We start from the raw sequence: 108,621 nt of genomic DNA on the forward strand, positions 1-108,621 counted from the left end.
GCGGATTGACGTCTCCCAGGCCATGATCCTCGTCGCCATGGGCGGCAACCTCCTACGCCGGAATGCCCATCCCTGACTTTCCAAACGGACTCTTAAGTGGGGAAGTACGCCAGTTCAACCGCGAAGCAGTGCTACGCCATACAACTCAAGGGCGAGTCACATTTCGGCCACAGCTGCGCCCCCGAGCCCGGCGAAATCAAACAGCTTGCGGTCGAGCATCTGCGACGGCCGCACGTTGGCGAGCGCGCGGATCATGGTGTCCTTGCGGCCGGGCATGCGGCGCTCGATGTCGTCGAGCATCGCCTTCATGGCGTTGCGCTGGAGCCCTTCCTGGCTGCCGCAGAGGTCGCAGGGGATGATCGGGAATTTCATCCCCTCGGCAAACTTGGCCATGTCGGCCTCGGCACAGAAGGCCAGCGGGCGGAGCACCATGACGTCGCCCTCGTCATTGAGCAGCTTGGGCGGCATGGCGGCGAGACGGCCGCCATGGAACAGGTTCATGAAGAAGGTCTCGAGGATGTCCTCGCGGTGGTGGCCGAGCACCAGCGACGAGCAGCCCTCCTCGCGGGCGATGCGGTAGAGATGGCCGCGGCGCAGGCGCGAGCACAGCGAGCAGTAGGTGCTGCCCTCGGCGAGCTTGTCGGTGACGATGGAATAGGTGTCGCGATACTCGATGCGGTGGGCGATGCCGTTGGCATTGAGATAGTCGGGCAGGATGTTCTTGGGGAAGTTCGGCTGGCCCTGGTCGAGGTTGCAGGCGAGCAGTTCGACCGGCAGCAGGCCGCGCCATTTGAGATCGAGCAGCACGGCGAGCAGACCGTAAGAATCCTTGCCGCCCGACAGCGCCACCAGCCAGCGCTCGCCGGGCCTGGCCATGGCGTAGTCCTCGATGGACTGCCGCGTCAGGCGCAGCAGGCGCTTGCGCAGCTTGTTGAACTCCACAGACGAAGGCGCATCGCGGTAGAGCGGAAAAGCGATCTCCGGCTCGGCCAGCGCGTCCTGTTCGTGAATGCCCATCGATCCGGTCCCTGAAACTCCACGGGCGCCGCCAAAGCTCCGGCGGCCCGTTGCCTGCGGTATTCCGCAAATTGCGGTTCGGCGCAAGACGTGCCCGAAGCGTCGCCGCAAACGAAAAGAGCGGCCGTTGCCGGCCGCTCTCTTGAATTCGAAGCTGAGCCCGTAAGGGATTAGCGCGAATAGAATTCGACGACGAGGTTCGGTTCCATCTGGACGGCGAACGGAACGTCCGACAGGCCGGGAACGCGAGCGAAGGTGGCGACCATCTTGTTGTGGTCGACTTCGATGTAGTCCGGAACGTCACGCTCGGCGAGAGCAACGGACTCGAGAACGATGACCAGCTGCTTCGACTTCTCGCGGACTTCGATCACGTCGCCAGCCTTGCAGCGGTAGGACGAGATGTTGGTGCGCTTGCCGTTGACGTTGACGTGGCCATGGTTGACGAACTGACGGGCCGCGAAAATGGTCGGCACGAACTTGGCGCGGTAGACGACCGCATCCAGGCGCGACTCGAGCAGGCCGATCAGGTTCTCGGAGGTGTCGCCCTTGCGGCGGTTGGCCTCTTCGTAGGTCTTGCGGAACTGCTTCTCGGAAACGTCACCGTAGTGACCCTTCAGCTTCTGCTTGGCGCGCAGCTGCAGACCGAAGTCCGACATCTTGCCCTTGCGGCGCTGGCCGTGCTGGCCGGGGCCGTATTCACGCTTGTTGACCGGGGACTTCGGGCGGCCCCAGATGTTCTCGCCAAGACGGCGATCGATTTTGTACTTAGCGGATTCGCGCTTGCTCATCGCATTTCCCTTCAAAACGTTGCACCCGGAACTTCACGTTCCAGGCGAGGAAAACGCGCCCTCCTCTGGCCCCCGTTTTCGGGACCTGACAGGACCTTCCACGCACGCTTTGCGGAAAAGGTCCACGGGACACGTCAAATGAAACACCGGGCGTTTCGGCCCGGCGTTGGCGGCTAACTAGGGGAAACAGGCGGGAATGTCAACGCTTCGCCAGCAGCCGGCTCATTTCGCGTCGTGGAAGATGATGCCGAGGGTGAAACGCTCGCCCGAGCGGATGCGGCTGACGCCGTGGCGCATCCTTGCCCGGTAATCGGCGCGGCTTCCAGCCTTCGGCCGGTCGTTGACGGCAAACAGCGCGCCCTCTCCCATGCGCAGCGGCACGACCTCGGCGCGCGACTGCATGCGCGGGCGCTGCTCGGTCATGACGAACTCGCCGCCCTCGAACTCCTCGCCCGGCTCGCTCAGCAGAATCACCAGCTGTACGGGGAAGAGATGCGTGCCGTAGACGTCCTGGTGCAGGCAATTGTAGTCGCCGGCGCCATATTTGAGCAGCAGCGGCGTCGGCCTGACCTGGCCGTCGGCATGGCATTCGGCCAGGAAGGCGTCGAGCTCGGAGGGATAGCGGCGCGCGATGCCCATGCGCTCGTTCCACCGGTTGGCGAATGGCGCAAGCCGCTCGTAGAAGGCATGGCGCAGCACGGAGATCGTCTCGGGCAGCGGATCGGCGAAATATTTGTACTCGCCGGCGCCGAAACCGTGGCGCTGCATGACAATGCGGCTGCGGAAATGCCGGTCGGCGTCGTAGAGCGCCCGCAGGCCACGGCACGTCTCGCGGTCGAGCAACGGGCCCGTAGGGGCAACGCCGAACTCGTCGAGTTCGCCAAGGACACGGTCCCAATCAAGGTTCTCGACGATATCCGGTGCCTGCATGCGTCGGGCGTCCATCCGCTCACTCCTTCTCGACAATCAGCCGTGAGACTAGGAGCCGAACGCCAGCGCCGCATTCCGATTCATGCGCTGCAATCAGCCGGGCGCGTCGAAAGCCTCGCGGGCACTGCGCATCCGGTCGCGGTTGGCGGCGGCCCAGCCGCCGAGCGCGCCGATGGGCACGGCGATCGACTGGCCGAGCTCGGTCAGCCCGTACTCCACCTCCGGCGGCGTCGTCGGGCGCACCGTGCGGCGCACCAGCCCGTCACGTTCGAGCGAGCGCAGCGTCACCGTCAGCATGCGCTGGGAAATGCCCTCGATCGCCCGCTTCAGCGCGTTGAAGCGCACCGGCTGCTCCTGCAGGTTGATGATGACCATCAGGCTCCAGGTGTCGCCGACACGATCCAGCACATCGCGTATCGGACAGCTGCGGCCGTCGCTTTCGAAGCCGGGCGTGGCGTGCAGCAGCGGGGCCGCCTCCCGGGGCGTTGCGGGAGCGTTCATGCGGTTCTCTCCGGGTAACCTGGGCACGAAATCATGCGTTCTTTTCGGGCCTTCGCGTCGAGTCTATATGGTTATCGTTGGTAACCTGATTGCAGATCATACCTGCTTTGCCCGGCAAAGGCAAAGCGGCGCAAAGGAGAACAAGCATGAAGATCGCACTCATCGGCGCATCCGGTTTCGTCGGCGGCGCAGTGCTCAAGGAAGCCGCCTCGCGCGGCCACAAGGTGACGGCAATCGTCCGCAAGCCCGAGAAGGTGGCCAGGCTGGACGGCGTGGACGCGGTAAAAGCCGACGTCACCGACGCCGACGCCCTGAATGCGGCCATAGCCGGCAGCGACGTCGTCGTTTCGGCATTCAACGGCGGATGGGGCGACCCGGAGATCTATGACAAGCACTTCGCCGGATCGAAGGCGATCGCAGCGGCTGCGAAGGCCGCAGGCAAGCGCATCGTCGTGATCGGCGGCGCCGGCAGCCTGGAGATCGGCGGCAAACAACTCGTCGACGGCCCCGAATTCCCGGCCGAATACAAGGACGGTGCGCGCGCCGCCCGCGACGCGCTCGCGGACCTGCACGGTCAGGCCGGTCTCGAATGGTCGTTCGTCTCGCCCGCCATCCATCTCGCACCAGGCAAGCGCACCGGGCAGTTCCGCCTCGGCGGCGACCAGCCGGTGTTCGACGCCAACGGCCAGAGCCACATCTCGGTCGAGGACCTGGCCGTCGCGATCGTCGACGAGGCGGAGGCGCCGCAACACAGGGGCAAGCGCTTCACCGCGGGCTACTGAGGGCAAACGAAACAGGGTCTGGCGGGCTCATGCTTGGCCTTGTGCTCCGGCAGACCCTTGTGCTTCGTCTCGGCGAACTCCTCGAGTTCCTTTTCGGTCATCGTTGCGTACATTTCCTTCGAGGCACCGAAGAGTTCGCTCTTCTTGATCTCGCCGCGCTTGGCGGCGAGGGCTGCGCCGGCAGCCTTCTGCTGGGCTCTGGATGTGGCAGGCATGTCGCATCTCCTTCCGTTGAGAAGCGGAAACGCCTGCCGGCGGCCAGCGTTCCGCTCAGACCGTCAGGCCAAAGCCCTGCATGAGGCGGCGCGTGGCGAAATCGGCCCTGCCGGAGGTGAAGACGGCAAGGTCGGGTTCGACCGGCCGCGTCGCCTGCGAGCCGTTGAGCAGGGACAGAGCCCGCCGCGCGATCGCCTCCGCCGGATCGATCCAGTCGACCGGCCAGGGGGCGGTCTTGCGCATGCGGTTGACCAGGAACGGATAGTGGGTGCAGGCGAGCACGACGATGTCGGTGCGCCGGCCGTCCTGCTCGACGAAGCACGGGGCGATCTCCTCGGCGACGGCCTGCTCGTCGACGAACCCGTCGCGCATGTAGGTCTCGGCGAGGGCTGCCAGCTTCTGGCTGCCGACGAGCCGGACATGGCACTTGGACGCCCACTGGGTGATGAGGTCGCGCGTGTACTGCCGCTTCACCGTGCCGGGCGTCGCCAGCACCGACACGAGGCCAGAGCGGGTGCGCTCGGCCGCCGGCTTGATCGCCGGCACGGTGCCGACGAAGGGATGCCCGGGGAAACGCTCGCGGATCGCCTCGATGACCAGCGTGGAGGCCGTGTTGCAGGGGATGACCGACAGCTCCGGCTTGAAGCGCTCGAGCAGTTCGGCGAACAGGCCGAGGATGCGCTGCTTCAGCGCCGGCTCCTCCCAATTGCCATAGGGAAAGGCGGCATCGTCGGCGACATAGACGAAACGCCGGTCGGGCATGAGCACGCGCGCCTCGCGCAGCACGGTCAGTCCCCCGATGCCCGAATCGAACATCAGGATCGGGCGGTCAGTCATTGTCGAGCCCCTTGCCGCCGACGGGCGGCGTGTCGTCGTCGTCATTGTCCCTGGCCGCTGCGTGCGCGGCATGGTCGACCTTGGCCTTGCGCTCGGGGTAGCCGGCGCCGCGCGGCTCCTTGGGCGAGAAATAGTCGAGCGAGGCTACGACGCCGCGCAGAACCTTGAGCTCGGGCTCGTGGAAACCGGCGCGGGTGAGCACGGCGCGCAGATTGTCGACCATCTTCGGCTTCTTGGCCGCCGGTCGGAAATAGCCGCGGGATTCGAGCGCGGCTTCGAGGTGGTCGAACAGGCCCTGCAGCTGCTGCTTGGTGGCCGGCGCCATTTCGGGACCAGAGAAATTGGTCCTGGTCTCGTCCTCCAGCCCCGACTTCATCCACTCATAGGACATGAGCAGCACCGCCTGGGCGATGTTGAGCGAGGAAAAGCCGGGATCGACCGGGAAGGTGACGATCTCGTCGGCCAGGCCGACCTCTTCGTTGTAGAGGCCGAAGCGCTCGCGCCCGAACAGGATGCCGGTGCGCTGGCCTAAGACGCTGCGCGCGCGAAGCGCCCTGCCCGCCTCGACCGGGCCCCGGACTTCCTTGAAGCCGTCGCGCTCGCGCGCGGTGGTGGCGAAGACGAAGTTCAGGTCGGCGATGGCCGAGGCGAGATCGGGGAAGACCACGACGCCGTCGATGACATGGTCGGCGCGGCTGGCGGCAGCCCGCGCCTTCTCGTTCGGCCAGCCGTCGCGCGGATTGACGAGCCTGAGTTCGGTAACGCCGAAATTGGCCATGGCGCGCGCCACCATGCCGATGTTTTCGCCGAGCTGCGGCTCGACGAGGATGATGACGGGCGCGGCGGATGGCTGGGGTGCTTCTGTGGCGGACATGAATGCGATTGAACCAAAAATTGCGACTTTTGCGCGTCCCTGACATATTCGGCGCGGAAAATGAAGTTCCGGTAAGGAACGGGCGCATGAGCGATCTGGCGGAACGCATCCGGGCGGTGGTGGGCGAAGACCCAAATATCGGCGAGATCCGCATGTTCGGCGGCATCTGCTTCACCCTCAACGGCAACATGATGGTGGGCACGATGAAGGACGGCACCCTGCTCGCCCGCGTTGGCGAGGAGCAGGAAGCCGAGGCGCTGTCGAGACCGGGCGCGACGCGCATGAACTTCACCGGCCGCGAGATGAAGGGCTTCATCATGGTGGCGACCGAGGAACTGGACGGCGCCGCACTCGCGCGATGGATCGCCATGGCGTCGCGGTTCGTCGGCGCCATGCCCGCGAAGCAGCCCGGAGCCAAGAAGAAGCGATAACGCGGGCGATACCTCAAGGCGCCGGCCGGGCGCCTCTCATACATTGTCGGCGAAGTGCGCCAAATGTAGCAGTTGCAATCATTTGCGCGGCCCGGTCGGCTTTGATATAGGGGCCGCACTCCCTATCACGAACCGCTCCGGAGCCGACCGGCTTCAAGCAGAAAGAGGCACTTTCCATGGCGAAGATCAAGGTGGCCAACCCCGTCGTCGAACTCGACGGCGACGAGATGACCCGCATCATCTGGCAGTTCATCAAGGACAAGCTGATCCACCCTTATCTCGACCTGAACCTCGAATACTACGACCTCGGCATCGAGCACCGCGACGCCACCAACGACCAGGTGACGATCGACGCCGCCAACGCCATCAACAAGTGGGGCGTGGGCGTGAAGTGCGCGACCATCACCCCCGACGAGCAGCGCGTCGAGGAGTTCAAGCTCAAGAAGATGTGGAAGTCGCCCAACGGCACGATCCGCAACATCCTCGGCGGCACCATCTTCCGCGAGCCGATCATCATGAAGAACGTGCCGCGCCTGGTGCCGGGCTGGACCAAGCCGATCATCGTCGGCCGCCACGCCTTCGGCGACCAGTACAAGGCGACCGATTTCAAGTACCCGGGCAAGGGCAAGCTGTCGATCAAGTTCGTCGGCGACGACGGCCAGGTGATCGAACACGACGTGTTCGACGCACCGGGCGCCGGCGTGGCGATGGCCATGTACAACCTCGACGAGTCGATCCGCGAATTCGCCCGTGCCTCGCTGAACTACGGCCTGCTGCGCAACTATCCGGTCTATCTCTCGACCAAGAACACCATCCTCAAGGCCTATGACGGCCGCTTCAAGGACATCTTCCAGGAAGTCTACGAGAAGGAATTCGAGGCCGAGTTCAAGGCGCGCAAGCTCTGGTACGAACACCGCCTGATCGACGACATGGTGGCATCCAGCCTGAAGTGGTCGGGCGGCTATGTCTGGGCCTGCAAGAACTATGACGGCGACGTGCAGTCGGACACTGTGGCGCAAGGCTTCGGCTCGCTCGGCCTGATGACCTCGGTTCTGATGACGCCGGACGGCAAGACCGTGGAAGCGGAAGCCGCGCACGGCACCGTGACCCGCCATTACCGCCAGCACCAGAAGGGCGAGGAAACCTCGACCAACTCGATCGCCTCGATCTTCGCCTGGACCCGCGGTCTCGCGCACCGCGCCAAGCTCGACGAGAACGCCGAGCTGAAGCGCTTTGCCGAGACGCTCGAAAAGGTCTGCATCCAGACCGTCGAGTCGGGCTTCATGACCAAGGACCTGTCGCTGCTGATCGGTCCGGACCAGCCCTGGCTGTCGACCACCGGTTTCCTCGACAAGATCGACGAGAACCTGCAGAAGGCGATGGGCTGATCCCAGCCTTCTGAAACGACAAAAGCCCCGGAGCGATCCGGGGCTTTTTTCTTTTCACGGCGCGCTGTTCCCGTGTGTCCTGTGGGGCCCGCTTCGCGGGCGCCTCGGGATGATGAAGCGTGGTGCCTGCCCCCAAATGAAAAAGGCGGAAGCCGAAGCCTCCGCCTTTTCAGAACCGTGAGATTCGCGTGGGCCGGTGCGATCAGCCGGCCATCGCCCCGGCGACCGCCTCGACGGCGTCGTCGGCCTTGGTGGCGTCGGGGCCACCAGCCTGGGCCATGTCGGGCCGCCCGCCGCCGCCCTTGCCGCCGAGGGCTGCGGAAGCAACACGCACCAGGTCGACGGCGCTGAAGCGGCCGACGAGGTCCGCGGTGACGGCGACGACCGCACTTGCCTTGCCGTCTTCGGAGACGCCGATCAGCGTGACGACGCCCGAGCCGAGACCGGCCTTGCCTTCGTCGGCGAGACCCTTGAGATCCTTGGGATCGACGCCGGAGACCACCTTGCCGAGATACTTCACACCCGCGATGTCGCGCACCGCATCGGCCGAGCCGCCCGCACCGCCGCCCATTGCGAGCTTCTTGCGGGCGTCGGTGAGTTCCCTCTCGAGCTTCTTGCGCTCGTCGAGCAGCGCCTCGACGCGGGCGAGCACGTCGCCGGGCGCCACCTTGAGGGATGCCGCGACCGACTTGAGGCGGCGGTCCTGCTCGTCGAGGTGGCGGCGGGCGGCATCGCCCGTCAGCGCCTCGATGCGGCGCACGCCGGCCGCGACCGCACCGTCGGAGACGATGCGCACCAGGCCGATGTCGCCGGTGGCCGACACGTGGGTGCCGCCGCAGAGTTCGACCGAATAGGGCCGGTTGGCCTTGGCGCCGTGCAGGCCGGTGCCCATCGAAACGACGCGGACCTCGTCGCCGTACTTCTCGCCGAACAGCGCCATGGCACCCTCGGCAATGGCGTCGTCGACGGTCATCAGGCGGGTCGTGACGGGGCTGTTCTGGATGACGATCTCGTTCGACATGCGCTCGACTTCCTCGAGCTCGTCTGCGGAAATCGGCTTGTTGTGCGAGATGTCGAAACGCAGGCGCTCGGGCGCCACCAGCGAGCCCTTCTGCGCGACATGGGTGCCGAGCACCTCGCGCAGCGCCTCGTGGATGAGGTGGGTGGCCGAATGGTTGGCGCGCAGCTTCGAGCGGCGGGCGTGGTCGACCTTCAGCTCGACGGCGACGCCGGTCTTGAGCGCCCCCTTGGTCACCTTGCCGTAATGGACGAACAGACCGTCGGCCTTCTTCTGGGTGTCCGTCACCTCGATGGCGAAGCCTTCGCCCGAGATCGTGCCGCTGTCGCCCATCTGGCCGCCGGACTCGCCATAGAACGGCGTCTGGTTGACGACGACCGCAACCTCCTCGCCTTCCTTCGCTGCGTCGACCACCGCGCCGTCCCTGATGAGGGTGAGCACCACGCCCTCGGCCTGCTCCGTCTCGTAGCCGAGGAAGTCGGTCGCGCCCGCCTTCTCGCGCACGGCGAACCAGACGGTTTCGGTCGCCGCCTCGCCCGAGCCCGCCCAGTTGGCGCGGGCCTCGGCCTTCTGCCGCTCCATCGCGTCGTTGAAGCCGGCGAGATCGACCGAGATGTGGCGCTGGCGCAGCGCGTCCTGCGTCAGGTCGAGCGGGAAGCCGTAGGTGTCGTAGAGCCTGAAGGCCGTCTCGCCATCGAGCATGTCGCCGGAGCCCAGCGTCTCGGTCGCGTCGGCCAGGAGCCCGAGGCCGCGGGCGAGCGTCTTCCTGAAGCGGGTTTCCTCCAGCTTGAGCGTCTCGGTGATGAGCGCCTCGCCACGGCCGAGCTCGGGATAGGCCTGGCCCATCTCGCGCACCAGCGCCGGGACCAGCTTCCACATCAGCGGCTCGCCGGCGCCGAGCAGCTGCGCGTGGCGCATGGCGCGGCGCATGATGCGGCGAAGCACGTAACCGCGCCCCTCGTTGGACGGCAGGACGCCATCGGCGACGAGGAAGCAGGACGAACGCAGGTGGTCGGCGATGACGCGGTAGGAGCCGACATTGCCCTCGTCCGGGCCGCGCCCTATCGCCGACGACGTGGTGTCGATGAGGTGACGGAACAGGTCGGTCTCGAAGACGCTCTCCACGCCCTGCATGATCGAGGCCATGCGCTCGAGGCCCATGCCGGTGTCGATCGACGGACGCGGCAGGTCGATGCGCTCGTCCTTCGTCACCTGCTCGTATTGCATGAAGACGAGATTCCAGAACTCGAGGAAGCGGTCGCCGTCCTCCTCGGGGCTGCCGGGAGGGCCGCCCCAGATATGCTCGCCGCGGTCGATGAAGATTTCCGAGCACGGACCGCAAGGGCCGGTATCGCCCATCGCCCAGAAATTGTCCGAGGTGGCGATGCGGATGATGCGGTCGTCGGAGAAGCCGGCGATCTTCTTCCAGTGGTTCGCCGCCTCGTCGTCGGTGTGGTAGACGGTGACGAGCAGCTTGTCCTTCTTCAGCCCGAACTCCTTGGTGATCAGGTTCCAGGCGAGCTCGATGGCGCGCTCCTTGAAATAGTCGCCGAAGGAGAAGTTGCCGAGCATCTCGAAGAAGGTGAGATGGCGGGCGGTGTAGCCGACATTGTCGAGGTCGTTGTGCTTGCCGCCGGCGCGGACGCATTTCTGCGCGGTGGCCGCGCGCGAATAGGGGCGCGTCTCAAGCCCGGTGAAGACGTTCTTGAACTGCACCATGCCGGCGTTGGTGAACATCAGCGTGGGGTCGTTGCGCGGCACCAGCGGACTGGAGGATACGATCTCGTGTCCGTTCTTCTTGAAATAGTCGAGGAATGCCGACCGGATCTCGTTTACGCCACTCATATTGTCGCCTTGTCGCCGCCCTGATCGAGATGTCCGCCATTTGCCGGCGGAATTTGGAACTGGCCTTTTAGCCGTCCACCCTTACCCTGTCCAGAAACCCCGGACGCCCAAGAAGCCGGAAATCCGGCATTTGCAGGCCGTTCGGCCGGCGAAACCGCCTGGCCCAAACGAAAACCGCCGGCACGAAGGCCGGCGGTCATCCCTGGAAGCTGTAGTCCTAGCGGGAGGCGGCGGAAACTGCGCCCTCTCGGCCGCCACGCGCTCACATGGCGCCGGCATCGTCCTCGAAGTCTTCGCGCGAGCCGTTCTCCAGGAACTTCTCGGCGATCAGGCCGGCATTCTGGCGCAGCGCGGTCTCGATCTCGCGCGCCGTCTCGGGATTGTTGCGCAGGAACTGCTTGGCATTCTCACGCCCCTGGCCGAGGCGCTGCGAATTGTAGGAGAACCAGGCGCCCGACTTCTCGACGACACCGGCCTTGACGCCGAGGTCGATTAGCTCGCCGGTCTTCGACACGCCCTCGCCATACATGATGTCGAACTCGACCTGCTTGAAGGGCGGGGCCAGCTTGTTCTTGACGACCTTGACGCGGGTCTGGTTGCCGACGACCTCGTCGCGATCCTTGACCGAACCGATGCGGCGGATGTCGAGGCGGACCGAGGCGTAGAACTTGAGCGCGTTGCCGCCGGTGGTGGTTTCCGGCGAGCCGTACATGACGCCGATCTTCATGCGGATCTGGTTGATGAAGATGACCATGGTGTTGGAGCGCGAGATCGACGCGGTGAGCTTGCGCAGCGCCTGGCTCATCAGGCGAGCCTGGAGGCCCGGCAGCGACTCGCCCATCTCACCCTCGATTTCGGCGCGCGGGGTGAGTGCCGCGACCGAGTCGACCACCAGCACGTCGATGGCGCCCGAACGCACCAGCGTGTCGCAGATCTCCAGCGCCTGCTCGCCCGTATCGGGCTGCGAGATCAGAAGGTTTTCGAGATCGACGCCCAGCTTGCGGGCATAGACCGGGTCGAGCGCGTGTTCGGCGTCGACGAAGGCGCAGATGCCGCCCTTCTTCTGGGCCTCGGCGACCGTGTGCAGGGCGAGCGTCGTCTTACCGGAGCTTTCCGGACCGTAGACCTCGATGATGCGACCGCGCGGCAGGCCGCCGACGCCGAGCGCGATGTCGAGGCCGAGCGAACCGGTGGAGACCGTACCGATCTCGACAACCTGCTCGTTGGCACCGAGCCGCATGATCGAGCCCTTGCCGAAGGCGCGTTCGATCTGCGACAGCGCCGCGTCCAGAGCCTTAGATTTGTCCACCGAATTGTCCTCTACAAGCCGCAACGAATTCTGCGCCATGATACATCACCCCCTGGTCATCAATGAAGGCCGCTCGATCCAATGTCGAGGTAAATTTGTATCTGTTTTGTTCTCATTTGGCAAGAGCACCCAACATTTTGATATATAACAATAATTGGTATCGTGTTCTTTTTTCGTTTTCTGCCGGAGCGTGATGCGATGTCGCATGCCGCAACGAGGTTTTCCGCCGCCAGGCCGCGCAAACGCGATTCGTTGCCCCGGTTGCCGCTGCGGGCAAGGAACACTGTCGCGGCGGGCATTCCGACGAATGCGATTCCGCCGCCGTGGCTGTTTTTCCCGGCCACATTCGTGCGACGCCAGACGATTCCGTCTGGCTGCAAAATGCTCTAAGTTCGCCGCCTGGATCGACTACCGGACAATGCCTGCATGAAATCACCCAGAATCCTCGCCGTCGGCGGCGCGCATGTGGACCGTCGCGGCCGGATGACCGCCCCCTTCGTTCCGGGCGCCTCGATCCCCGGCGCGATGCGGGAGGATGTCGGCGGCGGCGCATTCAATGCCCTGCGCGGCGCGGTGCAGCGCGGCGCCAGCGGCACGATGATGTCGATGCGCGGCGGCGACGCGGCGGGCGACGCGGTCGCAGCCGCGATCGCTGCCAGCGGCATCGAGGACCTGTCGGCGATCTTCCTCGACCGCGCCACGCCCAGCTACACCGCGCTGCTCGACCGCGACGGCGACGTGGTGGCCGCACTTGCCGACATGGAGCTCTACGAACTGGCCTTCGCCAAGCAGCTCAGGCGCGCCAAGGCGCGCGAGGCGGTGGAAGGCGCGGATGCCGTGCTGTGCGACGCCAACCTGCCGGAAGCCGCACTCTCGAAGCTCGCCGAGATTGCGGGCAAGCCGCTGTTCGCCATCGCGATCTCGCCGGCCAAGGCGGTGCGGCTCGGACCGATCCTCGACAGGCTGTCGTGCCTCTACATGAACCGGCGCGAGGCGGCGGTGCTGGCGGGCATCGCGACCGACGCCACGCCTGAGGAGTTTATCCGGGGCCTGCGGGCCGCAGGCCTCGAGCGCGGTGTGGTCACGGCGGGCGGAAGTGCGGTCTTTGCCTTCGACGGCGACGGCCTCGTCGCCATTGCGCCCCCTGCCCCCCGCAGGATCGTCGACGTCACCGGCGCGGGCGACGCGCTGGCGGGTGCGACGACGGTAGCCCTGATGCGCGGCTTGCGGCTCGATGCCGCGCTGCGGGAAGGCATCGCCGCAGCCGTACTTGCGATAGAGAGCCCCTCGGCCGTGCCCGAACTCGACGCCGGGGCCTTCGACGAGGTCCTCGCCCTTGTGCCCCACGCCGCCGAAATGGCATGAGGCCGCCCATGGAGATCAAGATGACGCCTGAAACCGCCCGCCCCTTCATCGACGTCCACGCTCCGGTCGCCGCCGCCATCGCCGCCGGCAAGCCGGTGGTGGCGCTCGAAAGCACCATCATCACCCACGGCATGCCCTATCCCGACAACAGCGCCATGGCCGCCAATGTCGAGAAGATCATCTCCGACGAGGGTGCCGTGCCCGCGACCATCGCGGTGATCGGCGGCCGCATCAAGATCGGCCTGTCCGACGGCGAGCGCGAATCGCTGGCCATGACCGGCGGCGCCATGAAGCTGTCGCGCGCCGACATCGCCTATGCGGTCGCCGAAGGCCGCACCGGCGGCACGACGGTGGCGGCGACGATGATCGCGGCACACCTCGCCGGCATCAGGGTGTTCGCCACCGGCGGCATCGGCGGCGTGCACAAGGGCGCCGAGAAGAGTTTTGACATCTCGGCCGACCTGGACGAACTGGCGCGCACGCCTGTGATCGTCGTCTCGGCCGGGGCCAAGGCGATCCTCGACATCGAAAAGACGCTCGAGGTGCTGGAGACGCGCGGCGTGCCGGTGGTCGCCTACGGCTCCGACATCGTGCCGGCGTTCTGGTCGCGCAAGTCGCCCTATGCGGCGCCGCTGCGCCTCGACGCGCCCGAGAAGATCGCGCGCCTGCATGCGACGCGCGGCGCGCTCGGCCTTGGCGGCGGCATGCTGGTGGCCAACCCGGTGCCGGAGAGCGACGAGATCCCCGCCGACAGGATGGCCGGCTACATCGAGGCGGCGCAGAAGGCGGCCGAGGTCCAGAACATCTCCGGCAAGGCGGTGACGCCGTTCCTGCTCGCCAAGATCCTCGAACTGACCAACGGCGCCAGCCTCAAGACCAACATCGCCCTGGTGGAAAACAACGCCCGCCTGGCGGCCAGGATCGCCAAGGCGCTCTGAGGCCAGCCTTCACGGACCTTGACCGGCCCCTCATCCCCCTGCCGGGACCTTCTCCCCGTGAACGGGGAGAAGGGAGAAGTGGCGGCGTTTGCGGCCAGCCTCCTTCTCCCCGCCTGCGGGGAGAAGGTCCCGGCAGGGGGATGAGGGGCAGATCGAGACGAGGGCACGTGCGTCCTTCGAGGCTCGCCCTTCCGGCGAGCACCTCAGGATGAGGACCGGTGGAGGCCTGCCGCTCACCAAGGCCCGGAAAAGCCCCCTCACCGGTTCGCCCCTTCGACAAGCTCATGGCGAACCACCTCTCCCCCACTTTCGTGGGGGCGAGGAACCCAAGCTGGAGCCTCGCCAGACTACTTCCGGGCGCGCAGGGCGGCTTCAAAAGCCTTGCGCGTCCAGACGGCGAGTTCGTCCGGATCGTCGACGGCACTTTCGGGAATGGTCCAGTAGGGCATGTTGACCGGCCGGCCGCCGGCATCGGTCCAGCGCCTGGCGCCCGCCGCCTCGAAGTCGGGCGCGCTCACCGCATCGGCCTTGAGCAGGATCTCGCCGCGCACCTCGACGCCGACGATCAGGCCATCGTGGTAGATGCCCTTGCCGCCGAACATCTTTCTGATCGTGACGTCACCAAGGCCGGAGAAAACCTCGCGGATGGCTTCGTCGCTCATCTGTTCCCCTCAACTCTGGCTGTGCATCAGGGCTGCCCAGCGCTCGATCTGGGCAGGTTCGATTCCGTCGCGCTGGGCGAGGAACAAGGGATGGTCGGTCTCGTGGAGCGCGACGCGTGGCCGAAGTCGCGCGGGCTGAAACCAGACATCGGCATTGAAGAACATGGACCCGGAATAGTCGGGCACGTCGTGCATCAGGTAGCCGAAGCAGCCGTCTTCGGCATAAGTGCCGGAGGCGAAGCCCACGCCGTAGATGTCCCAGCTTCGCTCCGAAACCGACATCCAGACGCCGAGGCGAAACTCACTGCACATCCTCGGCACAGGCAGCGGCAGAAGGCAGCGGATGAAGCGGTCGACCTCGCCGGTCGAATGGCGCACCTCGCAGAAGTCGTCGTCCAAGGTCGAAGCGGCACGGGTCGCATCGTCGAGCGCGTCCCAATCGACAGGCTCGCCGAACATCATGTCCATCGGCAGGCCGACGTGATCTTCACCGCAACATGAGCACCGCCAGCGATAGGCCTTGGCGCTCATCGGAAGGCGCCTAGGCAGCGCCTTGCGCGCGTGCCTCGGCCAGCGCCTTGAGGTCGGCGGGCTTGAGCTCGACGGATTCGCCGCAGCCGCAGGCCGAGCTCTGGTTCGGGTTGTGGAAGGTGAAGCCGGTGCGCAGCGCCGTCACCTCGAAATCCATCTCGGTGCCGAACAGGAACAGCGCCGCCTCCGGCGCGACATAGACATGGGCGCCGTCGCGCTCGATGTGGTCGTCCTTGGGGTTCGGCTCGGTCACCAGGTCGACCGTGTATTCCATGCCGGCGCAGCCGCCCTTCTTGATGCCGAGGCGGATGCCTTGAGCGTTCTCGCGCGTGGCCATGATCTCGCGCACGCGCTCGGCGGCCCTGTCGGTCATTGAGATGACGGCGAAGCGTCCCATTTCGTACTCCATTGCACGCCGGTTAAAGGCCGACGGAATAATCTATAGATGGTCGAACCTCGCTGCGATGGCAAGGCTTCGCGATCACTATTTGCCTTTCGCGTTTCCTGCCATTGTAAGGACGTTTGCAGAAATACTCTGAAAGTCGAACGACTGGTTTCAAAAAATGACAGGTCCTATCGAGACAACCTACACTAGAGTTTTTGAAGAAAAGTCCGGCGATGTTGCTACTCGAATTTTCGTTCTGTGCTCCGTTGCTCCAATTGCCGCTTTTGGGTTCTGGGCGGGATCTGGCCTGCCAATGTTCGTGCGCTTGCTGGGATCTGTCGCGGTGGCAGCGCTCTTGCTGATCTGCCTCTCCGAGGTGATCAAACTGGTCTCCGGGAGACACAGAGTATTGAGGCTATCGCCTCAAGGTTTCATGGACACCAACATTGCGCCTGAAACAGTGCCCTGGACCTCCGTCGAGCGGCTTTCGATTGTCTCCACGGCTTTTCGCGGCAGGCAGCGCGACATTGCCGTTGAAGTTCAACTCGGCGACGCGGCGTGGGAGAGCCTAACTCTGACCCGCGGCGCCAAAATCAACCGACTTCAGACAGATGCCATATGGATCATGCATCCTGGCCGGCGGTCCGAATTTGGCAGCTTCTTCGAAACACTTCGATCATACGCCCTCGCCAACGGCGGCAAGGTCGACTGACCTCAGTACCACCCCACCGCGACCTGGGCCTCTTCCGACATGCGGTCGGGGGTCCAGGGCGGGTCGAAGGTCATGTTGACCTCGACGCCCGACACGCCCTCGACGGCGCCGACGGCGTTCTGCACCCAGCCGGGCATTTCACCGGCGACGGGGCAGCCGGGCGCCGTTAGGGTCATGTCGATCTTGACCGTGCGGTCGTCCTCGATGTCGATCTTGTAGACGAGGCCGAGCTCGTAGATGTCGGCCGGGATTTCCGGGTCGTAGACCGTCTTCAGCGCCGAGACGATGTCGTCGGTCAGGCGCGCCAGTTCGTCGGCGGGAATGGCGGAGGCGGAGAAGATGCCCTTGCCGGCCGTGTCCGGGGCGGTCTCTTCAGTGGTCGCGGCGATAGCGTCTTCCATGGTGCTCACCCGAAGAATTTGCGCGCCTTTTCAAGCGCTTCGGCCAGGACGTCGATCTCGGCCTTCGTATTGTACATGCCGAAGGACGCCCTGCATGTGGAGGTTACGCCGAAGCGTTTCAACAGCGGCTGGGCGCAATGCGTGCCGGCGCGCACGGCGACGCCCTGGCGGTCGATGACCATCGACACGTCATGGGCGTGGATGCCCTGCAGCTCGAAGGAGACGATGGCGCCCTTGCCCGGCGCCTCGCCGAAGATGCGCAGCGAGTTGATGGCGCGCAGCCGCTCGTGGGCGTAGTCGCGCAAGGTAGCCTCGTGGGCGGCGATGCGCTCGCGGCCGATGCCGTCCATGTAGTCGAGCGCGGCACCCAGGCCGATCGCCTCGACGATCGGCGGCGTGCCCGCTTCGAAGCGGTGCGGCGGCTCGTTGTAGGTGACGATGTCCTCGGTCACCTCGACGATCATCTCGCCGCCGCCCTGGAAGGGCCGCATCTTCTCGAGCATCTCGCGCTTGCCGTAGAGCACGCCGATGCCGGACGGTCCGTAGACCTTGTGGCCGGTGAAGATATAGAAGTCGACGTCGAGGTCGCGCACGTCGACCGGCATATGCACGGCGGCCTGGCTGCCGTCGACCAGCACCGGGATGCCGCGCTCATGGGCAATGCGACAGATCTCCTTGATCGGCGTCACGGTGCCCAGCGCGTTCGACATATGCGTGATCGCAACCAGCTTGGTGCGGTCGGTCAGGCGCTTCTCGAATTCCTCGATGTGGAAGGCACCGAGGTCGTCGACCGGCACCCAGACCAGCTTGGCGCCCTGGCGCTCGCGGATGAAGTGCCACGGCACGATGTTGGAGTGATGCTCCATGATCGAGAGCACGATCTCGTCGCCCTCGCCGATGTTCGGCATGCCGTAGCCGTAAGCGACCGTGTTGATCGCTTCCGTTGCCGACTTGGTGAAGACGATCTCCTCGGCGCTGCCGGCATTGAGGAAGCGGCGGGCGCTTTCGCGCGCCTTTTCGTAAGCCTCGGTGGCGGCGTTGGAGAGGAAATGCAAGCCGCGATGGACGTTGGCGTATTCGTTCGAATAGGCGTGGTTGACCGTGTCGATCACCACCTGCGGCTTCTGGGCCGAGGCGCCGTTGTCGAGATAGACGAGCGGCTTGCCATAGACCTGGCGCGACAGAATGGGAAAGTCGCGGCGGATCGCCTCGACGTCATAGGTGCTGTCTTCGACTTTCTTGTCCATCGCGTCTTCTCTAAGCCACGTTTCTTCCAACACCCCTCATCCGTCTTGGCGCTTCGCGCCAATCCACCTTCTCCCGCAAGGGGAGAAGGTCGGGCGCATTTCCTTCTCCCCTTGTGGGAGAAGGTGGCCGAGCGGAGCGAGGTCGGATGCGGGGTACTGCTCCGCGCCCCTCAGCCATTACCCGTGCGTCGCGAACCAGTTGCTCAGCAGCTCTTCGAGCGGATCGACGACGCTCTCGTCCTCGAGCTCCTCGATGACCTCGGCGAGGAAGGCGCGGATGAGCAGGCCGCGCGCGGTCTTCTCGTCGACGCCGCGCGCCATCAGGTAGAAGAGATGGTTGCGGTCGATCTCGGTCACCGTGGCGCCATGGCCGCAGGCGACGTCGTCGGCGAAGATCTCCAGCTCCGGCTTGGTCGAGAACTCGCCGTCGTCGGAGAGCAGCAGCGTGTTGCAGGCCATCTTGGCGTCGGTCTTCTGCGCCACCTGATGCACGTTGATGCGGCCCTGGAAGACGCCCTTGGCGCGGCCGGTGACGACGTTGCGCACCACCTCGGTCGAAGTCGTGTGCGGCACGGCGTGGTCGAGCACCATGGTGACGTCGACATGGCTGTCGCCGGCGAGCAGGTTGACGCCGCGCAACTTGAAGTCGGCGCCCTCGCCGGTCGTCTTGACGATGACTTCCTGGCGCACCAGCTTGCCGCCGGCATTCATGATGAACAGCGTGAGCCTGGCGTTCTTGCCGAGTTCGGCCTTGAACTGGGCGAGATGGGTCGCCGTCTCCGGCTGGTCCTGGACGATCAGCCACAGCACCTCGGCATCGTCGCCGAGCAGGAGCTGGCTGACGGAGCTGACAAGCCCCGCGCCCTCGCCGGTCTGGCGCTCGACGATGGTGGCCCTGGCGCCGGCGCCGACGCGAACCGGCAGGCGCACGTGGCTCTGGCCGCCGGCCTGGATGTTCTGCAGCTCGATCGGCTTTTCCAGCTGGGCGCCGGCCTCGACGTCGACGAAATAGCCGTCGGCGACGAAGGCGGTGTTGATGGCGCCGATGGCGTCGTCCTTGCCGTAGGTGACGAGCGCCGGCGCATAGCTGCCGTCGGTCAGCTTGTCGCTGAGGCGCTGGAAGGTGACGCCGTCGATGCCGGCAGCCGCGGTCGAGACGCCGTTGGCGAGCGACAGCACGGTCGAGCCTTCGAGCAGCGGCGCGACCGACCTGGCCTTGGCTGAGGCGTCGAACGCAGGCACCGCGGCGAGGAGGCGGCGCAGGTCCGTATAGTGCCAGGCCTCGACGCGGCGCGTCGGCAGGCCGGCCTTGATCTGCTCGATGGCGTCGTCGCGCTTGACGGTGACGGTGCCGTCGCCCGGCAGCAGCGACAGCCGCTCGCCGAAGGCGTCGACCAATGCCGCTTCCGCCGGGGTACGCTGGATTTCAGCACGCATGTTCATGGCCGCCACCTCAAGCCGCCTCTTCGATGATCCCGGCGTAGCCGTTCTCTTCGAGTTCGAGCGCCAGCGACTTGTCGCCGGACTTGATGACCTGGCCCTTGTAGAGCACGTGCACGCTGTCGGGCACGATGTGCTCCAGCAGGCGCTGGTAGTGGGTGATGACGACGATGGCGCGGTCGGGCGAACGCAGGGCGTTGACGCCGTCCGAGACGATCTTGAGCGCGTCGATGTCGAGGCCGGAGTCGGTCTCGTCGAGCACGCAGAGCTTCGGCTCCAGGAGCTTCATCTGCAGAATCTCGGCGCGCTTCTTCTCGCCGCCGGAGAAGCCGACATTGACCGGACGCTTGAGCATGTTGATATCCATGCTGAGCGAGGCGGCAGCCTCCTTAACGCGCTTGAGGAAGTCCGGCACCTTGAGCTGCTCCTCGTCGCGCGCCTTGCGCTGCGAGTTCATGGCGACCTTGAGGAACTCCATGGTGGCGACGCCCGGTATCTCCATCGGATACTGGAAGGCCAGGAAGATGCCCTTAGCGGCGCGCTCGGCCGGATCCATCTCCAGGATCGACTCGCCGTTGTAGAGGATGTCGCCCTCGGTGACCTCGTAGTCCTCGCGGCCGGCGAGGATGTAGGACAGCGTCGACTTGCCGGAGCCGTTCGGGCCCATGATGGCGGCGACCTCGCCGGCCTTCACGGTCAGGTTCAGGCCGCGGATGATCTCGGTGCCATCCTCGACGATACGGGCATGCAGGTTCTTGATCTCAAGCATCGTTCTTCCTGTCGTCCTTCAGTTCGTTGCTGGCAGCTTTGCGAGCAGCGCCAGCGTGGCGAAGAGAATTCCGGCACCTGCGATGATGAAGTAGGACCATTCGACAAAGGCTGAGAGCCTGTCATTCCACTTCCTTGTCCAATCACGCAGATAAACGCGTTTGCCGGCCTTCCCTTCCCTGTTTTCCATTCGGTCCAACTCCGTGCCGAACCAGTTCAATTCACTCTTTGCCGCTATATTCCGTCGCGCAGACTCTTCAGCAGCAGGAACGCCAGTGGCGGAATGACACCCAGTGCCATCATCGGTGTCGCCAGCGAGCTTTCGAAATACAAAAGCACCAGCGCCACAAACAGGTAAGCCACCCATCCGAGGGCCAGATAGCCCGCCAGATTTCGGCCCGCCGGCGGCATCAGCCGACCGAGCCCTCGAGGCTGATGCCGATGAGCTTCTGCGCCTCGACGGCGAACTCCATCGGCAGCTCCTGGATGACCTCCTTGACGAAGCCGTTGACGATGAGCGCGATCGCCTCCTCCTCGGGGATGCCGCGCTGCATGACGTAGAACTTCTGGTCCTCGGAGATCTTCGACGTCGTCGCCTCGTGCTCGAACTTGGCGGTGGCGTTCTTGGCCTCGATGTAGGGCACGGTGTGCGCGCCGCACTGGTCGCCGATCAGAAGCGAGTCGCAGTTGGTGAAGTTGCGGGCGCCGGTCGCCTTGCGGTGGGCCGAGACCTGGCCGCGATAGGTGTTCTGCGAGAAGCCGGCGGCGATGCCCTTGGAGATGATCCGGCTCCTGGTGTTCTTGCCGAGGTGGATCATCTTGGTGCCGCTGTCGACCTGCTGGTAGCCGTTCGACACCGCGATCGAGTAGAAATTGCCCTGGCTGTCGTCGCCGCGCAGGATGCAGGACGGATACTTCCAGGTGATCGCCGAGCCTGTCTCGACCTGGGTCCAGGAGATCTTCGAGCGGTCGCCGCGGCAGTCGCCGCGCTTGGTGACGAAGTTGTAGATGCCGCCCTTGCCCTGGGCATCGCCCGGGTACCAGTTCTGGACGGTCGAATACTTGATCTCGGCGTCGTCGAGCGCCACCAGCTCGACCACGGCGGCATGCAGCTGGTTCTCGTCGCGCTGGGGTGCGGTGCAGCCTTCGAGGTAGGAGACGTAGGCCCCCTCCTCGGCGATGATCAGGGTGCGCTCGAACTGGCCGGTGTTCTTCTCGTTGATGCGGAAGTAGGTCGACAGCTCCATCGGGCAGCGCACGCCCTTGGGCACGAAGACGAAGGAACCGTCGGTGAAGACCGCCGAATTCAGCGTCGCATAGTAGTTGTCGGAGGTGGGCACGACCGAGCCGAGATACTTCTTCACCAGCTCGGGGTGCTCGCGGATGGCTTCCGAGATCGAGCAGAAGATGACGCCGGCCTTGGCCAGCTCGTCCTTGAAGGTGGTGACCACCGAAACCGAATCGAACACGGCGTCGACGGCGACGCGGCCCGACTTGTAGACGTTGTCGTTGGCTTCCTCGAGTTCGGGATCGGCCTCCTTCTGGACGCCGGCGAGGATTTCCTGCTCCTTGAGCGGGATGCCCAGCTTCTCATAGACCTTGAGAATCTCGGGATCGACCTCGTCGAGCGACTTCGGGCCCGACTGGTTCTTCGGCGCGGCGTAATAATAGATGTCCTGGAAGTCGATCTTGGGATAGTCGACGCGCGCCCAGGTCGGCTCTTCCAGCGTCAGCCAGCGGCGGAACGCCTCGAGACGCCATTCGAGCATCCAATCCGGTTCGTTCTTCTTGTTCGAGATGAAACGAATGATGTCTTCGTTCAGGCCCTTGGGGGCCTTGTCGGTCTCGATCTCGGTCTCGAATCCGTATTTGTACTGGTCCACATCGATCTTGCGGACCTGCTCGATCGTCTCCTGCACAGCAGGCATCAGCGTTCTCCATCCACGCCGGGGTCAAGGCCCGGCAGTTTTCAAACTATGGCACCGCTGGCGCGGCGTAAGTTCCATATAGTGCATCCCGGCCGGGAATTCACCCGCAAGCTTCGCCCGCGGCGACCGTCATGCACCCACTCAACAGCCCGAGGGCCAATCCTACTCAGCCGCCTGCGTCGCTCCGGCCCGGCGCGCCAAGAGCTTGGCCAGCGCCTCCGCAAACAGCGCGATGTCCTCTTCCGTCGTCTGCCGGCCGATCGAGACGCGCAGCGCGCCCAGATTGTCGACGTAACCCATGGCCTTCAGCACATGGCTTGGACCGACCTTTCCCGACGAACAGGCGGAGCCGGCCGAGAGCGCCACGCCCGCGAGATCGAAGGCGATCTGCGCCGTCTCGGCCTTGACGCCCGGAATAGCGAAGAATGTCGTGTTGGCAAGCCGCTCGACGCCGTTTCCGAAGATTTCCGCATCGGCAGCAAGCCGCAGGACAGTCTCTTCGATGCGGTTGCGCAGGCCGGCCACGCGGTCCATGTCGGCCAAACCGGCCAGGGCTTCGCGCGCGGCCGCGCCAAAGCCCGCGATCGCGGGCAGGTTTTCGGTGCCGCCGCGATGGCCCTTTTCCTGGCCGCCACCGGTGACCAGGGGTGCCGGCATCATCAGGTCGGCGAAGGCTACGATGGCGCCCGCGCCCTTGGGCCCGCCGATCTTGTGCGAGGAGAGAATCAGGTAGTCGGCGTAACCCACTGACATGTCGAGAGGAATGCGCCCCGCGGCCTGGACGGCGTCGAGCACCAGCACGCCGCCCGCCGCCTTGACCAGATCTGCGATCCTGCGGAAGGGCTGGACGACGCCGGTCTCGTTGTTGGCGGCATGGATCGCCACCAGCGGCAGGCCTTCGGCCTTGTCGTGGGCGGCGAGCGCCGCTTCGAGGGCCGCGAGATCGACGACGCCGTTTCTGTCGACGCCGATGCGCACTACCCGGTCTGCCGGGAAACGGCCGCCGTTGAGCACGCAGGGATGATCGGCCTCGCAGACATAGAGCCTGGACATGCGGACAGTGCCGCGACCCATGCGCCAGTCGGACGAAAGCAGCGTGGTCGCGGCTTCCGTAGCGCCCGAAGTGAAGACGACGTGCTCGGGCCTGGCGCCGACGAGGGCGGCGACCTCGCGCCTTGCGTCCTCGATCAGCCTGCGGGCGGCACGCCCCTCGCCATGCACGGAAGACGGATTGGCCACCACGTCGAGCGCCGCGACCACGGCCTCGCGCGCCGCGGGCAGCAGCGGCGCACTGGCATTGTAGTCGAGATAGGCGCGTGGCACGGCCATTTTCCTGGTTTTCGCCCTGTCAAATCACGTTCGGGAGCAGCGACGCGCAATTTCCTTGAAATTCCAAGGCGAGCCGTCCTATCTACCCGCTTTGCCAACCGTGCGGTTTTACCGCCCAGTTTTGAACAGTTCTAAACTAGCTTCTATGTAGACGCGTTCGTTGCGTCAAGGCTGGGCACAGGATTGTTTGTCGGCGCTTGCGTCAAGTGGAGTCATTTATGCCCGAGGTCATTTTCGCCGGTCCGGCCGGTCGCCTGGAAGGCCGCTACCAGCCGTCCAAGGAGAAGAACGCGCCCATCGCCATCGTGCTGCACCCGCACCCGCAATTCGGCGGCACGATGAACAACAAGATCGTGTACGACCTCTTCTACATGTTCCAGAAGCGCAACTTCACGACGCTTCGCTTCAATTTCCGCGGCATCGGCCGCAGCCAGGGCGAATTCGACCACGGCACGGGCGAGCTCTCCGACGCGGCCGCAGCCCTCGACTGGGTGCAGTCGCTGCATCCGGATTCGAAGAGCTGCTGGGTGGCCGGCTATTCCTTCGGCGCCTGGATCGGCATGCAGCTCCTGATGCGCCGCCCGGAGATCGAGGGCTTCATCTCGGTCGCGCCGCAGCCCAACACCTACGACTTCTCGTTCCTGGCGCCCTGCCCCTCGTCGGGCCTGATCATCCACGGCGACGCCGACAAGGTCGCGCCGCCCAAGGACGTACAGGGCCTGGTCGACAAGCTGCACACGCAGAAGGGCATCACCATCACGCAGAAGACGCTGACGGGTGCCAACCACTTCTTCGGCAACGACCCCGAACTACTGATCGACGAATGCGCCGAATATCTCGACCGGCGCCTGGCGGGCGAACTGGCCGACGCGCGGCCGAAGCGGCTCAAGTAAGCGAGGACAGCCATGTACCAGCCGCCTCATTTCAAGGAAACGCGGCTGGACGTGCTGCATGCCCTGGTCAGGGCCCACCCGCTGGGCCTGCTGATCTGCAACGGCCCCGACGGCCCGGTGGCCAATCCGCTGCCGTTCCTGCTCGATAGCGAAACTGCGCCCAGCGGCCGGCTGCGCGCGCATCTTTCCCGTGCCAATCCGCAATGGCGGATGCTTGCCGACAGCCCCGATGCGCTCGTCGTGTTCCAGGGCGCCGACAGCTACGTCACGCCGTCCTGGTACGAGACCAAGCGCGAGACCGGCAAGGTGGTGCCGACCTGGAACTACGCCATCGTGCAGGTGCGCGGCCGGGTCAGGGTGATGGACGACAAGGACTGGCTGGCCGGGCAGATCGCCGAGCTGACGGCCACCCATGAAGGCGGCCGCGCCGAGCCCTGGCAGGTGAGCGACGCGCCGGACGCCTACGTCGCGGCCCAGATCAAGGGCATCGTCGGCCTGGAAATCGACATCGCGAACATCGAGGGCAAATGGAAGGTCAGCCAGAACCGCCCGGTCGCCGACAGGGTGGGCGTGGCGGAAGGGCTGGAGGCCGACGGGCCGTCGCCCCAGGGCGCCGAGATGGCGCAGCTGGTGCGCAGGTTCGGCGGGCTCGACGGCTAACCTTCAGCCGCCGAAGCATGCCCCAATGCGTCGAGAACTGCGGTTTCGTCCGCGTGAGCGAACAGCCGGACGACGGATTCCTCCATCTTCGCAAGGTACTTGAGGCCAAGTCCTGAGAAAATGAATCCGGGCCGCGGAGCGGCCCGGACGCGTCCCTGAAGAGGTATGACCGGCTTACTTGGCCTTGAGCAGGTCGCCCACCTCGAGCAGAACGAACTCGTTGTCGTCGGCCTTGTCGATGGCGCGGCCGGCCGAGAACGGCAGGTTGTTGTCGTCGCCCACGACGATGTGGGTGTCATCCACCAGGTCGACGTTCTCGATGGTGTTGAAGGGCATGTCGTAGAAGCCCTCGCCGCCGCCCTGGCGCTTCTTGTTGTCCGGATCGGCGATCTTCATGAGGTCGATGTAGCCGATCTTGCGCACGGCATTGCCGGCATTGGCGTCGGACATCTCGATCTTATAGATGCGCTTGAACAGGGCCGGATTGGCAAAGCAGTCGGGCTTGGGGTTCTTGGCGTCCGCGCAGGCCTTGGCGGCGACGCCGGCGCCCTGGTCGCGCTCGATGACGAGGGCGGTGGTGGCGTCGATCATGTTGAAATCGCCGATCGCGTCGCCGCCGGCGGACAGCGGATAGAGCCAGCTCCGCCCGGTCCATTCCTTGCTCGCGACATCGAACTCGACGATGCGCAGGGCGCGATTGCCTTCCGCCTGCTCCATGGTGCCGTCCTCCTTGAACAGCGCGCCTTCGAGCAGGCCGTAGAGCTTCGAGCCGTCCTTGGACTGGGCGAGGCCCTCGTAGCCGCCGGAACGCTTGAGATTGAAGGCTGGCATAGGCAGCGTCGGATTGGCCTGGAGGGTCAGCGTCGGATGGTCGGGCGACTTCACCGGCTTGCCGTCGACGGTGGTGCCGACGACGTCGGTCAGCTTGCCGTCGAGGTCGAACTTCAGCAGGTAGGGACCGAACTCCTCGCCGACCCAGAAGCCGTCCGCGACCGGCTGGATCGACTCGACGTCGAAGTCGCCGCCGGTCAGGAAGCGGGCCTCGGAGCCTTCGAGCACGATCGGGAACGGCGCCTTGCGGTCCGGATCGGTGAGGAACAGGGTCTTGATGCGCTCCATCGTGCCCTTTTCCCAGTCGAACGAGACGTGATGCAGCATCAGCGCGGCGTCGGTCGAGTTCAGCTTGTTGCCGAAACCGTTGTCGGAGAGCGACCAGAAGGTGCCGTCGCCCATCGACTTGATGCCGGAGAAGCCTTGCACCGGCTGGCCGTCGAAGGGCAGCGAAAGGCCGGTCGGGCGCACGCCGTCCTTGCCCGGAACGCTACCGATGCCCTCGGCGCGCTTGCGGTCGGGCGTGGTGAACTTGCCCGCGCTACGCAGGTGCTCCGGCGCATTTTCCGGTGCCGGGATGATGGTGTTGGCAGGCAGGATCGCATGGCCGACGAGCGTCGCCGGAAATTCCTTCTCCTCCGCCAGGGTGGAGGCGGTGGAAAGCGCGAGAATGGCCGCAGCCAGATGGAGGGAGCGTCGCATGGTGGACCCCGGTTGGTTGGAACTGACGCACCCCTGCTAGGAGCGCGCCATGTCGGCCCGGTGACGCCTGAATGAAACTTTGATGAAGTCCCCAGCGATCAGGGCTCGGCGCGCACGCCGCCCGTGACGGGCCTGCTGCAGCCGGTCGTCGTCGGGAAGGTGAGCGGCAGGCCGAGCGCCGAGCGCACGGCGAGAAAGGCCCAGGCCTCGGTGGCGATCGCCGACGACGGCCCGAACTCGATGGCGTTGACGCCGTCGGTACGCAGGATGGCGATGTCGACGCCATCCATCGAGGTGCCGCTCATCAATCCGATAGCCGTCAGGAACGCCATGAAGCCTGCTGTCCTTGTGATTCCATGGGTTCAGATGCTAAAGCGCCAGCGGCGCCGATCCAATGCCGGGCCGGCCGAGCCAATCCGTCCGACAAGAGAACAAGAACATGCCCTCGCTGAAATCCGATTTCCTGAGCATCCTCTGGGAACGCGGCTTCATCCACCAGATCTCGGATGAATCCGGCCTCGACGACCTCTTCGCCAAGGAAATCGTGTCGGCCTATATCGGCTTCGACCCGACGGCATCGAGCCTGCATGCCGGCGGCCTGATCCAGATCATGATGCTCTACTGGATGCAGAAGACCGGCCATCGCCCCGTGGCCCTGATGGGCGGCGGCACCGGCATGGTGGGCGACCCGTCCTTCAAGGACGAGGCGCGCAAGCTGATGACGCCGGAGACGATCCAGTCGAACATCGACGGCATCAAGAAGGTCTTCGCCAACTACCTCACCTTCGGCGACGGCCCGCGCGACGCGCTGATGGTCAACAACGCCGAGTGGCTGCTGCCGCTCAACTACCTCGAGTTCCTGCGCGACGTCGGCCAGCATTTCTCGGTCAACCGGATGCTGAGCTTCGATTCCGTGAAGCAGCGCCTCGACCGCGAGCAGTCGCTGTCGTTCCTCGAATTCAACTACATGATCCTGCAGGCCTACGACTTCGTCGAGCTCAACAAGCGCTACGGGCTGCGCCTGCAGATGGGCGGCTCCGACCAATGGGGCAATATCGTCAACGGCATCGATCTCGGCCATCGCCTCGGCACGCCGCAGCTCTATGCGCTGACCTCGCCGCTGCTGACGACCTCGTCTGGCGCCAAGATGGGCAAGTCGATGAACGGCGCGGTGTGGCTGAACGCCGACATGTTGTCGGCCTATGACTTCTGGCAGTACTGGCGCAACACCGAGGACGCCGACGTCGAGCGCTTCCTCAAGCTCTACACGGTGCTTCCGCTCGACGAGATCGCGCGGCTCGCGGCTCTCGGCGGCTCTGAGATCAACGATGCCAAGAAGGTTCTGGCGACCGAGGTGACGGCGATGCTGCATGGCCGCACCGCGGCCGACCTGGCGGCCGAAACCGCGCGCAAAACTTTCGAGGAAGGCGCGCTCGCCGACACGCTGCCGACCGTCGATGTTGCCGGCGACGAATTGAAGGCCGGGATCGGGCTTCTTTCGCTCGTCGTGCGTGCCGGGCTTGCCGCGTCGAACGGCGAGGCCCGCCGCCATGTGCAGGGCGGCGCCGTCAGGCTCAACGACCAGCCGGTCAGCGACGAACGACGCGCGGTGACCAGCGCCGACCTGACGCCGGAAGGCGTGGTCAAGCTGTCGCTCGGCAAGAAGAAGCACATACTGGTGCGCCCGGCCTGACCGGCCGCGCCTCGCAAAAAGCAGAAATGGCCGGCATTGCCGGCCAGTTTCGTACCTGGAAGTTGCCCGCTGGTGTCCGGGCTCAGTACTCGAAGATGGCCCGGAAAATGCCGGGCGCTATCACCGACAGAGGATTGACCTGCAGCCGGGGCGCGTTGGCGTCGCCCGAGAGCTTGTAGGTCACGCCGATCAGGCCGCGGTCGCGGCCATTGCCGAGGATCACGCCGACCAAAGGCAACTCGCCGAACAGGCGGTTCAGGCCGTAGGCCGGCATGAAGGTGCCGGTCATGTTCATCTGGCCCTGCTGGTCGTAGAGAACGCCCTGGAAGGTCGTACCGATCAGCGGACCGCGCAGCACGCCGTTGGCCAGCGCCAGATATTTGTCCCGCTTGTCGATCTGGGCAAAGCCGCGCTCGAACTTGACCCGCGACACGTCGATGTCCTTGCGCACCGCCTGGTTGAGGCTGCGCGTGTCGCCGGCCGGCTTGCTGGACACGATGGAGGCCAGCCGCGGCTCGTCGACCACCCAGAATTCGCGGACGTCGACCTGTCCCCTGAGCGGGCCGGCGCCGGCCGATTCCAGCGCGAGCGCCAGGCTGCCGCCCTGCATGCGGCCATAGACGTCGAGGAAACGCAGGACGGCGCCGGCATCGGCGGAGCGGACGTCCATGCGGCGGCCGTCGCCCTTGGGCGCGTTGCTGACGGTGATCAGGCCGCCGGACGCCGCGGTGGCCGCGACCGTGAGGCCGCTGATCCGGTTGCCGGAGCCGGAATAGTCGATCGAGACTTTCTGCAGCGCCTCGCCGCCGAAGCCCACCATCTTGGCGACATTGGCGCTCACCGAGACCGAATTGGAGCCCGCCGACTTCGTCGCGGTGTCGGTGTCGGCCATGAACTGCTTGATCAGCGAACGGGCGTCGAGGGTGTCGCCCTTCACCCGCACGGCAAACCCCTTGCCCGAACGCCTGATGTTTACCGAAACGTCGTCGCCGCGGTTGAGCTGCACCCGGCTGAACGTGGCCGTCGACAGGCCGCCGCCGGCGAGCGTGACCTCGCCCTTGATGCCGAAGGTCGCGCCTTCGAGCTCGAAGCCGGAGAGCGTCGCGTTCTGGCCGTCGCCATTCATGACGAACGACACCTTGGCGGGGATGCCCGGTCCCTTGCTCCAGCCGACCCATGGGAAATCCAGCCGTGCGGCAGTGAGATCGGCGACGATGTTGCGCTTGCCCGGTTCCGGCTGCTCGACATCGACCTTGATCGTGCCGGAGAGCATCTCCGAGAGGCCCGGCATCAGCGCGTTGCGGAGTTTGTCGTCGAGCACCAGCTCCACGTTGCGCTCGCGCTCGAGCCCCTCCTGCTCGCGCAGCGGTTCGACCAGATCGAGCTGCGCCGGGACGCCGTTGAGCTTGCCCCTGGCCGAGACGACGGCCTTGCTGGGGGTGACCGTGATCGAGCCGGTCGCCTCCGACAGCTGCTGGCCGTCGAAGGGCTTCGCCAGCGCAAGCTTCTCGTAGTCGAGCGACACGGCCCAATCGAGCTTGTCGGTGTCGATGCCCTTGGTCAGCGGGATGTCGGCCTTGACGTTGCCCGTCACGTCACCCGTCAGCTCCTCCGGCAGGATGCCGACGTGGCGCATGGCGTTGATCGGCTCGTAGGAGGCAAGTTCCGCCACTGCGTCGGCGCTGCCCGCCACGTCGATGTCGAGCGCGCCGATGACGGGCGAGACGTTCGCCTTGACCACCTTGAGCTTGCCGTTGCTCGCCGCGACCGTGCGGCCGCTGGGCATGAAGACCGTTCCGGAGGACAAGGCGACGTCGACGTCGTTGCCGAAGAACTCGACCACGCCGACGGCGTCGCGGATCGGCGGGATGTGGCCGGCGGTGTCGAAGCGAGTGCCCTCGATGCTGAAGCGACCGAAGACTTCCTGGGCGGTCAGGGGTACGCCGTTGCCCAGGCGGTCGGGCCTGACGTCGAACTGGACGCTGCCTTCCACGACGCGCCCGCCGAACAGGTTCTGCAGGACCCACAGCCGCGCGTTGCGGGCCGAGAACCACGGCCAGAGCTGCTTCACGTGGGCGACCGGCATGTCATGCACGTTGAAGGCCAGGAAGATGCCCGGCGCCTTGCCCTCGACGAAACGGACCGAGGCCTTGCCCAGCACTTCGCCGCTCGGCCCGGACTTGACGCCGATCTGGTCGGCCGAGAGCGTCTTGGTGGCGACATCGTAGGTGCCGGCGACGCGGGCGAGGAAGTTCATCCCCGGCTCGGGCGATTCTCCCGGAGCCAGCCACGATTCGCGGCTGATGAGCTCGAACCGGTAGGCCGCACTGTCTCCAGGGGCATTGGTGGCGGGCCGCGGGCCGAGGCCGCCGGTGAAATCGAAGGTGGAGCGGTCGGTCGTGACCAGCAGCTTGCGGATGTCCAGCTTGTTGAGGCCGTCCGCCAGGCGCGCGTCGACGGTGATGTCGCCGACCAGCTGGCCTCGCTGGCCGAGGTCGAGCGTGGACTTTCCGATCGAGCCCCTGGCGACGAGCTCCGCGCCGCTGCCGGTCTCGCTGCCGGTGATCACCAGGTCCGCCGAGCCGATGCGGCTCGCCTTGGCCGCCGGCACCTGCGCCTGGCCGGCGAAGGGGTCCGTCATCGTGACCGACGCTTCGAGCGTAGCGATCCTGTCGGCCTCGCGGCTCGCCTTGGCCGTCAGCTCGACGTCGCGGCCGTCGACGTCGAAGGTGGCGGAGACGCTAAGATCGCCGAGGCGGGTCTTGGCAAGCGCCGCGTTCAGGACGCGGACGACTTTAACTTCGCCCCCGGATGGCAGGACGAAATCGACGTTGTCGAGCGTGATCTCGCGCAGCCCGTCCCAGCGCACCACCTGGAAGCCGCGGCGCACCTCGCGGAAGGTCGCGTCGAGTACCTTCTGCGGCTCCACGAGGCCTTGCCCGTTGCGCAACGCGGCCGCCCAGTCCGAACCGCCGCCGCCTGGCACGGCCTCAACGACGATGCGGGCGTCGGAGATCCTGGCATTGCCCAGCCGTATGTCGCCGGACAGCAGGGGCAACAGCCTGATGCCGAAGCGCATCGACCCGACGCTGGCGATTTCGGCGCCGCCGGCACTGCGCAGCTGGACGTCCGGCACCTCGACGGCGACGAGCTTCAAGCCGTCGAGCGCCAGCCTCACCTGTCCCATCGACACGTCGACGTCAACGCCCGCCAGTTCCTCGATGGCCCGCTCGGCCTCGGAGCGCATCCTGTCCTGGCCGATGCCGGAATAGCTCAACGCCTCGACCGCGATGATCGCCAGAAGCAGCAGCGAACCCACCACGGCGACCGCCGCGAGCGCGCAATGGCCGGCGCGCCGCCACTTCGAGGGCCGCGGGCTCAGTTCCAGGCCGGCAGCCGACGGCATCGCGCCAAGATCGGTAATCTCGTCGCGCCTGAAACGGATTTTCTCGTGCCGAAGCACTTCCTGACCCACGCGGTGTCCCGTAGTCGTTTCGGTCGTGGACGAATCCAAGTCCGGCATTAATATCCTGACATCCCTGCGAGCCTAACTTCAAACAAGGGTATCGACGTGTCTGAACTCGAGACTGGCCAAGCCGCCCCGCAATTCGCCCTGCCGCGCGACGGCGGAGGTATTCTGACGCTTTCCGATTTCGCCGGCAAACCGATTGTCCTCTATTTCTATCCCAAGGACGATACGACCGGCTGCACGGCCGAGGCGATCGACTTCAGCCGGCTCAAACCCCAGTTCGAGGACGCAGGTGCGGTCGTCATCGGCATGTCTCCCGACAGCACCAAGAAACACGACAAATTCAAGGCCAAGCACAATATTGGCATCAACCTGGTGGCAGATGAGGAGCGCACGGCCCTGGAGGCCTACGGCGTCTGGACCGAGAAGTCCATGTATGGCCGCAAATACATGGGCGTCGAGCGCACCACCTTCCTGATCGGCCCCGACGGCAGGATCGCGCGGATCTGGCGCAAGGTCCGCGTGCCCGGCCATGCCGAGGAGGTGCTGGACGCGGTGCGCTCGCTGCGCTGAGCGTGCGCGCCCGAAAATCTTTGTTAACCCTAATAATGTGTAATCGGACCGTCGACATCTCAGCGTGAGAGTTCAGTCCGGTGAAAACATCAGCTCAGGCTGCCGCCTTCGGCAGACGCAAGGAACCGCATACGGTCATCATCGCGCGCGGCAATGAGATCCGGCACTTCACCGTGCGCCCCTGGATCGCGGCCGCCGCCGGCTCGGCATTCGCCGTGGCCGCGATCGGCTATCTGCTGGCCACGACCTACCTGGTCTTCCGCGACGATCTGATCGGCGCGACCATGGCTCGCCAGGCGCGCGTGCAGCAGGCCTACGAGGACCGCATCTCGGCGCTGCGCGCCCAGGTCGACCGCATCACCAGCCGCCAGTTCCTCGACCAGCAGCTGATGGAAACCAAGGTCGGCGAGCTGCTGTCGCGGCAGTCGCAGCTGTCGTTACGGAACGGCCGCCTGGGTTCCGCCGTCGACCAGGAGGCCGCTGCGCCGGCCGATGCCGCGCTGCCCGCCAAGGCGACGGACGAGCAGGCCGGACTCATCGGCGCCCCGCAGGCGGAGACGCTCGCCGTGGCGACCGCAGACGCCAGCCGCCCCTTCTCCTTCTGGTCGACCAGGGCGACGAGCCACGAGGCCGAAAGCCAGGCCGACCGCGCCGACCGGCTGTTCGTGACCCTCAACAAGTCGCTGCGCGCGGTCGAAGACGACCAGATCGAGCGCGTGACGACGCTTGCAAGCGATGCCTATCAGGCGGCGGACACGATCGCCGAAACGTTGCGGGACGCGGGCCTGCCGGCCGACCAGGACTCCGGCAAGGTGGATGTCGGCGGGCCGCTGATCGCGCTCGACGGCCCGATGGCCTTCGACACCAAGGTCAAGGAACTCGACGACGCCCTCGACGCCCTCGAACGGCTCAAGACCGGCGCCCGCAAGCTGCCGCTCGCCAATCCCGCCCCGGGCAGGTCCGTCTCCAGCCCGTTCGGGCCGCGCAAGGACCCGTTGGTCGGCACCGCCGCCCTTCATTCGGGAACGGACCTTCGCGCGCCCTATGGAACCGCGGCCCTCGCGACGGCGGCCGGCACCGTCATCAAGGCCGGCTGGAACGGCGGCTACGGCCGCATGGTCGAGATCGATCACGGCGGCGGCTTCGTCACGCGCTACGCACATTTGAACAAGGTGCTGGTGGCGCCGAACCAACAGGTCGTTCCCGGGCAGCAGATCGGCGAGATCGGCAGCAGCGGCCGTTCAACCGGCCCGCATCTGCACTATGAGGTGCGCCGCAACGGCGAGCCCGTCGACCCGCTGCGCTTCATCCGAATCGGCAACAAGCTCGGGCAGTATCTCTAAGGACTGTGCGACGACGCGATTCGATGCCCGGCAGCGATGGAGAGGTCGAGCTACCTGTCGACCGACCCGGAGCCGAATCTCAAGGCCACGGATTCCCTCGCCTCGATCCACGAGGCCGGGCGAGCGCCGCCACATTCACGGCACGCCGCTCGACGAAGAGCGAGCGGCCAAAAGATCGAAACCGACAATGTGGAGGAATTGAAACTCTTTGGAGCTTCCGGACCTAAGTCCTTGAAACGACTGGCGCGAGTGACGGGGCTCGAACCCGCGACCTCCGGCGTGACAGGCCGAGTGGTAATCTATGAATTTCAAGCAGTTCAAAGATTAAGAGTGCTCCCGAATTGGGGCGGACAAATCGTGAAACTTTGAACGCTATTAGCCGTTCGAATTCCGGAGATACGGGGTCTCCCGGCGGATTCCAAGGAGATCGTCTTCGTCTCGCCGACCAGCCCGGCGCGGAAGAAGCGCTGAACCCTCAAAAACTCCACACTTCTGTTGACTTCCACACTTCTGTGGAGTAGTCTATATGCATGAACAGCAAAGAACTCAAGAAATGGCTCGCCGCTCAGGGTTGCACCTTCGAGACCAAGAAGGGCGGTTCGGGACATCTGATCGTTCGCCGTGGCGACCGCAAGTCCGAATTGCCCATGCATGGCGCCGGCAAGGAACTCGGAACCGGACTCGTCAATGCGATCAAGAAGCAGCTGGGATTGAAGTGATGCTGGGATATCGGATCGAACTCACACCCGACGACAACGATACGTTTCTGGTGACGTGCCCGCAGCTTCCGATCGTCGTCACCTTCGGGGAGACCGAGGAAGAGGCGCGCCGTCATGCGGTCGACGCCATTGAGACCGCTCTTGCCAGCATGATTGATGATAACGAGGATATTCCAGCCCCAGATGGTGGTGAGCCAGGAACGGTTGTAATCCTGCCGACGCTGACAGCACTGAAGCTCAACCTCTATTGGGCCTTGAGGGCAGAAGGCTTCACAAGAGCCGAACTAGCTCGACGGCTGGGGTGGAACCGTGAGTCTGTCGACCGCCTTTTCCGCCTCGATCATAATTCGCGGGTAGAGCAGATCGACGCCGCCTTCGCCGCCCTCGGCCGCGCAGTCGACGTAGAGGTCCACGCGCTGGGAAAAGCCGCCTGAAACGAAAAAGCCCGCCCCGGTCTCCCGGAACGGATTTCACGGCGGCGGCCGGCCGGTGAGCCAGGTGTAGGCTCCGACGATCACCCCGGCGAGCCAGATCACCCCCATCCCGACACGGATCAGCCAGTGTCCCAGGATGCCGGCGCCTAGCGCCTGGTTGCGCATCTTCACGACGTCGTCGGTCACGGTCTTCATGTTCGCCTGGCTGTGCTTCACCGCGATCACGTCCGCTTCGACGTGGGTGAGCCGATTGCTGAACTCGTCAAGGCGGCGGTGAACCCCTGCCCTGCTCTCGTCGGCGCGGTCCATCCGGTCCAGAATTGCCTTGAGGTCGCCCTCCATCCGGCCCAGCACCCTGTCTATGCTTTGCTCGCTCACCGGCGGCTTTCCTTCCCGTGCTGGGCGCACTCGCTCTTGGTCCAGATATTGGCCGCGCAGAGCCCGGCGGCGGTGGCGTCGATTCCTGCCTGATCCGCCGCCGTCCTGCCCTGCACGCCGACCAGCGAGGTGCCGACCACGCCGCGCAACCCGTCAACGCTGACAGGCGCCGGTCTCGAAATCGAACAGCCCGCCAAAAGCAGTGCAGCGCCGAAGCTCACTGCGCCATTTCTCAGCCGCATTGCCTGCATTGTCGTTCTCCTTGGTGATCCGGGCGGCGAACCGCGCCTGTTCGATCGAGCGGCCGTAGCGATAGGCCGCGACGTGGCTCCAGGTCAGCGCGGCGGCAACAAGCGCCGCGGCGGCTGCAATCAGGTAGATCCTCATGCCGGAACGTCCCCCTCGTCGGTCCGGCGGCTCTTCCACCAGCCCCAGGCGATCCAGCCGAGGCCGCCCAGCACCAGCAGCACGGCGATCACCGATAGGACCGCCGACAGCCATTCGAGACCGGGCACCCACGCCGTCTTGTCGGCGGCCTGCTCGATCGACTGGCGGGCTGCTTCCACCCCCGCCCCACCGACCACCCCGCCGAGGCCTTCCTTGGCCTCCGGCGTTTCGGTCACGCCCTGGCCGCCGAGCACTTCGCCTGGATCCTGCTTCAGCGCCTCGAGCCGGCGGAAGGTCTCCGGCCCGGCGACGCCATCGGCCTTGATGCGGTTCGCCTTCTGGAAAGCGCGTACGGCATCGCGCGTCGTCGGTCCGAAGTCGCCGTCGACCTTGACCGGATGGCCGGCACGCACCAGCAGCGCCTGCAGCTCGCGCACCTTGGCGCCCTTCGATCCCATGCGCAGCATGCCGGTGGCGGCCGAGACCGGCGCCTCGCCGCTGATCCGCTCATAGGCCTTGGCCATCAGCCTTTCGTAGCCGTTCGCCTGCGGCCCGTTATAGCCGCGCTTGAATGCCGGGAAGTCGAGCCGCTGCAGCTCGTCGACCAGGCCGAACTTCTCGATGTAGCGGGCCATGGTCTCGATCTGGCCGTCGATCCCCGAGCGGGCATCCGCGATCATCGCATCGACGCCGTCATAGCCGAGCTTCGCCCAATGGGCGGTCATCACCTGGCCGACGCCGATGGAGATGCTCTCCAGTGCTGCCTGCTTGTCGATCCGCATCGCCTTGGCGAGCAGCGCCCAGCGGCCGGGCTGGTCCTTCGGGTTCTTGACCTTGCCGGCCACCGGGCTCGCAAGCCCCTGCCGGCGGCCGAGCTCGCGCGCCATGCCTTTCAGCCGCTGGTCGAAATAGTGCCCCTCGAAGCGGATCAACGGCTCGTTCCGGCCCTTGACCAGCGCGAACACCTGTCCGGCGCTCTCGACCTCGACGACGGCCTGCAGGGCGGCGGGCTCGATCTTCATGCGCGCGGCGATGCGTTCGATCGCCGCGCCGGCGGGCACGGAAATGTCCATGGAAACTGTCCTTTGGTTGTAAGATTGGTCCCGGAACGGGAGGGCTTCACATGCCCAGGATCGAGAAGGGCGACACCGTCGTGATCGAGCGCGAGGTCACCAGAGTCCTGGACGAACGGACCATCGTCATCCGCCTACCTGGCGTCGATACGCCGGTGCAGTTCCCGATTGGGAACCTGTTGTCGGTGAAGAAGGAACGGCCCCCGAAGTGGAAGCCACCAAGGGATATGCCGGATTAGGCCGCCCACCCAATGGATGGAAGTTCGGCAAGAAAGTCCTCTACGGTCGGCTGGGGGCGGAGGCCGTTGGTCACCTTGTCGAGCTCGGCATAGGCGTAGGCCCACACCTCATCACGCCAGGCAACGAAGACGGAGGCCTCCGCCACCCATTGAGGATTGGTGCTGTTGACATAGGTCGAGATCGAAACGGCATTGTCGTAGCGCCGCTCCCGTGCCTTGGCGTCAAGCAAGGCGACGATGGCCTTCTTGTAGTCGTCAGCGTTTGGCGTCGGTTCCGGCTCTGCCGATCGCGTGAACTGTCCGGTGAGTTCTTCGTAAAGATCTCCGATCCCAGCCGAATTCGATGCGATCAGGAGTTTCCCCGTGACGGCATGTCCGGCCAACGCCATGATGACGTTTTCGACCGTGCGATCTTCACCGATCACTGCAAATCGAATTGCTTCGCTCATCTCCGATCACCCCACGATCCGCACGATGGCCTTGCCCGCGGCGCCATTTCCTCCGGCTCCTGTCCCGCCACCGCCGCCCGGCACGGAACCGGCCACCCCAGCGCCGCCGCCGTTTCCCCCGAATAGGCTCGCTCCTCCGGCGCTGCCACCGCCACCGCCACCACCAAAAACACTCCCCCCTCCTGAGCCGGAAATCGACCCTCCACCCCCACCACCCCAAATTGCAGAGCCACCGGATGAATCTGAACCGCCGCCGCCATAGCGGCCCGAACCCGGTGTTCCACTACCAAATCCGCTTGTTGCAATCAGGCCGGCCGTGGGAATCGCACCCGTGCCGCCATGTCCACCGGCTCCGTTCGCGCCATTGCCCCCGGCAGAAGTGGCGCCGCCGCCACCGCCGCCGGCTGAAGATGTATTTCCGCTGTGACCGCCGCCACCGCCATAAGCCGTGACATATGAACCGAATGACGAATTTCCGCCGACGCCGCCCACGGAAGCGGCTGCGCCACCGGCGCCGACCGTTACTGCCACCGACGACGGCAGATCGGACGCCTTGAACCGCGCGGAATTGTACGCGCCGCCGCCGCCGCCGCCGCGGTTGTTTGAGCCCGTCCCCCCTCCGCCGCCGCCACCCCACACTTCGACAATGACCAGGGCGTTCGGGCTAAGTTCTGCCGGCTTCGTCCATGTGCCTGAAACCAGGAACTCCTGGAAATATGCGCTCGCTCCATTGCCACCCTCGCTGTTGGCCACGGAGAGAATGCGGAATTCTCCGTCCATGAAAACGACGAAGTAGGCCGTGCCTGAGGCGAAGTCTCCCGATCCCAACGTCTCGCCGGTCGCCTTGACGAGATCGTAGTAGGGATTGTCGCTCGTCACGCGGAGCCGGCACGGCCCGGTATTGCTCGCACTGGGGCGAATGAAGAAGCTCATGCCCGCGACCACGTCGGCGTCGAGCACCGGGTCGACTGTGATGGTGTAGTCGTTGCCAGCATTGGTCATCGATATCGGCTTCAGCGATATCGCGTCGAAGAGCATGTCGACCTTGGATGAAACGGCATCCATGTATGCCATGCCGCCGACAGGCGGTGTCGACAGCGAGTTGGGAAGCTTTCTGTTGGCCATCTTTTCCTACCTGATTTGAAGTTTGATCACGCCGCCGCGCTCCACAATTGCGGCGCCTCGTCGACCAGCGTCAGGTTGGCCGTGAGGTCCTTGCCGTTGGCGATTTCGGTGACGATGAGGCGCTTGAACTCGTGCCCGAGCGTGCCGGCGACGACGAGGCAGCCCTCGGATATCTTGGAAATGAGCGGCCCGCCGTCGAAAGGACCGCCTTCGGTGGTCTCGTCCGGCACGGGAGCCACGAACGTCAGCGTGTCAGTCTCGCCGGCGGGGTTGGACAGGGCGTGAATCGTGGTGGTGCCGTCGGCGCGCCGGATGGCAATGCCGGTCTTCAGCCCCACCTCGAGCATGTCCGGCACGGCCAGCATATCGGCGGTGGCCAGCAGGTCGGGTGCATTCTTCACATCGATGGCACTGTCGAGCACGACGCCGGTCACGTTGCCGCCGTCGGTCATCACCGACTTGATGCGCCCGAACCCGTAGTGGCGGCTCAGTATGTCGTGGCTCACCGCCACCAGCGAACCGCGCCGGCAGACGATTGCCTCCACAGGGGCAGTGAAGGAGTAGAACGTGGCCCGGTGCTCGGCCTGCGCCAGGTCGAACCGGGCCCGCCTGACGATCTTCCCTTCATCCACGAAGCCGTCATAGGTCACCTGCTCGGTGCGTGCGTCGGTCCCCTCGGCACCCGACCGATAGACCATGATCTGCTTGGGGGCATAGTCGAGATCCTCGTTTCGGTAGTTGACGCGCAGTCCGGCCGGCACGCGCGGGAAAGCCTTCTTCCAGCTGAAGCCCGCCATGTTGCGCGGCGAGAACACCTGCACCGGTGCCTCGGCGCTGCGGTCATAGTCGCGGATTACGCCCCATTGCTCAGACTGGTAGGGCCGCGCATAGCCGCAGGCAGCCACCAGCCGCAGCACGTCCGCCAGCCCCTCGCCTTCCGCCACCAGGTCGCAGCTGTAGCCGTTGTCGATGCAGGCCTGCCGCCATGCCACGAGCCCTTCGAAATCCACCAGCTCGTCCGGCATCGGATCGAAGTTCAGAGGCCCGGTGAGCATGTCGAGATAGTGCGGCGCCGGGTTGGACGTCGTGATCAGGTTGCGCCAGCCGGTGCCGTCCCAGTCCCGCACATAGCCGCTCGCCTTGACCGACAGCCGCCCAACCGCACGGTTGCGAGCCTTCAGCGCAATCAGCGCCAGGTTCTTCTGCGCAATCGGGTATTGCTTGCGGATCGACACGATACGCCGGAGTTGCAGCCGATCCAGCAGGCCTTCGCGCGTCAATGGCAGGTTGTTCGATGTCGTCGAGCCGTAGAAGTCGAGAATGCTACCGTCGTGGACATAGGTGTCGGAGGTGAATTGATCGTTGCGGAACGTCGCGCCGCGGATGATCTCGATCTCGTAGACCCCCGCCGGCCAAGCTTCCGCCGACAGCCACACCGTCACCATGTCGGGCGCAAGCAGGATGTTGCGCACATTGGTCGTTTCGTTGGTGGCGTAGCGATAGATGTCATTGCCGGCGCCGGCGGAGAAATACGGGTCGCAAGCGAAATCGGCGCCGAGGGGCAGGACATTCTGGCCGGGGACGAGCTTGCGGGCCTCGACGAAGCCGCGGTCCTGACTGGGGTTCGGCAGCACGCCTTCGAAGGCCTCGCCGAACAGGAACTTGATCTGCACCCGCCGTTGCGCCTGGGTCGCATCCATATAGTGGATTTCCGGCAGATAGCGCCAGGTGCTGCCGCCGCGCCGCCGCATGCGGATACGGAAGGGAATGCGCAGCTTCTGGGCCACGTCCTGCTGTCGGGTCAAGCCGGCAACCAGGATGTGAAGCCATGCCTCGTCGGGTGCCTCGGCCGTCGCCATGCCATGCCAGACCGGCAGCGGCAGGGCGAATTTGGACTGGTCCTGGGCATCCGTGCCATGGACGGACATTTCCGTGCCGAGGTCGAAGGTGCGCCCCTGCCGGCGCGTCAGCTCCAGCTTCCGTTCCCCGGGAAGGCCGGTGCGCGTTTCGATGGTGAGGTCCGAATCGGTCGCCACCGGATCCCAAGTCGTGTCGCCGAGGCGGATGTCCTGCAGCAGATGCGGCCCGGCCAGGCAATGGACGGCCTCGACATATTCGTCCTGGCCGACAAGCTCGACGATCGGCTCAAAGGCGAAGGGCGGAAACACGCGACGCGTGCCGATCACGCGAGGAATGGCCGCGTTCGGCTCGAGGGGATTGCCCGAGACGGATGCCGGCTCGAGTTCGCGCGCGTCGGATTGATCCTTCTTGCCCGACCGGACCGGAGGCGAAGACAGCGCCCCGACGACCAGCGCGCCGACGATGCCGACCGAGGCCGCAAGCAGCTGCGCGCCGACGGTTCCGCCCGCGATGCCGAGCAGCGGTATGCCGAACTGGGCTATGCCGCCGGTGACGAAGGTCAGCGCGATGGCGGCGATCAGCCCGAAGATGCTCTTGCGCCCCTGCCCGCCTCCACCCTGCGGCGGAAGGTGCAGCGTGACGTCGACGCGCCGCTCGGCCGTCGACGGCTTCGGCCGCACGAACGCCCACATCTCGCGCGGCACGTCCTGCCCGTTGACGAGGATCCGCCCATGCACCCAGAACTCGGTCGGGATGCCGGGCATGCGCGCCGCCATCTCGGCGACGCTCAGTCCGACAGGCCAATACTCGACCTGCGGGCTGCCGAGCGCGAACGGCTCGCGCCAGACGGCCTGGATCAGGCCAGCAGACGATGACGCCTGAAGCATTCAATCCTCTCGCGGATGGTGAAATGGGCGAGCGGCACGACGACGGCCGCGCTCGCCTCCTCGACATGGATGAGGGTGGAGGCGTCGACCGCCACGCCGACATGGCCGATGCGGCGCGAGCCGTGGTAGCGCATGACGACGACATCGAAGGCGCGAAGTTCGCTCCTGTCGACGTCGGCCCAGGCCTCGCCGTCCTTGCCCGCGGTGATCTCGCGGCTGACGCGGACCAGGTCATGCGCCGCGATCTCGCCATAGGACGGCAGCTCGATCCCGAGTTCCTGGGCATAGATCAGCCGCAGCAGCCCCCAGCAGTCGAGACCCGCCAACATCCGTCCGCGACTGGCGAAAGGGGCACCGACGTAGCGGTTGAGCCAGCTGCGATTTTGACTATCGGCCTGGAACGGCATTGAATTGGGCACCATCAGGGCAATGGGGGACAACGGCGGCGGCGCATATGACTTTGGACATGGGGTTGAGCGAGGGCGGTGAACTGGCCTTCATCCAGATGAACCAGGACGGCACGGCAGTGGCGTATATGACGGTCGACGCGGCGACGCTGGAGGGCATCATCCACGCCTTGGCGCACGTTCGCGCGAAAATGACGGAAGAGGTTAGCCCGACCCTCGACCCGGGTGCGCGGCTTGAAGCTGTACCGTCACCAGCATGGCGGGTGCCAGGCACTCATTCGGGAGCCGAGGGAGTGTTACTGGCCCTGCGCCACCCTGGCCTCGGATGGCTCGGCTTCCTTCTGGACGAACCTCGGTCTCGGGAACTGGGACGGGCCCTGATCGAGACGAATGCAACACCACCCAAGTCCCCATCGCGGTGATCTCCGTCAAGACCAGTACAGTCCCGGAAACCTGTTCTGCGTCGCCCGCAGCGCCGGCCAACTTTCCTGCGTGTAGTCCCATGAGCGGATGGTCCCCGAGAGCTGCAGCACGTCGCCCTCGACGTCTGTCAGGTAGAGTTGCCGCGCCGCATAGATGCGCTCGACCGATGGGCCAAACGGCACGCGCGGCGTGACGGTCAGGTCGAATTGCGAACCGGCGATGACCTCGATGTCGAGCCGTGCCGGTTCGGTCGCGTTGAACACGGCATCCCCGATCCGCCGGTCGACGTTCTGCACCGTGAGCCGTGCCCTGGGCGCCTCCTCGGCATCCGACAGCAGCGTGATTTCGAACTCGAAGCCCTGGTAGAGGTTGCCGTCGAGCACGAAGTCGGCAGGATCCGAGACGACGCGTACCGGCTCCGGCAGCATCTTGTGCCGAAGCGTCAGGAACACGAGATGGATTTCCGGCGACTCCTGGCGATCGATCTCGCGCCGGACATTGGGCGGAATATCGCGCGAGATCATGTCGAAACGACCAATACGGTGAACGACACCAGCCACGTCCGGGTCCCGAGGCGGCGCATCGTATAGAGCTGGTCATCGCCAGCGATCCGAACGGTCACGTCTGCGAGCGTGCGCGGATGGCGCATAGTGAATGGCAAGGTGCCGCCCCTTATCGACTGCCGCACGAACGTCTCGAAGGTCGCGACCTGCTCCGACGTCATCTTGAAGGTGGCGGGGAACTCGGAAAGCCAGAGGGAGCCACGCAGCCGCTCGATCGGCGGGCCGACCTCCGGCTGAAAGCTGACCTTCGGGCTGGAGGCTGTCTCCTCATGCTCGAAGAGCGGGCACCGCGGCAGGGATATGGGCCACGACACCGTCATCTCGTCACCTTTGTCGGAAGCATGCCGAAACGGCCTCCCATTGGCCTGTCGAAACCGCCGGCGGTGAAATCGCTTTTCACGCGTTCGATGACGATATCGATGATGTCGCGGCCGTTTGGTCCGCTGCGGCGGGCGGTGCGTTTGTCGACCCCTGCCTTGTCGATGACGTTCACCACCGTGCCGCTGCCCGGCCGCGACCGAGCACCTGCCGGGCCGAGCCGAGCTGTTCGCGGCGACAACCCGACATACCCGCCATTGGCATAGCCTCTGATCGCATGGCGGAGCGTATCCAGGGCCGCGGGTCCACCGGCAGCACGGACCGACGCCTGGTCGAAGACATACTCGCCCTTGTGGACGACGCCGGCCGGCTGGTACTTCCCGCCGGGTCCGGTGTAGCCGCCGCCGGACCACAGCCCCATGCCCGGAGCGAAGGTGAAAGCGCTTTGTGCTGGGCCGAACAGCGACTGCATGAAGCCCGGCATCGAGACAAGTTGCTGTGCGACATTCGCCAGAATGCGCAACAGCTCCTCGCCTTCGATCTTTCCGTCGGCGAGTGCGGTCGCAATACCGTCCAGGGCCGTTTTGCCAACCTGTCCCAGCATCTGCGCTTGCTGCCCGGCCCGCAGCTGGGCATTGGCAAACTCATCGACTGCCGGCTTCGCATTGCGATAGCTTTGCGCGAGACTGTCGACAGCGGCGGACCGGCTCTGGGCATAGGCAATCACATCGTCCACGGTGGCACCGCCGCCCAGAATTGACGGATTGGCCCTGATGGCATCCGCTCCCAATACCTGGCTTACGGGTGTCCCGCTCTTTGCCTTGAGCACGCTGATCGCCCCTTGCGGCCCGAGGAAGTGAGCAAGTTGCAATGCCGCCTCGTTGACCGCCACGCCGGCCTGGCGGAGCAGCGCCGCATTCTCGCGCGCATATGCTTCGATGAGCTGGACGGATATCTCGGCATCCTTGCGCAGCGCGAGAATGGTCTGGTCCGTCATCGACGCCGCACGGTCGGGGAAATATCGGCGGAAGAGGTCGAGCCACGTGCTTTCGATGAACTGCCCCAGACCGGTCGCGGTCGACCGCGAATTCTGGGCGAGCGGATCGCCGCCACTCTCGGCCTTCACGACGTTGTTGACGTAGCGCGAGACTGCGTCGTTCAGTCCGTCGAACGTGTTCTTGAGTTCCGTGGCCGAGCCGGCAGCATCGTCGAAGTAGGGGTCGACGCGGCGGTCGGGTACGGGCGCCGTGTTCGGCAGCTCCGGGATGCCGCGCTCGGCACGGTAGCGCCGCCCAAACGGGCTGTCGCGCTGCTGGAACTGGAGACGCTGATTGTTGGCCTCGGCCGCCTGCTGCGCGGCCCGGCCGAGCTGATCTGCCAGCGCGCGCACCTTCTCGGTCAGGGCATCGACCTTGGGGGCGCCCGGGAACTGCGTCAGCGCGTCGATGACGCGCTGGGCGTCCGATGCCTTGGCTGTGCTGGTCTCCAGTTTTTGCTGCAGCTCGTTCCAGGCAGCGGAAAACTGCTTCACCGACTGCTCCGGAAACTGCGCCGAACGAAGCCGCGAGAAGACCTGCGTTGCAAGGCTGCCCAGCGCCTCGACCTCCTCCTTAGCCGGCCTGTAGGCCTCCGCGACCACGGCAGCCGTGGCGGCGGCGCGGTCGTTCTTGTCGGCGATGTCCTTCAGCTTCGCGGCCAGTTCGGCCACTGCGGGCAACTGGTCGCCCCAGGCGTCGGCCACCTTCTGAAGCAGGTTTGCCTGTTCTTTCAGCGCCTTGTTGACGTCCTCGCTGCCGTCTTCTGCCGCGGTGAAATATTGGACTGCATAGCCTGCCGCCCCGATGAGGGCGAAAGAGGCTAGCGATACCGGATTGACGATCGAGGCAAAGGCGCCGCCCAGCGCCCGAACCGCGCCAACCACGCCGCCCCCCGCCCCCTGCAAGGCCTGCGCAACCTGGCTGCCCTGCTGCACCATGACCGTGAACGGCGACGTTCCGGAGGCCAGCTGCATGGCGATGTCGTTGAGCTGGAACGACAGGTTGGAGACCGAAGCACTCGTCTGCCTGACGGAGCCTGCCGCCTTCCTGGCTCCCTTGTCGAAACCCTTGGTCACGTTGTCGTTTGCGCTCCTGAAGGCGTCTTCCGTCGCCTTCGCGGATTTGGCCGCCGCCCTGGCCACGGCTTCCATCTGTTTTTCGAAGCGCTTCTGCGTCGCCTCGATCGAGACGAGCAGGCGGGCTTGATCTTCGGCGGTACTGGCCATTACAAGTTCCTTTCATGAAGATACTGGTCTCGACCGCCTGCATCGCTATCATTCTTGCTGTCGGCTACTATTTCGCGACGGAATGGCAGCGGTGGCGGCGGGATTCAGAAGTCGCCGACATACAGCAACAACGCCGCAACTGCCTTCAGAAGCTCGACGAGATATCGAAGGGCGATAACCAGACGATCGTCACAAACTGCATGTTTAAAGGCCTGCTATCGCAAGCGGATCTTGATCGGTTCATCCAGGAGAAGACCCAGAACCGCTAGAGAACCCCTCGATCCCAAGTGCGGCAAGCTCGTCGTCGCCCATGGGGGGCGGCGCGTCTTCTTCGGTCTTGTGGGCTTCCCGGTAGCCTTCCACGCAGGCCGAGAACTCCCACAGCGTCATGTCGTCGACGTCGCGCGGCGTGAAGCCTAGGACGGCTCCAGCTCCGTAATAGGTCGACCATCGGGTTCGTCCGTCGGGGAGCGGGTTTGGGTCTGGTTCCCCGCCCCCGCGCCGGCTTCCCCCGGTTGGTCGTCCCCGTCCCACATGATGAAGCGTCGGATGATGTTTGCGGCGGTCACGGCGAGCGCGTAGGGGCTTGCCACCTCGAGCGCCGCCTCGACGGCCTTCTGCGCATCCTTCTCCGACATCCCGCCACCGACCAGGCCGAGGCGGATCGGCCCGACCACGTCGTCGATCTTCCAGGCGGCACCCAGCAGTCGCATCATCACGACGGCGCAACCGGCATCCGAGCGCTGCTCGATCGCGCGCAGCTCGCCGATGCCCAGCCGGAAGCGATGCTCTCCGCCCGGCCAGACGATTTCTTCGGCCTGGCGCATCACGCGGCCTTCGGCGTGCGGACAGGCAGGCCGTCGAACTCGATCGATATCTCGGCGGTGACACTCGGGCCCTTCTCCGCCTGGTTGTTGATCGACGTGAGGTAGGCGGGGCCGGTCTCGTATTCGGTGTCCCCGACCGAGGCGTTGGCATGACGAATGCGCACGTTCTTCGGCTGCCCGCCATACCACCAGTCCAGCATCAGCTCGTGCGACTGGGCCGACCACACGCCGGAACCGGAAATCGTCACTTCCGACGATTGCACCGACCTTTCGACCTTCGCCGGAAGGGTCTCGTCATCGCAGTCCTGCGGGACTTCGGACGTCTGCATATTGTGCTGTCGATTGATGCCGCGGGAAGTAATTCCGCAGATCTTGGTGTAGGTGCCCGGTGTATCGGTTTCGACCTCGAGCACCATGTGCTGAAATTTCGCAGTCGTCGGGGCGACCATGTCAGTTCTCCATGTGAAGACAGGCCAGCTTGAGCTAGCCGATGATTGGGCTCGCGCCCGGTTGCGTATAGATGGAGGGCTATTTCGCCCGCTTGCGCTTCGGCTTCAGGGCCTCGGCTTCCGTTCTGCTCGGCGGCGGCACCTCTTCGGCCCAGCCCTTGCCGACGCAGTATTCGATGAAATCGCGCGGGCGCTGCTGCGGCTCGCTCGACGCTTTCGCGTTGAACGAGAACCGGCTGTTCGGGCGCGCCCAGTTGCATTCCCGGTGGAAGATCGCCCAGGCCATCATCCCGGTTCCTCGATCATCGCGGTGACGGTGACGATGCCGTGCGACGTCACCCCGTCGGGATCGCCGATGACCTGCGCGAAAGCGGCCCGCATCTCGACGAGGCCGAAGGCGCCCATGTCGGCTTCGTAGCCGTGCACGGTACGCCGCACCGCATCGGTGATCTGCTTCGCCTGCACACGTCCGACCGCCCGGCTCCAGATATCGACCTGAAGTGTGTGCTCGCCGGCGTAGATGCATTCGGCGTCGTCCGCTACGAAGTCATAGGCGCCGAAGCTGACATAGGGAAAGGCAGGGGCCTCCGGCACGCGATCATAGACCCGCCCTGCGATCTGGGCCGCAACGGCCGTATCGGCACGCAGCGCGTCATGGACGAGTTTTTGCAACGCCACGGCGACGCTCATGTGGCATTCTCCGATTGGATGGCCTTCTTCATGGCGCGTGTGATCCTTGACTTGATGCGCTTTCGCATGGCCCGATAGCTCGGAAAAAAGAAGGGCTGTGCTGCGCCGCCTTTTGTAGTCCGTCGCGATTTGCGCGTTCGGCCCGACTTGTCCGTGACCTTCTGGCCGGCCTGCTGCTGCGCCACGCCGAACTCTACCCATCGGGCGTAGTAGGCCTTCTCGTTACCGGCAAACACCGTGATTTTCAGGCCGCGACTGTCTGCTTTGCTCTCGGCAAGCACGATCGCACCCTTCGGCGCATCACCCCACGTCCAACCGATACTGTCGCGCAACTCGCCTGGACGCCGACGGCGATCAGGTTCCTTCAGAACAGGAGCCAGGCGTTTCATCATGGCGACGAGCTCGTCGGCGCCCTTCTCCATGGCGGCGCGTGTCGCCGCCTCGACCTTGGCCGGCATGGTGACGGTCAGCTTGCGGGTGAGTTGCGCGATGCCCTGGACCATCAGTGCGTCCTGATCGCCGCGACCTTGAGCGACGTCACCGCGTCATAGGTGAGCGCGACCTTGTTGAGGTCCGCGGCATTGCGGAAGGCCACCGGCACGGGCGGGATGACGGCCACCGCGCCGGCCGCGACGGTCAGGGCGATCGCCGAGCGGGTCAGCTCGCCATAGCGCTCGTCGTCGATGGTGGTGTAAGCCGGGTTCACCGTGACGGTCTTCGCCGCGGCGTCGTCGTTGCGGATGATGATCGCCACCCGGCTATCCCAGACGAACTTGTCGCCACCGCCGGCGGCATTGGCAAAGGTGATCGCGCCCCCGTCCTCGTCGGACAGGTTCTGGATGGTCAGGTCGGCCATGTCGGTTCTCCGTTAGGTTGCCACGCCGCGCTCGACCAGCAGCGAAATCCACTGCCGGTCTGTCTCATGGGTCACGTCGCGGATGTTGAAGACGTCGCCCGTACGGGCATCCCTCGCCCGCCATTCGGTGGTGATGCGCCGCGTCTCCCGCGACGCGCGCACCGAAATCACCTGCACGTGCCGCCCCTCGAGCCTGCCGGCCAGCACGGTCTCGCCGCCGCGCAGGTGGCGATAGGCGGCCCGGCACTGGAATTCCTCCACCCAATCCGACTGGGTGTTGCCAAGCCCGTCGTCGGTTTCCGCCCGCCTGTCGAACGCGACACGGAACCTGAGGTCGCCGCCGCCGAATTGCTTGGCCACTAGGCAACCCTCCCCACGCGGAACTGGTTGAGGATGGCGTCGAAGCCGAACAGAACCTCTGCCGGAACGGCGCCGACCACGCTAGTTTCACGATTTGCGGTCCAGTGCGCGATCAGCATCAGCATCGCGTGCCGGAGGGCTTCCGGAACCATCGCCAGGTTGGGCGTCGCCCCGTCCGTGCCCGGATAGCCGGCTTTGAACGTCACGGTCACCGCGTCGAGTCGATCGCGCGTGGCGGGCCAGGAGGCGCCGACGGCAGGCCGGATGCGCGCATCGAGGAAGCCCCTGCGCCATTCGTAGGCCGCCGGCGCGACCGTCTGGTCGCCCCCTGCCGGATCGACGAACTCGATCTTGTCGACCGACAGCACCGGCCCCATCGGGATGCGGATTTCATCGCGCGGGAAGCGGTCGAGCGACAGCTTCCACGATGCAGCCATGATGCCAAGGCCGGCGCCTTCCGGCCCCTCGACGATCTGCCGGGCGGCCTTGATGCAGCGCGTCAGAAAAGCATCGTCATCGCTGCCGTCGACGATGCCGTGGCTCTTGACCTCGGCGAGCGTCAGGGCCTCGGCCGATGGCTGATCGACGCGCTCGATCCGGTCCCACATGGCTATTCGCCTGCTCCGCCGCCGGCCGCGTCGGCACCGCCATCATCGGAGGCGTCGGGGTTGTTGGCCGGCACCGCCGCAGGCTGATCGGCATCGGACGTTGCCGACGTGGTTTCCCGCGCCCTCTTGCGCGCGGTCGTCTCCGTCGCCGTCGACCTGACCGGCTGGGCAAATCCGGCCCTGATCAGGGCCGCGCCCTCGGCATCCGAAACGTCGATCTCTTCGCCGCAGCTGCGCTGGACGTTCGGCCCCGACATGCTGGTAAGCATCATCACTTTCATGGTCTTGCTCTCCTTCGGTTTTGAGAGCGGGCGGCCCGAAGCCGCCCGCCTTGCAAAGCCGAACTCAGGCCATGATCATGTGCTTGACGGCCTTGTTGTTGAGCAGGGCGCCGTCGAAGCGCTTGAAGCCGATCATGCCGATCTGGAAGTTCTCGGCGTAGCGTTCGCGCAAGGTCAGCACGGTGAAGCCACGCACCTTGCGAACCACGTAGCGGCTGTGATCGCCGAAGATGATCGGCTTGGTGCCGGTGGCGATGTTGGCGATGGCCTGGTTGACCGAATACGGATGCGCCAGCAGCCGGTCGGGCTCGCCGGTGCGGACATCGCCCATCTGCCACAGGTAGTTGCCCTGGCCGTCCTTCAGCTTGCGGATGGACGAGAGCGTCGTGTCGTTGAACTGCCAGCGGCACTTGGGCGAGGCGCGATAGGCCGGATCGACCGAATGCAGCAGGTCGATCAGTTCGTCCGCGGCCAGGGCCGTGGCCGACGCGGCGGTCTTGCCGAGACCGGAGGCGGTGACGATGCCGGTGGGCTGGTTGCCCCCGGCTCCGGTCGTCAGCTGCCTGTTGGCGCGGCGGCCGAGACGCTCGCCGAACAGGTCGGTCAGCAAAGACTCCATATTGAAAGCCGAGTCTTGCAGAAGCTCGTACGGGATGCGCACGATCTTGGTGTCGACCATGTAGGCCTTCAACACCGCCCGGCCGAACACCACGTCACCCGAATTGTCATCGGTTGCAGCAGCGTTTTCGGCCTTGTCCTCGCCTTCCTGGGCCGTGTCGTCGACGCTCGGCCACGGCAGGTCATTGCCGGTCGCGGTGGGGAGTTCACGCACGATGTTGGCATCCCACATCGGACCCCAAGCCTTCACCGCCTTGTCGATCTCGCCCGAGAATCCTTCCGGCACGGTGTAGCCGCCGGCCGCATCGGTTCCGACCGACTGGGCGCGAAGTTCCGCCGGCGCGTCGACGCGCCCGGTCAGCAGTACCGAGCGCTCCTCCGCCTCGAGGCTGGACACGCCGAAGCGGACGGCCTTGTTGAACACGTCCTGGTATTTCGGGTCGCCGCCTTCGTCGTCCTCGGCGCCACGCTGCTGGAGGGTCTCGCCCTTCGGGCGGCGGGGATCGGGAGCGTTGGCGCGGACTTCGGCCTCATGCAGCCTCTTGAGGCGTTCCATCTTGGCGCCGATCTGGTCGTATTCGGCCATCATGGCGTCGAACTCGGCCTCGATCTCCTTGGCGCGAGCCTCCGGCGTGTCGTCCTTGATCTCCTCGAACTTGGCGCGAGCATTGGTGGCGATACGAGCCTGCTGCTCGCGCAGCTCCTTGAGCTGTACGGTCATGGAATCTGTTCCTTTTGGGTTGACGTTGATGGGCAGCAGCAGGCCGCTACGTGCCGTTCTCCCGCCGGAATGGCAGGGTTCGTGAAGCCGTCACGCCTGGCGCGACAGCCAATCCTTCAGCCACTCGATTTCGGCGGTCTGGGCGTCGATGATCTTCTTCGCGAGGTTGGCGATCTCCTTGTCGTCGCCTTCCTCGAGCACCTTCTTCGCCATCGCGACGGCGTCCTGGTGGTGCCTGATCATCGCCTTGGCGAACGCCTCATCGGCGTCCCCGGCGGTCTCGCCGTCCATCATGCGCAGATGCATCTTCATCCGCAACCGCGTGCGGGCGGCGTCATAGTTCTTCTGGCGCTTGGCCTGGTCGCGATGCCGCTCCAGCGACCGCAGCCCGATCTCGGTGCCCGGATATGCCGGGTCGGTGACGATGGACACGTCGTAGAGGATGGCCTCCTCGACCGTCCGCAGCGGCGGATCCTGGGTATCGTCCCAGCGCTCCTTCACCGCGCGGAAGGCGATCGACATCTTGTCCAGGTCGCCGCGCTTCATCTTGGGCACGATGCGGGCGACGTCGGGATCGTTTGCGTCGAGGGTGCTTTCCATCCTGATGCCGTGCCCGTCCGCGCTCAGCTTCAGCGTCCCCGAGCGCGTACGCGCCAGCGGAAGGTCGTGGTGCTGGATCAGGAAGGGCACGTCGTTCTTGCCGATTGACTTGTCGAAGGCGCCCGGAAGAAAGACCTCGCGGAAGTAGCTGCCGATCTCGGTTTCCTGGTTGAACACGGCTGCATAGCCCGCAACCTTGATGCCGTCGCCGTCGGCCTTGATTTCGGCCGGGATTCCGCCACGCCGTTCAATTTCACGTTCAATTCCCATTGAGATCGTCCTTCTGATCGTCGTCGAGAAGAGGTTGGACGCCCATGCCGCGCGCGGGCTGCTGGCCGAGCTTGTCGATCGGCAGCATGGCGCCCTGCATGTGGAGCTTGCCGGCGGCACCGCCCATCGCCGGCCGGTTCTCCATCTCGCGCGCCTCGTCAGGGGTCATCTGGCCGGTCTGGATCGCGCGGGCGTTGCCGTCCATGCGGCTCTTGAAGTCGCCGCGCAGGAGGCCGTCGAGATTGAGCTCCACGTATTGGCGATTGTTCGACCGGCCGAACAGCTTCAGGTTCAACTCCTGTTCGAACTGCTCCGCCAGCCGTGTCAGCGTGTGCTTGGTCAGATGCAGGTCCTGTTGCTCGGTATTCGAGAACGTGCCGTGCGTGAGATCCTGCAAGAACACGGGAGGCAGCGAGTAAATCCGGGCAACCTGCTCGATGATGAAGCGCTGCAGCTCGACGAGCTGCGACTTTTCCGGGTCGACGCCGATCGACTTGATGTCGTGCCCGGTTGGCAGTGAGAGCGCCAATTTCTTCTTTTCGGCCGCCTCCCTGACGGCATGCTCCATGTCCGTGGCCGAGCGCGAGAGAGCGCCGGGTGAGTTGAACGGACCGGTGAGGACGAACGGCGGCACGCCGCCATTGTTGAAGAACTTGGCGCCATAGTCGGTGACGGCCAGGGCCAGGCCGATGCTGTCCTTGTTCGTCAGGATTGGCGACCGGTGCCTCAGCATGTCGCTGCGCAGCATGTAGGCCATGTCGATCACTTCGCTGGCGGCATAGACATGCGTTCGGCCACCATCGCGATATTCGTAGCTCTTGCGGCCGTCGACGCGCATGACCGTTGCCCTGGTCGGGTCCAGCGGCCAGAGATTGGCGACCTTGCGAGCATCGTTGCGCTCGATGAAGGTCAGTCCGCGCCCGCCGGTGAACACGCTGTCGAAGAACGACTTGCGCCAGTCGAAGGACGAGGTTTCGTCGTTGACCGCGTCATGCAGGATCGTGGCCAGGCCCCCGCTTACCTTGTCGCGGCCCTTCCCGGTCTTCCGGTAGAGCACGCAAGGCAGGCCGGCGAGCGTGCCCGACAGGAAGTTCACCGCCGCCCAGACGGCAGGAACCCCCAACGCGTTGTCGATGGTCACACGCTTGCCGCTGGCGGAAATACCATGCAGGCCAAGAAAATCGACGATGTTGGCCGCGGAGATCGGAACCTTGGGATCCTCGATCGAGGCGCGCCGGTCGAGCGCAGCTGCCACGGCAACTTGAACGGCGGATTCGATATCGCGCCGGCTTGGTCCGAAGATGCCCATCATGCCGCCTGATATTTGAAGTTGGGATCATCCCAGGGCGACGTCGGTAAGACATGTGCCTGAGGGTTGAAGTCCATCAGCGAGATCGCGTTGAAGGCGGCGATCAGCGGATCGATCTTGGCCGTACCGGCCGCCGCCTTCTCGATCTTCCAATTGCTGCCTGCCAGCACGGCTTTGGCGTTGCCGACGCACCAGTTCATCATCGGCGTGTCGCCGTGGACCAACGTGCCTTCGCGCAGCCGCCACTCGGCCGTCAGGATCGCCGACGACAGACGGACGCCCTGCGAAACACCGACAATGGGACCGTCGTGCTCCTGGGTGCGGATTCCGCGCATCTCCAGCTCGGAAATGACCGTCTTCGTACCCCAGGCATCGAAACCGATGCCTGCCCGCTCCGGAAGCTTGCCGGAGAGGAAGATTTCCTCGACCTTGTCGGCCAGCGAGATGACCACTTCCGCCAAGGTCGGCAGCATGGTGAGCGTACCGTCCCCCACGAAGTCTTGGAGCGTGGCCGCGATCGACTTCCGGATCTCTTCGACCGATGGGACCGCCCAGGCGTGGCTCCAGAGAAACCAACGCTTCCCGCCGATCTCCCGCCCCACGACGGCCATTCCCAGCAGGTCGTCGGTTCCGCCCATGTCGACCCCGACCGTCACCACCTCCGAAAGGTCGAGCAGCCGGCGCAGATCGCGGATTTCATGGAACGCCGCCGCTTCCCAATAGTCGGCGCCGCGCCAGCGATCGCCGAAATTGCCCATGCCGATCTGCACGTTGAAGTGCTGCGAAGCGATGAGCGCGAGCTGCGCCTTCCCTTCGCGCTCGGCCTTGGTGATTTCGTCGACAAGAAAGGCCTCGTCGACGGACCGGTTGAGGTTGGGGTTGACCATCCCCCAGGTCTCGCGATTGCGCCAGCCGCCGTTCTTCGACAGTTCCGGCGGCAACTCGTACAGAATCGGCAACAACGGCAGGGCCAGCAAGCCGTCGCGAACTTCGCGGGCGATGTCGAGTTCCGCCTTGAAAACGCCGGCCGGCGGAGCCTTCGACTGGGTCGTGATCTGGATCAGGAACCCATCCGGCCTGGCGGCCAACGATCCCCTGATCTCGACGAAGATGTCGGCAGCCTTGGCCTTGCTGGCGAAAACATGGGTTTCATCGATCAGGATGAAGGTTGCCTTCGACCCGGTGATCGTATCCGCCTCGGCGGCCTTGATGACGATCACCGCCCGCGAGATCCTGTGTGTCAGCGTCCGCTGATCCGGCTCGGGTGGCCGGCATGAGCGAGAACCGCGAAAGGGCCATCGCGGCCATTTCCGCCGCCGCCATCATGCTCTCCGGCCACGAGGCCGCGCTGGAGGCGCTTGCCCGCCACGACCCGGAGGCAACCGCCGACGAGCTGCTGTTGCGCCCGCTGGCCGAGCGCGCCCTGGCGCTGTCGCGCAGCTACAAGTCCCAGCTCACCATAGCCGCAGCCTTCGTCGAGGCCCACAAGGGCGACCGCGCTGCCGCAAGCACGCAATCAGGCAAAGCAGCGCCGGTCCCTCCGCCGCCCATCGAGAGGCTATGGTAAATGGCCGGGGGTGCATCCATCATGAGCGGTGACCGCTACCCCGGCATTGTTCGCGCTGCCCTTGAGATCGCCTACGACAATGGCGGGATCAACCGCTTCCGGCCCGAAACGAAAATGCGCAAGGAGTTTGCAGACTTCTTGGAGCGTCAGCCTCAAGAAATCCTGCCGGCAATCGACGCGTGGCTGACTGGTCTGTCGACCGAAGACCTGGAAACCGTTTGCTGTGCCAGTTGCGAGCCAGAAGGTGAAGCCTTGATGGCGAAAGCCCCGCCGTTCACCGACCAGCTTCTCAATGACTATTTTGATGAGGTTTGCTGATCATGACACTCGATGCAAAGGCTTTGGAGGCGGCACAGCGAGCGGCAGATGATGCCTACATGGCGTCAGATGAGAACGCCGTGAACGACGCAGTGACCGCAGGGATCGTCGCCTATCTCGCCGCCCTTCCCCATGCAGGCAGGGTGAGCGAGGAGATGGTCGAGGCTGCGAAGGCCGTACTGTTCAGCCGGAAGCTGGTCGATGTCTTTTCGGTGCGCGCTGCCCTCGAAGCAGCCCTCTCAAGCCAAGCGGAGGTGGTGCCGGTAGGTGTTGCGTGCATTGCTTGCGAAGGCTCGCCAAAGGCTCCGAACGATCCCTGCGGCTTGTGCGGAACGGCATCTGGCCATGCGGAGGCGGTGCCGGTCGCGCTCACCTACGAGGTTGACCCAGACTGCATCGAAGCAGCCGACGCCATCGACGCCAAGGATAAGCGAATAGAGGCGCTGGAGGCGGCGCTGACTCGGCTGCGCGACTTGACGCCCGGGGCGGCGAACGCCGCCACCGCTCGTGACCTGCATCTTACAATCGCGGCGATTGCTGACGTTGCCCTCTCCTCCCGTATAGATAAGGAAGATCGAAATGGGTGACGTGCGCGCGAAAGCGATCTCCGTGTTCGTGCTTGTGAATGAGCGTGGTCTTGTTCGCAGCAGCCCCCGTCTCCGCACAGAAGGATAAGGCGGAATGACGATCCGCTTCCCGATCCAGCCGCGCATGGTGCCGCCGGAAAAGGTCGCACGGCGCCTTGGCGTCACGATGGCCACGTTTCTCGAGAAGCGGGCCGACCTGGAGCACAACGGGTTTCCGAAGCCCGATTCGGTGCTTGGGAACTACTCGCTTGATGCCGTCGACCAGTGGATCGACGGTCGTGCTGGACTGTCTCGTCCCGGAGATCCATTGTCGGCTCAGGTCGAAATGCTCCAGGCCGTCCGCGGGAAAGCATGGGCAAGGTGAAAATCCCCTACTACAGCGTCCTTCGGAAGAACGGGCGCGGCTACTGGCAGCCAACGTCGGAGATGAAGGCTCTGGGCTTCCGGCCGACCGCCTGCGGCCCTGATGGCCCCGCCGCCTGGGCGAAGGCGCGTGCCTTGAATGACCAGTGGCAGAAGAGCCGCAAGACGCGCGAGCCGGCGCCGGCGCCGGCGCCGCCACCAGCAGCATCAGAGAAGGTATGGCCGGCGAGGTCCATCGGCGAAGCGTTCACCCGCTACCGATTTACGGTGGAATGGACAAAGAAAGCCGATCGCACGCGCGAGGATTGGGAGCGCGGGTGGAAATACATCGCCCCGGTTTTCGGCAACCATTCCCCTGCGCTTGTGACGATGGAAGTGGTCTCGGAGTGGCGCGAATCCATCGAGCGCGACATCAGCTTGCGTGAGGCGCATCGGGCCATGAAGATCTGGCGGGCGCTCTGGAAGGTCGCCGCTGCGATGAAATATTGCCGACGCGAAGACGATCCGTCGCTCGCCGTCCAGAACACCGAGCCGAAGGGCAGGAGCGCAATGTGGCGCGAGGGCGAGGCTGTCCGCCTGGTCAAGCGTGCATTCCGCATGGAATATTACGGCTTGGCTGCCGCTCTCGCCTGCATGTGGGACGGATCGGTCTCGCCGATCGACGCCCGGACCCTAACACTTGCGCAGCGCAAACAGGACGGCGATGGAACATGGTTCGAACTGAGCCGCGCCAAGACCGGCCGCGATTCTGTGCTGACGCTCTCGAAACGCACAGAGCGGCTGCTGGCCTGGTATCTGCAGAAGCAGTTCGGCGAGGCCGAGCCCATCAGCAGCATGGAGATATTCCGCACCCGCCGCGGCGCCGCCTATCGCAAGAACTCGTTCGCCGAGGATTTCCGCGACGTGCGCAAAGTCGAGTTCCCCGGCGATTCGCGCATGATGCTGGACTTCCGCCGCTCCGGCAGCGTGGAAGCTGTCGCTGGCGGCGTGGAAGGGTCTGTCCTGTCGGCAAAGATGGGCAATTCGCTGTCCGAATCGAAGAAGCTCGAACAGACCTACGTGCCTGTGCAGGTGGAGATGGTAAGGCGCGCTGATGATGCGCGTCGGGAAGGCCGAAAACGCCTTCGGAAGAACAAATGAAGGGCAAAACTTTGAACTGCCGGATCGGGCGTTCAGACTTTTCGCCAAATGGAATTGGCTAAGTTCTTGAAACGACTGGCGCGAGTGACGGGGCTCGAACCCGCGACCTCCGGCGTGACAGGCCGGCACTCTAACCGACTGAGCTACACCCGCGCTTTGGACGTTGGCGCTGGGCGCCGCGTCGTTGGGCGGTGAATTACGGGGTTCGTGGGGAGGTGTCAAGCGACATCGAGAAGATATTCGACAAACTTCGTCGTCTATTTTTCGCGGTCCGCAAAAGCCGCTTGGCGAAGGCTTCACATGCCGTTGCGGCATGCATTTGAACTTGCGGATCAAGGTCGAACCGCTTAAAGCTCCGCTCCGCCGGGGGCGATTAGCTCAGTTGGTAGAGCGCTTCGTTTACACCGAAGATGTCGGCGGTTCGAGCCCGTCATCGCCCACCATCCTCCCTGCCCTGTACAGCATCAAGCGAAATTCGCCTTCGCGGGCGTTACAGCCTCGCCCTGGTGCTGCGGGGCGTGGCGAGCAGCAGGCTGGTCTCGCTTCCGGTGATCCCCTGGATGAGCCGGATCCGCCTCAGCACGGCGTCGAAATCGGTCAGCGTCGACGTCGCGAGCTCGACCACGAGGTCCCAGCGGCCATTGGTGGTGTGGATCGTCGAGACCTCGGAAAAGCCGCCAAGCGCGCGGATGACGCGGTCGGCCGCGTGGCCCTCGATCTCGATCAGCATGATGCCGCGCACCGGCTGGTCGACCGCGTCGGCGCGCAGGATGACCGTATAGCCCAGGACGTCGCCCGATTTTTCCAGCCGCTCCATGCGCGCACGCACGGTGGCGCGTGAGACACCGAGGTCGACGGCAAGGTCCGAGATGCTACGCCGCCCCTGGTGCCTGAGCAGCGTCACCAGCCGCTTGTCCAATTCGTCCATCTGTTTTCCATTTCGAGCAAAATTGCTGCCATTTTGCGTAGTCTGCATATCGCTATCGCCAATTCAATGGCTTCATTTTGCCAGCTCCGTTCCTTCCAATACGGCCTCAATCGACACGGGCGACAACCATGCACTGCAATCTCATAGGAATTCCGCTTCAGGACGGCGCCGGCCGCATGGGCTGCGAGATGGGGCCGAGCGCGCTGCGCACGGCGGGCCTCGCCGCAGCACTGGCCGAACTCGGCCATACGGTCGCCGATCTCGGCACGGTCGTGCCGAAGCCGGTCGAAACAGGCCCGCACAGGAACGCCGCGCTGAAGTCGCTGCCCGAAATCGCCGCCTGGACGGCTGCGATCGCCGAGGCCGCCTATGCGGCGAGCGCCGATGCGATGCCCATCTTCCTCGGTGGCGACCATGCGCTGTCCGCCGGCACCCTTTCGGGCGTCGCCCGCCGAGCCGCCGAGACCGGGCGCCCGCTGTTCGTGCTGTGGCTCGACGCCCACCCCGATTTCCACACGCTCGACACCACCTCGAGCGGCAACCTGCACGGCGTGCCGCTCGCCTATGCCAGCGGCCTGCCGGGCTTCGAAGGCTACTTCCCCCGCCTGCCCGCGCCGGTCGACCCCAAGCGCGTCTGCACGCTCGGCCTGCGCAGCGTCGACCCGGCCGAGCGCCGGGCGCTCACCGAGGCGGGCGTGACCGTCCACGACATGCGTTCCATCGATGAGCATGGGCTGGCGCCGCTGCTGCGCGCCTTCCTCGAGCGGGTCGCCGCCGAGAACGGGCTCCTGCATGTCAGCCTCGACGTCGATTTCCTCGACCCGGCAATCGCGCCGGCGGTCGGCACCACCGTGCCGGGCGGCGCCACCTTCCGCGAGGCCCATCTCGCCATGGAGATGCTGCACGACAGCGGGCTGGTCACCAGCCTCGACCTCGTGGAACTGAACCCCTTCCTCGACGAACGCGGACGCACCGCCATATTGATGGTGGACCTCACGGCCAGCCTCATGGGCCGCCGCATCATGGACCGGCCGACCAGGAGCTTCTGATGACCATCGCCAACCTCAACATCGTCCCCTTCGTCAGCGTCGACAACATGATGAAGCTGGTCCTGGAGATCGGCGTCGACCGATTCCTCGGCGAGCTGTCCGCCTATATCGAGGAGGATTTCCGCCGCTGGGAACTGTTCGACAAGACGCCGCGGGTGGCCTCGCACAGCCATGACGGCGTGATCGAGCTGATGCCGACCAGCGACGGGCAGCTCTACGGGTTCAAATACGTCAACGGCCACCCGAAGAACATGCGCGAGGGCCTGCAGACGGTGACCGCCTTCGGCGTGCTCGCCGACGTCGGCTCGGGCTACCCGATGCTGCTCACCGAGATGACCATCCTCACCGCACTGCGCACCGCCGCGACCTCGGCGGTCGCGGCCAAATACCTGGCGCCCAAGGGTTCCGACACGATGGCGATCATCGGCAACGGCGCCCAGTCGGAGTTCCAGGCGCTGGCGTTCAAGAAGCTGCTCGGCATCGACAAGCTGCGGCTCTACGACATCGACATAGAGGCAAGCCGCAAATGCGCGCGCAACCTCGACGGCCTGGGCTTCGACATCACCATCTGCAAATCCGGCCAGGAAGCGGTCGAAGGCGCCCAGATCATCACCACAGTCACCGCCGACAAGCAGAACGCCACGATCCTGACCGACAACATGGTGGGCACGGGCGTGCACATCAACGCCGTCGGCGGCGACTGCCCCGGCAAGACGGAGCTGCACCGCGACATCCTGCTGCGCTCGCAGATCGTGGTCGAGTATCCGCCGCAGACGCGCATCGAAGGCGAGATCCAGCAGCTCGAACCCGACCACCCCGTGACCGAGCTGTGGCGGATCATCGCCGGCAAGGCCGAGGGCCGTGGCAGCGAACGACAGGTGACGCTGTTCGATTCGGTCGGCTTCGCCATCGAGGATTTTTCGGCGCTGCGCTACGTCCGCGACCAGCTGCGCCACACCAAGCGCTACGAAGAGCTCGACCTGCTTGCCGATCCCGACGAACCGCGCGACCTGTTCGGCATGCTGCTGCGGCAGGCTGCCAAGGAGAAGGCCAAGGCCGCCATCGCCTAGCTCTTACGCATGGTCATTCGCGTTGCGGCCGTCCGCGGTGGATTTTCTGCCGCCGCCGGGCCAAGAACTGGCGAAGACCTTGCGCGGTGCATGGAAAAGGCGCTGGCGGCAGTTGACGCCTCGCCTGTTTCTCTGTCCCATCGCGCCGCAATACCAATGGCCGACGACAGAGGATCAGCGTGGCAAAGGACAGTGAGCGGCAGCAGGAGCGTCACGCGATAGGTGCGGACCTGATCGCAGTGCTCGTGGCCGCGCCCAACGGCAATCCGGTGGTGCTCACCATCAAGGACGCCACCGCCCTGCCCTCCGGACCTTTCGAACTCGGGCACCGCTCGCTGCAATCGGGGCTGCGCGACTGGGTCGAGCAGCAGACCGGCCATCCTCTGGGCTACATCGAACAGCTCTACACCTTCGCCGACCGCGACCGCAGCGGCGAGGATTCGTCGCGCCGGGTGATCTCGATCAGCTATCTCGGGCTCGCCCGCGAGGAGCCCTCGCGCGCCACGCCGCCGGGGAGCTGGCGCAACTGGTACGAGTTCTTCCCCTGGGAGGACCACCGCTACGGCGCACCGCCGGTGATCGTCGACGTCATCGAGCCGGCGCTCCGCCGCTGGGCCGACGCCGCCGAACAGGAGGAGAAGCGCAGCAAGCGCTGGCAGCGCGCCGCCGTCTGCTTCGGCTTCGGCGACCGCGGCTGGAACGAGGAGCTGACCTTGCAGCGCTACGAGCTGCTCTACGAGGCAGGCCTCGTAGAAGAGGCGGCGCGCAAGAAGGGACCGACGGGCGCCCAGTTCGTCCCGGGCCGCGCGATGGACGGCGACCACCGGCGCATCCTCGCCACCGGCATCGCCAGGCTGCGCACCAAGATCAAGTACAGGCCTGTCGTGTTCGAATTGATGCCGCCTGCCTTCACGCTGCTGCAGTTGCAGCGCGCCGTGGAGGCGCTGGCCGGGGTGACGGTGCACAAGCAGAATTTCCGCCGCCTGATCGAGCAGCAAGACCTGGTCGAGGAGACCGGCCAGATGTCCGCCGAGACCGGCGGCCGGCCGGCGAAGCTGTTCCGCTTCCGCCACGCCGTGCTGGACGAGCAGCCGGTGGCCGGCACCAAATAGCAAAGTTCCGCTTGACAGGTCTTATGCTCATGCTAAGCATATGTCCGGATTATACTCAACTAGAGCATAATAGGGATGACGATGTCTGGCATTTCCCCCTCCGCCGCCACGCTCTACAGCCGTGTCGAAAAGGTCATTCCCGCCATCGAATGGCCGGCCTTCACCGACGACATCGACGCGATCCTGAGGCTGAAACGCGAGCGTAACGCCGTCATCCTGGCGCACAACTACCAGACGCCCGAAATCTTCCACTGCGTGGCCGACATCGTCGGCGACAGCCTGGCGCTGGCCCGCAAGGCGATGGACGTCGAGGCCGACGTGATCGTGCTCGCCGGCGTGCATTTCATGGCCGAGACGGCAAAGCTGCTCAATCCGGGCAAGACAGTGCTGATCCCCGACATGGGCGCCGGCTGCTCGCTGGCGGATTCGATCACGGCCGAGGACGTGAGGCTGATGCGGCAGCGCTACCCCGGCGTGCCGATCGTCACCTACGTCAACACCTCGGCCGCCGTGAAAGCCGAATCCGACATCTGCTGCACCTCCGGCAACGCCAAGGCGGTGGTGGAATCGCTCGGCGTGCCGCGCGTCATCATGCTGCCCGACGAATATCTGGCGCAGAACATCGCCGCCCAGACGGATGTCGAGATCATCGCCTGGAAGGGCCATTGCGAGGTGCACGAGCGCTTCACGCCCGAGGACATCCACGAACTGCGCGCCGCCCATCCGGGCGTCACCGTGCTGGCCCACCCCGAATGCCCGCCGGAAGTGGTGGCGGTGGCCGATTTCGCCGGCTCGACGGCGGCCATGTCCGACTATGTCGGCAAGGAGAAGCCGGCCCGCGTGGTGCTGATGACCGAATGCTCGATGAGCGACAACGTCGCCGTCGACCATCCCGACGTCGAGTTCATCCGCCCCTGCAACCTCTGCCCGCACATGAAGCGCATCACGCTCGCCAACATCCGCACCGCCCTCGAGGAGATGCGCCATCCGGTGACCATCGAGCCGGAGCTTTCGGCGCGGGCGCGGCTCGCCGTCGAGCGGATGCTGGCGGTATGAACACCGATCTCCGCGGCCTCGCCGGTCGCCCCGTCATCGTCGGCGCCGGCATCGCGGGGCTGATGACGGCGCTGGAACTGGCGCCCGAACCGGTGGTGCTGGTGTCCGCTGCACCTCTGGGCGGCGAAGCCTCCAGCCCGCTGGCCCAGGGCGGGCTGGCGGCGGCTGTGGGCAGCGACGACTCGCCCGAGCTGCACCTCGCCGACACGCTGGCTGCCGGCGACGGCCTCTGCGACGAAGCGGTCGTGCGGCGCATCGTCGAGGCCGCGCCGCTGGCAATCGAAAGGCTGGAGCGTCTCGGCGTCGGCTTCGACCGTGCGCCCGACGGCAGCATCGCGCTAGGCCTGGAAGCCGCGCACAGCCGGCGCCGCATCGTCCACGCCGGCGGCGACGCCACCGGGCGGGAACTGGTGCGCGCGCTTGTGGCTGCAGTGCGCCGCACGCCGTCGATCACAGTGCTGGAAGGCTTTGCGGCGCGGCGGCTCGCCGTCGAGGACGGCGCCATCTCGGGCGTGCTGGCGGCCGGCCGGGAGGGCGACATCGTGTTCGCCACCAGCCGCGTCGTGCTCGCAACCGGCGGCGTCGGCGGCCTGTTCCGCGACACCACCAATCCGCTCGGCTGCTTCGGCCAGGGGCTGGCGCTCGCCGCCCGCGCCGGCGCCGAGCTTGCCGACCTCGAATTCGTGCAGTTCCACCCGACCGCGCTGGACACGCCGGCGCGTCCGATGCGGCTGGTGAGCGAGGCCGTGCGCGGCGAAGGTGCCGTGCTCGTCGACGAGACCGGGCGCCGCTTCCTCGCCGACCTGCCGGGCGCGGAGCTTGGCACGCGCGACGCGGTGGCGCGCGGCGTGTTCCGCCACCTCGCCCGCGGCCACAAAGTGTTCCTCGACACGCGCGCCTGCCTCGGCTCGCGCTTTGCCGCGCGCTTCCCCGCCATCGATGCGTTCTGCCGCGAGGCCGGCATCGACCCGGCCGTCGACCCGATCCCCGTTCGGCCCGCCGCGCACTACCACATGGGTGGCGTGGCGGTGGACGCCGAGGGCCGCAGCTCCGTACCCGGCCTGTGGGCCTGCGGCGAGGTGGCCTCGACCGGCCTGCACGGCGCCAACCGCCTCGCCAGCAACTCGCTGACCGAAGCGGTCGTCGCCGCCGGCTGGGTGGCCGGCAGCGTCAGGGAAACAACGAACGGGCCTGCAGCGCGAATCCGGCCGCAACAGGTGCCGGTTCGACCGGACGCGTCCACGGTGCGGTCCATCGTCTCGCAGGCGCTCGGCGTGCTGCGCGACGGCGACGGACTGAGGGAGGCAGCATCTACCCTGCTGCCGCTCGCCACCGGCACCGGCGCGGACGCCGACCCGGCGGCGGTGGGGTTGATGATGGCCGTCTCGGCGCTCGGCCGCGAAGAAAGCCGCGGCGCGCACTGCCGCACCGACTATCCGACCAGGGGCGCCGTCGCGCGGCGTTCGAAACTCACGCTCGACGCGGCGGCGACGATCGCCGCCGAACTCGACCTCATCCCGCTGGCCCGGAGCGCCTGACCATGCACCTCGCCCCCCTGCCCCGGATCATGCTCGAACCGCTGGTTCGCGCAGCACTGCTGGAAGATCTCGGCCGCGCCGGCGACATCACCACCGACGCCATCGTGCCGGCAGACCTTCAGGCCAATTTGGTGCTGGCGGCACGCCAGCCGGGCGTGGTGGCCGGGCTCGACCTGGCGGTTCTCGCCTTCGGCCTCATCGACCCCACAATTGTCATTGCGATTTCGAAACCCGACGGCAGCCGCGTCGCGCCCGGCGAAGTCATCGCCACGCTGACCGGCCCCGCCCGAGGCCTGCTGACCGGCGAGCGCGTCGCGCTCAATTTCCTCTCCCATCTCAGCGGCATCGCCACCGCAACCGCAGGCATCGTCGATGCCGTCGCCGGCCACAAGGCACGCATCGTCTGCACGCGGAAGACCACGCCCGGCCTGCGCGCGCTGGAGAAATATGCCGTGCGTTGCGGCGGCGGCTCGAACCACCGCTTCGGCCTCGACGACGCGGTGCTGATCAAGGACAACCACATCGCCATTGCCGGCGGCGTCCGCCCGGCCATCGAACGGGCCCGCGCCAATGTCGGCCACCTGGTCAAGATCGAGGTCGAGGTGGACACGCTCGGCCAGTTGGACGAGGCGCTGGCACTCGGGGTGGATGCGGTGCTGCTCGACAACATGTCGCCGGAAATGCTGACGGAGGCGGTGCGCATGGTCGGCGGGCGGGCGATCACCGAAGCTTCGGGCCGGGTCAATCCCGCCACCGCACCGGCGATCGCCGCCAGCGGCGTCGACCTCATTTCCGTCGGCTGGCTGACGCACAGCGCGCCGATCCTCGATATTGGACTGGACACGGCCGCCTGACCGGGGCAATGGTCCCGCCCCGGTGGGGACGATCTAGGCTATGGAGCGCGCATGAACGCCGATTTGCACCTGAACGCAGCCGCGGAGCCGCTGAACGGGGCACGTCCCCAGTGGAGCCGCGAGGACGCCCAGGCAATCTACGACCTGCCCTTCAACGACCTGATCTTCCGCGCCCAGACCGTCCACCGCGCGAATTTCGATCCCAACCGGGTGCAACTGTCGCGGCTTTTGTCGATCAAGACCGGCGGCTGCCCCGAGGATTGCGGCTATTGCAGCCAGTCGGCGCATCACGAATCCGGCCTCAAGGCCTCCAAGCTGATGGAAGTGCAGCGCGTGCTGGCCGAAGCCAAGAAGGCCAAGGATGCCGGCGCCACCCGTTACTGCATGGGCGCCGCCTGGCGCAGCCCCAAGGAGCGCGACATGGACGCCGTCGTCGCCATGATCGAGGGCGTCAAGGACCTCGGCATGGAGACCTGCATGACGCTCGGCATGCTGGATCTCAACCAGGCGCAGCGGCTGAAGCAGGCCGGCCTCGACTACTACAACCACAACATCGACACGTCCGAGCGCTACTACAACGAGATCATCACCACCCGCAGCTTCGCCGACCGGCTGGATACGCTGGCCAATGTCCGCGACAGCGGCATCAAGGTCTGCTGCGGCGGCATCGTCGGCATGGGTGAGGAAAAGGCCGACCGTGTCGACATGCTGGTGACGCTGGCGAACCTGCCGGAGCATCCCGACAGCGTGCCGATCAACATGCTGATCCCGATCGAGGGCACGCCGCTGGGCGAGGCCGAGCCGATCGAGCCGATCGAGTTCGTGCGCACCATAGCGCTCGCCCGCATCATGATGCCGAAGTCGCATGTGCGGCTGTCGGCCGGGCGCACGGCAATGAGCGACGAGATGCAGGCACTGTGCTTCTTCGCCGGCGCCAACTCGATCTTCGTCGGCGACACGCTCCTGACCGCCGACAATCCCGAGGAAGACAAGGACTCAGCCCTGTTCCGCCGTCTCGGCATCCAGCCGATGGAGCGCGACGCGGGGTGACCGGCCGGGCCTTGCTCGACCGCTACGAGGCCAGCCTGCGCGGGCTGGCCCGCAAGAGCCGGCTGAGGACGCTGACAGGCCGCGCCGGGCTCGACTTCGCCTCCAACGACTATCTCGGACTGGCAGGCTCGAAGCGCTTGGCCGATGCGGTCGCCGCAGCGCTCGCCAATGGCACGCCGGTCGGCGCCACCGGCTCGCGGCTTTTGCGCGGCAACGACCCCGAGCACGAGGCGCTGGAGCAGAAGGCGGCAAAATTCTTCGGCGCCGAGCGGGCGTTGTTCTTCGGCGGCGGCTATGTCGCCAATTTCGCCGTGCTGACCACCCTGCCTCAAAAAGGCGACCTGATCGTGCTCGACGAGTTGATCCACGCCAGCGCCCACGAAGGCGCACGCGCCGGCCGCGCCGAGGTGGTGGAGGCAAGGCACAACGACGCCGGCGCGGTGGACGACGCCATCAGGAGCTGGCGCGGCAAGGGCGGCATCGGCCGCGCGTGGATCGTCGCCGAGAGCCTCTATTCCATGGATGGCGACCGCGCGCCGCTTGACGAACTTGCGGCGGTGGCCGACCGGCACGAGGCCTTCCTGTTCGTCGACGAGGCGCACGCGACCGGGGTCTACGGTCCCGAGGGCCGCGGGCTGGCGCATCACCTCGAAGGCCGCGACAATGTCGTTGTCCTGCACACCTGCGGCAAGGCGCTGGGCGCCTCGGGCGCGCTGGTTACAGCGCCTGCCGTGCCGTGCGACTATCTCGTCAACCGCTGCCGGCCCTTCATCTATGCCACGGCGCCCTCGCCGCTGATGGCGGTTGCGGCGGCAGCCGCGCTCGACATCGTTGCCGACGAGCCCGAACGTCGCGAGCGGCTGGCGCGGCTCGTCGACCTGGCCGGCTCCAGGGCCGAGGCGCTGGGCTTCAGCCCGAGCGGCTCGCAGATCCTGCCCGTCGTCATCGGCGACAACGCGCGCGCGATGCAACTTGCCGAGGCGCTGCAGGCGCGCGGCTTCGACGTGCGCGGCATCCGCCCCCCGACCGTGCCCGAGGGCACCGCGCGGCTCAGGATCTCGCTGACGCTGAATGTCGGCGAAGACGATGTTGCGGCACTGTTCGCGGCGCTCGCAGAGGAATGCTCGCGATGACGGCCCAGACGCCGGCAAGGATCGTCGTGACCGGCACCGACACCGGTATCGGCAAGACCGTGTTCGCCGCCTGCCTGACCGCTTTGCTCGACGGCGTCTACTGGAAGCCGGTGCAGTCGGGCATCGAGGAGGAGACCGACAGCGAGATCGTCGCCCGGCTCGCCGGCTTGCCTCGGGATCGGGTCCTGCCGGAAGCCTGGCGACTAAGGGAGCCGTTGTCGCCACACCGCGCCGCCGAGCTCGACGGCGTCGAGATCGATGCCGACGCTCTCGCCCTGCCCGCAACCGAGCGGCCGCTGGTCGTCGAAGGCGCGGGCGGGCTGATGGTGCCGGTCAACCGGCGCACGCTCTACATCGACGTCTTCGCGCGCTGGGCGGCACCCGTGGTGCTCTGTGCCCGCACCGGGCTCGGCACGATCAACCACACGCTGCTCTCCATCGACGCGCTGCGCAGCCGCGCGATCCCGCTTTTGGGCGTCGCCTTCATCGGCGACGAAAACGCGGACACGCAGCGCACCATCGCCGAGATGGGCAAGGTGCGCGTGCTCGGCCGACTGCCGCGCCTCGACCCGCTGACGCCGGAAACGCTGGCCACGGCCATGCGGGCGTCGTTCAATGCCGCCGACTTCCTGGAGGCCCGGCCATGAGCCGTTCCGCCGTCTGGCACCCCTTCACCCAGCACGCCACCGAGCCGGTGCCGCCCACGATCGCGCGCACCGAGGGCGCCTATGTCGAGACGGCCGACGGCAAGCGCATCCTCGACGCGATCTCGTCCTGGTGGGTCATCACCCACGGTCATCGCCACCCGAAGATCGTCGAGGCGATCCGCAACGCCACCGAGACACTCGACCAGGTGATCTTCGCCGGGCTGACCCACGCGCCGGCGGAACAGCTGGCGTCCGCGCTGGTCGGCATGGCGCCACCGGGGCTCGACTGGGTGTTCTACTCCGACAGCGGCTCGACCAGCGTCGAGGTGGCGCTGAAGATGGCGCTCGGCTTCCACCGCAACAACGGTGCCGCCCGCTCGCGCATCGTCGTCATGGAGCACAGCTACCACGGCGACACCATCGGCACGATGAGTGTCGGCGCGCGCGGCGTGTTCAACTCGGCCTACGAGCCGCTGCTGTTCGAGGTCGACACCATCCCCTTCCCGGCGGCGGGACGCGAGCAAGAGACGCTCGACCGCTTTGAGGCATTGGCCCGCGACGGCAAGGCCGCCGCACTCATCGTCGAACCGCTGGTGCTCGGCGCCGGCGGCATGCTGATGTATCCGGCCCGGGTGCTGAGCGAACTCAAGCGCATCGCCGAGCATTCGGGAACGCTGCTCATCGCGGACGAGGTTATGACCGGCTGGGGCCGCACCGGCACCATGTTCGCCTGCGAGCAGGCAGGCATTTCGCCCGACATCCTCTGCACGTCGAAGGGGCTGACCGGCGGTTCGGTGCCGCTGGCGGCGACGCTTGCGACCGACGCGGTCTTCCAGGCGCATTTTTCGCAAGATCGCACCAAAACCTTCTTCCATTCGAGCTCCTACACGGCAAACCCCATCGCCTGCGCCGCGGCGCTCGCCAATGTCGCGCTTTGGCGGGACGAACCGGTGGCCGAGCGCGTGGCGGCATTGTCGCGTATGCAGGCGGAAAAGGTCGCGCGCTTCCGCGACGATCCACGCTTCGAGAATGTGCGCACGGCCGGCACCATCGCAGCACTCGACCTGCGCGTCGGCAAGGCAGGCTATCTGGCGGAAGTCGGTCCGAAGCTGCGGGCGTTCTTCCTCGAGCGCGGCCTGCTGGTCCGGCCGCTCGGCAATGTCGTCTACATGCTGCCGCCCTATTGCGTGACCTCGGGCGACCTCGACCGGCTCTACGACGCCGTCGACGAGGCGGCCGAACTGGCCGGCGGCGCGAGATGAGCCGCACGGCGCGCATCGCCGGCTTCGGCCACCACGTGCCGGGCCGCAAGGTGGCAAACGCCGAGATCGAGGTGAGCCTCGGGCTCGACGCCGGCTGGATCGAGGGCCGCACCGGCATCCGCACGCGCTATTGGGCCGCGCCTGGGGACACGCTGTCCGGACTGGCCGCCACGGCCGGCGACATGGCGCTGGAGGCTGCAGGAATCGGGCGCCGCGACATCGGGCTTTTGCTGCTCGCCACCTCGACGCCCGATCACCTCCTGCCGCCGAGCGCGCCGCTGGTGGCCCACAGGCTCGGCCTCGCCAACGCCGGCGGCGTCGACCTCGCCGGCGCCTGCGCCGGCTTCATCTATGCGCTGACCTTCGCCGACGGCTTCGTGCGGCTGCACAACAAGCCTGCCCTGGTCATCGCCGCCAACATTTTGAGCCGCCGCATCAACCCGGCCGAGCGGGCGAGCGCCGTGCTGTTCTCCGACGCGGCAGGGGCCGTGGCGCTCGCGCCCTCCGGCGACCCCGGCCAGGGCATCCTGGGGGCGTCGGTCGCCGCAGATGGCGGTGGCTACGGCCTGATCCAGATTCCGGCGGGCGGCAGCAACCGGCCCTTCGCCGACGAACTCGACATCGCCGAGACGCGCATGACCATCGCCGACGGCCGCGCGGTGTTCACCAAGGCGGTCGAGATGATGAGCCGCTGTTCGCAGGAAGCCATGGCGGCAGCAGGTCTGACCGCCACCGACGTCAGCCGCTTCGTGCCGCACCAGGCCAATGCCCGCATCTTCAACGCCGTCGGCAAATCGCTCGGCATCGCCGACGACAGGATCGTCAAGACCATCGCCGACTACGGCAATTCGTCGGCCGCGACGATCCCGCTATCGCTGTCGATCGCACAGCGGGCCGAGCCGTTCCGGCGCGGCGACAAGCTGCTGCTGGCGGCGGCAGGCGCCGGGCTCACCGGCGGCGCGCTGCTGCTGGGAATGTAAGAACGACGCTGGCTTAGGAGGAGGAAGAATGCGGAAGATCGTCGCCGGCAAGCTGCACGGCATCCACATCACCGAGGCCAACCTCAATTACCACGGCTCGATCACGCTCGACCCGGACCACTGCGAGGCCGCCGGCATCCTGCCGATGGAATTCGTCGAGATCTGGAACAAGAATTCGGGGGCCCGGATCTCGACCTATGTGATCCTCGGCGAGCGCGGCTCGCGCTGCTGCATCCTCAACGGTGCCGCCGCCCGCACCTGCCAGGCCGGCGACCAGGTGATCATCTGCAATTCGGCCTACGTGGACGAAAGCGAGCTGACCGTGCTCAAGCCGCGCGTGCTGACCTTCGACAAGGACAACCACATCGCCGAACGCCTGACCTATTCGGTCGAGCGTGACCAGGCCGGGCGCTACAGCTTCTCGATCCTCGACGAAGACAGCGCGGTGCTGCCCATTCCGGCATTGGTAGCTGGCCGCTAGCAGCCGGCCGGCCCGAGGGCCAGCCGGCACGGCAAAAACTATCGGCGTTCGAGGTGCTCGACGGCGAGGAAGGCCGCCTTGGCTGCGAGCGAAAGCTGCCTGGCCGCCTCGACCCGCACCGGCGTGTAGTAGTGTTCCTCATGCAGCATGTTGACGGTGCCGACGAGCTTGTCGGCCACGAAGACCGGCCAGTTGAGCACCGAGCCGCAGCCGAGCGACCAGATCGTCTCGTGATCGGGGAAAACCTCGGCGATGTCCTTGATGGTGTTGGCGACGAAGGGCTGGCGCTCGACGTGGATGGTGTCGAACCAATGCGTGCGGTTGATCGGCTTGGTGCCGGAAACCGGATAGGTTTCCGGGTGGCTGGTGTAGGTGCGGCCCGAGCGCTCGTTGGCCCAGTCGAGCTTCATGACGGTGAAGAGCTTGGCGCCGACGACCACGTCGGCCAGCGCCTGGAGAGCCTTCCACACGCCTTCGACCTCGGTCGTGGTCGCAATGGCGGCGTCGAAGGCGGCAAGCGCCTCGGCGAATGCGGTTTCTGTCATGACTTACCTCGATATTTCAGGCTTGGGACTTCAGTTTGGGAGGCGTCAAGGTTTTCAAGCCTTGGCGTGAGACGCGCTGAACTCGATCAGTTCGCGCGAATAGGGATTTTCGAGCGCGCCGCGCTTGAGCTGGTCGACATCCGCGACCTCGACGATGCGGCCATGGCGCATGACGGCGAGCCGGTCGCAGAGGAAGGAGACAACGGCGAGATTGTGGGTGACCATCAGATAGGTCAGCCCCTGCTCGCGGCGCAGGCGCTTGAGCAGGTTGAGGATCTCGGCCTGCACGGACACGTCGAGCGCCGACGTCGGCTCGTCGAGCAGCAACAGCTTGGGCTTGAGGATCAGCGCCCGAGCGATCGCGACGCGCTGGCGCTGTCCGCCCGAAAGCTGGTGCGGGAAGCGGAAGCGGAAGCGGCGGTCGAGGCCGACCGACTGCATGACCTCGTCGACGCGCTCGCCATTGTCGGAGATGCCGTGGATGGCCAGCGGCTCGCTCAGCGTCGCGTCCACCGTCTTGCGCGGGTGCAGCGAGCCGTAGGGATCCTGGAACACCATCTGGCACTTGCGGGCGAAGCCGCGGTCGATGCCCGGCGTGCGCGCCTGGCCGAAGGCGGTGATGGTACCGGTCCAGTTCCTGGCCATGCCGGCGATGGCCTTGAGCACGGTGGTCTTGCCCGAGCCGCTTTCGCCCACGAGCGCGAAGCTCTCGCCTTCGGCGACCGACAGGCTGATGTCGTGGGTGACCCTCGAATCGCCATAGGAGATGTCGAGGTTCTCGATCGTCAGCGCGCTCATGTCGAAGCCTCGTCGCGTAGCAAAACAGGCAGCTCCTCGCGGTCCTCGTCGAGACGCGGGATCGCGGCGAGCAGGCCGCGCGTATAGGGATGCCCGGCGTTGCGGAGCTCGCCTGCGGCACACTCCTCCACCACCTCGCCGGCGCGCATCACCAGGATGCGGTCGCAATAGGCGGAGACCAGGTCGAGGTCGTGGCTGATCAGGATCAGGCCCATGCCTTTGCGCTTGACGAGATCGTCGATGATCTCGAGCACCTGCGCCTGGACCGAGACGTCGAGCGCCGAGGTCGGCTCGTCGGCGATCAGCAGGTCCGGCTCGGGGATGAGCATCATGGCGATCATGATGCGCTGGCCCATGCCGCCGGAAACTTCGTGCGGGTAGAGCCCGAGCACACGCTCGGGGTCATTGATGCGCACCGCCTCCAGCATGGCAAGCGTGCGGCCCTTGATGTCGGCGCGGCCGAGCTTCTGGTGGGTCAGGATCGCCTCGGCGATCTGGGCGCCGATGGTCATGACCGGGTTCAGCGAGAACTTGGGGTCCTGCATGACCATGGAGATGCGGGCGCCGCGGATGGCGCGCATCTGCTTCTCCGACTGTGCGAGCAGGTCGACGCCGTCGAAACGCAGCTTGTCGGCTGTGACGCGGCCGGGGGCACGGATCAGCCGCAGGATCGAGCGGCCGGTCATCGACTTGCCCGAGCCGCTTTCGCCGACGATGCCGAGACGCTCGCGGCCGAGCGTCAGCGACAGGCCCTTGACCACGTCGACGGGGCCGCGCGCCGTCGGAAAGGTGACGCGCAGGTTCTCGATTTCAAGCAGGGCGCTCATTGGCGGTCTCCATGCTTGGGGTCGAGGACATCGCGCAGGCCGTCCCCGAGGAAGCAGAAGCCGAGGCTGACGATGACGATGGCGAAGCCCGGCATGGTCGCCACCCACCACTGGTCGAGGATGAAGGAGCGGCCGCGCGAGATCATCGCGCCCCACTCGGGCAGCGGCGGCTGGGCGCCGAGGCCGATGAAGCCGAGCCCGGCGGCGGTCAGGATGATGCCGGCCATGTCGAGCGTGACGCGGATGATCATCGACGACGTGCACAGCGGCAGGATGTGGTTGGCGATGACGCGGAAGGACGAGGCGCCCTGCAGCTCGACCGCGGACACGAATTCCGAGTTGCGGATGGTCAGCGTCTCGGCCCGGGCGATGCGGGCGTAGCCCGGCCAGGTGGCGATGGCGATGGCGATGATGGCGTTCTGGATGCCTGGCCCGAGGGCCGCGACGAAGGCGAGCGCCAGGATCAGCTTGGGCATCGACAGGAAGATGTCGGTGATGCCCATCAGGATGCGGTCGGTCCAGCCGCCGAAATAGCCGGCGACGGCGCCGACGACGAGGCCGACCGGGGCGGCGAGCACCGCCACCAGAGCCACGATCATCAGGGTGATGCGCGCGCCGTATACGACGCGGCTCCAGATGTCGCGGCCGAGCTCATCGGTGCCCATCCAGTTTTCGGCGCTCGGCGGCTTGAGGCGCATGCCGAGGTCCTGGGTGACGGGCGAATGCGTGGCGATCCACGGCGCGAACAACGCAACCAGGATCAGCGTCAGCACGATGAACGCGCCGACCATGGCCAGGGGGTTGCGCATCAGGGCGCGCGACAGACGATAGCTGCGGCCGAGGCGCGCCTGCAGGCGCGAGGACGGGGAATCGTCGAGAAGCCAGTCGCGGGTGGTCGCCATCAGCGTGCCCTCGGGTCGAGGACGCGGTAGAGCACGTCCGAAATCTTGTTGATGCCGATGAAGACCGCGCCGATGACCAGCGTCGAGCCGAGCACGGCGTTCATGTCGGCGTTGAGCAGCGCCGTCGTCAGGTAGTTGCCGATGCCGGGCCAGGAGAAGACGGTCTCGATCATCACCGAGCCTTCGAGCAGGCCGGCATAGGACAAGCCGATGACGGTGATGAGCGGCACGAGGATCGGCCGGAAGGCATGGCGCCAGAGCACCAGCCGCTCAGGCACGCCCTTGACGCGGGCGGTGGTGACATATTCCTGCGCCAGCTGGTCGAGCATGAACGAACGCGTCATGCGGGCGATGTAGGCCAGGCTGAAGAAGCCGAGCACGGCCGCCGGCAGTGCGATGTGCGACAGGGCGTTGAAGAAGATGTCGGTTTCGCCGGCGATCAGGCTGTCGATCAGGATCAGGCCCGTCACCGGGTCGACCATGCCGTCATAGAAGATGTCGAGGCGGCCGGGGCCGCCGACCCACTGCAGCTTGGCGTAGAACAGCGCGAGGCCGACGAGGCCGAGCCAGAAGGCCGGAACCGAATAGCCGAGCAGGCCGACGACGCGGATGACCTGGTCGAGCAGGCTGCCCTGGCGGCTGGCAGCATAGACGCCCATCGGTACGCCGAGCAGCACGCCGATGATGATGCCGAGCGTGGCCATCTCCAACGTGGCCGGGAAGACGCGGGCCAGGTCCTCGGCGACGGGCTTGCCGGTCGACACCGACATGCCGAGATCGCCGGAAAGCACATTGCCGACATAGTCGAAGAACTGGACGACGAGCGGCTTGTCGAGGCCCATCTCGATGCGGGCGGCCTCGTAGACGGCGCGCGGGGCACGGTCGCCGACCACCGCCAGCACCGGATCGATCGGCACGACGCGGCCGATGAAGAAGGTGATGGCAAGCAGGCCGAGGAAGGTGAAGGCGACCGCGGCCAGGACGCCCAGCACGCCCTTCACCGTTTTCCAGGCGTGCCGCGCATTGCGCGACGAGCCGCCAGGCCCTGTTGGAAGCGCCTGTGCGGCGGAGTCGGTTTCTGATGCCACGCGGTGTTGGTTCCTACCACATTGGCCGCGCCGCTCGTGCGGCACGGATGTTTTCTGTCGAGCAAAATTCCGCTTGGACTATACAAACAATTTTGCTTAGATCAAAAAAATTTTGATGGGAGCAAAATTCATAGTGTCGCCGGAGGCCACGAAGAGCACCGCATCCAGCCAGCCGAAAGTGGGCGCGCTGATCCGCGCGCGCCGCCGACGGCTCGGGATGACACTGCAGGAATTGTGTGACGCCGCGGGCATTTCCGTGGGTTACCTCAGTCAGGTCGAACGCGACCACGCCACCCCATCGCTGGGCACCCTCGCCCAGATCGCGCGCAGCCTCGACGTGGGTGTGGATTATTTCATCGCGACCCCCTCGGCGGAGGACGGGCTGACCCGCGAAGGCGAGCGGAACCGATTCTCGGTCGACGGCTCGTCGATCGTCTACGAGCGCATTGCCGCCGACTTCACCGGCAACGTGCTCTCCTCCTTCATCCTCAACGTTCCGCCCGGCTACCGCTCAGAGACGGTCAGCCACGAGGGCGAGGAAATCCTGTTCATTCTCGAAGGCTCGATCACCCAGCGCCTCGAGAACGAAGAGATGGTGCTTTCGGCCGGCGACAGCCTGCATTTCCGCGGCAATCGCCCGCATTCCTGGTCGAACGACACCGACAAGTTCGCGCGCATGCTCTGGACCGGCACGCTGCCGATGTTCAGGTCGCGCACGGAGCATCCGGCCCTACGCGGTTCAAAGGCCGAGACAAAGACAACGGGAACCAAAAAGGAGAGAAAATGACCAAAATGTTCAGGGCAGCGCTGCTCGCCGCAGCATTGGCGATGCCGATGACGCCGATGGCCAGCCTGGCCGCAACGCCGGCAGACATTCTCGTGGTGGCGCAGAACATCGACGACATCGTCAGCATCGACCCGGCCGAGGCCTACGAGTTCTCGTCGGGCGAATATGTCGCCCAGACCTATGACCGCCTGGTGCAGTACGACGCCGCCGACACCAAGACGCTGGCCGCCGGCCTCGCCAAGGAATGGGCCGTCGACGACGCCAACAAGACCATCACGTTCACGCTGCGCGACGGCGTCAAGTTCAGCTCGGGCAATCCGCTGCGCGCCGAGGACGTGGTCTATTCGTGGAAGCGCGTGGTCACACTCAACAAGGCGCCTGCCTTCATCCTGACGCAGCTCGGCTGGACGCCCGAGAATTACGACAAGATGGTCACGGCCGACGGCAACAAGGTGGTGGTGAAGTATAACGGCGACTTCTCGTCGGCCTTCGTGCTGAACGTGCTCGCCGCCCGCCCCGCCTCGGTCGTCGACGCAGTCACGCTGCAGGCCAACGAAGCCAGTGGCGACATGGGCAATGCGTGGCTGAAGTCCAATTCGGCCGGTACCGGCCCGTTCGTGCTCAAGGCCTTCCGCCCGGGCGAACTGATCAACCTGACGGCCAATCCCGAGTACTTCAACGGCGCGCCGGCCATCAAGGGCGTGATCATCCGTCACGTCGCCGAAGCCGCGACCCAGCAGCTCTTGCTGCAGTCGGGCGACGTCGACATGGCCAAGAACCTGACCTCGGACCAGATCGCCAGCCTCGCGGGCAAGGACAACCTGACCACCGAGACCTATCCGCAGGCGGCCGTGCACTTCCTCTCGTTCAACCAGAAGACCGAGTCGCTGACGCCGCCCGCCGTGTGGGACGCCGCCCGCTACCTGGTCAACTACAAGGGCATGACCGACACCTTCCTCAAGGGCCAGATGCAGACGCACCAGGCATTCTGGCCGTCGGGCTTCCCGGGTTCGCTCGACGAGACGCCCTACAGCTACGATCCGGCCAAGGCCAAGCAGATCCTGGCCGATGCCGGCATCAAGACGCCGATCAAGGTGACGCTCGACGTCATCAACTCGACGCCGTTCACCGATATGGCGCAGTCGCTGCAGGCGAGCTTCGCCGAAGCCGGCATCAACTTCGACATCATCCCGGGCACCGGCTCGCAGGTGATCACCAAGTACCGTGCCCGCACGCACGAGGCGATGCTGCTCTATTGGGGCCCTGACTTCATGGATCCGCATTCCAACGCCAAGGCCTTCGCCTACAACGAAGACAATTCGGACGGAAACTACCAGTCGACCACGACGTGGCGTAACGGCTGGGCCGTGCCGGAGGAGCTGAACAAGGAGACCAAGGCGGCGCTTGCCGAGGCCGATCCGGCCAAGCGCAGCGCGATGTACATCGACCTGCAGAAGAAGGTGCAGGAGAAGTCGCCGATCGTGATCATGTTCCAGGCCGCGACCCAGGTGGCGCGCGCCAAGAACGTCGAAGGCTACGTCAACGGCGCAACCTCGGACTTCGTCTACTACCGCCTCGTCAAGAAGAACTGACCTGGCTTACCTCAGGGCCGCCCGCGAGGGCGGCCCTTTCTCTTGATTCCTCGAAAATCGAAGACCTCGGAAGGCAAGGATTATGTACGAAGAGCGGATGGCGCTGCTGCGCGAGCGCATGGCGGAAACCGGAACCGACCTCGTGGTCGTCGGCCCCTCGTCGCACCTGGTGTGGCTTACCGGCATGTCGCCGCATGGCGACGAACGGCCGGTGCTGCTGATCGTGGCGCAGAAGCACGCGGGCTTCCTGATGCCGGCGCTGAACGCCGACAGCCAGCGCCCCTTCACCAAGCTGCCGTTCTATCCGTGGACCGACGCCGCCGGCCCCAACGAGGCCCTGTCACGGCTTCTGAACGATTGCGGTGCGGGTCGCACCGAGCTCAAGATCGCCCTCGACGAGACCATGCGCGCCGACTTCGCCCTGCTCGCCATCGACGCGCTGCCCGGTGCCGCCCGCGGCTTCCTGACCGACACGGTGGGCTATCTGCGCGGCCAGAAGGACGACGCCGAGTACGAACTGCTCAAGATGAACGCGGTGCTCAACGACGGCGCCATGAAGGCCGGCTTCGCCGCCCTCAAGGAGGGCGTGACCGAGCTCGAGGTCGGCCAGGCGATCCGCGACTTCTACGCGGCCAACGGCGCCGAGGCCCAATTCGTCAGCGTCTGCTTCGGCGAGAACGGCGCCTTCCCGCACCACCACACCGGCGCCCGCAAGCTGAAGGCCAACGAGGCGGTGCTGATCGACATCGGCGGCCGCAAGGACGGCTATCCGTCCGACATGACCCGCGTCGGCGTGTTCGGCGACAAGCCGGAAGGCTTCGACGAGGTCCATGGCGTGCTGGAGCGCGCCGTGCAGGCCGCGATCGCCGTGGCCAAGCCCGGCATCGCCGCCAAGGAGGTCGACAAGGCCGCCCGCGACGTCATCGCCGCCGCCGGCTATGGCGAGTACTTCCTGCACCGCACCGGCCACGGGCTCGGCATCGACATCCACGAGCCGCCCTACATCACCGGCACGTCGGAAACCATCCTGCAGGAAGGCAACGTCTTCTCGATCGAGCCGGGCATCTATCTGCAGGGCCGCTTCGGCCTGCGCCTCGAGGAGATCGTGATCCTGCGCGGCAACCGCGCCGAAGTTCTGTCCGAGCTGCCGCGCGCGGCATTCGTGGTCAAGGCCTGAGCCCGACCTGCTCCGAGACACGAAAGGGCCGCAGTCGCGGCCCTTTTTGTCGGCCCGACGTCGCCCCTGCCCCTGAGCCGGCCTCGGCAATGGCCGCACGCCGGCCTGTTCGACATCCAGGCACCGATGTTATCGTCGGGATCTGGAACCGGACGGGAGGGCAACGTGCGAACTATTCTCTTGGCGGTGGCCGCCTTGGTTGCGGTCGACGCGAGTGCCGCAGAACAGACCTTCCCCGCGGACGGCGGCGTGATCTACTTCAACATGCCCTCGGGCAATGTCGGCTGCCAGTACACGCCCGCCGGCGGCTCGGACGTCTACATGCCCGAGGACGGCGGTCCCGAACTCGGCTGCGACCGCATCGAGCCGACCTACCAGAGGTTCGTCCTGGGCAAGGCCGGAAAGGCGAAGCGCTACCAGAACGTCGGCGACACCGGCTGCTGCGACGGTTCGCACACGCTGGAGTACGGCAACAGCTGGAAGAAGGGGCCGTTCAGCTGCACATCCACCAAGGCTGGGCTGAGCTGCGCCCGCAACGACGGCCACGGCTTCTTCATCAGCCGGTCGAAGACCGAAATCCACTGATACGGCCGGGCACGCGGCCCAAGCCCCCGGCTTCGGGCAAAAGAAAAGCCGGGCAAGCCCGGCTTTTCGACAAGTCACGGCTGGGAAGCGATCAGTTGACCGCGTCCTTGAGGCCCTTGCCGGCCGAGAACTTCGGGACCGTACGGGCCGGGATCTTCACTTCCGCACCGGTCTGCGGGTTGCGGCCAGTGGACTCTGCACGCTTCGACACGGTGAAATTTCCGAAACCGACAAGCCGGACGTCGCCGCCACCCTTCAGTTCGCTGGTGATGACGGAGAACACGGCATCGACAGCGGACTGCGCGTCGCCCTTGGAGAGCTTGGCAGCCTCGGCGACAGCGGACACTAGTTCGTTCTTGTTCATTGAATTCCCTTCCATGAGAAAACCGGGAGTTAGACTCAGCCGGTAGGAGACGGACTTTAGAAAAAGGTTCGGGCACAACCAAGTCAAAAAGGTCTCAAAAAAATGGAAAAAGCCCGGAATTCCGGGGTTTTTCACATGAAAAAGCCGGGCGTGAGCCCGGCCTTTCCGTTTTCGCATCGCAACCTTAGGTGCGACTAATGCGCGAAGCCCTTGCCGGCGTCCTCGCCAGCGTCGGACTTGGCCGCCGGCACTTCGACCGGCTCGGTCCATTCGATCGGCTCCGGCTGGCGCACCAGGGCATGCTTGATGACCTCGCCCATGCGGCTGACCGGGATGATCTCCATGCCGCTCTTCACGTTCTCCGGGATCTCCGCCAGGTCCTTGGCGTTCTCCTCCGGGATCAGCACCTTCTTGATGCCGCCGCGAAGCGCCGCAAGCAGCTTCTCCTTCAGACCGCCGATCGGCAGCACGCGGCCGCGCAGCGTGATCTCGCCCGTCATCGCCACGTCGGCCCTGACCGGGATGCCGGTGAGGATCGAGACGATAGCGGTCGCCATCGCGGTGCCGGCAGACGGACCATCCTTGGGCGTCGCACCTTCCGGCACGTGCACGTGGATGTCGCGCTTGTCGAACAGCGGCGGCTCGACGCCGAAGTCGATGGCGCGGCTGCGGACGTAGGATGCAGCCGCCGAGATCGACTCCTTCATGACGTCGCGCAGGTTGCCGGTGACGGTCATGCGGCCCTTGCCGGGCATCATGACGCCTTCGATCGTCAGCAACTCGCCGCCGACCTCGGTCCACGCAAGCCCGGTGACGACGCCGACCTGATCCTCGCCCTCGACCTGGCCGAAGCGATAGCGCGGCACGCCGAGATAGTCGTCCAGGTTGGCCGGCGTGATCTTCACCGACTTCTTCTTGGTCTTCAGAATCTCGGTCACGGCCTTGCGCCCGAGCTTCATCAGCTCGCGCTCGAGGCTGCGCACGCCCGCCTCGCGGGTGTAGGTCTGGATCACGGCGCGGATCGCCTCTTCCGAAACCGAGAACTCCTTGGGCTGGAGTGCATGGTCGCGGACCACCTTCGGCATCAGGTGCCGCTTGGCGATCTCGACCTTCTCGTCCTCGGTGTAGCCGGCGATACGGATGATCTCCATGCGGTCCATCAGGGGCGCAGGGATGTTCAGCGTATTCGCCGTCGTCACGAACATCACGCTCGAGAGGTCGTACTCGACCTCCAGATAGTGATCCATGAACGTGGCGTTCTGTTCCGGGTCGAGCACCTCGAGCAGCGCCGACGACGGATCGCCGCGGAAGTCCTGACCCATCTTGTCGATCTCGTCGAGCAGGAAGAGCGGGTTGGACTTCTTCGCCTTCTTCATCGACTGGACGACCTTGCCGGGCATCGAGCCGATGTAGGTGCGACGGTGACCGCGGATCTCGGCCTCGTCACGCACGCCGCCGAGCGCCATGCGCACGAACTCGCGTCCGGTGGCCTTGGCGATCGACTTGCCGAGCGAGGTCTTGCCGACGCCGGGCGGTCCGACGAGGCACAGGATCGGGCCCTTGAGCTTCTTCTGGCGGCTCTGCACGGCCAGATACTCGACGATGCGGTCCTTGACCTTGTCGAGGCCGTAGTGGTCGGTGTCGAGCACGTTCTGGGCGAAGTTCAGGTCCTGCTTGACCTTGGAGTTCTTGCCCCACGGGATCGACAGCAGCCAGTCGAGGTAATTGCGCACGACGGTGGATTCAGCCGACATCGGCGACATCGAACGCAGCTTCTTCAATTCGGCTTCCGCCTTCTCGCGGGCCTCCTTGGTGAGCTTCGTCTTCTTGATGCGCGCCTCGATCTCAGCGGCCTCGTCGCGGCCGTCCTCGCCCTCGCCGAGCTCCTTCTGGATCGCCTTCATCTGCTCGTTGAGGTAGTACTCGCGCTGGGTCTTCTCCATCTGCCGCTTGACGCGGCTGCGGATGCGCTTCTCCACTTGCAGGACGGAGATCTCGGCTTCCATGAAGCCCATCGCCTTTTCGAGACGCTCCTTGACGGAAAGCGTGCCGAGCATCTCCTGCTTCTCGGTGATCTTGATCGCGAGATGCGAGGCGACCGTATCGGCGAGCTTGGAATAGTCGTCGATCTGGCTGGCGGCACCAACCACTTCGGGCGAGATCTTCTTGTTGAGCTTCACATAGTTTTCGAAGTCGGCAATCACCGAGCGGGCGAGCGCCTCGACCTCGACTTCCTCTTCCTCCGGCTCGCTCAGGACGAGCGCGCGGGCCTCATGGAAATCGGGCTTGTCGGTGAAGGACGCGATCCTGGCGCGCGTGGTGCCCTCGACAAGCACCTTGACGGTGCCGTCCGGCAACTTCAGCAGCTGCAGCACATTGGCGAGCGTGCCGACGTCGTAGATCGCATCCGGCTCGGGATCGTCGTCTGCCGCGTTCATCTGGGTCGCGAGCAGGATCTGCTTCTCCTGACCCATCACCTCTTCCAGGGCCTTGATCGACTTTTCACGCCCCACGAAGAGCGGGACGATCATGTGCGGGAACACGACTATGTCGCGCAACGGCAGGACTGCGAAGGTACCTTCGCCGGAAGAGCGGGATATTTTGGCCATTGTCCAACCTTTCATATCGCGACCGCGCGAGCGCCAACCGCGAATCTCATATTAACGACCATGGACGGTTCCGCCTACCGCCGATTACCGCGCGGCATTACAGCACGTAACCCAACCCATCGCCTCTTGTCCGTTAGTTGGAGCTTCGTCGGGTAAACATCAAGGCCAAACACGACAGCGCTTGGAAGACGTGTGGCCGGCGGCGCTCCATACGTGCAAACGGCGCCGCTGGGGCGCCGTTCGCGAGAGCGGAATAGGCCGATCCGTCAGGCCTCAGGCGCTGACGCTGCCCTTCTTTTCCTTCTGTTCGGCGTAGATGTAGAGCGGCCGGGCATTGCCGGACACCACCTCTTCCGAAATCACCACTTCCTGGACGCCTTCCAGCGCCGGAAGCTCAAACATGGTGTCGAGCAGGATCGCCTCCATGATCGAACGCAGGCCACGGGCGCCGGTCTTGCGCTCGATGGCGCGCTTGGCGATGGCCGACAGCGCGTTCTCGTGGAAGGTGAGATCCACGTTCTCCATCTCGAACAGGCGCTGATACTGCTTGACCAGAGCGTTCTTCGGTTCGGTCAGGATCTGGATCAGCGCCGGCTCGTCGAGGTCCTCGAGCGTCGCCAGCACCGGCAGACGGCCGACGAATTCGGGGATCAGGCCGAACTTCAGCAGATCCTCCGGCTCGACCTGGCGGAACAGCTCGCCGGTGCGGCGGTCCTCGGGCGAGGCGACCGTGGCGGCGAAGCCGATCGAGGTCTTGCGGCCGCGGTCGGAGATGATGCGGTCGAGGCCGGCGAAGGCGCCGCCGCAGATGAACAGGATGTTGGCCGTGTCGACCTGCAGGAACTCCTGCTGCGGGTGCTTGCGGCCGCCCTGCGGGGGCACGGAAGCAACCGTGCCTTCCATGATCTTGAGCAGCGCCTGCTGGACGCCCTCGCCCGACACGTCGCGGGTGATCGAGGGGTTGTCCGACTTGCGGCTGATCTTGTCGATCTCGTCGATGTAGACGATGCCGCGCTGGGCGCGCTCGACGTTGTAGTCGGCGGCCTGGAGCAGCTTGAGGATGATGTTCTCGACGTCCTCGCCGACGTAGCCGGCTTCGGTCAGCGTCGTCGCGTCGGCCATGGTGAAGGGCACGTCGATGATGCGGGCGAGCGTCTGGGCAAGCAGCGTCTTGCCGCAGCCCGTCGGTCCGATCAGCAGGATGTTCGACTTCGCCAGTTCGACGTCGTTGCTCTTCCCGGCGTGGGCCAGGCGCTTGTAGTGGTTGTGGACGGCCACCGACAGCACGCGCTTGGCGTAGGGCTGCCCGATGACGTAGTCGTCCAGCACCTTGAGGATCTCCTGCGGGGTGGGCACGCCTTCGCGCGACTTCACCATCGAGGTCTTGTTCTCCTCGCGGATGATGTCCATGCACAGCTCGACGCACTCGTCGCAGATGAATACGGTCGGGCCGGCGATGAGTTTGCGCACCTCATGCTGGCTCTTGCCGCAGAACGAGCAATAGAGCGTGTTCTTGGAGTCGCCGCCGCCGTTGCTGACCTTGCTCATATTGTCCAAGTCCTTTCACTGCCGCCCAGCCGAACGCCTGGCTTGCGGGCGCAAATGCAATCTAACGCCGAACGCCGTCACCGCCATCCCTGGCCGCCGCAACGAGTTCCCTACCAGCACACATTTCAGAAGTCGCTGCAACGATTCGCGGCACCCAGGCACGACGCTAAGCCGTCGAAGCTCAACGCTGCCTTAACGTAGGCCGCCGCGCCGGTCGAGGGAACAGCAAATTGTGTCTGAAATGCCGCAGAGCATCCCAAAAATGCGAATTGTGTGCGAACAGCCGGGCTGGAGGGCCAAATCACTGGGCAGACGCACCCTCGACCGCTTCACGGCTCTCGATCACCTTGTCGATCAAGCCGAAGTCGCGGGCTTCGTCGGCAGTCATGAAATGGTCGCGGTCGAGCGTCTTTTCAATGGTGTCGTAGTCCTTGCCGGTGTGCTTGACATAGACCTCGTTGAGGCGGCGCTTGAGCTTGATGATGTCCTGGGCGTGGCGCTCGATGTCGGACGCCTGGCCCTGGAAGCCGCCGGAGGGCTGGTGCACCATGATGCGGGCGTTGGGCGTGGCGAAGCGCATGTCCTTGTGGCCGGCGCAGAGCAGCAGCGAGCCCATCGAGGCGGCCTGGCCGATGCAGAGCGTCGAGACCGCCGGCTTGATGAACTGCATGGTGTCGTAGATCGCCATGCCGGAGGTGACCACGCCGCCGGGCGAGTTGATGTAGAGGTTGATCTCTTTCTTCGGATTCTCGGCCTCGAGGAAAAGAAGCTGGGCGCAGACCAGCGTCGCCATGCCGTCCTCGACCGGGCCGGTGATGAAGATGATGCGCTCCTTGAGCAGGCGCGAGAAGATGTCATAGGCCCGCTCGCCGCGATTGGTCTGCTCGACCACCATCGGAACGAGGTTCATGTATGTTTCGACGGGGTTCTTCATCGACTATCCCTTTATCGAGATGGGATTCCAGCGCCGGACGGGCAGAATCGGTTCAGAGGCTTTGCCTTGTAAATAGGATGCCGCCTCATCATTGCGCAAGATGCGCAAGCAAGGCTGCATGAACGAGAAAGGCGAGATCGTGGGTGACGCCAGGGACGATGCAACCATTGGCTTCTACGGCTTGGAGGCCGCTGCCTACACCTCGCGGAGCGCGCCGGCGTCCGACCGGCTACTGCGTTTCGTCGCGCGACTGCCCGGAGGTGGCACGGTCCTCGAACTCGGCTGCGGCGCCGGCCAGGACAGCGAGGCGATAATGAAGCTCGGCTTCGACGTCACGCCGACCGATGGCACGCCGGAGATGGCGGCCGCGGCTGCCAGACGGCTGGGGCGGCCGGTCAAGGTGCTGCTGTTCGGCGACATCGAAGGGCACCAGCTCCATGACGGCGTCTGGGCCAATGCCTGCCTGCTGCATGTGCCGCGCGCCGACCTGCCCGACATCATCGCCCGCATCGAGGCCGCGCTGCGGCCGGGCGGCGTCTTCTATGCCAGCTACAAGGCCGGCACGGGGGAAGGCCGCGACCGCTTCGGCCGCTACTACAACTATCCGTCAGCCGAGTGGCTGGCTGGCGCCTATGGCGCGGCCGGCTGGAAGTCAGTCGAGATCGAAGCGGCGTCTGGCGGCGGCTATGACGGGCTGCCCACGGACTGGCTGCATATAACGGCGACGAAAGCTGCGTAGCGCCGAGGCGCCTACAGCCGGATCACATATTCCTTGCGAGTCGTTTCAAGTACTTCCCAGCTGCCCTTGAAGCCGGGCCTGAGCACGAAACTGTCGCCGGCGCGGACCGTGCGGGCCTCACCCCCATCCTCGGCAATGACGGAGACGCCAGCGAGGATGTGGCAGAACTCCCACTCGTCATATTCGATGCGCCACTTGCCGGGGGTCGATTCCCAGATGCCGGCATAGAGGCCGCCCTCGGCCTCCTCGGCATTCCAGGTGCGGAACCGCGGGGCGCCGGAAATCAGCCGCCCTTCGGCCGGCGCGCCGGTCTCCGGCTCGATGCCGTCGGTCGCGATCTTCAGAAATCTCGGCAAGTCCACCCCCGAACGCAAGTGGCCCCGGCGTGGAGCCGGGGCCACTGTTGCACGGCCGATCAGACCTTGGCCAGTGCCTGCTCGAGGTCGGCCACGATGTCGCCGACGTCCTCGATGCCAACCGACAGGCGGACGACGTCGGGGCCGGCGCCTGCGGCCACCTTCTGCTCGTCGGAGAGCTGGCGGTGGGTGGTCGAGGCCGGGTGGATGACCAGCGACTTGGTGTCGCCGACATTGGCGAGGTGCGAGAAGAGTTCCAGCGACTCCACGAACTTGACGCCGGCTGCGTAGCCGCCCTTGAGGCCGAAGGTGAAGACCGCACCGGCACCCTGGGGCGAGTACTTCTTCATCAGCGCGTGGTTCTTGTCGCCCTTGAGGCCGGGATAGGAGACCCAGGCGACCTTGGGGTGCTCGGAGAGCCAGCCGGCGACGGTGAGCGCGTTGTCGCAGTGGCGCTGCATGCGCAGCGGCAGCGTCTCGAGGCCGGTCAGGATCAGGAACGAATTGAACGGCGAAATCGCCGGGCCGAAGTCGCGCAGGCCGAGCACGCGCGCGGCAATGGCGAAGGCGAAGTTGCCGAAGGTCTCGTGCAGGACGATGCCGCCATATTCGGGGCGCGGCTCCGACAGCATCGGATACTTGCCCGACTTCGACCAGTCGAAGGTGCCGCCGTCGACGATGGCGCCGCCGATCGAATTGCCGTGGCCGCCGATGAACTTGGTCAGCGAGTGCACGACGACGTCGGCGCCGTGCTCGATCGGGCGGATGAGGTAGGGGCTGGCCAGCGTGTTGTCGACGATGAGCGGCAGGCCGTGCCTGCGGGCAATGTCGCCGATCTTCTCGATGTCGACGAAGGTGCCGCCGGGATTGGCCAGGCTTTCGATGAAGATCGCCTTGGTGTTGCCGTCGATGTGCTTCTCGAAGCTCGATATGTCGTTGGTGTCGGCCCAGCGGACCTCCCAGCCGAAATTCTTGAAGGCATGGCCGAACTGGTTGATCGAGCCGCCGTAGAGCTTGTTCGCGGCGACGAAATTGTCGCCCGGGCGCATGAGATTGTGGAACACGAGCAGCTGCGCTGCATGGCCCGAGGCGGTGGCGAGCGCCGCCGTGCCGCCTTCGAGGGCCGCGACGCGCTCCTCCAGCACCGCCTGCGTCGGGTTCATGATGCGGGTGTAGATGTTGCCGAAGGCCTTCAGCCCGAACAGCGAGGCGGCGTGGTCGGCATCGTCGAAGACATAGGATGTCGTCTGGTAGATGGGCGTGGCGCGGGCGCCGGTGGCCGGATCAGGCTTGGCGCCGGCATGGACGGCGAGCGTGTTGAAGCCCGGTGCGCGTTGGGACATTTTTCTCTCCAAGGATCAGGTCCATCGAAATCGGTGGCTATCTTTGGCGAAGGGTGGAGCCGAATGCAAAGACGAAAATTTCGACCCTCCCAGACTTCGGCGGACGAAAATTCCACGGCCGATGCCGGCGGCCCTCCGGATGCGATTATTTTGCCCGGATGCCGAAACTCTGGAAGCCCTGGCGCATCACCGGCCGCTTTGATGAAATCACGCCGGAATTGACACCCGTCCAGCCGATCTCGCCGGCAAGGCGGGCATATTCGATCTTGGGGCAGCGGTTCATGACGACCTTGATGCCGGCCGCCTCGGCGCGGACGGCGGCCTCGTCGTGGCGCACCGTCAACTGCATCCATATGACCTTCGGCACGGGTTCCAGCTTCAGCACGTCCTCGACGATCGCGGGGACGGCGCCCGAGGCGCGGAACACATCGACCATGTCGATGGCGACGGGGATTTCGGCGAGGCTGGCATAGGTCATGCGCCCGAGTATCTCCTTGCCGGCATGGCCCGGGTTGACCGGGTAGACCTCGTAGCCCTTGCCGATCAGGTACTTCATGACGAAGTAGCTCGGCCTGACGTCGTTGGCGGAGGCCCCGACCACCGCAATCGTCCGGGCCGTATCCAGGATGCCGGCGATGTAGCCGTCGTCATAGGCGTCGTGGTTCATGGCTCGTCCCCGTTCGGACCTCCCGGATAGCGCCTTCCGAAAGACGGCGCAAACCGAGGGCCGCCTCAACTATCCGGACTGCCTGGAAGGGCGGACAAGGGCTCAGGGCAGCGAGATGCCACCGTCCTCGGCAATGGGAAAGTCGGGATTGTACGCAACCTCCCAGAGATGCCCCTCGGTGTCGGCGAAGTAGCCGTACCAACCGCCCCAGAAGGCGCGCTGCGCCGGCTTGACGATGCTCCCTCCGGCCCGCTCGGCATTGGCCAGCACTTCGTCCACTTCCGCCTCGGTGCGCGTGTTGTAGGCGAGCGAGACGCCGGAGAAGCCGGCCTTGCCGGCGGCGACGCCGGCATCTGCTGCGAGCTGGTCGCGCCCCCAGAGGCCCAGGACCAGACAGCCCATCTGGAAGAACGCCACCCCTTCGGTGATGGTTTGATTCCGCTTCAGCCCCATCGCCTCGTAGAAGCGCACGGCGCGATCGAGATCGTCGACGCCGAGGGTGACGAGCGAAATCCGCGCTTCCAAGCTATTCTCCCTTCCACTCCGGCTCGCGCTTCTCGATGAAGGCGCCGATGCCCTCCTCCGCATCCTTGGCCAGCATGTTCTCCACCATTGTCCGCGCGGCGTAGTCGTAGGCTTCGGCCAGCCCCATCTCGGCCTGGGCATAGAACGCCTCCTTGCCGATCTTGAGCGTCAAAGGCGATTTCGAAACAATGGTCTGGGCGTATTTGCCGACAATCTGATTCAGGTACTCCCGGGGCACGACGCGGTTGACCAATCCGAAGTCGCGGGCGGTGATCGCGTCGATGGTCTCGCCGGTGAGCAGCATCTCCATCGCCTGCTTGCGCGAGACGTTGCGCGACAGCGCCACCATCGGCGTCGAGCAAAACAGGCCGATATTGACGCCCGGCGTCGAAAAGCTGGACTGGTCGGAGGCGATGGCGAGGTCGCAGCTGGCGACCAGCTGCAAGCCGGCGGCCATGGCGACCCCGTCGACCTCGGCGATCACGGGCTTCGGATGCCGGACGATCGTCTGCATCAGGGCCGAACAGCGCGACATCGTGAGCTCGAAAAAGCCACGGCCGCGATCGGCATCCGCGCGGTGCGCGGTCATTTCCTTGAGGTCGTGGCCGGCACAGAACAGCTTGCCCGACGCCGCAAGGACGATGACGCGCACGGCTGCGTCGTCGCGGGCGGCGTCGAGCCGTTCCTGAAGGGCCGCCATCGTGTCCAAGGAAAGCGCGTTGGCGGGCGGATTGGCCAGTACCAGGCGCAGGACGCCCTTGTCGAAAGTGGACAGGACCGGTCCTTCCGAGACGCCGCGCTTCATGGTGACGATTTCTGCCATTCCTGTCTCCAACGGGTGCGCCAGCGGAAAAACGCCGGCTTCGACCAAAGCCATATACGCCTGGGCTTGATCCGCGGTTCCCAATCGTGCCTTGCTGGCGCCCGATCGAGGCGCATGCCGTGGGACCATGATGATGCCGGAACCGCAGTTTCCGGAAATTGGGATGGAATTGCAATGCCGGAACAGAACGGACTGAAGCCGATGCTGGACGCAATGCAGGTCGACGAGCTGCTCAGACGCGTCTACCCACAGCTCAACGAGCATTACGACTTCTACCAGGCGGTCGACGTCTTTCCGGGCGGCTGCACGGTGCGGCTGCATGCCGACGAAAGGCACCTGAGGCCCGGCGGAACGGTTTCCGGCCCTTCGCTGTTCACGCTCGCCGACATCGGCGGCTATGTCTGCGTTCTGACCCACGCTGGGCCCGACGCATTGTCGGTGACGACCAACCTCAACATCAACTTCATGCGCAAGGCCGAGGCAGGCCCGATCGACGGCCATTGCCGGATCCTGAAGCTCGGCAAGAGCCTGATGGTGTTCGACATCGACATCGTCGCCGGGCCCGACCGGCACACTGTGGCGCACGCGACCGGGACTTACTCGATCCCGCCGAAGCGTTCAAATGATACGGTAAAATAATACCACATCACCAACATATTGTTTTTTCTTAATTTTTTGCCACAACCTCATCTTCGGCGAGCTTGACGCCCGGTTCAACCTCGCCTATAAGCCCGAACCGAAGCAGCGGCCCGCAATGGCCGCCGTTTTGTTATTGGCGCGCAGCTCCGGCTTCTCGCCAATGAAAGCAACAAGAAACGCCTTCTCCGGAAGGTCCCAAACGAAAGCATGTAACCATGGCAACCTTTTCGCAGAAGCCTGCGGACGTGGTGAAGAAGTGGGTGCTGATCGACGCCGAAGGTCTCGTCGTCGGCCGTCTCGCATCGCTCGTCGCCAACATCCTCCGCGGCAAGAACAAGCCCACCTTCACGCCCCATGTCGACGACGGTGACAATGTCATCATCATCAACGCCGACAAGGTCGTGTTCACCGGCAAGAAGTACACCGACAAGGTGTATTACTGGCACACCGGCCACCCCGGCGGCATCAAGGAGCGCACCGCTCGCCAGCTGATCGAAGGCCGCTTCCCCGAGCGCGTGCTCGAGAAGGCCGTCGAGCGCATGATCCCGCGCGGCCCGCTCGGCCGTCGCCAGATGAAGAATCTCCGCGTCTATGCAGGCGCCGAACATCCGCATGTCGCTCAGCAGCCCGTGACGCTCGACGTCGGCGCGCTGAACGCGAAGAACAAGAGGGCTTGATAATGGCTGATCTTTCCTCGCTCGCAGAGCTCGGCACCGTCGCCGCCGCCCAGCCGGCTGCTCCGGTCCACGTCCAGAAGCTCGACAAGAGCGGCCGCGCCTATGCCACCGGCAAGCGCAAGGACGCCATCGCCCGCGTCTGGGTCAAGCCCGGCTCCGGCAAGATCGTCGTCAACGACAAGGAATTCGGCGCCTACTTCGCCCGTCCGGTCCTGCAGATGATCCTGAACCAGCCGATCGTCGCGGCCAACCGCGTCGGCCAGTACGACATCATCGCCACCGTCGTCGGCGGCGGTCTGTCGGGCCAGGCCGGTGCCGTTCGTCACGGCATCTCGAAGGCGCTGACCTACTACGAGCCGGCGCTGCGCGGCGTGCTCAAGAAGGGCGGCTTCCTGACCCGCGACAGCCGTACCGTCGAGCGTAAGAAGTACGGTAAGGCCAAGGCCCGTCGTAGCTTCCAGTTCTCGAAGCGCTAAGCTTCGCAGGACCAGAGTTTTGGAAAGGCCGCCCCCGGGCGGCCTTTTCTATTTTGTCGCCCGACCACATCGGGCGAGATTTATGCGACGCAAGCCTCTGCGCAATTCCAGCGAATGGCAGAGCGGCCGGAGCGGCAGTCAGTTGGTCGGCGATTGTGGCAGGGCGGCCTGCCCTGCGACGGAAGCCACCGGCTCTTCCAGATCGGCATAAGGCACGCGATAGCCGTTGGCAGCCAGCCAGTCGATCGCGGCCCTGGGCTCGTCGGTCTGGATCATGGTGGCGCCGCGGTCCGCCCAGAAGCCGAACACCTCACCCGGAAAACCTGCCGCGACGGCGAGCTCGTCGCCGCGGCCAGCTGAGAGATAGCCGCCGGGCTTGTTGACGATGGCGTGGGTGTCGACCCAGATGTGCCAGTTGCCGCGGACTGAGGCCGCCCGCACGCGCGCCGAGAACAGCGGCCCGCCGGTCTCCGTCATGCTCGCGGCATCGCCGCGCCAGGCGATCATCTCCACGGCACGCGCGGCGAAGGCCTTGCCGGCCGCTTCGACGAAGGCGGGATCGCGGACGGCGTCGTCGGCCATGATCGGCATGAACTGGAAGCCATTGCCCAGGCGCGCCATCGTCGCCTTGACCGTGGCCAGGCGCTCTGCGTTCCACAGGTTCGCCTTGACCACGACCTGCGCCTCCATGCCCATGGCGCGCGCCAGCGCCACCATGTCGACGAGGTCGGCGGTCTCCAGCTTGTTGTCGAGATTGACGAGGATCCTGTCCTTGGCGACGGCGAGCAATTCGCGCAGCGTCGGCACCGGCTCGGACGTCACTTCGCCGGTGCCTTCGACCACGAGGCGGCACTGCCGCAGCTCGTCCATGGTGCGGGCAACGACCTCGCCCTTGCAGTTCGTGGTCCGGTCGAGCCAGCTGTCATGCATGACGACCAGTTCGCCGTCCCTGGACCGGCGAACGTCGATCTCGACCATTTCGGCGCCGACGGCGATGGCATCGCGCAGGGCGGCGAGCGAATTCTCGGCGAAGCGCTTCTTGCCGTCCTGCAGCCCGCCGGCCCTGTGAGCCACGACCATCACATGGTCGCGCCACTGGTTGGCGTCGCCAAAGCGCTCCAGAATCGCCTCGGCGCGCGAAGCCGCCTGTGCCTCGATACCGAGGCCCAACAACAACAACAGCGCGCCTGCCAGAACCGCTCGCATGGGAATCGCTCCGTGCCCGTGGTTGCCGGCAATCTCCTAGGCAATGGCGATGACACGGGCGTGAAGCGCGCATGACAGGGCGATGAAGGCCGCCATCACACGGGTTTCGCCATGGGGCTGGCATGTTCAGCCCGGCTTCTGTAGTTCTTGCGCCCTCGAATTGCGAAAGACCGGATAGGAGACTGCCCATGCCCGCTTCGTCGATCGATCACGCCTTCACCGCACGGAACGCCAAGGGCCGTTCGGGTGATCCGACCTATGCGGGCGCGTTGTCCTTCATGCGGCGGAAATATTCGAAGAACGTCACTGGTGCCGACGCGGTCGTCTGGGGCATTCCCTTCGACGCAGCCGTGACCAACCGTCCCGGCGCGCGCTTCGGCCCGCAGGCCATCCGCCGCGCCTCGGCGATCTTCGACTGCGACCCGCAGTATCCGTTCCAGCGCGACCTGTTCGACGACCTCGCGGTCATCGACTACGGAGACTGCCTGCTCGACAGCGGCAACCACCAGAAGACGCCGGCCGCGATCGAACGGGAAGCTGCGAAGATCCTGAAGTCGGGCGCCTTCCTGCTCACGCTTGGCGGCGACCATTTCGTCACCTGGCCGGTGCTCAAGGCGCATGCGGCGATCCACGGGCCGATGGCGTTGGTGCAGTTCGACGCCCACCAGGACACCTGGCCGGACGACGGCAAGCGCATCGACCACGGCTCGTTCGTGGCGCGCGCGGTCAAGGACGGCATCATCGACCCCGACCGCTCGATCCAGATCGGCATCCGGACGCACGCGCCCGACGACTGCGGCATCAAGATCCTCTACGGCCACGAAGTCGAGGAGATGCGCGCCGCCGACATCGCCTATGCCGTCGTCGAGCGCACCGGCGGCCGCAAGACCTACGTGACCTTCGACATCGACTGCCTCGACCCGGCCTATGCGCCCGGAACCGGCACGCCGGTGGCGGGGGGGCCGTCCTCGGCCAAGATCCTGTCGGTGCTGCGCCAGATGAACCAGATCGACATCGTCGGCGCCGACATCGTCGAGGTTGCGCCGGCCTACGACCATGCCGATATTACGGCGATCGCCGGCTCGACGGTCGCCATGCACTATCTCGGCCTGCTGGCCGAACGAAAGGCACGCGGGAATGGCTGAGACGACGATTCAAGGACTTTCGAGCCAGAGTCCGAATTTGGCCACAAGCCTCTGACACTGCTTATTTTTCGACGGAACGACAGGCACATGAAACCGAAAATCTTCATCGACGGCGAGCACGGCACCACCGGTCTGCAGATCAGGTCGCTGCTCGCAGGGCGACACGACATCGAGGTGATTTCGGTGCCCGTCGAGCGCCGCAAGGACCTGGCGGCGCGCAAGGAGTTCCTCAACGCCGCCGACGTGGCGATCCTGTGCCTGCCCGACGACGCGGCGAAGGAGAGCGTGGCGCTCATCGAAAACGACACGACACGGGTGATCGACGCCTCGACGGCGCATCGCGTGGCCGACGGCTGGACCTACGGCTTCCCGGAGATGGACGAGGCGCAGACGAAGGCGATCGCCGCCTCGAAGCGCGTGGCCAACCCCGGCTGCTGGCCCCAGGGCCCGATCGCCGGCCTGCGTCCGCTCATCACCGCCGGCCTGCTGCCGGCCGACTTCCCCGTCACCATCAACGGCATCTCCGGCTATTCCGGCGGCGGCCGGCAGATGATCGAGGACTACGAAGCGCAGGGCGAGGATTCGCCGGAATTCCTGCCCTACGGGCTGATGCTCAAGCACAAGCACGTGGCGGAGCTGCGCGCCTATGCCAGGCTCGCGCACGACCCGATCATGCAGCCGGCCGTCGGCAACTTCGCCCAGGGCATGATCACCGTCGTGCCGCTGCAGCTCGGCCGCCTCGCCAAGGTGCCGACCGGCAAGGAATTGCATGCCGTGCTCGCCGACCACTATACCGGCCTGAAGGGCGGCGTGGTCGAGGTCGCCCCGCTCGTCGACTTCGAGCGCAGCGGCGACATCCAGCCCGAGATCTACAACGGCACCAACAAGATGAAGCTCTACGTCAGCGCCAACGACAGCCGCGCGCAGGCACTGCTGATCGCCGTCTACGACAATCTCGGCAAGGGTGCTTCGGGTGCGGCGGTGCAGAACCTCGACCTGATGCTCGGGCTGCATCACTGAATGGACCAGGCGGTCCTTCCGTCTCACTGGAACGTCCGCGACCCTGAGCTCATTGCAGAAACGTTCTCCAGCCGTATCTGGAAGGTGCGGCTGGCCGATGGCGGCCCGGCGATCGTCAAGGCGCTGAAGCCGTTCGACGACGTCGCCGACGAGCTGCGCGGCGCACATTATCTCAGCTGGCGCGATGGTGTCGGCGCGATCCGACTGCTCGGCTTCGAGGGGCACGACATGCTGCTCGAACATGCCGGCGACCGGCTCCTGGCCGATGAGCTGAACGAGCAAGGCGACCGCCACGCCACCGACATCGCCAACGAGGTGCTGGCGCGGCTGTTCTCGCCGTCGGATGCCCCTCCTCCCGCCGACCTGCAGCCGCTCCGGCAACGTTACGAAAGCCTGTTCAAGAAGGCACGGGCCGACCGCGACGCCGGCGTGGACAGCCTCTATGTCGAGGCTGCCGTGATTGCCGAGCGCCTGCTGTTAAATCCGTATGAGTTGCGCGTGCTCCATGGCGACCTGCACCATGACAACATCCTGCTCGGCGCGCGCGGCTGGCTGGCGATCGACCCCAAGGGGCTATTGGGCGATCCGGGCTTCGACGCGGCGAACCTTTTCTATAACCCGCTCCACCGCCACGACCTCAGCCTGAACCCGGAGCGCATCGCCTATATGGCGGAGAGCTTCGCCAGGACGCTCGGGCAGCGCCCGGACGCCATTCTCGACCACGCCATCGCCTGGGGCTGCCTGTCGTCGTCCTGGCATGCCGAGGGCAGGAACGTCGCAGACGAGGCGAGCGAACTCGCCGTCGCGGCGGCGATCCGCGACGTGCGGGCTAGCTTCTGACCTCGACCTCGTTATCCAGCGGATAGGCGCCCTTGGTCGCACGCCAGTGGGCGGTGGCGAAGATCAGCACGAACAGTGCAAAGGCCTGGTGCAGCAGCGCCCAGTGCATCTGCGCCTGCGCCAGCAAGGTGCCTATCCCGATCGCCGCCTGCGCGAGGATCAGCAGCGCCAGAACCCAGGCGCGGCGCGCGTGCGTCGTCCTCGGCGCAATGCGCACGGTCGAAAACACGTGCCAGAGAGAGACCGCAAGCAGCGTGTAGGCGAACATGCGGTGGACGAACTGCACCGTCTTCGGGCTTTCGAAGAAGTTGCGCCAGACCGGCTCGATGATCAGAAGGTCGCCGGGGACGATCGCACCGTCCATCAGCGGCCAGGTGTTGTAGCTGAGGCCGGCATGCAGGCCGGCTACAAGCGCGCCGAGATAGATCTGGAACAGGATCAAAAGCACCATGACGCCGGCGAAGCGCTGGACGCGCCGGTCGGCCGGCCTCTCGGAATAGACCGCGAGGCCGCGGGCGATGTAGGCGACGGCGATGACGATGATGCAGGCGAAGGTCAGATGGATCGCCAGCCGGTACTGGCTGACCGAAACACGCTCGGACAGGCCGGACGCCACCATCCACCAGCCGATGAAGCCCTGCAGGCCGCCGAGTGCGAGGAGGCCGACCAGCTTCGGCTTGAGGCGGCTTTCGAGACGGCCGGAGAGCCAGAACAACGCCAAGGGGATGGCGACGAGGAAGCCGACCCCGCGGGCAAGCAGGCGATGCGCCCATTCCCACCAGAAGATGCCCTTGAACTCGTCGAGGGTCATGCCCTTGTTGATCTGCTCGTATTGCGGGATCTGCTGGTATTTTTCGAACTCTTCCTGCCATTCGGCCTGGTTGAGCGGCGGGATGACGCCGTGGATCGGCTTCCACTCGGTGATCGACAGGCCCGAGCCGGTCATGCGCGTGGCGCCGCCCACCATGACGAGGGCGAACAGCACGAGCAGCACGACATAGAGCCAGCCGCGCACCCAGGAGCGGTGACGCAGTTCCCTGTTGCGGGCGGCCAATGGAGCGGCGGCATCGGTCAAGGCGGTCATGGCTATCGTTCCGGCACTTTCAAAACCGCGGGACTGGTGGACCATCGCGACCCGGCTGGCAAGCTCGGGTTACGCGACACGCCGTCGCGCCGCTGCGACGCCCGCCGTCCCAGGTTGCGCGGACGACACCAAAAGACTATGCGGAGCCTCGAAAGGGAAGAAGAAATGCCCGTGCGCGTCAAGAAGCTGATCGGTACCGTTCTTCTGGTGCTGCTGGTGGTCGTCTATGCGCTGGTCGCGACCATGGTGGCCGTGGCGCAGCTCGCGCAGTCCGGCGCCCTCGTCCATCTCGTCTTCTTCTTCCTGAGCGGACTGCTGTGGGTGCTGCCAGCGATGTGGATCATCAAGTGGATGGTCAAGCCGGCCCGCCGCTGAGCCGTCACACGGTCACCAGCCGCCGGCCGCGGTTTGCCATGACCGTGGTGGCCCCCGAAAGCATCGCCCGCATCGCAGCCAGGTCCTGATGCCGCCCGTTGACCGACAGGCGCGGCAGGGCATGCAGATGCCCTGCATGCTCCGGCCTGAGCACGCCGTGCCGAGTGGTGACGGCCGAGGCGTAACCGGCCTCCCCGGCAAGCAGCGTCTCACGCCGCCCGACGGCTTCCGAATGACCGTAGGGATAGGCAAAGTGGCTCGGCGCCCTGCCGAGCTCGGCCTCGATCAGGCTGCGCGAACGGTGCATCTCGCGCAGCACCGCCTCGGGGTCGAGCCGCTTGAGATTGTAGTGGTTGACTGTATGGGCGCCGATCGTCACCAGCGGATGCCGGGCGATCTGCCTGACCTCGTCCCAATTCATCAAGAGTTTCGCGCTGGCCGCGTGCACATCCACGCCCGCCGCCCTGGTCCAGCCATTGAGGACCTTGCGCTGGTCCGCCTCGGCGACCTCGTCGGTGAGGTAGGCCGACAGGCGGCTGAAGGCGGCCGAACGTCCCGCAGGGGTCGAGCAGTCGAGGGTCACCTCGGTTCCAGCCATCGAAACGGTGAGACCGTTCGCTGATCCTACCAGTTCGTCAAGCCCTTCCCACCAGAGGTCGACGGCACCCGAGGTCAGGCCCGGCGCGACATAGATGGTGATCGGCACCTCGTGGCGCTCGAGCACCGGCAGTGCCTCCAGCAGATTGTCGCGGTAGGCGTCGTCAGCAGTCACCGCGGCAAACGGTTCGCCATTTCCGGGCGAGCGGAGGCGCAGGACCGCTTCGTCCATCGAGACGAAGCGGTAGCCCAGCCGCTTCATCTCGCGGACCAGGGCATCGAGAAATTGCGGCGTAATCGAGAGGTGACGGTTGGCGCCGTCGGGGCGACCCGGCCGGGCGGTCACCCGATGCAGCATCAGGATCACACCGACATTGCCGACGAGCGGCCTGGCGAGCGCGCTCAGGCCGGTATGGCCGATCAGCAGAAAAGCCAGCTTCTGGGCGATCTCGGCCGCGTCGAGCATTCCTTCACCTTTGGCGCCTAGCCTGTCGGGACGTTTTTCGAGCACGCCGCGGCAAACCCCACAAACGATCCATAGGGGGGAAGGATTGAAGTATGGTTGACGCTATCGCCGCGCGCAGTGCCGATGGCGCCCCGCGCCCGGCGCCGTCCAGGGCCGTTCCGGCCGCTCGGGCGGTGCCGGCCGCCGGCGCTTCAGTGGCCGCATACCGCGATTTCGCCCGCACGGCGGTCTACGCCCCGGCCCAGGGACCGGACTGGGTGTCCGCCTGGACGGAGACCAGCGGTACCGACGCAATCCTGGCCACGCTGCACGTTGGAGATCGCCCGGTCCTGGCGCTGGCGCTGGAGGTCTGCCGCGAGGGACCGTTCAAGGTCGCCCGCTTCATGGGCGGCAGGCATGCCAACGGCAATTTCGCCATGGCCGACAAGGCCTGGCTCGCCACGGCGACGGTCGAGGACATCGACAGGCTGATGCGCGCGATCGCACAGGCGCGCCCCGACACCGACCTCGTCGCCCTCGAACGCCTGCTTGCCGACTGCGACGGGCTGGCCAATCCGCTGCTGAAGCTCCCCTCCTCTCCAAGCCCCAACGTGGCGCTGGCGGTCGATCTCGACGGCGGCTTCGAGGCCGTGCTCGATCGCACGCCCGGCAAGAAGAAGGCGAAAAGACATCGCAGCCAGGAGCGCAAATACGAGGCGGTGGGCGGCGCGCAACGCCTGGTCGCCACGACGGAAGCCGAAACCGGCGCGATGCTGGACGCGTTCTTTGCCATGAAGGCGCAGCGCTTCCGCGCCATGGGCATCGCGGACGTATTCGAGCCGCAAGACATTCGCTCGTTCTTCCGCAGGCTGTTCACCGACGCGCTCGGGCACGAGCGGCCCGCCTTCGTCCTGCACGGCCTCAAGGTCGGCGACACATATCGTGCCGTCACCGGATCCAGTTGGGCCGGCAGCCGCTTCATCTGCGAATTCGGCGCCATAGCCGACGATGAGCTGGCCCATGTCAGCCCCGGCGAATACCTGTTCTTCGACAATATCGGGGAAGCATGCGGGCAAGGCTTCGCCATCTACGACTTCAGCGTCGGCGACGAGCCGTACAAGCGGACATGGTGCGACCTCGAGATAGGGCACGCGGACGTCTACGTGCCGCTGACGATCAAGGGTCGCGCCTACGCGACCGGCATGCGGTCGGCCGCCGCGCTCAAGCGGGCGATCAAGGGCAACCAGGCGCTTTGGGCAGCGGTCAAGCGCCTGCGGACGATGGCGCGCGGCAAGGACCAGCCGGAAGCGGATTGACGGCTCAGGCCGCCGAGCGCGTCGGCACGGGCGCGTCGGGCAGGTCGTAGCCCACCGGCGTCACCAGGATCACGCCGTCATAGCCGCCGGCACGCAGTCCGTCGGCAGCGTCGGCGATCTCGTCGTGATGCTCGAGGAAACTGACCAGCACCTCGGTGCCTTCCCCCACAAGACGCCCGATCTCGCCGGCGTCGGCCGAGCCGCACTCGACGACGACGATGTCGTAGGCCGTGGTCAGCGACTCCATGATGATCGGCAGGCGATCGACCGCCCGCATCGCCCGTGCGGGATCGGCCGTGCCCACCGGCATGACATCGCAATCGGAATAGTAGTCGGTGCGGATGACGTCGGTGAACTGCGCCTCCGCGGCAAGCAGGTTGGTGATGCCCGGATAGCGCCGGCCGTCGAGCATCGGCCGCGAGGCGGCGCCCGAGGCAGTGAGGTCGAGCAGCAGCACGCGCAATCCCGCATCCGCCATCTCGCGCGCCACCAGGACGGCGGTAGCCGCAGCCTCGTCGCCCTCGGGCGAGACGAAAATCGCGCGGGTCGCGCCACTCGCGATCAGCCGCTCGGCTGCACCTTCGATGCCGATGGCGGCGGGCACGCGCGTTTCCGCGTCCGTCGCGGCGCCCGACGCGGCTTGTGACCGTTCCTTTTCGTCGTGCTGCTCATCTTCGAGAACCACAGCAGCCTCGGCATCGTCCCAAGGCCGCTCACCGGCTTCGCCGGCGAGGTTGGCCACGCGACGCGCGGGCATGCCGACCTCGGCCACCGGCGCCACGCGCGCGCCGGGCGCCGGACGCATGGCACGGCCCGAAAACAGTTCCTGTAGCAGGGTCACGATCGCCATGAGCAGGAGCGAGCCGACGAATGCCGCGCCGACGATGGGCAGCACCTTGGGGAAATAGGCCTCCGAAGGCACGATCGCGCGCGAAAACACCCGCGCATCGACCGGCAGATAGTTGCGATCCTGGCGCGACGAAGCCTCGCGGTAGCGGGTGAGATAGGATTCGAGCAGCGCGCGCTGGGCCGCGGCCTCGCGTTCGAGCGCCCTGAGTTCCACCTCCTGCTCGGAAGCGCGGGCCGACTCGGCCTTCAGCGTGTTGAGATCGGCGATGAGCTGCTTCTCGCGCAGATCGGCCGTCCTCGATTCGTTGACCATTCCCTTCAGCACCTTCTCGGCTTCGGCACGAATCTGGGCATCGAGGTCGGCAAGCTGCGAGTTCAGCGCCCTGATGCGCGGATGGTTGGGGAGCAAGGTCGTGGAAAGGTCGGCGATATCGGCCTTGAGCTGCACCTGCCGCTCGCGCAGCCGCTGGATCAGGCCGGACGAGAGTACTTCGGGGATGGCATCGATGGAGCCGCCGCCCTTGAGCGCCTGGCGCACGCTCTGCGCCGTAGCCTCGGCCGCGGCCCGGCCGGCGCGCACCCTGGAAAGCTCGCTCGAAAGCTCCGACAATTGCTGCGTGGCAAGAACCGAGTTGTTCTGGCCGACCAGCAGATCCGACTGCGCCCGGTAGGCGGCGACGCGCGCCTCGGCGTCCTTCACCCGCTGGGTCAGGTCGGCGATCTCGGGCTTGAGCCAATCGGTCGCCTCGGTGCTGGACGCCAGCTTGGCGTCGCGCTGGAACGCCATGTAGGCGTCGGCGATCGCATTCGGCACGTCAGCGGCGAGCTTCGGATCTTCGGACGAAAACTGGATGACGATGACGCGCGACTTCTCGATACGATAGACGCTCAGCTTTTCACGGAACGCCTTGAGCACCCGCTCCTCCGGCGGCAGTTCGCCGGGATCGCTCTTGAGACCGGCGATCACCAGAAGGCGCGCGAAGCTGGACATGTCGGCCGCGGCATCGAACTCCGACCGGCTGGCCAGGTCGAGCTGCTTGGCGACCTGCTTCAGGATGTCGCTGGAGGCGATGACCTCCACCTGGCTGGCCACCCCCTCCTCGTCGAGGATCGGCCGCTCGGCCTCGCTGCTGCCGTCGGGTCGGGTGAAGACGGATTCGCGCGTCTCGATCAGCAGGCGTGTTTCGGCGCGATAATGAGGCGTGGCGAGCGACGCAAGTACAAACGCAAGCCCTGTTACAGTTATGGCGACGACGGCAAGTCGCCGCCAGTTCCTGACAAGACTGGCAAAGAGCTGACCGAGGTCGACGTCGACGTCACCTGCGTTGGACTGGACGGCAGACATGCATTCCTACTCCGAGGCTGAGCAGGATGAAGGTAAACAAACATGGTAACCCATCGGTTAATATCGGGCTCGCCTGCCAATATAGACCATGAGCCGCGGCGACTTTACCGACCATTAACCCTAACAAGTCGATAACTGGCTCGAACCGCTCAGCCAGAGCGCGGCGCCAGCAGTCGAAGGTACGTCTTTTCAAATGAGCAGGTCCGTTCCCGTCCGTAACGCGCTTGTCGCTGCCATGCTCGTGGTTGCCGGGTGCGCGAGCTACAAGCCTGCTCCAGCCGCCTTCCATGAAGTGCTCGACCAGCCCTACAGGCTCGGCGCAGGCGACAGGATCCGCGTCACGGTGTTCGAGCAGGAAGGGCTGACCAACACCTACAGCGTCGACCAGTCCGGCTACATCTCCTTCCCGCTGGTCGGCGCCGTGCCGGCGCGCGGCTACACCGCCCAGCAGATCGAGAAGGCGCTGGCGGCCAAGCTGCGCGAGGGATATTTGCGCGACCCTGACGTGTCGGTCGAAATCGACAGGTACCGGCCGGTCTTCGTCATGGGCGAGGTCGGCGCGGCCGGACAATACGCGTACGTGCCCGGCCTGACCGTGCAGAAGGCCATCGCCATGGCCGGCGGCTTCAGCGCGCGCGCCAACCAGGCCGATGTCGACATCACCCGCGACATCAACGGCAAGGTGATGACCGGCCGCGTGGTGACCTCCGACCCGCTGTTGCCGGGCGACACGGTCTATGTACGCGAGCGCCTGTTTTGAGCCGTAGCGGGGCGGAACGTGAGCGACAGACTTCGGATCGTCCACTGCTTCAGATCTCCGGTCGGCGGGATCTTCCGGCACGTGCGCGACCTGACGGAGGCCCAGGTCGAGGCCGGCCACTCGGTCGGCATCATCTGCGATGCGTCGACGGGCGGTGCGCATGAGGACCGGCTCTTCGAGGCGATCGAGCCGATGCTGGCCCTCGGCATCAGGCGGACACCCATGCAGCGCCATATCGGCCCCGGCGACATCGCCGCGGGCTGGCGCACCTACAGGATCATCAAGGAATTGCAGCCGGACGTTCTGCACGGGCACGGGGCCAAGGGTGGCACCTATGCTCGAGCCTTCGGCTCATTGTTGCGGGTTTCAAGGTCTCGCGTGGCCCGCCTCTATTCGCCGCATGGCGGCAGCCTGCACTACGACGAACGGACGACGACGGGGAAGCTGTTCTTCGGGCTGGAACGCCTCATGGAGCGCTTCACCGACCACCTCCTGTTCGTGTCCGACTACGAGCGCCGCACATTCCACCGCAAGGTCGGCCATCCGCGCATAGCCAACAGCCTCGTCTACAACGGCCTCGGCGAAGCGGAGTTCGAGCCGGTGGCGGCCCAACACGACGCGGCAGACTTCCTCTATATCGGCATGATGCGCGACCTGAAGGGGCCGGATCTCTTCATCGACGGGCTCGCCCGCACGGGCCGGCATCTCGGCAGGCCGGTCAGCGCGGTCATGGTGGGCGACGGCGAACACCTGCCCCGCTACAAGGCTCAGGTGGAAAGGCTCGGCCTCGCCAGCGAGGTGCGCTTCATGGACCCTATGCCGGCGCGCCAGGCCTTCGCACTCGCCCGCTGCGTCGTCGTCCCCTCACGCGCCGAAGCGATGCCTTATGTGGTCCTGGAAACGCTGGCCGCCGGCAAGCCGATCATCGCCACCGCGGTCGGCGGCATCCCGGAGATATTGGGCAAGGCGTCCCCTGCCCTGACCTATCCCGACGCCGGCGACATTTCAGAAAAGATGATGGCAGCGCTAGAATCGCCGCCCGGCTACGCGGCGCTCATGCCCGGCATCGCCGAACTGCGAAGCCGTTTCAGCGTGACGGTCATGGCCTCGCAAGTAGAAGAGGCCTACCTTTCCGCCCTCGAACGCCGTCCCTGCCGAAACACTTTTGCCGGGCAGGTCGGTTGCTCAAGGGTTTCTTAGCCGATCTTTGCTAGGTCAGCCGGGTAATCCGATGGCTGACCTGCAGATCGACCATGAACAACCTCGACCCGAGCAAGCGCTTCACCCCGGATGCCGTCAAGGCGGCAACCAATGACGGCAAGGCCGACCGTTCGACGCGCCTGAACAGCATTGCCCAGGAAGTGGCCACACAATACCGTCGCGACACCATGTCCCCGGTCATGGTGAGCGGCGTCCTGCGCATCGTCGAATTCTCGCTGCTGCTCGGCTCGGGCATGCTCTTCTACCTCTACAATGTCGGCTTCCTGGCCCATCTCGGCTGGCAGTACCCGCTGATCATCCTCTTGGCCTCCATCTCGGCGGTGCTGATCTTCGAGATCATGGACGGCTACCAGCTTCAGTCGCTGCTGCGGCCCGGCGCGACCATCGCCCGGATCGTGGTGTCCTGGTTCGCGACCTTCGCCCTGATGGCGGTCGTCGCCTTCTTCATGAAGGTGTCGGCGGACTTCTCCCGCCTGCTCTTCGCCGAGTGGTTCGCGGTGGGCCTCGTGCTGGTCGTGACCTTGCGCCTGGTCATGGCCCGCTTTATCCGGCGCTGGGCGCGCAACGGCAGGATGGAGCGGCGGGCCGTCATCGTCGGCGGCGGCAAGGCGGCCGAGACCCTCATCCGCTCCATCGAGCAGCAGCCGTTCAACGACATCCGCATCTGCGGCATCTTCGACGATCGCGACGACCGCCGCTCGCCTCCCATCGTCGCGGGCTATCCGAAGCTCGGCACGGTGTCCGAACTGCTCGAGTTCGCCCGCATCGCGCGCATCGACATGCTGATCGTGTCGTTGCCGCTGACGGCGGAGACGCGCGTTCTGCAACTGTTGAAAAAACTCTGGGTTCTGCCGGTCGACATCCGGCTTTCGGCCCACTCCAACCAGCTGCAGTTCAGGCCGCGCTCCTACTCCTACATCGGCTCGGTGCCGATGCTGGACATCTTCGACAAGCCTATCAACGACTGGGATTCGGTCGCCAAGCGGACCTTCGACATCGTTTTCAGCCTGATCGGCATCGTCGCCTTCTCGCCGGTCATGATCGCCACGGCGATCGCCATCAAGCTCGACAGCAAGGGTCCGGTGCTGTTCAAGCAGAAGCGCCACGGCTTCAACAACGAGGTGATCGAGGTCTACAAATTCCGCTCGATGTATGCCGAGCAGGCCGATCCGACCGCGCGCAAGGCCGTGACCAAGAACGACCCGCGCGTCACCCGCGTCGGCCGTTTCATCCGCAAGACCTCCATCGACGAGCTGCCGCAATTCTTCAATGCGCTGTTCGGCAGCCTGTCGCTGGTCGGGCCGCGGCCGCATGCGGTCGCGGCGCAGTCGCACAACCTGCTCTACAACGAAGTGGTCGACGGCTATTTCGCCCGCCATAAGGTCAAGCCCGGCGTCACCGGCTGGGCCCAGATCAACGGCTGGCGCGGCGAGATGGACACGGACGAGAAGATCCGCAAACGCACCGAATTCGACCTCTACTACATCGAGAACTGGTCGCTCTGGATCGACGTCAAGATCCTGTTCCTGACGCCGATCCGGCTGCTCGACACGGAAAACGCCTATTGAGCGCGATCACCCATGACCTGCCGCGCGCGGCAGTCAACGCCAAGCTGATCGGCCTGGTTTCGACCGGCGCGGTCGCATTCGGGGTGCTGCTGTCCGGGTTCGTCATCCGCGAGCCGGCGCCATATGAAATCTACATGGCCGGGCTGATCGCCGCCTGGTCGGTGTTCGGGCTCACGCTGTCGCGCACAATCGCGCCGCTGGTGGTGCTGCTGATCACCTTCAACATCGGCGGACTGGTCTCGATGACGCAGATGGCGGACATCGGCAGCACCCCGCTCTATCTTGCGGTCTCCCTGTTCCTTGCGTTCACGGCCATCTTCTTCGCCGCCGTGACCGAAGCCGACCCCAGGCTCTACCGGGTCATCTATTTGTCCTGGATCGCTTCGGCCGTGGTGACCTCGCTGCTCGGCATCGTCGGCTATTTCGGCATCCTGCCAGGCACCGAGATGTTCACCAAATTCGACCGCGCGGCGGGTGCCTTCCAGGACCCCAACGTGTTCGGACCGTATCTCGCCCTTCCCGGCATCTACCTGCTGCAGCGCATCCTCACCGGGCGCCCCGCCCGCATGGCTCTCTACACCGTGCCGCTGCTGGTCATAACGGGCGGCATCTTCCTGTCCTTCTCGCGCGGTGCCTGGGGCCTGTTTGCGGTTTCGGCGGTCCTGCTCACGGGCCTACTCTTCCTGCAGACCAGCAGCGGCAAGCTGCGGCTGAGGATCGTCGTCATGAGCATCGCCGCACTCGCCCTGCTCGCGGCAGGACTGCTCATCGCCCTGCAGATCCCCAGCGTCGCCGAACTGTTCACCACGCGCGCCCAGTTGGTGCAGGAGTATGACGGCGCGCGCGTGGGCCGGTTCGCCCGCTACGGCATCGGCTTCCTGATGGCCCTGGAGAAGCCGTTCGGCATCGGCCCGCTGGTCTTCGGCCAGATCTATGGCGAGGACACGCACGACATCTGGCTCAAGGCGCTGATGGACTACGGCTGGCTGGGCTTCGCCAGCTACCTCATATTGATAGTCTGGACGCTCGCCGCCGGTTTCCGCATCCTGTTGCGCGATCGGCCGTGGCAACCCTACCTGCTCCCAGCCTATGTCGTCTTCATCGGCCACGTCGCCCTCGGCACCGTGATCGACACCGATCACTGGCGGCACTTCTATCTGCTCCTCGGCCTGATATGGGGCGCGATCGCGCTCGAGGCGCGCCACCAGCGCGCCGTCACCTCCGTCGCCGGCTGATCCGCGCCGGCACGGCGAACCGCACGTCACCCTCGATATTGTGAACAGTCCGGCACCAAAAGCCGGCTCACATCCATGTGACTGTTTTGTGAATCAGAGTGACCATTCCAGCTATGGTAATCTGAAATGAAGCCGCCTATCTGAGCATGGTAAGCGAAACGACCAAAACAAAACGATCGGTTCCGCTGATAAAGCTGAAAGGAACTTCGAAATGAAAAAGATCATCATCGCTGCTTCGGCAGTAGCTCTCATGTCCGGCGCCGCTTTTGCTTCGTCCGCCGATGGCGTTGTTGGAAAATACAACGCAGACGTTCGCGTCATCACTCTCGAAGGCGGCAAGAGCTTCACCGTTCCGCGTGACGTTGCTGTGCCGTCGATCCAGTCCGGCGAGAAGGTCTCGATCCAGTTGAACGACGAAGGCGACCGCGTCACCGGTGTGCTGAAGTCGCTCTAAGGACCTCCGACCGTCCTCCCGAAAGACAGCCTCCCAAGCTGAAAACCGAAAGAGCCACAGGCCCTCCCAACCGTGGCTTCTTTCCGGCCGCCAAGCCGCCTCAACCAACGAATGGACGGGCAGCCCGGCTCAATCCACGAGCGGAACGGCCGGATCAGAAGATCCGCTTCCGCCGACAAATTGAAAGGAATACGACAATGAAGAAGATCATCCTCGCTGCCTCCGCCCTCGCCCTGATGTCCGGCGCTGCCCTGGCATCGTCCGCTGACGGCGTGGTCGGCAACTACAACGCCGACGTCCGCGTCATCACGCTCGAAGGCGGCAAGAGCTTCACCATCCCGCGCGATGTCGCCGTGCCGTCGATCCAGGCCGGCGAGAAGGTCTCGATCGACCTTAACGACGAAGGCGACCGCGTCACCGCTGTGCTGAAGTCGCTCTAAGGACCTCGGACTACCCTCCAGGGACCACCCGAAAGACAGCCTCCCAAGCTGAAAATCGAAAGAGCCACGGGCCCTCCCAACCGTGGCCTCTTTCCAGCCGCCAAGCCGCCAGCAAGTTGACAGGCAGCCCGGCTCAAACAGCAAGCGGAACGACCGGATCAGAAATATCCGCTTCCGCCGACGAGTTGAAAGGAACACTACAATGAAGAAGATCATCCTCACCGCTTCCGCCTTCGCCCTGATGTCCGGCGCCGCCTTCGCGTCGTCCGCCGTGGGCGTCGTCAGCAGCTACAACCCCGACGTCCGCGTCATCACGCTCGAAGGCGGCAAGAGCTTCACCATCCCGCGCGATGTTGCCGTGCCGTCGATCCAGGCCGGCGAGCGGGTCTCGATCGACCTGAACGACGAGGGCGACCGCGTCACCGCCGTACTGAGGTAAGGCGACGGACTCCCCCCCTTGGCAGCCCTCCGGGCCGCCAAGCGAAAAGCCACGGGCCCGCGCCCGTGGCTTTTTTGTTGCCGGCCGTGGCCGACGGGCGCGCAACGAGCGCCGAGCGGCCAAGTTTCGCGCCGGACGCAACAATCATCCGTGAGTGCATTGTGTTTCGAGTTTACCGGAATGGGCGCAACCCCGGCCAACGGCGGCCGTAACTTCGGGCATCCAGGCATCGACCCCGATGCCCAAACGATCACCGAAGGAGAAATGCCATGCACAAGCTCATTCTTGCGACCGCCTCACTCGTCCTGATCTCGGGCGCCGCCTTTGCATCGGAAGTCAACGGCGTGATTGCCAAGTTCAATCCCGCGGCTCGCGTCGTCACGCTCGAAGGCGGCAAGAGCTTCACCATCCCGCGCGACGTCGCCCTGCCCTTGCTCCAGCGCGGCGGGCATATCTCGATCCAGTTGGACGACGAGGGGGACAAGGTCGACAGCGTGCTGATCCCGCCCTCGATGATGTGACGGAACAAGGCCGGCGCTACGGGAGGCCAACGTATCCGTGGCGCCGTCCGCCCATGAATTCGATGGAATCGCAATGCGCCTGTACGAGGCGCTTGCCTAAGCAAAGCATTGCAGGGGAAGGGAAAATGGTCGGAGTGGCCGGATTCGAACCGACGACCCCTTGACCCCCAGTCAAGTGCGCTACCGGGCTGCGCTACACTCCGGACCGGTCGCGATGTATCTTGATAATACCGTCCCGGTCAACCCAAATCGGCGGCTTTTCCGTCAATCTTGTTCATAGTTTCGATCGGCGGGCCGGATACGGCCGTCGCTCGCCGATGCGGTCCTCAGCGAACCTGATCGAGCAGCCTCTTGCACTCCAGGAGGTCGAACAGCGCCTCCTGCAGCAGTGCGCGGTTGTCACGCGTCAGCTTGCCGCCGTCGGCGGCGACGGGCCCTTCGTCATCGGCCTTGCCCAGGCCGAAGAAGCGCCGGCTGGGCTTGGCCCTGGCTTCGCCGACGAGCATCTCGTCGTCGACGCGCGGCAGGGCTGCCGGGGTCATCGGGGCCTCGGCCTGCTTGCGCTGGGCGATGGCCTCGACGGCCGCCACATCGCCGCTGCCAACCGCGACCAGGAACTGGTTGCCGTTGTCGCGCAGCAGCTTCTGCACGCCCTTGATGGTATAGCCCTGCTCATAGAGCATGTGGCGGATACCCTTGATGAGTTCCACATCCTGCGGCCGGTAATATCGGCGGCCGCCGCCGCGCTTCATCGGCTTGATCTGGGTGAAACGCGTCTCCCAGAAACGCAGCACGTGCTGCGGCAGGTCCAGATCTTCGGCAACTTCGCTGATGGTGCGGAAGGCGTCGGGGCTCTTGTCCATGGTCGCCACTTTCGCAAACGATTCGCGATTCATTTCAGCGGTTTGTGCGACGACATTCAAGCCCCGTACGAATCACGAACGGGCAATCAACCGATAAAAGCCGCGATTGCGCTACTTGGCGGCCTTCGACTTGCCGTTCTGGTGCGCTCGCAGGATGCGGCTCTTGAGCACGTTGGATGCCTTGAAGGTCATCACCCGGCGCGGCAGGATCGGAACCTCCTCGCCGGTCTTGGGATTGCGCCCGACACGCTCGTTCTTGTCGCGCACGTGGAAAGTTGCGAAGGACGAGAGCTTGACCGTCTCCCCGCGGACGATCGCCTCGCAGATTTCATCGATTACCGTCTCGACCAGCTGTGCCGATTCAGTGCGCGAGAGGCCGACCTTACGGTAGACGGCTTCGGCGAGGTCGGCACGCGTCAGTGTCTTTCCCCCCATGCGGCGGTCCAATCCTCAAAAACACAATTTCGCAAACGCGCCGGAGGTTAAGTAATTGATCCGTCAAGGTCAAGAACCGAACCGCAGCCGGCGCACGCGAGCCGCGGGATGGCGCTTGCGCCGTCGGGAATCACCAGCGCAGCAGAACCGCGCCCCAGGTGAAGCCCCCGCCCATGGCCTCGAGCATCACGAGGTCGCCCTTCTTGATGCGGCCGTCCGCGACGGCCGCCGAAAGCGCCAGCGGGACCGAAGCGGCGGAGGTGTTGCCGTGCAGGTGGACGGTGACGACCGCTTTCTCCTCGGCGATGCCGAGCTTCTTGGCGGAAGCGTCGATGATGCGCTTGTTGGCCTGGTGCGGCACGAACCAGTCGAGGTCGTCGGCAGAGATGCTGGCCTGGGCGAAGACA

122 protein-coding genes, 3 tRNA genes and 1 pseudogene (1 of these 126 only partly in view) are annotated in these 108,621 nt (G+C 65.6%); 55 read left to right on the forward strand and 71 right to left on the reverse strand.

The annotated features are described in order from the left end of the window. Positions 1-156 precede the first annotated feature (156 nt). The 4 genes from ttcA to J2X50_RS06070 form a co-directional block, all read right to left on the reverse strand. A complete protein-coding gene (gene ttcA, locus J2X50_RS06055) occupies positions 157-1,017 on the reverse strand; it encodes a tRNA 2-thiocytidine(32) synthetase TtcA (protein ID WP_429092858.1) in 861 nt (286 codons plus the stop codon). A 170-nt stretch (positions 1,018-1,187) separates the two neighbouring features. Then, positions 1,188-1,805 (reverse strand): 30S ribosomal protein S4, encoded by a 618-nt coding sequence (gene rpsD / locus J2X50_RS06060; protein WP_347966746.1) that lies wholly within the window; start codon positions 1,803-1,805, stop codon positions 1,188-1,190. A 222-nt stretch (positions 1,806-2,027) separates the two neighbouring features. Next, the gene (locus J2X50_RS06065) at positions 2,028-2,750 is read right to left on the reverse strand and encodes a 2OG-Fe(II) oxygenase (protein WP_429092862.1); all 723 of its coding nucleotides are present in this window, start codon (positions 2,748-2,750) and stop codon (positions 2,028-2,030) included. Positions 2,751-2,828: 78 nt separating this feature from the next. Then, positions 2,829-3,236, reverse strand: coding sequence for a winged helix-turn-helix transcriptional regulator (locus J2X50_RS06070; protein WP_429092864.1), 408 nt, complete (start codon positions 3,234-3,236; stop codon positions 2,829-2,831). A 146-nt stretch (positions 3,237-3,382) separates the two neighbouring features. Between J2X50_RS06070 and J2X50_RS06075 the strand changes: the two genes are divergently transcribed. Then, entirely contained in the window at positions 3,383-4,018 is a 636-nt protein-coding gene (locus J2X50_RS06075; RefSeq protein WP_429092866.1) for an NAD(P)-dependent oxidoreductase, read from the forward strand. Here J2X50_RS06075 and J2X50_RS06080 read toward each other — a convergent pair. The 3 genes from J2X50_RS06080 to J2X50_RS06090 are packed head-to-tail and all read right to left on the reverse strand — an operon-like array spanning position 4,012 to position 5,945. After that, the gene (locus J2X50_RS06080; protein WP_429092869.1) at positions 4,012-4,233 is read right to left on the reverse strand and encodes a DUF3008 family protein; all 222 of its coding nucleotides are present in this window, start codon (positions 4,231-4,233) and stop codon (positions 4,012-4,014) included. The two genes, J2X50_RS06075 and J2X50_RS06080, sit on opposite strands and share 7 nt — an antisense overlap. A 55-nt stretch (positions 4,234-4,288) precedes the next feature. Next, positions 4,289-5,071: a glutamate racemase gene (gene murI, locus J2X50_RS06085; protein WP_429092872.1), complete on the reverse strand. Its 783-nt coding sequence runs from the start codon at positions 5,069-5,071 to the stop codon at positions 4,289-4,291. Then, positions 5,064-5,945, reverse strand: a complete 882-nt coding sequence (locus J2X50_RS06090; protein ID WP_429092874.1) for an RNA methyltransferase — start codon at positions 5,943-5,945, stop codon at positions 5,064-5,066. The genes murI and J2X50_RS06090 overlap by 8 nt, the downstream gene beginning before the upstream one ends. 86 nt (positions 5,946-6,031) lie before the next feature. Here J2X50_RS06090 and J2X50_RS06095 point away from each other — a divergent pair, with 86 nt between their 5' ends. Continuing rightward, on the forward strand, positions 6,032-6,376 hold the full coding sequence (locus J2X50_RS06095) for a TfoX/Sxy family protein (protein WP_429092877.1): 345 nt from the start codon (positions 6,032-6,034) through the stop codon (positions 6,374-6,376). Between the two features lie 176 nt (positions 6,377-6,552). Next, a complete protein-coding gene (locus J2X50_RS06100; RefSeq protein ID WP_429092878.1) occupies positions 6,553-7,764 on the forward strand; it encodes an NADP-dependent isocitrate dehydrogenase in 1,212 nt (403 codons plus the stop codon). 202 nt (positions 7,765-7,966) lie between these two features. Here J2X50_RS06100 and alaS read toward each other — a convergent pair whose 3' ends face one another. Beyond that, a complete protein-coding gene (gene alaS, locus J2X50_RS06105; protein WP_429092880.1) occupies positions 7,967-10,627 on the reverse strand; it encodes an alanine--tRNA ligase in 2,661 nt (886 codons plus the stop codon). Positions 10,628-10,889: 262 nt separating this feature from the next. Then, complete coding sequence (recA, locus tag J2X50_RS06110) at positions 10,890-11,975, reverse strand: recombinase RecA (RefSeq protein WP_347966756.1); 1,086 nt, start codon at positions 11,973-11,975, stop codon at positions 10,890-10,892. 387 nt (positions 11,976-12,362) lie between these two features. Between recA and J2X50_RS06115 the strand changes: the two genes are divergently transcribed. Together J2X50_RS06115 and J2X50_RS06120 are read left to right on the forward strand one after the other, a co-directional pair. Next, positions 12,363-13,301: a carbohydrate kinase family protein gene (locus J2X50_RS06115; protein ID WP_429092883.1), complete on the forward strand. Its 939-nt coding sequence runs from the start codon at positions 12,363-12,365 to the stop codon at positions 13,299-13,301. A 20-nt stretch (positions 13,302-13,321) separates the two neighbouring features. After that, entirely contained in the window at positions 13,322-14,239 is a 918-nt protein-coding gene (locus tag J2X50_RS06120) for a pseudouridine-5'-phosphate glycosidase (RefSeq protein WP_429092886.1), read from the forward strand. Between the two features lie 347 nt (positions 14,240-14,586). On the opposite strand, the gene J2X50_RS06125 is transcribed toward J2X50_RS06120, so the two are convergent. The 3 genes from J2X50_RS06125 to sufA are packed head-to-tail and all read right to left on the reverse strand — an operon-like array spanning position 14,587 to position 15,829. Further along, positions 14,587-14,901 carry a TfoX/Sxy family protein gene (locus tag J2X50_RS06125; RefSeq protein ID WP_429092888.1) on the reverse strand — a complete coding sequence of 105 codons (315 nt, stop codon included), beginning with the start codon at positions 14,899-14,901 and terminating at the stop codon, positions 14,587-14,589. Positions 14,902-14,910: 9 nt separating this feature from the next. Next, positions 14,911-15,432, reverse strand: a complete 522-nt coding sequence (locus J2X50_RS06130) for a DUF2199 domain-containing protein (RefSeq protein WP_429092891.1) — start codon at positions 15,430-15,432, stop codon at positions 14,911-14,913. 10 nt (positions 15,433-15,442) lie between these two features. Continuing rightward, positions 15,443-15,829 (reverse strand): Fe-S cluster assembly scaffold SufA, encoded by a 387-nt coding sequence (gene sufA / locus J2X50_RS06135; protein ID WP_340037608.1) that lies wholly within the window; start codon positions 15,827-15,829, stop codon positions 15,443-15,445. Between the two features lie 166 nt (positions 15,830-15,995). Between sufA and J2X50_RS06140 the strand changes: the two genes are divergently transcribed. After that, a complete protein-coding gene (locus tag J2X50_RS06140; protein WP_429092894.1) occupies positions 15,996-16,529 on the forward strand; it encodes a hypothetical protein in 534 nt (177 codons plus the stop codon). A gap of 2 nt (positions 16,530-16,531) precedes the next feature. Here J2X50_RS06140 and J2X50_RS06145 read toward each other — a convergent pair whose 3' ends face one another. The 8 genes from J2X50_RS06145 to J2X50_RS06180 all read right to left on the reverse strand — a co-directional run bounded on the left by J2X50_RS06145 (position 16,532) and on the right by J2X50_RS06180 (position 23,642). Next, the gene (locus tag J2X50_RS06145) at positions 16,532-16,930 is read right to left on the reverse strand and encodes an SUF system Fe-S cluster assembly protein (protein WP_347966763.1); all 399 of its coding nucleotides are present in this window, start codon (positions 16,928-16,930) and stop codon (positions 16,532-16,534) included. Between the two features lie 5 nt (positions 16,931-16,935). Continuing rightward, positions 16,936-18,177 carry a cysteine desulfurase gene (locus tag J2X50_RS06150; RefSeq protein ID WP_429092897.1) on the reverse strand — a complete coding sequence of 414 codons (1,242 nt, stop codon included), beginning with the start codon at positions 18,175-18,177 and terminating at the stop codon, positions 16,936-16,938. A gap of 177 nt (positions 18,178-18,354) precedes the next feature. Continuing rightward, the gene (sufD, locus tag J2X50_RS06155; protein WP_429092899.1) at positions 18,355-19,620 is read right to left on the reverse strand and encodes a Fe-S cluster assembly protein SufD; all 1,266 of its coding nucleotides are present in this window, start codon (positions 19,618-19,620) and stop codon (positions 18,355-18,357) included. Between the two features lie 10 nt (positions 19,621-19,630). Then, positions 19,631-20,386, reverse strand: a complete 756-nt coding sequence (gene sufC, locus J2X50_RS06160; RefSeq protein ID WP_340037612.1) for a Fe-S cluster assembly ATPase SufC — start codon at positions 20,384-20,386, stop codon at positions 19,631-19,633. Positions 20,387-20,404: 18 nt separating this feature from the next. After that, complete coding sequence (locus tag J2X50_RS06165; protein WP_429092902.1) at positions 20,405-20,575, reverse strand: hypothetical protein; 171 nt, start codon at positions 20,573-20,575, stop codon at positions 20,405-20,407. Between the two features lie 44 nt (positions 20,576-20,619). After that, the gene (locus J2X50_RS06170) at positions 20,620-20,796 is read right to left on the reverse strand and encodes a hypothetical protein (RefSeq protein WP_347966768.1); all 177 of its coding nucleotides are present in this window, start codon (positions 20,794-20,796) and stop codon (positions 20,620-20,622) included. Further along, the gene (gene sufB / locus J2X50_RS06175; RefSeq protein ID WP_429092905.1) at positions 20,796-22,313 is read right to left on the reverse strand and encodes a Fe-S cluster assembly protein SufB; all 1,518 of its coding nucleotides are present in this window, start codon (positions 22,311-22,313) and stop codon (positions 20,796-20,798) included. The genes J2X50_RS06170 and sufB overlap by 1 nt, the downstream gene beginning before the upstream one ends. 162 nt (positions 22,314-22,475) lie before the next feature. After that, the gene (locus tag J2X50_RS06180) at positions 22,476-23,642 is read right to left on the reverse strand and encodes a cysteine desulfurase family protein (protein ID WP_429092907.1); all 1,167 of its coding nucleotides are present in this window, start codon (positions 23,640-23,642) and stop codon (positions 22,476-22,478) included. 218 nt (positions 23,643-23,860) lie between these two features. On the opposite strand from J2X50_RS06180, the gene J2X50_RS06185 reads away from it, so the two are divergent. Further along, positions 23,861-24,535, forward strand: a complete 675-nt coding sequence (locus J2X50_RS06185; RefSeq protein ID WP_429092910.1) for an alpha/beta hydrolase — start codon at positions 23,861-23,863, stop codon at positions 24,533-24,535. A gap of 12 nt (positions 24,536-24,547) precedes the next feature. Next, positions 24,548-25,195 carry an FMN-binding negative transcriptional regulator gene (locus J2X50_RS06190; protein WP_429092913.1) on the forward strand — a complete coding sequence of 216 codons (648 nt, stop codon included), beginning with the start codon at positions 24,548-24,550 and terminating at the stop codon, positions 25,193-25,195. Positions 25,196-25,369: 174 nt separating this feature from the next. Here the strand turns inward: J2X50_RS06190 and J2X50_RS06195 are convergent, their stop codons facing one another. Further along, positions 25,370-26,728, reverse strand: a complete 1,359-nt coding sequence (locus tag J2X50_RS06195) for an esterase-like activity of phytase family protein (RefSeq protein WP_429092915.1) — start codon at positions 26,726-26,728, stop codon at positions 25,370-25,372. Positions 26,729-26,826: 98 nt separating this feature from the next. Next, positions 26,827-26,943 (reverse strand): annotated as a pseudogene (locus J2X50_RS06200) (anhydro-N-acetylmuramic acid kinase); the annotation flags it as partial. Between the two features lie 224 nt (positions 26,944-27,167). Here J2X50_RS06200 and tyrS point away from each other — a divergent pair. Further along, complete coding sequence (tyrS, locus tag J2X50_RS06205; RefSeq protein WP_429092918.1) at positions 27,168-28,421, forward strand: tyrosine--tRNA ligase; 1,254 nt, start codon at positions 27,168-27,170, stop codon at positions 28,419-28,421. Between the two features lie 82 nt (positions 28,422-28,503). On the opposite strand, the gene J2X50_RS06210 is transcribed toward tyrS, so the two are convergent. Beyond that, the gene (locus tag J2X50_RS06210) at positions 28,504-31,896 is read right to left on the reverse strand and encodes a hypothetical protein (protein WP_429092921.1); all 3,393 of its coding nucleotides are present in this window, start codon (positions 31,894-31,896) and stop codon (positions 28,504-28,506) included. A gap of 96 nt (positions 31,897-31,992) precedes the next feature. Between J2X50_RS06210 and J2X50_RS06215 the strand changes: the two genes are divergently transcribed. The 4 genes from J2X50_RS06215 (at position 31,993) to J2X50_RS06230 (ending at position 34,959) form a co-directional block, all read left to right on the forward strand. After that, positions 31,993-32,463, forward strand: a complete 471-nt coding sequence (locus tag J2X50_RS06215) for a peroxiredoxin (RefSeq protein WP_429092924.1) — start codon at positions 31,993-31,995, stop codon at positions 32,461-32,463. Between the two features lie 80 nt (positions 32,464-32,543). Beyond that, positions 32,544-33,806: a M23 family metallopeptidase gene (locus J2X50_RS06220; protein ID WP_429092927.1), complete on the forward strand. Its 1,263-nt coding sequence runs from the start codon at positions 32,544-32,546 to the stop codon at positions 33,804-33,806. 530 nt (positions 33,807-34,336) lie between these two features. Next, complete coding sequence (locus tag J2X50_RS06225; protein ID WP_429092929.1) at positions 34,337-34,525, forward strand: type II toxin-antitoxin system HicA family toxin; 189 nt, start codon at positions 34,337-34,339, stop codon at positions 34,523-34,525. Further along, the gene (locus J2X50_RS06230; protein ID WP_429092932.1) at positions 34,525-34,959 is read left to right on the forward strand and encodes a type II toxin-antitoxin system HicB family antitoxin; all 435 of its coding nucleotides are present in this window, start codon (positions 34,525-34,527) and stop codon (positions 34,957-34,959) included. Before J2X50_RS06225 ends, J2X50_RS06230 begins: the two co-directional genes overlap by 1 nt. Positions 34,960-34,995: 36 nt before the next feature. On the opposite strand, the gene J2X50_RS06235 is transcribed toward J2X50_RS06230, so the two are convergent. Genes J2X50_RS06235 through J2X50_RS06250 form a run of 4 tightly spaced genes read right to left on the reverse strand, consistent with a single transcriptional unit; the run spans position 34,996 to position 36,797 of the window. Beyond that, entirely contained in the window at positions 34,996-35,337 is a 342-nt protein-coding gene (locus J2X50_RS06235; RefSeq protein ID WP_429092935.1) for a DUF1515 family protein, read from the reverse strand. Then, positions 35,334-35,477, reverse strand: coding sequence for a hypothetical protein (locus tag J2X50_RS06240; protein ID WP_429092937.1), 144 nt, complete (start codon positions 35,475-35,477; stop codon positions 35,334-35,336). Before J2X50_RS06240 ends, J2X50_RS06235 begins: the two co-directional genes overlap by 4 nt. A gap of 13 nt (positions 35,478-35,490) precedes the next feature. Continuing rightward, positions 35,491-35,724: a hypothetical protein gene (locus J2X50_RS06245; protein WP_429092940.1), complete on the reverse strand. Its 234-nt coding sequence runs from the start codon at positions 35,722-35,724 to the stop codon at positions 35,491-35,493. Next, on the reverse strand, positions 35,721-36,797 hold the full coding sequence (locus J2X50_RS06250) for an N-acetylmuramidase domain-containing protein (protein WP_429092942.1): 1,077 nt from the start codon (positions 36,795-36,797) through the stop codon (positions 35,721-35,723). Before J2X50_RS06250 ends, J2X50_RS06245 begins: the two co-directional genes overlap by 4 nt. Positions 36,798-36,847: 50 nt before the next feature. Here J2X50_RS06250 and J2X50_RS06255 point away from each other — a divergent pair, with 50 nt between their 5' ends. Beyond that, the gene (locus J2X50_RS06255) at positions 36,848-37,036 is read left to right on the forward strand and encodes a hypothetical protein (protein ID WP_429092945.1); all 189 of its coding nucleotides are present in this window, start codon (positions 36,848-36,850) and stop codon (positions 37,034-37,036) included. Here J2X50_RS06255 and J2X50_RS06260 read toward each other — a convergent pair. The 4 genes from J2X50_RS06260 to J2X50_RS06275 are packed head-to-tail and all read right to left on the reverse strand — an operon-like array spanning position 37,033 to position 41,779. Continuing rightward, the gene (locus J2X50_RS06260; RefSeq protein ID WP_429092947.1) at positions 37,033-37,485 is read right to left on the reverse strand and encodes a hypothetical protein; all 453 of its coding nucleotides are present in this window, start codon (positions 37,483-37,485) and stop codon (positions 37,033-37,035) included. The two genes, J2X50_RS06255 and J2X50_RS06260, sit on opposite strands and share 4 nt — an antisense overlap. A 6-nt stretch (positions 37,486-37,491) precedes the next feature. Next, positions 37,492-38,610, reverse strand: a complete 1,119-nt coding sequence (locus J2X50_RS06265; RefSeq protein WP_429092949.1) for a hypothetical protein — start codon at positions 38,608-38,610, stop codon at positions 37,492-37,494. Positions 38,611-38,636: 26 nt separating this feature from the next. Further along, complete coding sequence (locus tag J2X50_RS06270; RefSeq protein ID WP_429092952.1) at positions 38,637-41,357, reverse strand: hypothetical protein; 2,721 nt, start codon at positions 41,355-41,357, stop codon at positions 38,637-38,639. Then, a complete protein-coding gene (locus tag J2X50_RS06275) occupies positions 41,327-41,779 on the reverse strand; it encodes a C40 family peptidase (RefSeq protein ID WP_429093735.1) in 453 nt (150 codons plus the stop codon). Before J2X50_RS06275 ends, J2X50_RS06270 begins: the two co-directional genes overlap by 31 nt. Positions 41,780-41,811: 32 nt before the next feature. On the opposite strand from J2X50_RS06275, the gene J2X50_RS06280 reads away from it, so the two are divergent. Further along, positions 41,812-42,186, forward strand: coding sequence for a hypothetical protein (locus J2X50_RS06280; RefSeq protein WP_429092954.1), 375 nt, complete (start codon positions 41,812-41,814; stop codon positions 42,184-42,186). Positions 42,187-42,192: 6 nt separating this feature from the next. Here J2X50_RS06280 and J2X50_RS06285 read toward each other — a convergent pair whose 3' ends face one another. The 3 genes from J2X50_RS06285 to J2X50_RS06295 are packed head-to-tail and all read right to left on the reverse strand — an operon-like array spanning position 42,193 to position 45,256. Then, the gene (locus J2X50_RS06285; RefSeq protein WP_429092956.1) at positions 42,193-42,747 is read right to left on the reverse strand and encodes a DUF1833 family protein; all 555 of its coding nucleotides are present in this window, start codon (positions 42,745-42,747) and stop codon (positions 42,193-42,195) included. After that, entirely contained in the window at positions 42,708-43,070 is a 363-nt protein-coding gene (locus J2X50_RS06290; RefSeq protein WP_429092959.1) for a hypothetical protein, read from the reverse strand. Before J2X50_RS06290 ends, J2X50_RS06285 begins: the two co-directional genes overlap by 40 nt. Next, positions 43,067-45,256, reverse strand: coding sequence for a phage tail length tape measure family protein (locus tag J2X50_RS06295; RefSeq protein WP_429092962.1), 2,190 nt, complete (start codon positions 45,254-45,256; stop codon positions 43,067-43,069). Before J2X50_RS06295 ends, J2X50_RS06290 begins: the two co-directional genes overlap by 4 nt. Positions 45,257-45,345: 89 nt before the next feature. On the opposite strand from J2X50_RS06295, the gene J2X50_RS06300 reads away from it, so the two are divergent. Next, entirely contained in the window at positions 45,346-45,600 is a 255-nt protein-coding gene (locus tag J2X50_RS06300) for a hypothetical protein (RefSeq protein ID WP_429092965.1), read from the forward strand. Positions 45,601-45,747: 147 nt separating this feature from the next. On the opposite strand, the gene J2X50_RS06305 is transcribed toward J2X50_RS06300, so the two are convergent. From J2X50_RS06305 to J2X50_RS06365, 13 genes are all read right to left on the reverse strand, one after another. Continuing rightward, positions 45,748-46,158 (reverse strand): gene transfer agent family protein, encoded by a 411-nt coding sequence (locus J2X50_RS06305; RefSeq protein ID WP_429092968.1) that lies wholly within the window; start codon positions 46,156-46,158, stop codon positions 45,748-45,750. Beyond that, positions 46,158-46,607, reverse strand: coding sequence for a phage tail tube protein (locus tag J2X50_RS06310; RefSeq protein ID WP_429092971.1), 450 nt, complete (start codon positions 46,605-46,607; stop codon positions 46,158-46,160). The genes J2X50_RS06305 and J2X50_RS06310 overlap by 1 nt, the downstream gene beginning before the upstream one ends. A gap of 79 nt (positions 46,608-46,686) precedes the next feature. Next, a complete protein-coding gene (locus J2X50_RS06315; protein ID WP_429092974.1) occupies positions 46,687-46,893 on the reverse strand; it encodes a hypothetical protein in 207 nt (68 codons plus the stop codon). Next, complete coding sequence (locus J2X50_RS06320; protein ID WP_429092977.1) at positions 46,893-47,297, reverse strand: DUF3168 domain-containing protein; 405 nt, start codon at positions 47,295-47,297, stop codon at positions 46,893-46,895. The genes J2X50_RS06315 and J2X50_RS06320 overlap by 1 nt, the downstream gene beginning before the upstream one ends. Next, complete coding sequence (locus J2X50_RS06325; protein ID WP_429092980.1) at positions 47,294-47,800, reverse strand: HK97-gp10 family putative phage morphogenesis protein; 507 nt, start codon at positions 47,798-47,800, stop codon at positions 47,294-47,296. Before J2X50_RS06325 ends, J2X50_RS06320 begins: the two co-directional genes overlap by 4 nt. Then, the gene (locus J2X50_RS06330; RefSeq protein WP_429092983.1) at positions 47,800-48,153 is read right to left on the reverse strand and encodes a hypothetical protein; all 354 of its coding nucleotides are present in this window, start codon (positions 48,151-48,153) and stop codon (positions 47,800-47,802) included. The genes J2X50_RS06325 and J2X50_RS06330 overlap by 1 nt, the downstream gene beginning before the upstream one ends. A gap of 12 nt (positions 48,154-48,165) precedes the next feature. After that, positions 48,166-48,513, reverse strand: coding sequence for a head-tail adaptor protein (locus J2X50_RS06335; protein WP_429092985.1), 348 nt, complete (start codon positions 48,511-48,513; stop codon positions 48,166-48,168). Continuing rightward, entirely contained in the window at positions 48,513-49,121 is a 609-nt protein-coding gene (locus tag J2X50_RS06340; protein ID WP_429092988.1) for a head-tail connector protein, read from the reverse strand. The genes J2X50_RS06335 and J2X50_RS06340 overlap by 1 nt, the downstream gene beginning before the upstream one ends. 2 nt (positions 49,122-49,123) lie before the next feature. Next, entirely contained in the window at positions 49,124-49,402 is a 279-nt protein-coding gene (locus J2X50_RS06345; RefSeq protein ID WP_429092991.1) for a hypothetical protein, read from the reverse strand. Positions 49,403-49,466: 64 nt separating this feature from the next. Next, positions 49,467-50,741 (reverse strand): phage major capsid protein, encoded by a 1,275-nt coding sequence (locus J2X50_RS06350; protein ID WP_429092994.1) that lies wholly within the window; start codon positions 50,739-50,741, stop codon positions 49,467-49,469. Positions 50,742-50,831: 90 nt separating this feature from the next. After that, positions 50,832-51,611, reverse strand: coding sequence for an HK97 family phage prohead protease (locus tag J2X50_RS06355; protein WP_429092997.1), 780 nt, complete (start codon positions 51,609-51,611; stop codon positions 50,832-50,834). Then, a complete protein-coding gene (locus J2X50_RS06360; RefSeq protein WP_429093000.1) occupies positions 51,601-52,923 on the reverse strand; it encodes a phage portal protein in 1,323 nt (440 codons plus the stop codon). Before J2X50_RS06360 ends, J2X50_RS06355 begins: the two co-directional genes overlap by 11 nt. Continuing rightward, positions 52,920-54,140 carry a terminase TerL endonuclease subunit gene (locus J2X50_RS06365; RefSeq protein ID WP_429093003.1) on the reverse strand — a complete coding sequence of 407 codons (1,221 nt, stop codon included), beginning with the start codon at positions 54,138-54,140 and terminating at the stop codon, positions 52,920-52,922. Before J2X50_RS06365 ends, J2X50_RS06360 begins: the two co-directional genes overlap by 4 nt. Before the next feature lie 53 nt (positions 54,141-54,193). Here J2X50_RS06365 and J2X50_RS06370 point away from each other — a divergent pair, with 53 nt between their 5' ends. The 5 genes from J2X50_RS06370 to J2X50_RS06390 all read left to right on the forward strand — a co-directional run bounded on the left by J2X50_RS06370 (position 54,194) and on the right by J2X50_RS06390 (position 56,895). Further along, positions 54,194-54,487 carry a hypothetical protein gene (locus J2X50_RS06370; protein WP_429093006.1) on the forward strand — a complete coding sequence of 98 codons (294 nt, stop codon included), beginning with the start codon at positions 54,194-54,196 and terminating at the stop codon, positions 54,485-54,487. Between the two features lie 21 nt (positions 54,488-54,508). Continuing rightward, the gene (locus J2X50_RS06375) at positions 54,509-54,805 is read left to right on the forward strand and encodes a hypothetical protein (protein ID WP_429093009.1); all 297 of its coding nucleotides are present in this window, start codon (positions 54,509-54,511) and stop codon (positions 54,803-54,805) included. A 2-nt stretch (positions 54,806-54,807) separates the two neighbouring features. Continuing rightward, positions 54,808-55,392, forward strand: coding sequence for a hypothetical protein (locus tag J2X50_RS06380; protein ID WP_429093011.1), 585 nt, complete (start codon positions 54,808-54,810; stop codon positions 55,390-55,392). A 94-nt stretch (positions 55,393-55,486) separates the two neighbouring features. Further along, the gene (locus J2X50_RS06385) at positions 55,487-55,756 is read left to right on the forward strand and encodes a hypothetical protein (RefSeq protein WP_429093013.1); all 270 of its coding nucleotides are present in this window, start codon (positions 55,487-55,489) and stop codon (positions 55,754-55,756) included. After that, complete coding sequence (locus tag J2X50_RS06390) at positions 55,744-56,895, forward strand: hypothetical protein (RefSeq protein ID WP_429093015.1); 1,152 nt, start codon at positions 55,744-55,746, stop codon at positions 56,893-56,895. Before J2X50_RS06385 ends, J2X50_RS06390 begins: the two co-directional genes overlap by 13 nt. Before the next feature lie 76 nt (positions 56,896-56,971). Here J2X50_RS06390 and J2X50_RS06395 read toward each other — a convergent pair. Next, a tRNA-Asp gene (locus tag J2X50_RS06395) sits at positions 56,972-57,048 on the reverse strand. A gap of 214 nt (positions 57,049-57,262) precedes the next feature. On the opposite strand from J2X50_RS06395, the gene J2X50_RS06400 reads away from it, so the two are divergent. Further along, positions 57,263-57,338 (forward strand) — tRNA-Val (locus J2X50_RS06400). 47 nt (positions 57,339-57,385) lie between these two features. Here J2X50_RS06400 and J2X50_RS06405 read toward each other — a convergent pair. Then, positions 57,386-57,823, reverse strand: a complete 438-nt coding sequence (locus J2X50_RS06405; protein ID WP_429093018.1) for an Lrp/AsnC family transcriptional regulator — start codon at positions 57,821-57,823, stop codon at positions 57,386-57,388. A 128-nt stretch (positions 57,824-57,951) separates the two neighbouring features. On the opposite strand from J2X50_RS06405, the gene rocF reads away from it, so the two are divergent. The 12 genes from rocF (at position 57,952) to panD (ending at position 70,055) form a co-directional block, all read left to right on the forward strand. Next, positions 57,952-58,872 carry an arginase gene (gene rocF / locus J2X50_RS06410; protein WP_429093021.1) on the forward strand — a complete coding sequence of 307 codons (921 nt, stop codon included), beginning with the start codon at positions 57,952-57,954 and terminating at the stop codon, positions 58,870-58,872. After that, entirely contained in the window at positions 58,872-59,942 is a 1,071-nt protein-coding gene (locus J2X50_RS06415) for an ornithine cyclodeaminase (protein WP_429093023.1), read from the forward strand. The genes rocF and J2X50_RS06415 overlap by 1 nt, the downstream gene beginning before the upstream one ends. A 179-nt stretch (positions 59,943-60,121) precedes the next feature. Next, positions 60,122-61,054 carry an NUDIX hydrolase gene (locus J2X50_RS06420; protein ID WP_429093026.1) on the forward strand — a complete coding sequence of 311 codons (933 nt, stop codon included), beginning with the start codon at positions 60,122-60,124 and terminating at the stop codon, positions 61,052-61,054. An 81-nt stretch (positions 61,055-61,135) separates the two neighbouring features. After that, positions 61,136-62,110 carry a quinolinate synthase NadA gene (gene nadA, locus J2X50_RS06425; protein ID WP_429093029.1) on the forward strand — a complete coding sequence of 325 codons (975 nt, stop codon included), beginning with the start codon at positions 61,136-61,138 and terminating at the stop codon, positions 62,108-62,110. Beyond that, positions 62,107-63,648 carry an L-aspartate oxidase gene (locus J2X50_RS06430; RefSeq protein ID WP_429093032.1) on the forward strand — a complete coding sequence of 514 codons (1,542 nt, stop codon included), beginning with the start codon at positions 62,107-62,109 and terminating at the stop codon, positions 63,646-63,648. The genes nadA and J2X50_RS06430 overlap by 4 nt, the downstream gene beginning before the upstream one ends. A gap of 2 nt (positions 63,649-63,650) precedes the next feature. Next, complete coding sequence (nadC, locus tag J2X50_RS06435; RefSeq protein WP_429093034.1) at positions 63,651-64,502, forward strand: carboxylating nicotinate-nucleotide diphosphorylase; 852 nt, start codon at positions 63,651-63,653, stop codon at positions 64,500-64,502. A gap of 51 nt (positions 64,503-64,553) precedes the next feature. Further along, positions 64,554-65,552 (forward strand): biotin synthase BioB, encoded by a 999-nt coding sequence (gene bioB / locus J2X50_RS06440; RefSeq protein ID WP_429093037.1) that lies wholly within the window; start codon positions 64,554-64,556, stop codon positions 65,550-65,552. Beyond that, positions 65,549-66,685 carry an 8-amino-7-oxononanoate synthase gene (locus J2X50_RS06445; RefSeq protein WP_429093040.1) on the forward strand — a complete coding sequence of 379 codons (1,137 nt, stop codon included), beginning with the start codon at positions 65,549-65,551 and terminating at the stop codon, positions 66,683-66,685. The genes bioB and J2X50_RS06445 overlap by 4 nt, the downstream gene beginning before the upstream one ends. Beyond that, a complete protein-coding gene (gene bioD, locus J2X50_RS06450) occupies positions 66,682-67,332 on the forward strand; it encodes a dethiobiotin synthase (RefSeq protein WP_429093043.1) in 651 nt (216 codons plus the stop codon). Before J2X50_RS06445 ends, bioD begins: the two co-directional genes overlap by 4 nt. Beyond that, positions 67,329-68,594 (forward strand): adenosylmethionine--8-amino-7-oxononanoate transaminase, encoded by a 1,266-nt coding sequence (locus J2X50_RS06455; protein ID WP_429093046.1) that lies wholly within the window; start codon positions 67,329-67,331, stop codon positions 68,592-68,594. The genes bioD and J2X50_RS06455 overlap by 4 nt, the downstream gene beginning before the upstream one ends. Further along, positions 68,591-69,574: a beta-ketoacyl-ACP synthase III gene (locus J2X50_RS06460; protein ID WP_429093049.1), complete on the forward strand. Its 984-nt coding sequence runs from the start codon at positions 68,591-68,593 to the stop codon at positions 69,572-69,574. The genes J2X50_RS06455 and J2X50_RS06460 overlap by 4 nt, the downstream gene beginning before the upstream one ends. A gap of 28 nt (positions 69,575-69,602) precedes the next feature. Next, positions 69,603-70,055: an aspartate 1-decarboxylase gene (gene panD / locus J2X50_RS06465; protein ID WP_429093052.1), complete on the forward strand. Its 453-nt coding sequence runs from the start codon at positions 69,603-69,605 to the stop codon at positions 70,053-70,055. Between the two features lie 38 nt (positions 70,056-70,093). On the opposite strand, the gene J2X50_RS06470 is transcribed toward panD, so the two are convergent. The 5 genes from J2X50_RS06470 to J2X50_RS06490 are packed head-to-tail and all read right to left on the reverse strand — an operon-like array spanning position 70,094 to position 74,119. Beyond that, positions 70,094-70,600, reverse strand: coding sequence for a GAF domain-containing protein (locus tag J2X50_RS06470; RefSeq protein ID WP_429093055.1), 507 nt, complete (start codon positions 70,598-70,600; stop codon positions 70,094-70,096). Positions 70,601-70,654: 54 nt separating this feature from the next. Then, positions 70,655-71,398 carry an ABC transporter ATP-binding protein gene (locus tag J2X50_RS06475; RefSeq protein WP_429093057.1) on the reverse strand — a complete coding sequence of 248 codons (744 nt, stop codon included), beginning with the start codon at positions 71,396-71,398 and terminating at the stop codon, positions 70,655-70,657. Further along, positions 71,395-72,225 (reverse strand): ABC transporter ATP-binding protein, encoded by an 831-nt coding sequence (locus J2X50_RS06480; protein WP_429093060.1) that lies wholly within the window; start codon positions 72,223-72,225, stop codon positions 71,395-71,397. Before J2X50_RS06480 ends, J2X50_RS06475 begins: the two co-directional genes overlap by 4 nt. Further along, positions 72,222-73,127, reverse strand: coding sequence for an ABC transporter permease (locus J2X50_RS06485; protein WP_429093062.1), 906 nt, complete (start codon positions 73,125-73,127; stop codon positions 72,222-72,224). Before J2X50_RS06485 ends, J2X50_RS06480 begins: the two co-directional genes overlap by 4 nt. Then, the gene (locus J2X50_RS06490; protein ID WP_429093737.1) at positions 73,127-74,119 is read right to left on the reverse strand and encodes an ABC transporter permease; all 993 of its coding nucleotides are present in this window, start codon (positions 74,117-74,119) and stop codon (positions 73,127-73,129) included. The genes J2X50_RS06485 and J2X50_RS06490 overlap by 1 nt, the downstream gene beginning before the upstream one ends. A gap of 211 nt (positions 74,120-74,330) precedes the next feature. Between J2X50_RS06490 and J2X50_RS06495 the strand changes: the two genes are divergently transcribed. From J2X50_RS06495 to J2X50_RS06510, 4 genes are all read left to right on the forward strand, one after another. Further along, positions 74,331-75,002: a helix-turn-helix domain-containing protein gene (locus J2X50_RS06495; protein WP_347966813.1), complete on the forward strand. Its 672-nt coding sequence runs from the start codon at positions 74,331-74,333 to the stop codon at positions 75,000-75,002. Beyond that, positions 74,999-76,594: an ABC transporter substrate-binding protein gene (locus J2X50_RS06500; protein ID WP_429093067.1), complete on the forward strand. Its 1,596-nt coding sequence runs from the start codon at positions 74,999-75,001 to the stop codon at positions 76,592-76,594. The genes J2X50_RS06495 and J2X50_RS06500 overlap by 4 nt, the downstream gene beginning before the upstream one ends. Positions 76,595-76,676: 82 nt before the next feature. Continuing rightward, positions 76,677-77,771, forward strand: a complete 1,095-nt coding sequence (locus tag J2X50_RS06505; RefSeq protein ID WP_429093069.1) for a M24 family metallopeptidase — start codon at positions 76,677-76,679, stop codon at positions 77,769-77,771. Between the two features lie 165 nt (positions 77,772-77,936). Further along, positions 77,937-78,356 carry a DUF6636 domain-containing protein gene (locus J2X50_RS06510; protein WP_429093072.1) on the forward strand — a complete coding sequence of 140 codons (420 nt, stop codon included), beginning with the start codon at positions 77,937-77,939 and terminating at the stop codon, positions 78,354-78,356. Positions 78,357-78,447: 91 nt separating this feature from the next. Here J2X50_RS06510 and J2X50_RS06515 read toward each other — a convergent pair whose 3' ends face one another. The 4 genes from J2X50_RS06515 to J2X50_RS06530 all read right to left on the reverse strand — a co-directional run bounded on the left by J2X50_RS06515 (position 78,448) and on the right by J2X50_RS06530 (position 83,811). Beyond that, entirely contained in the window at positions 78,448-78,720 is a 273-nt protein-coding gene (locus J2X50_RS06515) for an HU family DNA-binding protein (protein WP_340037646.1), read from the reverse strand. A gap of 194 nt (positions 78,721-78,914) precedes the next feature. Then, on the reverse strand, positions 78,915-81,329 hold the full coding sequence (lon, locus tag J2X50_RS06520) for an endopeptidase La (RefSeq protein WP_429093075.1): 2,415 nt from the start codon (positions 81,327-81,329) through the stop codon (positions 78,915-78,917). Positions 81,330-81,602: 273 nt separating this feature from the next. After that, the gene (gene clpX / locus J2X50_RS06525) at positions 81,603-82,877 is read right to left on the reverse strand and encodes an ATP-dependent Clp protease ATP-binding subunit ClpX (RefSeq protein WP_340037648.1); all 1,275 of its coding nucleotides are present in this window, start codon (positions 82,875-82,877) and stop codon (positions 81,603-81,605) included. A 301-nt stretch (positions 82,878-83,178) separates the two neighbouring features. Beyond that, complete coding sequence (locus J2X50_RS06530) at positions 83,179-83,811, reverse strand: ATP-dependent Clp protease proteolytic subunit (protein ID WP_340037649.1); 633 nt, start codon at positions 83,809-83,811, stop codon at positions 83,179-83,181. Positions 83,812-83,929: 118 nt separating this feature from the next. On the opposite strand from J2X50_RS06530, the gene J2X50_RS06535 reads away from it, so the two are divergent. After that, on the forward strand, positions 83,930-84,550 hold the full coding sequence (locus J2X50_RS06535) for a class I SAM-dependent methyltransferase (protein WP_429093079.1): 621 nt from the start codon (positions 83,930-83,932) through the stop codon (positions 84,548-84,550). Between the two features lie 11 nt (positions 84,551-84,561). On the opposite strand, the gene J2X50_RS06540 is transcribed toward J2X50_RS06535, so the two are convergent. From J2X50_RS06540 to J2X50_RS06560, 5 genes are all read right to left on the reverse strand, one after another. Next, positions 84,562-84,906 (reverse strand): cupin domain-containing protein, encoded by a 345-nt coding sequence (locus J2X50_RS06540; protein ID WP_429093082.1) that lies wholly within the window; start codon positions 84,904-84,906, stop codon positions 84,562-84,564. A 59-nt stretch (positions 84,907-84,965) separates the two neighbouring features. Beyond that, on the reverse strand, positions 84,966-86,249 hold the full coding sequence (locus J2X50_RS06545; protein WP_429093085.1) for an O-acetylhomoserine aminocarboxypropyltransferase: 1,284 nt from the start codon (positions 86,247-86,249) through the stop codon (positions 84,966-84,968). Between the two features lie 145 nt (positions 86,250-86,394). After that, a complete protein-coding gene (locus J2X50_RS06550; protein ID WP_429093086.1) occupies positions 86,395-86,916 on the reverse strand; it encodes a CoA-binding protein in 522 nt (173 codons plus the stop codon). Positions 86,917-87,018: 102 nt separating this feature from the next. Further along, on the reverse strand, positions 87,019-87,441 hold the full coding sequence (locus J2X50_RS06555; protein WP_429093089.1) for a VOC family protein: 423 nt from the start codon (positions 87,439-87,441) through the stop codon (positions 87,019-87,021). Between the two features lies 1 nt (position 87,442). Beyond that, positions 87,443-88,264, reverse strand: coding sequence for an enoyl-CoA hydratase (locus J2X50_RS06560; protein WP_429093092.1), 822 nt, complete (start codon positions 88,262-88,264; stop codon positions 87,443-87,445). A 174-nt stretch (positions 88,265-88,438) separates the two neighbouring features. On the opposite strand from J2X50_RS06560, the gene J2X50_RS06565 reads away from it, so the two are divergent. The 3 genes from J2X50_RS06565 to rpsI all read left to right on the forward strand — a co-directional run bounded on the left by J2X50_RS06565 (position 88,439) and on the right by rpsI (position 90,056). Beyond that, entirely contained in the window at positions 88,439-88,903 is a 465-nt protein-coding gene (locus J2X50_RS06565) for a PaaI family thioesterase (RefSeq protein WP_429093095.1), read from the forward strand. Between the two features lie 215 nt (positions 88,904-89,118). Further along, positions 89,119-89,580 (forward strand): 50S ribosomal protein L13, encoded by a 462-nt coding sequence (gene rplM, locus J2X50_RS06570; RefSeq protein ID WP_340037657.1) that lies wholly within the window; start codon positions 89,119-89,121, stop codon positions 89,578-89,580. Positions 89,581-89,582: 2 nt separating this feature from the next. Next, positions 89,583-90,056: a 30S ribosomal protein S9 gene (gene rpsI / locus J2X50_RS06575; protein ID WP_429093098.1), complete on the forward strand. Its 474-nt coding sequence runs from the start codon at positions 89,583-89,585 to the stop codon at positions 90,054-90,056. A 138-nt stretch (positions 90,057-90,194) separates the two neighbouring features. Here rpsI and J2X50_RS06580 read toward each other — a convergent pair whose 3' ends face one another. After that, positions 90,195-91,262: a glycerophosphodiester phosphodiesterase family protein gene (locus J2X50_RS06580; RefSeq protein WP_429093101.1), complete on the reverse strand. Its 1,068-nt coding sequence runs from the start codon at positions 91,260-91,262 to the stop codon at positions 90,195-90,197. 188 nt (positions 91,263-91,450) lie between these two features. Here J2X50_RS06580 and speB point away from each other — a divergent pair, with 188 nt between their 5' ends. The 3 genes from speB to J2X50_RS06595 all read left to right on the forward strand — a co-directional run bounded on the left by speB (position 91,451) and on the right by J2X50_RS06595 (position 94,267). Next, the gene (speB, locus tag J2X50_RS06585; RefSeq protein ID WP_429093104.1) at positions 91,451-92,407 is read left to right on the forward strand and encodes an agmatinase; all 957 of its coding nucleotides are present in this window, start codon (positions 91,451-91,453) and stop codon (positions 92,405-92,407) included. A gap of 87 nt (positions 92,408-92,494) precedes the next feature. Beyond that, positions 92,495-93,427 (forward strand): N-acetyl-gamma-glutamyl-phosphate reductase, encoded by a 933-nt coding sequence (gene argC, locus J2X50_RS06590; protein WP_429093107.1) that lies wholly within the window; start codon positions 92,495-92,497, stop codon positions 93,425-93,427. Beyond that, positions 93,428-94,267: an aminoglycoside phosphotransferase family protein gene (locus tag J2X50_RS06595; RefSeq protein WP_429093110.1), complete on the forward strand. Its 840-nt coding sequence runs from the start codon at positions 93,428-93,430 to the stop codon at positions 94,265-94,267. On the opposite strand, the gene J2X50_RS06600 is transcribed toward J2X50_RS06595, so the two are convergent. Further along, positions 94,257-95,351, reverse strand: a complete 1,095-nt coding sequence (locus tag J2X50_RS06600) for a COX15/CtaA family protein (RefSeq protein ID WP_429093112.1) — start codon at positions 95,349-95,351, stop codon at positions 94,257-94,259. The genes J2X50_RS06595 and J2X50_RS06600 overlap by 11 nt on opposite strands. Positions 95,352-95,516: 165 nt before the next feature. Here J2X50_RS06600 and J2X50_RS06605 point away from each other — a divergent pair, with 165 nt between their 5' ends. Further along, entirely contained in the window at positions 95,517-95,726 is a 210-nt protein-coding gene (locus J2X50_RS06605) for a DUF2842 domain-containing protein (protein WP_429093115.1), read from the forward strand. 4 nt (positions 95,727-95,730) lie between these two features. Here the strand turns inward: J2X50_RS06605 and J2X50_RS06610 are convergent, their stop codons facing one another. After that, positions 95,731-96,789: a polysaccharide deacetylase family protein gene (locus J2X50_RS06610; RefSeq protein WP_429093118.1), complete on the reverse strand. Its 1,059-nt coding sequence runs from the start codon at positions 96,787-96,789 to the stop codon at positions 95,731-95,733. 92 nt (positions 96,790-96,881) lie between these two features. On the opposite strand from J2X50_RS06610, the gene J2X50_RS06615 reads away from it, so the two are divergent. Then, entirely contained in the window at positions 96,882-98,084 is a 1,203-nt protein-coding gene (locus tag J2X50_RS06615; RefSeq protein WP_429093120.1) for a GNAT family N-acetyltransferase, read from the forward strand. Between the two features lie 4 nt (positions 98,085-98,088). On the opposite strand, the gene J2X50_RS06620 is transcribed toward J2X50_RS06615, so the two are convergent. Continuing rightward, a complete protein-coding gene (locus J2X50_RS06620) occupies positions 98,089-100,278 on the reverse strand; it encodes a GumC family protein (RefSeq protein WP_429093122.1) in 2,190 nt (729 codons plus the stop codon). Positions 100,279-100,471: 193 nt separating this feature from the next. On the opposite strand from J2X50_RS06620, the gene J2X50_RS06625 reads away from it, so the two are divergent. The 8 genes from J2X50_RS06625 (at position 100,472) to J2X50_RS06660 (ending at position 106,916) form a co-directional block, all read left to right on the forward strand. Then, positions 100,472-101,038, forward strand: coding sequence for a polysaccharide biosynthesis/export family protein (locus J2X50_RS06625; RefSeq protein WP_429093125.1), 567 nt, complete (start codon positions 100,472-100,474; stop codon positions 101,036-101,038). An 18-nt stretch (positions 101,039-101,056) separates the two neighbouring features. After that, positions 101,057-102,238, forward strand: coding sequence for a glycosyltransferase family 4 protein (locus J2X50_RS06630; protein ID WP_429093128.1), 1,182 nt, complete (start codon positions 101,057-101,059; stop codon positions 102,236-102,238). Positions 102,239-102,291: 53 nt separating this feature from the next. Next, a complete protein-coding gene (locus tag J2X50_RS06635) occupies positions 102,292-103,827 on the forward strand; it encodes an undecaprenyl-phosphate glucose phosphotransferase (protein WP_429093131.1) in 1,536 nt (511 codons plus the stop codon). Beyond that, positions 103,824-105,062 (forward strand): O-antigen ligase family protein, encoded by a 1,239-nt coding sequence (locus J2X50_RS06640; RefSeq protein WP_429093133.1) that lies wholly within the window; start codon positions 103,824-103,826, stop codon positions 105,060-105,062. The genes J2X50_RS06635 and J2X50_RS06640 overlap by 4 nt, the downstream gene beginning before the upstream one ends. 211 nt (positions 105,063-105,273) lie before the next feature. Then, entirely contained in the window at positions 105,274-105,516 is a 243-nt protein-coding gene (locus tag J2X50_RS06645) for a DUF1344 domain-containing protein (protein WP_429093135.1), read from the forward strand. A gap of 197 nt (positions 105,517-105,713) precedes the next feature. After that, the gene (locus J2X50_RS06650; RefSeq protein WP_340037675.1) at positions 105,714-105,956 is read left to right on the forward strand and encodes a hypothetical protein; all 243 of its coding nucleotides are present in this window, start codon (positions 105,714-105,716) and stop codon (positions 105,954-105,956) included. Positions 105,957-106,158: 202 nt separating this feature from the next. Further along, the gene (locus tag J2X50_RS06655) at positions 106,159-106,395 is read left to right on the forward strand and encodes a hypothetical protein (RefSeq protein WP_340037676.1); all 237 of its coding nucleotides are present in this window, start codon (positions 106,159-106,161) and stop codon (positions 106,393-106,395) included. Positions 106,396-106,664: 269 nt separating this feature from the next. Next, positions 106,665-106,916, forward strand: a complete 252-nt coding sequence (locus J2X50_RS06660) for a DUF1344 domain-containing protein (RefSeq protein WP_429093138.1) — start codon at positions 106,665-106,667, stop codon at positions 106,914-106,916. Between the two features lie 126 nt (positions 106,917-107,042). On the opposite strand, the gene J2X50_RS06665 is transcribed toward J2X50_RS06660, so the two are convergent. The 4 genes from J2X50_RS06665 to J2X50_RS06680 form a co-directional block, all read right to left on the reverse strand. Next, a tRNA-Pro gene (locus J2X50_RS06665) sits at positions 107,043-107,119 on the reverse strand. 123 nt (positions 107,120-107,242) lie between these two features. Beyond that, the gene (locus J2X50_RS06670; RefSeq protein ID WP_429093140.1) at positions 107,243-107,779 is read right to left on the reverse strand and encodes a MerR family transcriptional regulator; all 537 of its coding nucleotides are present in this window, start codon (positions 107,777-107,779) and stop codon (positions 107,243-107,245) included. Between the two features lie 111 nt (positions 107,780-107,890). Then, a complete protein-coding gene (locus J2X50_RS06675) occupies positions 107,891-108,214 on the reverse strand; it encodes an integration host factor subunit alpha (protein ID WP_340037679.1) in 324 nt (107 codons plus the stop codon). Between the two features lie 130 nt (positions 108,215-108,344). After that, positions 108,345-108,621 carry the end of a beta-ketoacyl-ACP synthase III gene (locus tag J2X50_RS06680; protein WP_429093143.1) on the reverse strand. Its footprint extends 695 nt past the window's final position, so the window shows 277 of its 972 coding nt (coding positions 696-972); its start codon lies off the right edge, out of view; the stop codon is at positions 108,345-108,347.

Source organism: Aminobacter sp. BE322 (assembly GCF_050433525.1).
GTDB lineage: Bacteria > Pseudomonadota > Alphaproteobacteria > Rhizobiales > Rhizobiaceae > Aminobacter.

Bases quoted from the DNA above. Each gene is read 5' to 3' on its own strand.
- ttcA (WP_429092858.1), bottom strand. From the start codon at position 1,017: ATGGGCATTCACGAACAGGACGCGCTGGCCGAGCCGGAGATCGCTTTT.
- rpsD (WP_347966746.1), bottom strand. From the start codon at position 1,805: ATGAGCAAGCGCGAATCCGCTAAGTACAAAATCGATCGCCGTCTTGGC.
- J2X50_RS06065 (WP_429092862.1), bottom strand. From the start codon at position 2,750: ATGGACGCCCGACGCATGCAGGCACCGGATATCGTCGAGAACCTTGAT.
- J2X50_RS06070 (WP_429092864.1), bottom strand. From the start codon at position 3,236: ATGAACGCTCCCGCAACGCCCCGGGAGGCGGCCCCGCTGCTGCACGCC.
- J2X50_RS06075 (WP_429092866.1), top strand. From the start codon at position 3,383: ATGAAGATCGCACTCATCGGCGCATCCGGTTTCGTCGGCGGCGCAGTG.
- J2X50_RS06080 (WP_429092869.1), bottom strand. From the start codon at position 4,233: ATGCCTGCCACATCCAGAGCCCAGCAGAAGGCTGCCGGCGCAGCCCTC.
- murI (WP_429092872.1), bottom strand. From the start codon at position 5,071: ATGACTGACCGCCCGATCCTGATGTTCGATTCGGGCATCGGGGGACTG.
- J2X50_RS06090 (WP_429092874.1), bottom strand. From the start codon at position 5,945: ATGTCCGCCACAGAAGCACCCCAGCCATCCGCCGCGCCCGTCATCATC.
- J2X50_RS06095 (WP_429092877.1), top strand. From the start codon at position 6,032: ATGAGCGATCTGGCGGAACGCATCCGGGCGGTGGTGGGCGAAGACCCA.
- J2X50_RS06100 (WP_429092878.1), top strand. From the start codon at position 6,553: ATGGCGAAGATCAAGGTGGCCAACCCCGTCGTCGAACTCGACGGCGAC.
- alaS (WP_429092880.1), bottom strand. From the start codon at position 10,627: ATGAGTGGCGTAAACGAGATCCGGTCGGCATTCCTCGACTATTTCAAG.
- recA (WP_347966756.1), bottom strand. From the start codon at position 11,975: ATGGCGCAGAATTCGTTGCGGCTTGTAGAGGACAATTCGGTGGACAAA.
- J2X50_RS06115 (WP_429092883.1), top strand. From the start codon at position 12,363: ATGAAATCACCCAGAATCCTCGCCGTCGGCGGCGCGCATGTGGACCGT.
- J2X50_RS06120 (WP_429092886.1), top strand. From the start codon at position 13,322: ATGACGCCTGAAACCGCCCGCCCCTTCATCGACGTCCACGCTCCGGTC.
- J2X50_RS06125 (WP_429092888.1), bottom strand. From the start codon at position 14,901: ATGAGCGACGAAGCCATCCGCGAGGTTTTCTCCGGCCTTGGTGACGTC.
- J2X50_RS06130 (WP_429092891.1), bottom strand. From the start codon at position 15,432: ATGAGCGCCAAGGCCTATCGCTGGCGGTGCTCATGTTGCGGTGAAGAT.
- sufA (WP_340037608.1), bottom strand. From the start codon at position 15,829: ATGGGACGCTTCGCCGTCATCTCAATGACCGACAGGGCCGCCGAGCGC.
- J2X50_RS06140 (WP_429092894.1), top strand. From the start codon at position 15,996: ATGACAGGTCCTATCGAGACAACCTACACTAGAGTTTTTGAAGAAAAG.
- J2X50_RS06145 (WP_347966763.1), bottom strand. From the start codon at position 16,930: ATGGAAGACGCTATCGCCGCGACCACTGAAGAGACCGCCCCGGACACG.
- J2X50_RS06150 (WP_429092897.1), bottom strand. From the start codon at position 18,177: ATGGACAAGAAAGTCGAAGACAGCACCTATGACGTCGAGGCGATCCGC.
- sufD (WP_429092899.1), bottom strand. From the start codon at position 19,620: ATGAACATGCGTGCTGAAATCCAGCGTACCCCGGCGGAAGCGGCATTG.
- sufC (WP_340037612.1), bottom strand. From the start codon at position 20,386: ATGCTTGAGATCAAGAACCTGCATGCCCGTATCGTCGAGGATGGCACC.
- J2X50_RS06165 (WP_429092902.1), bottom strand. From the start codon at position 20,575: ATGGAAAACAGGGAAGGGAAGGCCGGCAAACGCGTTTATCTGCGTGAT.
- J2X50_RS06170 (WP_347966768.1), bottom strand. From the start codon at position 20,796: ATGCCGCCGGCGGGCCGAAATCTGGCGGGCTATCTGGCCCTCGGATGG.
- sufB (WP_429092905.1), bottom strand. From the start codon at position 22,313: ATGCCTGCTGTGCAGGAGACGATCGAGCAGGTCCGCAAGATCGATGTG.
- J2X50_RS06180 (WP_429092907.1), bottom strand. From the start codon at position 23,642: ATGGCCGTGCCACGCGCCTATCTCGACTACAATGCCAGTGCGCCGCTG.
- J2X50_RS06185 (WP_429092910.1), top strand. From the start codon at position 23,861: ATGCCCGAGGTCATTTTCGCCGGTCCGGCCGGTCGCCTGGAAGGCCGC.
- J2X50_RS06190 (WP_429092913.1), top strand. From the start codon at position 24,548: ATGTACCAGCCGCCTCATTTCAAGGAAACGCGGCTGGACGTGCTGCAT.
- J2X50_RS06195 (WP_429092915.1), bottom strand. From the start codon at position 26,728: ATGCGACGCTCCCTCCATCTGGCTGCGGCCATTCTCGCGCTTTCCACC.
- tyrS (WP_429092918.1), top strand. From the start codon at position 27,168: ATGCCCTCGCTGAAATCCGATTTCCTGAGCATCCTCTGGGAACGCGGC.
- J2X50_RS06225 (WP_429092929.1), top strand. From the start codon at position 34,337: ATGAACAGCAAAGAACTCAAGAAATGGCTCGCCGCTCAGGGTTGCACC.
- J2X50_RS06230 (WP_429092932.1), top strand. From the start codon at position 34,525: ATGCTGGGATATCGGATCGAACTCACACCCGACGACAACGATACGTTT.
- J2X50_RS06245 (WP_429092940.1), bottom strand. From the start codon at position 35,724: ATGAGGATCTACCTGATTGCAGCCGCCGCGGCGCTTGTTGCCGCCGCG.
- J2X50_RS06250 (WP_429092942.1), bottom strand. From the start codon at position 36,797: ATGGACATTTCCGTGCCCGCCGGCGCGGCGATCGAACGCATCGCCGCG.
- J2X50_RS06255 (WP_429092945.1), top strand. From the start codon at position 36,848: ATGCCCAGGATCGAGAAGGGCGACACCGTCGTGATCGAGCGCGAGGTC.
- J2X50_RS06260 (WP_429092947.1), bottom strand. From the start codon at position 37,485: ATGAGCGAAGCAATTCGATTTGCAGTGATCGGTGAAGATCGCACGGTC.
- J2X50_RS06265 (WP_429092949.1), bottom strand. From the start codon at position 38,610: ATGGCCAACAGAAAGCTTCCCAACTCGCTGTCGACACCGCCTGTCGGC.
- J2X50_RS06270 (WP_429092952.1), bottom strand. From the start codon at position 41,357: ATGCTTCAGGCGTCATCGTCTGCTGGCCTGATCCAGGCCGTCTGGCGC.
- J2X50_RS06275 (WP_429093735.1), bottom strand. From the start codon at position 41,779: ATGGTGCCCAATTCAATGCCGTTCCAGGCCGATAGTCAAAATCGCAGC.
- J2X50_RS06280 (WP_429092954.1), top strand. From the start codon at position 41,812: ATGACTTTGGACATGGGGTTGAGCGAGGGCGGTGAACTGGCCTTCATC.
- J2X50_RS06290 (WP_429092959.1), bottom strand. From the start codon at position 43,070: ATGACGGTGTCGTGGCCCATATCCCTGCCGCGGTGCCCGCTCTTCGAG.
- J2X50_RS06295 (WP_429092962.1), bottom strand. From the start codon at position 45,256: ATGGAAGCCGTGGCCAGGGCGGCGGCCAAATCCGCGAAGGCGACGGAA.
- J2X50_RS06300 (WP_429092965.1), top strand. From the start codon at position 45,346: ATGAAGATACTGGTCTCGACCGCCTGCATCGCTATCATTCTTGCTGTC.
- J2X50_RS06305 (WP_429092968.1), bottom strand. From the start codon at position 46,158: ATGCGCCAGGCCGAAGAAATCGTCTGGCCGGGCGGAGAGCATCGCTTC.
- J2X50_RS06310 (WP_429092971.1), bottom strand. From the start codon at position 46,607: ATGGTCGCCCCGACGACTGCGAAATTTCAGCACATGGTGCTCGAGGTC.
- J2X50_RS06315 (WP_429092974.1), bottom strand. From the start codon at position 46,893: ATGGCCTGGGCGATCTTCCACCGGGAATGCAACTGGGCGCGCCCGAAC.
- J2X50_RS06320 (WP_429092977.1), bottom strand. From the start codon at position 47,297: ATGAGCGTCGCCGTGGCGTTGCAAAAACTCGTCCATGACGCGCTGCGT.
- J2X50_RS06325 (WP_429092980.1), bottom strand. From the start codon at position 47,800: ATGGTCCAGGGCATCGCGCAACTCACCCGCAAGCTGACCGTCACCATG.
- J2X50_RS06330 (WP_429092983.1), bottom strand. From the start codon at position 48,153: ATGGCCGACCTGACCATCCAGAACCTGTCCGACGAGGACGGGGGCGCG.
- J2X50_RS06340 (WP_429092988.1), bottom strand. From the start codon at position 49,121: ATGTGGGACCGGATCGAGCGCGTCGATCAGCCATCGGCCGAGGCCCTG.
- J2X50_RS06345 (WP_429092991.1), bottom strand. From the start codon at position 49,402: ATGAAAGTGATGATGCTTACCAGCATGTCGGGGCCGAACGTCCAGCGC.
- J2X50_RS06350 (WP_429092994.1), bottom strand. From the start codon at position 50,741: ATGACCGTACAGCTCAAGGAGCTGCGCGAGCAGCAGGCTCGTATCGCC.
- J2X50_RS06355 (WP_429092997.1), bottom strand. From the start codon at position 51,611: ATGGGAATTGAACGTGAAATTGAACGGCGTGGCGGAATCCCGGCCGAA.
- J2X50_RS06360 (WP_429093000.1), bottom strand. From the start codon at position 52,923: ATGATGGGCATCTTCGGACCAAGCCGGCGCGATATCGAATCCGCCGTT.
- J2X50_RS06370 (WP_429093006.1), top strand. From the start codon at position 54,194: ATGAGCGAGAACCGCGAAAGGGCCATCGCGGCCATTTCCGCCGCCGCC.
- J2X50_RS06375 (WP_429093009.1), top strand. From the start codon at position 54,509: ATGAGCGGTGACCGCTACCCCGGCATTGTTCGCGCTGCCCTTGAGATC.
- J2X50_RS06380 (WP_429093011.1), top strand. From the start codon at position 54,808: ATGACACTCGATGCAAAGGCTTTGGAGGCGGCACAGCGAGCGGCAGAT.
- J2X50_RS06385 (WP_429093013.1), top strand. From the start codon at position 55,487: ATGACGATCCGCTTCCCGATCCAGCCGCGCATGGTGCCGCCGGAAAAG.
- J2X50_RS06390 (WP_429093015.1), top strand. From the start codon at position 55,744: ATGGGCAAGGTGAAAATCCCCTACTACAGCGTCCTTCGGAAGAACGGG.
- J2X50_RS06405 (WP_429093018.1), bottom strand. From the start codon at position 57,823: ATGGACGAATTGGACAAGCGGCTGGTGACGCTGCTCAGGCACCAGGGG.
- rocF (WP_429093021.1), top strand. From the start codon at position 57,952: ATGCACTGCAATCTCATAGGAATTCCGCTTCAGGACGGCGCCGGCCGC.
- J2X50_RS06415 (WP_429093023.1), top strand. From the start codon at position 58,872: ATGACCATCGCCAACCTCAACATCGTCCCCTTCGTCAGCGTCGACAAC.
- nadA (WP_429093029.1), top strand. From the start codon at position 61,136: ATGTCTGGCATTTCCCCCTCCGCCGCCACGCTCTACAGCCGTGTCGAA.
- J2X50_RS06430 (WP_429093032.1), top strand. From the start codon at position 62,107: ATGAACACCGATCTCCGCGGCCTCGCCGGTCGCCCCGTCATCGTCGGC.
- nadC (WP_429093034.1), top strand. From the start codon at position 63,651: ATGCACCTCGCCCCCCTGCCCCGGATCATGCTCGAACCGCTGGTTCGC.
- bioB (WP_429093037.1), top strand. From the start codon at position 64,554: ATGAACGCCGATTTGCACCTGAACGCAGCCGCGGAGCCGCTGAACGGG.
- bioD (WP_429093043.1), top strand. From the start codon at position 66,682: ATGACGGCCCAGACGCCGGCAAGGATCGTCGTGACCGGCACCGACACC.
- J2X50_RS06455 (WP_429093046.1), top strand. From the start codon at position 67,329: ATGAGCCGTTCCGCCGTCTGGCACCCCTTCACCCAGCACGCCACCGAG.
- J2X50_RS06460 (WP_429093049.1), top strand. From the start codon at position 68,591: ATGAGCCGCACGGCGCGCATCGCCGGCTTCGGCCACCACGTGCCGGGC.
- panD (WP_429093052.1), top strand. From the start codon at position 69,603: ATGCGGAAGATCGTCGCCGGCAAGCTGCACGGCATCCACATCACCGAG.
- J2X50_RS06470 (WP_429093055.1), bottom strand. From the start codon at position 70,600: ATGACAGAAACCGCATTCGCCGAGGCGCTTGCCGCCTTCGACGCCGCC.
- J2X50_RS06475 (WP_429093057.1), bottom strand. From the start codon at position 71,398: ATGAGCGCGCTGACGATCGAGAACCTCGACATCTCCTATGGCGATTCG.
- J2X50_RS06480 (WP_429093060.1), bottom strand. From the start codon at position 72,225: ATGAGCGCCCTGCTTGAAATCGAGAACCTGCGCGTCACCTTTCCGACG.
- J2X50_RS06485 (WP_429093062.1), bottom strand. From the start codon at position 73,127: ATGGCGACCACCCGCGACTGGCTTCTCGACGATTCCCCGTCCTCGCGC.
- J2X50_RS06495 (WP_347966813.1), top strand. From the start codon at position 74,331: ATGGGAGCAAAATTCATAGTGTCGCCGGAGGCCACGAAGAGCACCGCA.
- J2X50_RS06500 (WP_429093067.1), top strand. From the start codon at position 74,999: ATGACCAAAATGTTCAGGGCAGCGCTGCTCGCCGCAGCATTGGCGATG.
- J2X50_RS06505 (WP_429093069.1), top strand. From the start codon at position 76,677: ATGTACGAAGAGCGGATGGCGCTGCTGCGCGAGCGCATGGCGGAAACC.
- J2X50_RS06515 (WP_340037646.1), bottom strand. From the start codon at position 78,720: ATGAACAAGAACGAACTAGTGTCCGCTGTCGCCGAGGCTGCCAAGCTC.
- lon (WP_429093075.1), bottom strand. From the start codon at position 81,329: ATGGCCAAAATATCCCGCTCTTCCGGCGAAGGTACCTTCGCAGTCCTG.
- clpX (WP_340037648.1), bottom strand. From the start codon at position 82,877: ATGAGCAAGGTCAGCAACGGCGGCGGCGACTCCAAGAACACGCTCTAT.
- J2X50_RS06530 (WP_340037649.1), bottom strand. From the start codon at position 83,811: ATGAAGAACCCCGTCGAAACATACATGAACCTCGTTCCGATGGTGGTC.
- J2X50_RS06535 (WP_429093079.1), top strand. From the start codon at position 83,930: ATGAACGAGAAAGGCGAGATCGTGGGTGACGCCAGGGACGATGCAACC.
- J2X50_RS06545 (WP_429093085.1), bottom strand. From the start codon at position 86,249: ATGTCCCAACGCGCACCGGGCTTCAACACGCTCGCCGTCCATGCCGGC.
- J2X50_RS06550 (WP_429093086.1), bottom strand. From the start codon at position 86,916: ATGAACCACGACGCCTATGACGACGGCTACATCGCCGGCATCCTGGAT.
- J2X50_RS06560 (WP_429093092.1), bottom strand. From the start codon at position 88,264: ATGGCAGAAATCGTCACCATGAAGCGCGGCGTCTCGGAAGGACCGGTC.
- J2X50_RS06565 (WP_429093095.1), top strand. From the start codon at position 88,439: ATGCCGGAACAGAACGGACTGAAGCCGATGCTGGACGCAATGCAGGTC.
- rplM (WP_340037657.1), top strand. From the start codon at position 89,119: ATGGCAACCTTTTCGCAGAAGCCTGCGGACGTGGTGAAGAAGTGGGTG.
- rpsI (WP_429093098.1), top strand. From the start codon at position 89,583: ATGGCTGATCTTTCCTCGCTCGCAGAGCTCGGCACCGTCGCCGCCGCC.
- J2X50_RS06580 (WP_429093101.1), bottom strand. From the start codon at position 91,262: ATGCGAGCGGTTCTGGCAGGCGCGCTGTTGTTGTTGTTGGGCCTCGGT.
- speB (WP_429093104.1), top strand. From the start codon at position 91,451: ATGCCCGCTTCGTCGATCGATCACGCCTTCACCGCACGGAACGCCAAG.
- argC (WP_429093107.1), top strand. From the start codon at position 92,495: ATGAAACCGAAAATCTTCATCGACGGCGAGCACGGCACCACCGGTCTG.
- J2X50_RS06595 (WP_429093110.1), top strand. From the start codon at position 93,428: ATGGACCAGGCGGTCCTTCCGTCTCACTGGAACGTCCGCGACCCTGAG.
- J2X50_RS06600 (WP_429093112.1), bottom strand. From the start codon at position 95,351: ATGACCGCCTTGACCGATGCCGCCGCTCCATTGGCCGCCCGCAACAGG.
- J2X50_RS06605 (WP_429093115.1), top strand. From the start codon at position 95,517: ATGCCCGTGCGCGTCAAGAAGCTGATCGGTACCGTTCTTCTGGTGCTG.
- J2X50_RS06610 (WP_429093118.1), bottom strand. From the start codon at position 96,789: ATGCTCGACGCGGCCGAGATCGCCCAGAAGCTGGCTTTTCTGCTGATC.
- J2X50_RS06615 (WP_429093120.1), top strand. From the start codon at position 96,882: ATGGTTGACGCTATCGCCGCGCGCAGTGCCGATGGCGCCCCGCGCCCG.
- J2X50_RS06620 (WP_429093122.1), bottom strand. From the start codon at position 100,278: ATGTCTGCCGTCCAGTCCAACGCAGGTGACGTCGACGTCGACCTCGGT.
- J2X50_RS06625 (WP_429093125.1), top strand. From the start codon at position 100,472: ATGAGCAGGTCCGTTCCCGTCCGTAACGCGCTTGTCGCTGCCATGCTC.
- J2X50_RS06635 (WP_429093131.1), top strand. From the start codon at position 102,292: ATGAACAACCTCGACCCGAGCAAGCGCTTCACCCCGGATGCCGTCAAG.
- J2X50_RS06645 (WP_429093135.1), top strand. From the start codon at position 105,274: ATGAAAAAGATCATCATCGCTGCTTCGGCAGTAGCTCTCATGTCCGGC.
- J2X50_RS06650 (WP_340037675.1), top strand. From the start codon at position 105,714: ATGAAGAAGATCATCCTCGCTGCCTCCGCCCTCGCCCTGATGTCCGGC.
- J2X50_RS06655 (WP_340037676.1), top strand. From the start codon at position 106,159: ATGAAGAAGATCATCCTCACCGCTTCCGCCTTCGCCCTGATGTCCGGC.
- J2X50_RS06660 (WP_429093138.1), top strand. From the start codon at position 106,665: ATGCACAAGCTCATTCTTGCGACCGCCTCACTCGTCCTGATCTCGGGC.
- J2X50_RS06670 (WP_429093140.1), bottom strand. From the start codon at position 107,779: ATGGACAAGAGCCCCGACGCCTTCCGCACCATCAGCGAAGTTGCCGAA.
- J2X50_RS06675 (WP_340037679.1), bottom strand. From the start codon at position 108,214: ATGGGGGGAAAGACACTGACGCGTGCCGACCTCGCCGAAGCCGTCTAC.